Below are 115343 nucleotides of genomic sequence, written 5' to 3'. Positions count from 1 at the left end.
TGTGGCTACATTTCGTCGTCACTATAACATTTTTACCGCTACCTCTGGACGCGAGGGGATGGAGATTATGCGTCGTCATCCTATCCAAATCGTGATTACTGATCAAAGAATGCCCGAAATGACGGGGGTGCAGTTTTTAGAATCAATTATTCCGGAATATCCTAATACCATCAGGATGATTTTAACTGGCTTTACTGATGTGGAGGCAATAATTAAAGCAATTAATACAGGGCGTGTATTTCGCTACATTACCAAGCCGTGGGATCCGGTTGAATTAAAGATTAGCATCGATATGGGTTTGAAAATGCTTGGCCTTGAAGAGGAACGGTTATCTTTAATTGAAAAATTAAATCATGAAGTGCTTTATCAAAAACGAATTTTGGAACTGTTTCAAAAATACGTACCCAAAAATATAGTAGATGAAATTTTACATGCCCAGGAAGAGGATTCTCTCATTCGTGGTGAATACCGCATTATTTCGGTCATGTTTGCCGACATACGTCAATTCACTTCATTATCGGATAGACTGGGTTCAGTTAGGACTGTAGAAGTTCTCAATGCCTACTTTGAATTAATGACTCAAAAAATAAGAGAGCACCATGGCAGTGTCAACAAATTAATTGGGGATGGCATCTTAGCTTTTTTTGGAGCACCGGTATCTCATATTGATAATCAGCTCAATGCTGTAAATAGGACATGATCTCTCTATGGGAATTGGTATCCACACCGGTGAAGTAATTACCGGAAATATAGGTACCAGTGAGCATATGGAATATACTGCTATTGGAAATACAGTAAATATTGCCTCGCGAATTGAGGAGCTTACTCGAGACAAATCCAATGCTTTATTGATTAGTGAATCCACGTACAAGCCCATTTCTAATGAAATCCTTGTTGAAGAATTAGTACCCCAGGTAATTAGAGGTAAAGAAGAAAAAATCAAACTCTATAAAGTGCTTGGGAAAAAAACATGAATACTAAAATAATTTTCAGCTGGAGATTTTGGTATTCCAATCTCATCACTGCATTTTTATATATACTTGGAGGGCTTGCCAGCAATATTTGGACAATTCCCAATACTTTGGTAACACCCCTGTGGCTCCCGGCAGGTATTGCCTTGGCTATGGTCCTTTGGTTTGGAAAAAATGTTTTTCCCGCAATAGTTATTTCTGAAGCGGTTGTAACTGCTGAATTAGACCATATCATGTCATGGGAAAACTTGACTGTATACACGTTAATAGGGCTTGGGGCAGGATTGCAGGCCATTTGGGCAGGAAAATTCATTCAACATTACACCAAAACCCAAACTCCATTCTACACAGTTCATGATATTCTTTTGTTCGTCTTTGGGGGAGATTTTCTTTTGTCCCTTACCAGTAGTACTTTAGGCGCAGTAACGCTCCTGGTATTTGGTTTTATCAAACCTGATCTTTTTTGGGGTAATTGGTTTGTCTGGTGGATTGGGGATGCTATAGGCATTATTGCCATAACCCCGCTCATTATGACCTGGTATCAAAAAAAGTTTACTTTTGATTTAAAGAAATTCCTCGAGTTTATGATGGTGGTCATTTTATTAGGTTGCACGATTAGCTTGATTTCCATGTTGCATTATCCTTTGTCCTATCTCTTGATTCCTTTTGGCGTGTGGTCTGCTGTACGCTTCGAAACCCGCTTTGCTACCATCATGGCGTTTTTAATTTCGATTTCTGTTATCTGGCTTGAATTATACCATTACAAAGAGTTTCATATGGCCAATATTTCCACCAGTCTCTTATTTTTACAAACCTTTGTGGCGGTAATATTTTTTACTACTTTGGTTTTATCCGCGGTAATTACGGAACGTAGAAAAGCCCAGAAAGAATTACTTGGAGCCAATATTGAGCTTGAGTCACGTGTAGAGCAACGTACCCAAGACCTAAATAAAAAAAATGCTCAACTTAACAAAACACTGGATACCTTGAAACAAGCAGAGACACAATTGGTACAAGCAGAAAAAATGTCTTCCCTCGGGGTTTTAACTGCGGGAATAGCGCATGAGATTAACAATCCGGTTAATTTTATTTCCGCCAATATTGGTCCTTTAAAAAATGATTTTGAAGAAATCATGCACCTATTAAATAAATATGCACAAATTACCCCCGATACAATAAAAGAGAAACTGCAGGAGATCTCAAAATATAAAGAAGAAATCGATTTGTCTTTTACTTTGCAAGAAATACATAGCTTGCTTGACGGAATTGAAGAAGGTGCTCGCCGCACTGCAAATATTGTAAAAGATTTACGGACTTTTTCCCGATTGGATGAAGGTGAGCTGAAACCGATTAACATCCATGAAAACATTGATTCCACTTTAACGTTATTGCATAACCAATTCCGCGATCGGATTACCATTAAGAAAAACTATGGGGATATCCCTGAAATAGAAGGATATCCAGGAAAAATTAATCAAGTATTTATGAATATTCTTATTAATGCCGCCCAGGCAATTTCTGAACAGGGTGAAATTACCATTTCTACAACCCTTAAAAACGGGCACGTCTGGATCTGTATACGCGATACAGGTACGGGTATGAGTAAAGAAACGATGGCTAGAATTTTTGAACCCTTTTTTACCACAAAACCGATTGGAAAAGGAACTGGTTTAGGCTTATCCATCTCCTACAGCATTATCCAGGAACATCATGGGACTCTTTCCATTAACAGTACCTTGGGAAAGGGAAGTGAGTTTATTATCTCTTTACCAATAAAATATAGCGCACAATCCTTTAATCTGTAACATTACAGTTAAATAATCATTTTTTTACTTGCCCACACATTTTTTTTGTTTTCATAAAACTGAAAAAATGAATCAAATCATCAAGATCATTATCAGATAAGGATTGTTTATCGGAACCAGTCATCCTACCCTTGGGGAGAGAGCGGACAGATTGGGGATCACGAATAAATTTTCTTAATTGTGCTGCATCAGAATAATATTCCAGGGGATTTTTAGGACAATTCAGATCCGGTCCAATATTGCTTTTCCCCATATAGTTCATCCTATGACAGCCTTCACAATGACTAATATAGATTTTATACCCATTATTAATGGAGGCATTGGTCGTTTTTGGAGGGGCAAGGACATGGTGGTAATCAAGGTTGTGGCGAATTTTTAGTGCAACTACACTCCAGGCCCAATACTCATTAGAAATATAGGAGAGTTCCGGATTTAACCAAATTACTTCATATGGCCCGGCTGTATCCCCGGTGTGATTCTGAATAGTTGGCCACTTTGATTTGGGTTCTATGGCCAGGAGTGCAATGGAGGCTTTCTTATCGCAATTCATAACCTTTGCAGAGGGTACATAAACATGAAAATTATCTTTGGCTATGAATTCGATTAGGTCTTCTTGTTGAATAGGATAAGGAGCAAGTAACTTACATAAAGGGATGACCTGATGATGCATTATTTTTTCAGGGTAGGCACGATCATTATCAATGGTTACTTGAGACAAAAAGGGATGAGAAAGCAATTCGGATTGTTCTAAAGTGAAGGATTCATTTTGGGGGGTAATAATACGAAGCGAAGTTCCAGATGCCTTATTTGCTGCAAAAATATCAGCCCCTACAAGCGAAATAACAAGCGATAACAAAGCAAATTTGAATCCATTTACGTTCATTTCCATTCCCACGGGTTGAATTTCTTTCTCTCATTGACAGTTACTGTTACACATTAACGATATATTTTCCAGAGGAATAGAGTCCAAGAAAAGACTTGATTTTTGTTGTCACACTCATCATAGTGCACAAGATTTACATCACTCAGAAAATCCATTCATAGCGAATTAAAACATGCTTGCAAGGAGAACATAAAATGGGTTACCGGTTTCGTTTAGGCTGTGCGTTATTATTCAGTGTTCCATCGCTCTTGTTTGCCGATGATACGCTGGTTTTTGCTGTGGATATTATCCGACATGGTGATAGAACACCGATTGTTCCACTTCCAGCAGTAAATTATCAATGGAGAGAAGGTCAAGGTCAACTGACTGCAGAAGGCATGCGGCAAGAATATAATTTGGGCAAGGAATTTCGTAAAAGATATATGGAACAAGCCCATTTGTTATCTGAGCACTATGAACAAGGAACAATGTATGTTCGTTCTACAGACTATGAACGCACCCTTATGAGTGCCGAGTCTTTATTAATGGGGTTATATCCACCAGGAACAGGGCCGGATACTTCGGAGCTTTCGGAACCGGCTTTACCTTATGCGTTTCAGCCTGTTCCTGTTTTCAGCGCTCCCTCCAAATATGATGAAGTCATTATTCAACAAGTAAGCCCTGCAGAACGAGCAAAATTAATGGACCAGTATGTGTATTCAACTAAAGAATGGCAACATAAAGACGCCGCGCTTAAAGATAAATACCCACTGTGGAGTGCTCTTACAGGGATTCAAATTAGGGGATTGTCCGATCTTGGGATGCTTGGTGATGCCCTATATATCCATCGAATCCATAATGCACCCATGCCGATTGGATTAAGTAATCAGGATATTGAAACAATAATCCAGGCAAGTAACTGGGCTTTTATGGCGCAAGAAAAGCCAAAACAGGTTGCTATTGCCTATAGTTCAAAACTCATGACTAATATTGCCAATTATCTTAAAGAGGGCAGTCAGAAAAAATCGAAACTTAAATATGTTTTATTATCTGCCCATGATACAACGATTGCCAGTGCATTAAGTTTTTTGGGAGCTCCCTTAGAGATTGCGCCGCCTTATGCCTCAAATCTTAATTTCTCTTTATATGAGCACGATGCAAGTTCTTATCTAGTCAAAGTCACTTACAATGGCCAACCTGTTTCTATTCCTGAGTGCGGGGGAACTGCGTGTGCACTTCAACAATTTATCAATCTGGTGAATCGCGCCAAGATAAATTTCAACTGAATTTCTTCTCTATAAAGAAGAAGGGTGGACTTATCCGGTAAAATAGGTATTAGAGAAACGCAAGAAGCTTAGGGCAGCAATCTTGCGTATCGTTAGCTTTTTCTTATAAATAGCGTTCTTTAATATGTGCAAAAAAATAATTGGGATTTAATGTTTCACCAGTTGCCTGTCTTAAAAGCTCTTGATAAGACAATAATTTTCCTTTTTGGTGGATATTTTCTCTTAGCCAGTGCAACAAGGGCATCAAATCGCCTCGTTTTAACTGCTCTTTAATATCGGGGATTGATTTGCTTACTGCTGCGAATAACTGAGCGGCAATTAACGCCCCGAAGGTATAGGCGGGAAAATATCCAAAAGTTCCCGAAGGCCAATGAACATCTTGCATCACTCCATTTTTATCATCACCTTGGGTAGATAGGCCTAAATACTTTTGCATGGATGAATTCCAAACCTCAGGCAAGTCCGCAATAGTGATTTCTGAAGAAAATAATTGTTGTTCTATTTCGTAGCGAAGGATCACGTGTAAGGGATAAGTGACTTCATCCGCATCAACGCGAATTAAGCCAGGCTGTACTTTTGTATAATGATAATAAATATTTTCCTGGGTTATATTTTCTGCATTTTCAAAATATTTTTGAGCCATAGGCGCCAGGAACTGAATGTATTCCAGGCTTCTGCAGATTTGCATCTCAATAAACAAAGATTGACTCTCATGAACTGCCATTCCTAAAGAGTGTCCGACCGGTTGTATCGCCCACTTTTCAGGTAAGCCTTGTTCATAAAGGGCATGCCCTGTTTCATGGGATATGGCCATGATTGAGGATAAGAATTCATCTTCTTTATAGCGTGTTGTAATGCGAACGTCACTTGATATACCGCCACAAAATGGATGATGGCTTACATCTAACCGACCATGGTGAAAATCAAAGCCCAAACGGCTCATTATTTCCATCCCAAGCTGTTTTTGCTTGTCTACAGGAAACTCCCCGAATATTTTTTTTATCTCCCTGTTTTTTTGTTGTGCCATAATCCTGGGAATAAGTTTTGGCAGTTCGTGTTTCAAGGAGTTAAAAACAGGGGTAATTGTGGCGCAGTCCAAGTCCGGAGAATATTCATCAATCAAAACATCGAGAGCAGACTTGTTAAATAGTTGGGATTTGATCTCGGCAATCGTTTTTACTTTTTTAAATAATTTTTCCAGGTAAGGTTTAAATGATTTCCAATCATTGTTTGCGCGTAATTCTCGCCATGCCTGGCAGCATATTAAAGATTCATTAGTAAATTCTGCGACCAAATTTACAGGAATACAGGTGGCTTGCAGGTATTCCTTTTCCATCCAGTAAAGATTTTTTTGCTGCCATACAGATAAACCTTCCATGTCTTTGGCTTGTTTCAGCAAGTCGCCTACTTTTTTATGGGTTAACCAATCATGTTGTACAGCACTTAATGTGGCCAATGCCTCTGCTCGGGCTTTGCCCCCGCCAGCGGGCATCATCGTCGCCTCATCCCAGGAAACTATGGCGGTCAAATTTTCAAAATCATAATATTTTTTAAAATGCTGCTCTAATTGTTGGTATGCGTTCATGAAAGATTCTCATAATTTATTTAGTCTTGGGCCTGTTAACTATCTTTCGATAATCAAGGAATCCCATATTATTTGTGCCAGAGTAATTGAGGGTAGATTCTAAAATATAAATGGGATTATTTTTTTCTTCACCTTTAATTTATATAGTTCATATTCAGGAAATTTTTTACTCAATAAGCTTTCTTCTTTGTTTATTTTGCAATTAAAAAAAAGAAGCAATACTAATGAAGCGATGAAAGAGGATACGGAGCCCCAGTAGAAAGACCAGCCGATAGCCATAATAATTACTCCGGTGTAGATTGGGTGACGGACTATGCCATAGAGTCCTGAGGTAACAAGCTGAGCGTTTTTTTTAGGCGTCACAACAGGTGTAAGCGCTGTCCCCAATTGTTTTATGGCAATGACAAGAATTAAAAGGCCGATAAGGAGAAACCCCAAACCCAAGAGATTGATTATGAGATTATGGAAATGCATCAAGGGGGTAAGCAAGAGTATTGCCAGTAGTATAATAATTTGTGCGGCTACATATTTATCCAGGTATTGATTATCCATAATGGTTTATCAGAGCAGGTTATTATCTTTCATCTATTACATAAGCTATAACCCAAATTATTCATAAAATCAAAAATTTAAACAATTAAATTGTTCAATAACTCTACCCAATTATGTAAGTTAATTGTAAACTTGCTCCCCGAAAAGGCAAAGTTATAATAAAACGAGCTTCTTTTCGAGAGGTACTTTTATCGGATTTAATTATTAATTTTTTAAGGAGCAATGATATGCCTCATACACCACCAGGATCCCCCCGAGCTGAAAGAAAGTCTGAAGAAGAAAAAAATTTGAAGAGTTCGCAGGAAAGTGTAGAGCAAGAAAATTTAGAGGAAAGCCAGGAGCAGCCCTCACCTCAAGTTGACGATCATCTTCCGGAAGAAGCCCAGCAAGAAGTTCCTCAACAACAAATCCCCCAGCAAAATGCGCAACCAAGAAACGCCAATACTTTTTTTGGTTTTACCCCCAGAGTTATTATGTGCCCACAACATGGAGTGCACATTTTAGACAGGGTAGATGAGAACGTACTCGTTATGCTCACCTTACATGCTGACCCTGAGTTGATGCGGGATATTGCATTCCTGTCATTAATAGGAGCTTTAAATGGAATGGGTGCCCATGCGAATCCAAACTCACAACCCGAACAGGAAGAGGAAGTAGAGCCAACAATGCAAGAAGATTTACTTCATGAGCGGAATCAACAAGATTCAGAAGAAGATGAAGAGCTCAACGAAAGTGTCTCTCGTTGCCTTATGATGTAACTGGAATCCCGCAGCTTAAGGCTGCGGGTTCGCTGCTGAACAACCAAGATTGATAACCCACCTCAAAATCTTATATTATCGCATTTCGCATCTTCTCTAAAATCAAAGGAAATCACTATGGGACGTTTTAAATGGATGTTCGTTGGCTTACTTGCCTCAATTGCACATGCCAATTTACCTTATTATCCCCTGGAGTTTCCTCGAGATGAAGCAGCTCATCATCAAAACATACCTTATTCATTTGAGCATCTGATTGAATGGTGGTATTTCAATGGAAAGCTAACAACCGATGATGGCGAGCATTTAAGTTTTGATGTAGCTGTGTTTAATTCGGCTATTAATGTAAAAGGTCGTGTTTATACCAAACCTATGGTGCACATGCAGCTTGCCGATTTGGACCACAAAAAAGGGTATGGAGCAGCCAAAGAGTATTTTTTGAATGAAGGAAAGTTTTCTACAGAGACGTTAAACATTATCCTGAAAAAAGAGTACGTTTTAGAAAAGAAAACTCAGCAAGGGAAAGAGGTTTATTTATTGAAAGCAGATGTTCGGGAAAACAATACGGAATTAAAATTTAATTTAATCCTGGAACCCCGTGCCCCCTTTTTCTTGATTAATGAGAACGGTCTCATGCCTATGGCTGAGGCTACCAATTCATATTATTATTCTATTCCCCATTTTAATACGACAGGGACTCTTACACTAAATAAAAAGACTTATAAAATAGAGCAAAATCCCGGGGATTCCTGGATGGATCATCAATGGGGGGATTTTACTCTCGATTCAAATGGTTGGGAATGGTTCGGCGTGCGTCTGGATAATGGCATTGATGCCAATATCTTCCTTATTTTTAACTTTAAAGACAATACAGTTATTGGGGGCTTGGCAAATGTCATTCTTCCTTCGGGTGAAAAGCGATTTATTTCCTATCAAGATATGGAAGTATTGCGTGAGAATTACTGGCTCGATCCGGAACTATCTATTCTTTACCCCACCACATACCGAATTAATATCCCCAGCCTCAATTTGTCATTTACTAATGTGGCTGCTTTCCCTGAACAGGAAAAACATGGTTATTGGGAGGGGTATTGCGATGTATCTGGAACTTATGATCAACAAGAGGTCGCGGGCTTTTCCTATACAGAAATTGTCTACCAAAATCCGGCCTTCACTTTTGCCCATCCTTAGGGGTGGTGAATTTGAAGAAAGGGATTGTAGTGGGATGCAGCCTTTTGGCCTTCTTATGGGGCGATAAACATTAAAGCGGGATGACATGAGGTATTTGATAAAAGTGGTTAAAAAACTATTTCTTTTATTCCCCCTGATGATGATGGTGTTTTTTCTCAAAGCCATCACAGTCAATAGCGCCCCTGAATCAGGGAAAATTCAAACAGAGCTCTCTAAATTGGCTGAAATAAATAAAAGAGGTAAAAAAGTTAACTCAGCTCAGTTGCCAAGCCCTTACGATAAGTTATTAACTCAACCTTTAATGACAAAAAGTCTGGAAAAATATTATGGCCGGCGAGCAATTATAAAAACAATTTTTGCGAGTCAGGATCCTGAGCACCATACTTATCATCGGTCAATTGTCATGCTCGTTGATGGCAATAAGGAAAGAAACGATCCTGATTTTGCACAAATAAAAAAAGAAGCATTAGTAGTCGAGATAGCGTTTATTACTATAAATTTTAAAGAACTACCGAAAAGCCTTATAGAAAAGGTACTCCATACGAATATTCCTTTTGGCAAATTGCTGATGCACTATCAGATACGAACTTTAAGCAGGGATCGAACTTATTATAAAATCCAGTGTGATAGTACATTGGCGGCATTAATTAATTGTCCCCTTAATACTCCTATTTATGGACGTACAAATACCCTGATTAGCGCAGATAATAAAAAATGGCTCGCGCATGTTGTTGAGATTTTACCCAATCCACTGGAAATAAAGTAGCATCCAATTCAAAACAGGTTTTGATGTGTATTAAATGCTTATTATGATATTATCTCGGCCAGTTAAATATAAAGCATAGAGAACCTGATGAAAGTGCGTCAGGATTCACGGCGAATTCCGAATGGGAATTTCATTCATTTTCAAATTGGAGCAAAAGGAATTTGGTGATTTATGTGGAATGAAAAAACAACAAAAACCTTCCTTGTTTTTTATGTGGGATTCCTGTTTTTAGCAACATTTTTCTTAGTTCCTACTATTACCAGCTTTTATTATTATGCCTGGGGGAAACACCTGGCGTGGTCTTATTTTGATGGGCCGCCGATGATTGCCTATCTTTTCCACATCTCCCAAGCAATTTTTGGGAATACCTTTTTTTCCATAAATGTTATTGGTTTTTTATGTCTGGTTGTAGGCGCTTATTATATATATAAGATCGGGTGTCTCTTGCAGGACCGGGAAACGGGATTGCTTAGTGCTTTAATCTGGGTTGCTTTACCCACGACTACGGAAAGTATTTTTGTTCGTGTTTTATATGATGCTCCCTTAAATTTATTTACGATTCTTTCTTTTTATACCTTTGCTCGCTACATTTGCTTTAAACGGCTTGCCGATCTTTACCTGTGCGCTTTATTTATAGGTGCGATGCTTTTATCCAAATATACAGCGGTTGTCAGTGTCATGGCGCTGTTGATTTATCTTGTATTTTCAAAACAACGACAACTGTTTAAAAGCATCCACTTTTACCTCGGTAGTTTAATTATTGTTCTCCTGGTTTCTCCAGTTATTTACTGGAATATCAATCATAATTGGATATCGATTACTTATTTATTAAATTTTCATAGTCAAACCCAGAATCATACCACAATAACCCATTGCCTTTTTGAGCTTGTAGGGGCGCTCGTTCTTAATTATTCCGTATTACTGCCGTTAACTGTTTTCGGGTGGTTTAAGTATCGCAAAACAAGAGTATCTAATAATAATTCGGTACTGGAGTTAATTTACACTGTACTACTTTCAGGACTGCTATTTTGGTTGGCAGCGACTATATCAGGTGGAGATGTACGGGTAGTTTATCTTGCTCCCTTGGGAATGAATTTCGCTTTGGTCACCGGATACCTCATTGCTCGATATCAATACCAAAGATTTTTTAAAATGGCATATCCATTTGCTTTATCCTTTAGCATCGTCATGATTATTATCAATGCATGGCCCATGGCTAATTATTTGAAAAAAGGAAGGGCCTATACGGTACTCAACCGAGCAATTCAGGAACCCAAAATTATTATAAAAGGCCAACCATTGGTTACCGGATATTTCAGTAATGCTGCAGCATTAAACTTCTTTATGCCGAATGACTCCGTGTATGCAATTCCTTGTGGGGATATTAATCAATACCAATATTGGGGGGAGGCCTTTTTAAATGCCTTGAACCAGGGAAAAATAAAGAAAATCACTTATGTGGACTTTAGAGATACCAAACACTGCGCGGAACGGTTTTTTAACCAGTGCCAATCATTGGCAACATTATCTCACCAAAAAATCATCCCGGTAATCCATAAACGAACAAAGCCAATTTATTTGTATGTATACGAATGCTCATCACCTCGCACCCAAGTTGCCTAGGATTGTCAATGAGGGATGGCCAGTTGGAACACCTTAGAGTGACGGGGATTATTTTTTGCCCGTATTTTTTTGATTGCACTTGCCATTCTATAACGTAATAATAAGTTTCGAATTTAACCAGTCGTATACATTTTGTATTGGTATCAGGCTATTCGTTAAGGAAAAAAAATGAAACTAAAATTGCTTATTGGATTTACAGCTGCTGCATTGGCTTTGGCACACGTTGCCCATGCTGATTTTACTTTTTATTCTGGCGCAAATACATGCGAAAATGTTCCCGGAAACTGGTCGGGCTCAGGGAAGGCTACCAATTGGTTGATTGGTGAATGTGTTTATAATGGAGCAGGAACTATCAGTGCTTTGGACATGGACGGTAATTTTAGTATAGAAGTCAATTCGGATAAACGTTCTGGAAGTCTTGTATGTCCCGAGCACAACACAACAAAACTGAAGGGAGTCTGTGTTAACGGAGTTGTTACTATAAAGACAGAATACGGTAACCTGAATGGAATTTTTTCAAAAGATTCGGGCAGTGCGAAGGGGAAATTAAACGTTTCCCCGGGTATGGATGTCGAGGTGTCCATCCAATTTAATCGTGTTGGCTAAATAGTTTTAATTGCGGACAAGCTAAGCTTGAATCCGGAATCTGGATTTCCGGGTTTCAGCTGCGCTGTCCCTGGCTACCAAACACTTAATCACGCAATGATTTTTTTAATTCCATTATATGTTGATAGGCTTCATTTATTCGTTCCTGAGTAATTTCGCCTGATTTGACCTTTGCTTCGATTATATCAATGACCTGGGTAGGATTTTGTTGCGGTACAGACAAATTGTTCCCAAACATCAGCATGTCCGCGCCGGCATTGATCGCAAGTGCTAAAGCTTGCCCAAGCTCATAATTGTCGCTAATCGCTTTCATTTGCATGTCATCAGTAATAATCACGCCTTTAAAATGCAGTTGATTGCGTAGAAGCCCAGTCAATATTTTGTGGGACAGGGTTGCGGGAAGACCTGAGGGATCGAGTTGACGATTCACAATATGCGCTGTCATAACCACTCCGCATACTTCCTGTGATTGAAACAGGCGCTCAAAAGGCTCCAGTTCATAAGCATGCCAGGTATCAGTGACGTCTACAAAGCCCTGGTGCGAGTCTTTTGTGGAACTACCATGGCCTGGGAAGTGTTTATAAGCACACTGAATTTTTTTATTTAAAAAATGATGGGTATAAATAGCTGCATAATGGGTGACTTTTTGGGGATCGCTGGAAAAACTTCGATCTTTTTTACCAATTACAGGATTATCTGGGTTAACGTTTACATCCAGTTCTGGAGCGAAATCCAGATTAAATTCAGCTTTTTTTAATGTTTGAGCCATAGATTCAGCAGAGGATTCAGCTTTTTTAAAGCCTCTTTTGCCGATTTCGGCAGCAGACAGGGTCGATGGAAATCCATATTGTTTGCCTAAACGATTTACCTGACCTCCTTCGTAATCAACCGAAATTAATAGGGGCAACTGCATTCGATGATGCTGCAAATTGCTCTGTTTGGCAAAAGAGTGCAGATCATGATTCAATTTTCTTACTTGCTCCGGACTCTCAATATTTTTATCAAAAGTATTTGTATGATAATTGTAGTCAAATAGAATAACCCCCCCAATATTATCCTTATCAATCATTTGTACTATGGATGATTTTGAATTGATTGTTTTTCCGTTAAAACCAATAAGGAGCATTTGACCAATTTTGTCGCGCAAACTCACTTCCGAAGTAGTTCCGGCAAGGCAGTTTGCGGAGAAAAGAAAAGAGAGTAATAGTGAAAAAAAATAGTTCATCTTGGGTCCGTATACTTACTAAATGTCGCAAATTTTATCATTTTGCTCACTTTTGTTCAATCCGGGTGATCTTTTTTTAAAGTATACCTGAAAGTTGAGACTTGCTATTATTTCTTTAATTGAATGTGAAAGGTAAGCTATGACTAAAGCGAGTGAATACTTTAATGAAAATTGGCAACGTTACCGAAATGCTGTGAAAAATAATACCTTATTTCATCGTGAGATGGGCCAGGCATTAAAAAAATTTCTTTCCACCCATCTCGGAAACCGTCCTTTTTCATTCGTGGATGTGGGTTGTGGAGACAGCAGTACCGTTGCTCCCCTATTGTCTGAAACCTCCATTAAAAAATATATAGGGATAGATGCAGCACCAGATGTTTTAAAAATGGCGGAAAACACAATGGCTTCGCTCCATTGTGAAAAAGAGTTTATCGTGGATAACATGACTTCAGCACTCCCGAAATTACCTGCTACGGTTGATGTAATTTATACCAGTTATGCAGTCCACCATTTATCTTTGCAAGATAAAATGAGTTTTATCGATACTTGCAAACAGAAATTAAACCCTAACGGTTTTTTGCTCATGGTGGATGGGGTACTTAAACAGAGGCAGACACGTGAGGAATGGCTGGACGCTTTGGAGTCGCGAATGTTGGAAAGTAATCCTGAAATCACTGGCGAGGAGATTATTGCACGCATGGAGCATCCTCGTGCAGATGATCATCCTGAAGAAATTGACACTTTTGCTCAAATTGCTCGTCGTCAATCCTGGAAAAATTTTCAAGTTCTTGTGGACAAGGGTATATTTGCGTTTATGGCCTTTGAAAAGTAGTTTTGGTTTAATTTGTTTCCATATTGGTTCCAAATTAACACAATGTACACAAGGATTTACCTGAGTACCTGTGCTAATCCGCCTTATCACTAGGTGAAAAGTTGGGCTTTGGTTGCATTAATATAAATGTTGTCGATAATTCCAATAATCAAGGATGCCGGTCCCGAAGCACTGGAGGATATTGGGCCAACACATTCGGCATAAAAGTGGGTTGCATTTTTCGCTGCCAAAAATGGATCTTTAACTACAGAATTAAATACACTAATAATTGCAGAGAGTAAATTTCCTATTCCAGCAACTTTTTGTACCATGGCAGAGTCAAAATTAAACTGACCCATTTGAGCAGAATCTACGACTATATGTCTTTTTCCACTTACCACTACAGCCAGATTGTGTTTAGTTGATAAAGACCTGGCATTTTCAACAATTAATTTATCTTCCTGTAAATGATTATTACCTTGGATTACAAGTTCGCCAGTCAGCAAACTTGCAATTTCATTAGGATACCCACGGATAATTGAAATCTGATGTTTGTTGATCAAATGTGTTGCGATATCGGTTCGATATCGGCTTGCACCAGCCCCTACCGGATCGAGGATAATGGGAATATTCATTTTATTTGCCAGTTTGCAGATGGCGTTGCTCAATTTAACAAAAGGGTTATCCAGTTTACCCAAATTGATTACAACCGCTTTGGAAATTCTGAGTAATTCTTCAACTTCCTCTTCGGCACTGCACATAATGGGAAATCCCCCAATACTTCGTATACCACTGGCCACATAGCCCATGGGGAAATAATTGGTAATAGTTAATACAAATGGTTTTTGTTGTTTTATTGTCCTTAAAATTTCATTCATTTCTTCAGTCATAAAAATCCATTTGAATTTATTTTATTGAAATACTTTAACTCAGTTTTAAAATTGCGACCACTAAATGATTAATCAGCGGGGAAAGGTGCAGATGAATAATTTGTATACGTCATAATTTGCTTTTTCAAGAAGGGCAAACTAAGTTTAAATTTTAGGGATGGAATTTAACTTCAAGGAGATAGTAAATGTCAAAACATGATAAATTTAAAAATGAGTCACAAGATGCACGTCGTCATGACCAGCAACATACTGCTCATCCTGATAAAGCAAAACATACCCATGAGAAGTCCAAGCTCGCCCCTCATGCAAATAAAAAGAAATAAAATATCTGAATGCCTTGGGAAGGTTTAAAAACCTTAACCCAAGGTAAAATTGTTCGCAGGAATATAAATCTTTGCTTGGTATGACGAATGTCAGTACTCGTTTATCGGCAACGTAATTGTCCCCATCTATTGCGCCAGCAGTTGTTGCTAACTGGTGTAGCCCATTTCCCTGGGTTATTTTTTACACAAAAGCCGTTTGTTCTATGGAATCCATATCCGCAACCTTGAGCAGCACTAGCTACAGGAGTATAACTTAAGGCAACTAACGAACCTAATAAAAGACTGGTGCGTAACACTTTTGAAATACATGAACTTGTATTCATTACATTCTCCTTTGTTTTTACTTTTTTTTCACCCAGCTTAAGTATAGAATTTATTTTTTAGTTTGCCCAAAATAAGATCAAAAAAATTTAATATAGACTTAGATGATTGAAATATATCCATAAATTACAAGAGAATTTATTTGCACCTGTTTACCATTCATCTTGCCATAAGCTGAGTTGTTTATAGGGAGGATTTCCTTTTTTACAGAACTTGCCAGTTTCCAGGGCAGGACTGGGTTCAACATTAAGTCTGTATCGCTTACACGCCAGCAGAAATCGGGTTTTCAAGAGATTGGCGTACTCTCCTTCACCACGCATTCGAGTGCCAAATTTCGCATCATATTCTTTTCCCCCACGCATTTGTCGAATGAGGCTCATTACATGTTCAGCTCTTTCAGGGAAATGTGTCGAAAGCCATTCTTTAAATAAATCCTTTACTTCATGAGGCAGCCGGATTAAAACATAATTTGCATATTTTGCCCCAGATTGGGCAGCGGCTTGCATAATTTTTTCCAGCTCAATGTCATTGATCATGGGGATTACAGGCGCAACCATAACCCGAACTGGGATATGGTTTTCTGTTAGATTTTTTATAACTCTCAATCTCCCTGAGGGGGCTGTAGTTCGGGGCTCCATAATTCGTTTCAGATCAGTTGAAAGAGAGGTAATGCTTATTGCTACTTTGGCCAGATTGTGTGTTGCCATGCCTGATAAAATATCCAAATCGCGCTCTATAAGGGAATTTTTAGTAATAATGATTACAGGGTGTTGATGGTCTGCTAATACTTTTAAAAGGCTACGCGTAATTTCAAGTTTTGCTTCAGCTGGTTGGTAGGGATCGGTATTTGCTCCCAAAACAATAGGCTTGCATACATAGTTTTTCTTATTGATCTCCTTTTCCAAAAGCTTTGCTGCATCTACTTTATAGAAAATTTTGGTTTCAAAATCGATTCCAGGAGACAAATTCACATAAGAATGGCTTGGGCGTGCATAGCAATAAATACACCCATGTTCACATCCTCGATAGGGATTAATCGACTGTTCAAAACCGATATCAGGTGAATCATTACGACTGATCACTGATTTGGAATGTTCAGGTAGTAAAAAAGTTTCCAGAGGAGGGAGAATATCTTCCTCGATATCCCAGCCATCAGCAAAATGTTCGCGAGTTTGTGATTCAAATCGTCCATCAGGATTGCTAAGGGCACCACGATTTTTGAGGGTTTGATTGGGTTTCATTACGAAATAGAATAAATAATAGGCAGTTTATTCTATCATATACTTTGTCAAAATGTGGACTTACTCACCCGCGTTCCTTGGGGTGATTAATTACCGAAGCCGTCATTCGCGAAATACAAGTCAGTTTTTTTTCTTCATTGAAAATCCTTACTTCCCAAACGTGGGTAGACCGCCCAATATGAAGGGGGGAGGTTATGGCAGTAACAACTCCTTTGTTCACAGAGCGAATATGATTGGCATTGATTTCTAAACCAACACAAAAGAATTGGCTCAGATCAATAACTGCGTTTGCTGCTGTACTCGCTACTGTCTCGGCCAGGGCGACATTGGCACCTCCATGGAGAATACCTATTGGCTGTTGGGTACGCGCGTTGACCGGCATGGTTGCTCTTAAATAATCATTCCCTATTTCAATAAATTCAATCCCCAGAAATTCAGCCATGGTATTCTTTCCAAACTGATTGAGATATTCCAGGGAAATTTCTTTAAACCATATAGACATTTTTTATCTCCTTTTTCTTAAAATAAGATAAACTTTATTGATCCAAAACACCAATAAAAATTATTATGACAAACCAAGCATGCATGAGATGTTATGTCTCGGGAAAAGTTCAGGGAGTATGGTATCGCGCTTCAGCGCAAAGAGAAGCGCGAAAATTGGGTATTACAGGGTGGGCTAGAAATTTGGATGATGGGCGTGTCGAAGTTTTTGCTTGTGGTGAACTGCAAAGCCTTGAGCTCTTTTTTGAATGGCTAAAGGAAGGACCGCAATTAGCTGTTGTAGAAGAATGTACTTATGAACAACTTATTTGGCAGGAATATGAAGGATTTGATACTTGGTAGTGAGGAGAGTGAAGTCACGTCTTCCCCCCCTGGACTAGCCTGTGGGGGAATGGGTTTTTATAAAATATTCTATTGAGTTCATTAATTGGAAAACCTGATCAGGAACAAATATTTCCAGTTGTGCAAACACATGTATCATTCCCTTAAATTCTTCCAGGGTTACGGAAACCCCTTTATCTTTTATTTTTTTTGCGAAAGCTAAAGCTTCATCACATAGAGGATCATATTCAGCCACAGCGATATAGCAAGGCGGTAATAATTCCAAATGATGAAAATACATTGGGGAGGCCAGGAAGCGATCGCCGCCCTGGATAAAATAATTGTCAAAATACCATTGCACCTTGTCTCGGGTCAGTAAAAAACCTGTACCATTACGCTGATAAGAATCATAGTTCATCGAAAAATCAACTGAAGGATAAATTAACACTAATCCTTTAATCGTCTCATCCCCATGCTCTTTTATCTGGTGGCAAACGGAAAGAGCTAAATTTCCTCCCGCACTATCACTTGCCAGGAACACATGTTCAGTATTGACTTGAAATTCTTTAAGTATCTCATTTTTATGCTGGAAAACCGCAATACAATCTTGTAAACCGGCGGGATACGGAAACTCGGGGGCCAAACGATAACCAACAGAAAGCACTGCCGATTGACCGGTTGCTGCTATCCGTCGACAAAGTGCGTCATGGGTATCGATACTTCCCGACAAATGTCCCCCCCCATGAAAATAAATCATCAAAGGTAATTTTTTTTGAGGGGCAGGGTGATAGATTCGGACTGGGATTTCCCGATCAGGCAGGTGCAGTTTCAGATTACTGGTTAGAGGCAAAAAAACTTTGGGTAGTGCAAAAGCCTCAGCTGTTTTTTCTGCAAGATCGCGCACCTCCTCGGGTATGAGGGGGATGGCAGGTCTTGTATTAGTCATATCCAAGAAATTTTGCAACGATTGGGGTATATCGTCACGTGACATGAAGTGTCTCCGAATCTTTGTTAAGAGTTAGATATTTAATCCATGCCTCCAGATAGCAGCAACGCGCTTTTCACCTTTAGAACTTGCAACAAAAAAAGTCCAATAACAAGTAACCAGACACTGCCTAAAATAATAATAAAACTTAATAAGGGAGTAACCATCAGATAACCCATAACTATAACACTTAGTGTAGCAAAACACATGTTAACAAAGCTCATCATGGCAGCTGCACTGGCTTTATCCTTTAGTGCGTTAGACGCAATAAATGAACCCCCTGAAAAAAGAAAACTGCTAAATAAATACAGGCTGCATGTGATGAGGAAAAACCATAATGAGGATTGGCTCCCTAATTGCCACATCATGAATAAATTCAATATTCCGAAAGCAACCCCAAAAAAACCAGTTGCAATTAGTTGATTTGCTGAAAAACGAGCGAGTAAGCGTTTGGCTGACAGACCGCCCAGCAGCATACCCACGATGTTGAGTATATTCCAATAACCATATTCAGCAGCTGAAAGTTTCAGCAGTTCCTCTGCGATTTGAGGCCCCGCAGCAGAAAAACAGTAGGAGATTACAGAACAACAGCCCACAACCAATGAAAAAATAACCAGCTTTGCAGAAGCCAGGGCGGCAGAATAATCCCGAATAATTGCCATAACATGAATCGATTTGGGATGAACTAATGTTTCGCTAAATACACAAGTTCCCCAAAGCATAATGAAACCATGCACAAGCAAGATCCAAAAACAGACTTGCCAGTGCAAATATTCTGTAATTAGTCCGCCAATTACTACAGCAATCCCAATTCCCAATGCAAAGGATAAAACCGAGTAGGCCATAGCCGTTTTGCGTTGGTTTTCAGGTAACCATTCATTGATCAACATGAATGTACAGGCAAGTCCGCTGGCTGCACCCAGGGCGGTAATCAACCGTCCCCCTACAAGCAACCAATAGCTTCCCTGTAACAAGGCCAGCAAACAAAGGGCAATGCCAAACAAGTTAATTATAAGTCCGGTACGCAGTGCTTTTAAACGACCGAATCGATTAGCAAGTGGGGCATAGATCAGTTGGCCAACTACATATCCTATTAAAAATGCAGAGACTATCCATTCAATAACTCCTGGCCTTAATGCGTACTCATTTTGAATTTTTGGCAAAGCAGGGGTGATAATCGCAGCGGAAACCGATGCAATGGAAATGTAGTTCAGTAACCAAAACAAATTAAAGGAAGATGATTTTTCGCTTGCACCCATGATTGTCCTTAATTCAGGAGAAAAGGGGTTTATTTTAAGTACTTTCTTATCTTAGTCAACAATTCTTTACCGATTCATGCTATTTTTGTTCAAGTTCGAATGCAAAAAAGCAGATAGGTTGATTTATTCTATAGGTGCTTTGCGAAATGTCCGGACAATTTTATTGGTTTTATTATCAACAATTTCACCACGAATTTCATTAAAGTTGTCGTTGACTTGAATTAACATCCAAGCGTAAAGCTTATCGATATCATTTCCGGTTTGGGTCGCGATTCTTTCTTCTTTGCAGTAAACATTTGCGGTAAATTGCGTGCTCATTTGAGAATCCTTTGATCCAAACATCATATATATAAGTTTAGCTATTTTTAGCCAATTCACCACGTTAGAGAGGGGTAAATTGAACTATAATTTAAATGGGGGAGGTTATTTGAGGAGATTGTCATGTATACCAATTTTTTAGCTGCGGTCTTAGGTTGGTATTTGGTAATAGTGAGTCTGCTTTTGCTGACACGACGTGAAATTATAGTCAATGCCACAAAAGAATTAATGGGACAACGCGCTGTCATGTTTGTTGTGGGTGTTATCACATTAATAATCGGATTATTAATGGTTATTAGTCATAACATATGGGTCATGGATTGGCCTGTTATTGTTACTCTATTTGCCTGGCTTACCCTGATTGGGGGCTTGTTCAGGCTCTATTTTCCGGATACTGTCTATAAAATTTGGAATAATATAATGGATAAAACGGGAGTATTGATCACTACGGGAGTAATCTCATTAGTCATCGGCCTGTTCTTGTTGTATCAAGTTTATTTCCACTGATAGAAGATCATAAACTTCAACACCCGGCTAATTTGAATCCGGGTTCTTTTTACCCGAAATTAAAATGGTTGTAACAGTTTTAAATTTGAAATCCCCAGAGTTAATCTAGCACTAGTTGTTATGTAGTGGTGCGGTAATGGCGAATCTTGAAATTAAACCGCCAATAGAGCAGTAACACACTTATAAAAGCAGCCAATGACATGCCCCACCAAAGACCAACTCCTCCCCATCCCATAGGGATTGCAAACAGATAGCCTAAAGGTAAAGCAATTCCCCAAAAACTGAGAATGGAAATGAATAAGGTGTAACGCGTATCTTTTAAAGCCCGTAAAGCCCCAAATAGCGATATGCGTGCTGATTCGAATATTTGAAAAATGGCACTTACTGCCAAAAGTTGAATGGCAAAATGCAATACCATTTGATTACCTGGTTCCTGGATGTCAAAATCAATTCCAATAAGTATTTTAGGGAAAAACCAGTAAACTAGTGCCGCACAAAACATAAAAATAACTGAAGTAAATGTCCCAATAAGACCCGCATGCTTCGCGGTAACCAGATCACCTTCTCCTAGTAAATGCCCCACGCGAACCGTGATGGCCTGGGCTATGGAGAAAATAATGGATATTAAAATACACAAATATTGTAATGCAATTTGATTGGCCGCTAACATTTGGCTTCCGAGTGATCCCATTACTAAAATCAGAGCAAAGAAAAAGCCAACTTCAACACAATACATAATCCCTAATGGGGTGCCGATTTTGAGCAGCTCAATCTGGTAAAAAGGTTTTACGTAAGTAAAGAGAAGCTGAGTGTATGGCTTATAATTTTTATTTGTAAAAATATACCAACAGAACGTAAGCCCAGTTATCCATGAACCTATAGTTGTGCCCCAACCTGCACCAGCAACTCCCAGAGCAGGAAACCCAAATTTTCCAAAAATAAGTACAAAACTGAACAAAATATTCAAGGAAACATTCAGCATACTGAAGACTAATGCCAAGCGCGTTTTACCAAGTCCTATGACAAACTCCATGAGGACCACAGAGATAAAATTGGCGAGCAGGCCCCAGGTAAGAGCATGTAAATAAGATTCAGTCAGTTTAACTAAAGCTTGATCTTGCCCAAAATATACGAGAAGGGGGGCAAAATGCCAAAAGAAATACCAGGTGGGAATGGTTAAAATGAAGGCTAACCAAAATCCATCCCTGAACACCAAACAAATCCCATGGTGGTCTTTAGCCCCATATCGGTGAGCTACCAGAATATTAATTGAATTTAAAATCCCAATAATTATGACGTTAAATGTTGCAAATAACCAAGCCACCAGGGAACCTGCCGCTAATGCATGTTGACTTACATGAGCCAGGAAAACAGTGACAAAAAAGTAAACCGAGGATTGCAATAATCCCGTCAAGACCAGTGGGACAGCCAAATTGAACAAGGATTGAAAATTACTTTTAAATGATTTCACAAAAACTCTCTACATCCGTATTTAAATGCTCTTCATTGGCAAAGATAGAGTGCAAATTGAATTGTTAAATATGTTTATTATAGTTCTAATACGTCAAACTGTATTTTATTGTCGTAATTTTTTGGAAAATTCACAACTGATTTAAGCCGAAAAGTCTATCGGCTTAAAGGTGCATGTTAATTTGTGAGGGAAATTGATTCTGGATAATAATCCTTATAAAAATGTTCGATGTCTGCATAGAGTTCATTTAATTCTTCTATATCATAAATACCTTTGTTGGCTTGTTCCGTTAAGTTTTTGTATGTTTCAATAAAATCTTCCAATTGATGTTCTAATTCTAGGTCTTTCCTGTTTTTGGGAATTTTAGCAATGAAATCATCCAATTTCGTTTTAATTTCATCATACTCTTCCTTGCTTCCCAATATCTTCACTTGAGTTTCGGATTTCTTAAAGGAGTGATACAGAAAATAAAGCGCAATAAGGCCTATGGGAATTATAATAAAAAAAGCTAAATAAAAACCTGCAGGATTGGTCTCATTTATCCGGGGGCTGCATAAAGGCATATTCTGGTTTTCTGCATAGGAAGATAGAGCTCTTGGTTGTTCTGTCGGAAGCCGGTATACAGGTGTTTCATAAGACCAGTTAGGCAGGTGATGTTCGTTAACATCAGACAATTTCCTATCGCATTGGAAAAATGTGGGGCGTAATCGCGGCTGGTGCGGCTGTTTTTCTTGGAGATTGGGTAGGGTTATTAATTCCAGTTTTTCCGGTCTTTGAGGTGGTTTCAGCCCTCTAAGCTTATATTGGAACGTGATCCAACGATGCATGGAATCCATTAATGTATTTAATTCCTGCGCTTGACCTGCAAGGGTTGCGAAATCAGATCCTTTTATTTTGGGGGTATTCAAATGTTCAATAACATAGTTTACCTGGTGTTTGAGTGCTTGATTGGTTTTTGCCAGCTCTGCTGTTGTAGAGGGAAAATGCGCTAAGGTATCTTGATTCCCTATAAACCTAGATAATAGTTCCCGCTCTGAAGTGAGCCATTTCTTTATAAGGGATAAATTTTGTTCATCCTGAATTGCTTTATGGTAAGCTTGAGTGTTTGCATGAATTATTTCTTCGATGTGGGCAGAGGATTCATCAATAAACTGTTCAATTTGTTTCAGTAATAAAGAGAGCTGCTCTTTAAATTGAAACACTGTATATACTTCTCCTGCTTGCCCTAATAATTCCATTGTCTGAGTAATGACCTTTTGAAATTGCTCGAGTTGGTTTAAATCGGTGATTGCTTTGGCATAATGCTCGAGTACTTCCTCCTGCATATTTATCAATTGAAAATCAGGGCAATCTTTAAGCTGGCTGGCTGTTAGTTGCATGACGGGCATAGGATTTTCTACTAGTTCAGTTGAACCCTTGCCGCACTCTTTTACCGCTTGCGTGGGATATGCTTTCAAATCCGAAGGTTTATCAATGGCGAAAGTATAGGGATGAGGGTTCACTGGGTTTGCATTAAGGGCAAAATGTAATATTCGGTTGCGTTCAGTGGATAATTGTTCAATGGTTTTTGAAAGATCCCCAAGACGGTCCCTCAATAACTGGGATTCAATGCGATGGGTCAGTTGAGGATGGATTTCATCATCAATCGTACTGCGGAAATTAGCCAGAAACAGTCTATCCGAACCTATAAAGGGAGAAATACCTTTTTCGATGGTACGCACGTAACGCGTGACAAATTCCAATTGCTCCCTGGTTTGTTTGGCATTTGGATTTTGGCTGATCCCTTTAAGGATATGATTGAGATCCAATAAAAAGAAATTTATAGGCTGATTTAAATGATCGGGAGGCAGTTCCTGATTTCTTAATAATAAATAATCACCCGTTTTTTGCATTAATTCATACAAAGCAGGCCATTGCAGGCGTTGGCTATCAATGGGTTGGACATGAAAGTCGTCTCGAGTTAAAGAGTGGCGCGTCTTATATGCATTCGAATAAAACCATGAGTGTTCATATACATTAATAAAAGCTTGGGAGTCATCTGCGAACCAGGAACTTGGATTGACTAAATAATCAGAATGGATTCCTGAGTTGGCGCGCGTCTTAAGTATCCATTCCCTTTGGGCTAATTCCTCTTCGGTATAACAGGATTCTGAATGGATCCAAAATCGTCTCCGTTGATGTTGGGGCTGATAGACAGTGTAATGCTCTTTCTTGTCCTTTGTCATACTTCTCACTCCTTGAGATAGAATAACCAGAAAGCTCTTGTGCGGTTGGTAACTAAATAGAATATTTTTGAACCAATTTATTTGATAACATTCTTTGGGGGAATATGCAACCCAGGAGAAATTGCCCTAGAGAAATGTGGTGTAACAATCTGTTTTTTGTTAGATTATATTTTTTAACTTAAATGAGTCGCTTTATGCCTTCTTTTGATATTGTCTCTGAAACGAATATGGTTGAATTACGTCATGCGGTTGATAATGCGATACGTGAGATGGGTACTCGCTTTGACTTTCGTGGGGTAGAATCAAGCATTGAACTTAAAGATCTTACAGTCACATTACGGGCTGAATCAGATTTTCAAGTTAGACAATTGGAGGATTTGTTCCGCAATCATTGCAGTAAACGTAATGTTGATGCTTCCGGGGTCGATATGGAAGATGAGCCGGTACACAGCGGGAAATTTTATTCCTTGAATATGACCTTTAAACAAGGCATAGATCAACCCACAGCTAAGGAAATTGTGAAATGCATTAAAGATTCCAAGGCCAAGGTCCAAGCGTCTATTCAGGGAGATAAAGTTCGTGTTACCGGTAAAAAACGGGATGATTTGCAAGAAACCATAGCCCTGTTAAAAAACTCTAATATTAAATTACCATTACAGTTTGAGAACTTTCGAGATTAATCTTTTTGAACCTGTTCTCTGACCCTTTCATTGTACGATTCATACTGTCTTTTGCCACCTTCTCTCCCTGAGGAGGAGGTAAAGTAATTTTTTTTTCACATCCATGCAGCGGATTAGTCAAGGATTGCCCACCTCCATTTATGGAAGTGGGAGGAGATGGATTTTAGTTGACAATTTCATCAATTTTGGCAGAGATTCTTGCCAATAGGTAAGGATCCTTACTTGCAAGGCTGCGAGCAACTTTAAGTTGGGCGACTGCAGCTCTTTTTTGACCTTCAAGGAGTAAACATTGGGCTTGAGTAAAATAAGCGTAACCTTTTTGATTTGATTGTGCCTGGGCTCGAGCTAATTCACGGCATAAGGGCAAATCTTGTTTGTATTTTCTGCTTCCTTTCAGCAACAGGCTTGTAGCTTTTTCATTTTGATTGGCTGCCAATAAGCCTTGAGCGTAGGACATCAGGGCTGCATAATTGTCCGGGTAGTTTTTCTGTATTTCCTCAAGCCGGGAGAGCGCCGCTTTATGTTGTGATAAACCTGTTTCAGTCTGTGCCATAGCAATTTGAAAATAAAGATTATTATTCTGACTTAATAAAGGAGCCAAAATTGCCGAAGCTTTTACAAAATTATTCGTATTGATTAAAGCAAGAGCATGACCATATTGGCACGCCTCGACCGGGGTTTTTTTGTTGCAGTGATGTTCATAAAATTCGAGTAAGGTTTTAGGCTCTCGCGCCACCGAAGTGCGAATCAATTCCTTGACTAACGCATAATCCATAGAGTCTGTATAGTGTTTTCGAGAAAATTGGGAGGTGCGGTTCTCTGCTTCGGCTATCCTGTCTCCGTCCAAAGGGTGGGTCCGCAAAATGGCCGGAACATTTGCAGTATAATAATAACGTGAATTTTCCTGCATTTTTTTAAAGAAAGCAGCCATACCATGGGGATTAAATCCTGCCTTGGTTAGCATGTCGATTCCAATCCTATCGGCCTCTTTTTCTTTGGAGCGGGTAAAATTAATATTATCTTGGGAAAATCCGGATAGGGATCCCATCATTCCCGCCATTCCAACTGTAGGGTTAATAACCCCTAAAGCCGCAGATGCCAGCAAGGATGCCAGCATGGGAATGCGCATTTGTTTTTGATGTTCGATTGCCCGGTAAAGGTGGTGTAAACGCACGTGTGCGATCTCATGGGCCATTACTCCAGCCAATTCGCTTTCGCTCTCAGTAGTTAAGATAAGTTGCGAATTTATCCCGATATGACCGCCTGGACCGGCAAAAGCGTTGATTTCATTTGATTTTACTATAAAGAAATCAGGTGACTTAATATGACCCGCATGAGCAAGATTTTTTCCAATACGATTAATATATTGACTTGCCAAGGGATTGCGCTCCACACTTTCTGATTGATTGATCTGCTGCACGAATTCTTTTTCCAATTGTTCCAGCTCATTCGTGGTGTATGGAGACAGGGCTTCAGCAAATGAATGTTGGGCAAAAAGGCTGGCTAATATGAGCCAACAGATGTTTTTCTTAATTTTCAATTTAATCATTAGGCTACTCAAAAATTGAATAATTTGTTATCATTCACGCATCGTAACTACTCATCCTCTCACGTTATCCTGCGGCTTGTCCTCGGAGGACGTCCATTTAATGCGAGAGCAGTTACCATGCATCTTTAGAAAGGTACTAAAACAATGCACAAAAAGTTTTTGCTCGCAGCTCTTGAACAGGCCCGTCTTGGACAAGGCCATTGTGCCCCTAATCCTTGTGTTGGCGCTGTTGCTGTGCAAAATGGAGCTATTATAGCACAAGCATGCCACAGAGGTGCAGGGACACCGCATGCAGAACAATTATTGTTAACACAGATCCCTCCTAAAACGCCAGGGGTTAGCCTATATATTTCTCTTGAACCCTGTAATCATTGGGGGAGAACACCTCCTTGCGTTGATGCAATTATCCAACATGGTGTAGAAGAAGTTATTTTTGCTTATTTAGATCCTAATCCGGTTGTTGCTAAAAACAATTCCACAGAAAAATTACGGGCTCATGGGATAAAGGTGACGCATTATCCTGTTGACGAAATTAATGAATTTTATAAAAGTTACGCCTATTGGACTTTAACAAAAAAGCCCAGGGTAACAGTGAAGATAGCACAAACCTTAAACGGTAAAATTGGTCGCGAAGTAGGGGAGCGGGTTATTTTATCAAACGCCTTATGTGGGGAATTTACCCACCAAAAGCGTGCTGCGGCTGATGTAATTCTTACAACAGCCAAAACAGTACGTCTGGATAATCCTAAAATGAATGTACGTTTAGGCCAGAAGGAGCAGCAAAAGCCTGTAGCAATTATTGACAGGAAATTGAGCCTGAATAAAGAATATAGTATTTTTTCAACGGCTGCTCATTGTCATGTATATCATTCCCACAATCAGGAAGTTTCCTATCCCAATAGTACCTTGCATTTCATTCCGATGGTGAATGGGATGATGAACTTGGGTGCGGTAATCAGCCACCTGGGGGAATTAGGTTATCATGATGTTTGGGTAGAGGCAGGGGGGGCTCTTTTTAGTGCACTGCATCAAGAAGGGTTAGTTCATCGAACGTATTTATACATTGTTCCAAATATTTTGGAACACAATGCAGTTTCAGCATATCAGCAAGGTGGGATATTTGACCGACCGCATTCTGTTTCTTGGCATACTATGGGCGACAATATGGTAGCATGTCTGGATTGGCGGGAAAATTAAATGAACACCGGATCAAATGAGGTCGCGTTATGAAGTATTCATTAGCAACAATAGAACACGCAGTGGAAACACTCAAAGCCGGTAAAATGGTTATTTTAATGGATGACGAAGATAGGGAAAATGAGGGGGATCTGGTGGTCGCGGCAGAATACGCAACACCGGAAGTAATCAACTTCATGTCGCGTCATGGTTGTGGTTTGATCTGCTTGTCTATGGCTGATGAACTCATTGATAAATTACAATTGCCCATGATGGCGCAAAATAATAAATCGCCTTATGGTACGGCATTTACTGTATCCATAGAGGCGGCTGAGGGCGTATCAACAGGTATTTCGGCAAAAGACCGAGCTCAAACGATTAAAGTGGCAATTCATCCTGAGAGCGGCCCTGCAGACATTATCTCCCCTGGGCATGTTTTTCCCTTACGGGCCAGGAAGAAAGGAGTATTGGAGCGATCTGGCCAAACGGAAGGGAGTGTTGATTTGGCAAAACTTGCTGGTTTGACACCTGCTGCTGTGATTTGTGAAATCATCAATGAAGATGGTACTATGAGCAGACGCGACGAGCTGGTTTTATTTTCGAAAAAACACAATATCCCTCTGGTAACCATCAAAGATTTGATAGAATACCGAATCCGTCATGAAGAGCTGGTCACAGTTGCTGCTTCCACGCGTATTCCTTTACAGAACAAAGGTGATTTTAATATGACGGTGTTTGCAAACGAGCTTGATGACGCTGAACATTTTGCTTTGGTGAAGCCACCTGTATTGGCCAATCAAGTACCTTTGGTACGAATTCATTCAGAATGCATTACAGGCGATGTTTTTGGTTCTTGCAAGTGCGATTGCGGCAAACAATTGGAACAATCTCTCTCCCTGATTGCGGCGGAGGGAGGAGTTTTAATTTATTTACGTCAAGAAGGACGAGGAATTGGTTTAGCGAATAAACTAAAAGCTTATGCCTTGCAGGAGCAAGGTTGGGATACCGTTGATGCCAACCATCAATTAGGTCTTCCTGTGGACAGCAGGGATTATGCGATTGCCTATCAAATGTTGAAATATTTTGGTATCAATGCAATAAGGTTATTAACCAATAATCCATCAAAGATTGCTGCTGTTGATCATTACGGAATAAAGGTAATGGAGAGAGTACCTTTAGAAATAGAACCTACTAAGGAAAGTCACAAATATTTAAAAACTAAAAAAGAGAAGATGGGCCATTTACTGGCAATAAACTAGTGGTCTTTTGATTGATTGCAGTCTGAGTGAGCGAGACAGAGCCGGAAATCTACTGAATGGCAAACCCTGAATATGGCTTACGCCTTCACCCAGGCAGCAATTTTCTTTTTCTCTACTGAACAGTACTAAATTAGCAGGATACAAGGTCAATTATGACAAATTTTATTTTTATTACAGGTGGTGTGGTCTCTTCCTTAGGTAAGGGTATTGCAGCTGCGTCTCTGGCGGCTGTTCTCGAAGCACGTGGACTTAAAGTAACACTAATCAAGCTTGATCCCTATATTAACGTTGATCCTGGAACCATGAGTCCTTTCCAGCATGGTGAAGTTTTTGTAACAAATGATGGCGCAGAAACAGATCTGGATTTGGGTCACTATGAACGTTTTGTAAATACAACCATGACAAAACGTAATAATTTTACTTCCGGAAAAATCTATGAAAACGTCATAAAAAAAGAACGAAGAGGCGATTATCTAGGGGGTACGGTTCAGGTTATTCCCCATATAACTAATGAGATAAAAAGATGCATTAAGTTAGGGGCCGATGGTTTTGATGTGGCAATGGTTGAAATTGGTGGAACTGTCGGCGATATTGAATCATTGCCATTTCTTGAAGCAATTCGTCAAATGCGGATTGAATTAGGTTCGCAAAGAACGTTATTTCTACATCTGACTTTAGTTCCTTATATTGCAACATCAGGTGAAACGAAAACCAAACCAACGCAACATTCAGTAAAGGAACTGCGTTCTATAGGTATCCAGCCTGATATTTTGATTTGCCGTTCAGAAAAAGCATTACCTATGTCTGATCGAGCTAAAATTGCCTTGTTTACCAATGTGGAGAAAGAGGGAGTTATTCCCCTTGAAGATGCGCCCAGTATTTATCAAATTCCGAGAATATTACATGAGCATGGGCTTGATGACATCGTCGTTAGGAAATTAGGGCTGGATGCCAAGCCCGCGGATTTAAGTGAATGGGATCGTGTGGTGGCGATGGCTGCCATGCAAAACATGACAGTAAAAATTGCTATGGTAGGCAAGTATATTGAATTAAATGATGCCTATAAATCAATTAATGAAGCGTTACTGCATGCAGGGCTCCATACTCAAACTAAAGTTGAAATTTCCTATTTGGATGCAGAATTGCTCGAAAAACATGGGGATTCGCTTTTGGAAGGAATTGATGCCATTCTTGTTCCTGGCGGCTTTGGAGAGCGTGGGGTGGAAGGTAAAATTAAAGCAATCCAATATGCTCGCGAGCATAAAATTCCTTTCCTGGGAATTTGCTTGGGAATGCAGACAGCAGTTATAGAATTTGCCCGAAACGTTGTGGGTTTAAAAGAAGCAAATTCTACCGAGTTTAATAAAAATACACCTTATCCTGTACTTGGACTAATCAATGAGTGGATGGACGTGGATGGCTCCAAACAGTTGCGCGATGAACATGGCGATTTAGGCGGCACAATGCGTCTTGGAGCTCAGTTATGTCAATTGGCAGAAGGTACATTGGCACGAAAAGTCTATGGGAAACCCCAGATTATTGAGCGTCATCGCCATCGTTATGAAGTAAATAATAAATATATTGAAAGCCTGGTTGAGCATGGATTAATTATCTCCGGGCGCTCAGCAGATAATTCTTTAGTTGAAATGGTGGAATTAGCAGACCATCCCTGGTTTTTAGCGTGTCAATTTCATCCAGAATTTACATCAACTCCGAGAGCAAGTCATCCTCTCTTTAAACAGTTTGTACTTGCTGCTCGCGAAAAACATCAAGGAAAAAATTAAAAATGAAATTATGTGGATTTGAAGTAGGTATCGATAAACCCTTGTTTTTAATTGCTGGACCTTGTGTTATCGAGAGTGAAGAGTTGGCATTGGAAACAGCTGGATATTTAAAGGAACTATGCAGCCAGTTGCAAATTCCTTTTATATATAAATCTTCCTTTGATAAAGCAAACCGTTCTTCCATTTCCAGTTATAGGGGACCTGGCTTTGAAAAAGGGTTGGCCATTCTGGAAAAGGTGAAAAACCAGGTTGGCGTTCCTGTCTTAACCGACGTCCATGAAGATACACCTTTATTGGAAGTGTCCAGTGTGGTTGATGTGTTACAAACCCCTGCTTTTTTGTGCAGACAAACCAATTTTATTCAAAAAGTAGCATCGATGAATAAACCGGTTAATATTAAAAAAGGCCAATTTCTGGCTCCTTGGGAAATGAAACATGTCATTGCAAAAGCAAAAGCATGCGGCAATGAACAAATAATGGCTTGTGAGCGTGGCGTAAGTTTTGGGTATAATAATTTGGTTTCAGATATGCGTTCATTAGCTATCATGCGCGAAACAGGATGTCCTGTGGTTTATGATGCAACGCATTCAGTACAATTACCCGGCGGAAATAATGGGGTTTCTGGAGGACAACGCGAGTTTGTTCCTGTACTTGCCCGGGCTGCAGTCGCAGCAGGTATTTCAGGCTTGTTTATGGAAACCCATCCAGATCCAGATAAAGCCTTAAGTGATGGCCCAAATAGTTGGCCTTTAGCTAAAATGAAAGTTTTGCTTGAGTCTTTAAAAGCTCTGGATGCTGTATATAAAAATACAGGGGAAATTGAATAATTCCGCTTTTTTCTATTATTCCTCCACTGGCGATTGATAGATGAGCTAAACTATACTTATAGAAGTTTTTGAGAATTATTATGAAAAAGTCCAAATGGCATCAGATTGCGGAAGCAAACAATTTAAAGATTGATCCTATTGATACGCTCGAAGAATTGCGTGATATTGAGAATATTAAGCATGATCCCAATGATACTGGACGTGAAATGGACGTTCTTACTAATACCAGGGTTGGCCCTGTACATTTACCAGCACAAATAAAGAGTATGCAAAATACAGTAGATCCAAATGATACACCTGCCGAGTCTGAAGATTATAAGCCAGAAGCTCCGAAAGCCCGCTAATGCCTGTTTATACAGGCTTTAGTTTCTCACTCTTTTTCAAATTGTGCAGACATTTATCTCTATTGGTTTTTCCTATATCTTCTTTTTTGATTACATAATGCAATAGATAAATCCCTTCATCATCTTTGGAAAATATTCGAGTGATTTTATGCATGATGAATTTTATTAGAGATTTTTATAAGAATAGCTTAGAAAAATGAAATAGTTAAAAATAATTCAAAAATAAAAGTTGAGGGAGTGGAGCACCTCCCCATAAAGGAGAGGTGGGTAATGCATCAAACTAACTTATTTCGCTCATGGTGGATACGGCATGATAGCCAGCATCTACATGCACTACTTCACCGGTAATGCCAGAGGCAAGCTTGGAACATAAGAATGCTGCAGTATTACCAACTTCTTCAATAGTCACATTTCTTTTTAAGGGGGTGATGTTTGCATAAGCACTTTGGATTTTACGAAAATCTTTAATCCCCGCAGCAGCAAGCGTTTTAATTGGTCCTGCGGAAATGGCATTAATTCGAATACCTTTTTGGCCCAAACTTGCAGCTAAATAACGTACAGAAGCTTCGAGGCTTGCCTTCGCAACGCCCATCACATTATAGTTTGGAACTGCTTTTTCTGCGCCATAATAAGATAGAGTTAAAAGAGAACCTTCAGTACCTTCCATCATAGGCAAAGCAGCTTGAGCGAGGCCTATCAAACTGTAAGCACTGATATCATGAGCGATTCTAAATCCCTCGCGAGTGCAGGATTCTACAAAGTCGCCACTAATTTGATCTGCGGGGGCATAAGCCACGGAATGAATTAAAATATCCAAATGATCCCAGTGTTTGCGAAGATTGGTAAAAAGGGTTTTGATTTCTTCATCGTGGGCTACATCACAAGGAAAGGTTAATGAAGAATTGAATTCAGCCGCCATTGATTCAACCCGCTCTTGCAATCGTTCATTTTGATAAGTAAATGCCAATTCAGCACCTTGCTCATGGAATGCTTTGGCAATGCCATAAGCAATTGAGCGATTGCTGGCCAGACCAATAATAAGTGCTTTTTTACCTGCTAAAAATCCCATCATGTTCTCCTCAATAATTAACATGAGTTCGACATAAAAGGAGTTTGGAGTCTTTTATGTCGTTAAACGAATGTTATCCCTAAAAATGCATCGCATTTATACGGGATCCAGCTTAAATAAATAAGCTCGACATGAAAAATGGTAAAATTCTTGTCGAACCGATATTAATTAGTGTGTAATGCTAATAATTCGCGCATTTTGGCTTGAATCATCTCAATAGCAATCCGGTTTTCTCCCCCGCGAGGAACAATGATATCTGCATAACGACTGGAAGGCTCAATAAACTGTAAGTACATCGGACGTACAGTGGTTTCATATTGATGGACTACCGATTCAAAAGTTCGATGCCGTTCAACTACATCTCTTTTTAAACGGCGGGTTAAACACACATCTAGAGGAGTAGACATAAAAATTCGAATATCCATTATTTCTCTTAATTCTTTATCGCTGAAAAGCAATATACCTTCAAGAATAATAATGGCATGTTGGCCGACAGTTCGGGTTTCAGGTAAGCGCATATGCTTGGAATGAGAATAAATTGGAATCTCTACAGATCTGCCGTCTCTTAATTGTCTTAAATGCTCGCAAAGCAAGGCATGATCAAAAGAATCGGGATGATCGTAATTAATTTTCTCTCGTTCAGGAAATGGCAAATGGCCATTGTCTTTATAGTAAGCATCTTCAGAAATTACTACTACTTGTTCTGAGCCAAGCTCATTAACAATAGTATTTGCCAAAAGACTTTTACCTGATGCAGAAGGGCCTGAAATCCCAATAATAATCGCTTGTTTGTTCATGATGATATCGCTAGAAATTTCGTGCAAATAGTAAAGGTTTTTTGAGTTAAATTCAATCTTTAATTAGGATTTGCGTCTTTAACTGCCTGGTTTTTAGGGGGCGAGACACCTAATTTCATTTAATATAAGTTTAGTTGATTTCACAGTTCATTATGGAAATAAATAAGCAGGAGGAAAAAGCGAAACCCTTAGTTTTATTACTAGACGGTTTCGCATCAAGCAGGTTTTTTAATTAAAGGAAGATACCACCTCTTTCAAGGGCTGACCAACAGCTGCAGCCGGATTTTTTATCCCCAGCACTGCGGACAAAGTGGGTGCAATATCCGTTGTATAAGTCGGCCGAAAAATGCGCTGGGCTTTAAAAGCAGGATGAACAAAGAGCAGGGGAACATAGCTGTCATATTGCCATGGACTGCCATGGGCAACCCGCTCCTTACCCTTTAACCCATAGGATTGGTTTGGCGGTTGTATAAGATAAATATCTCCGGAGCGCTCGGGAAAAAACATCATGTTGACTTTGGTGCTAAGCCAATCTTTTTCAATTCCTGTAAGGGGTAGGGCATAGGCTTTGAAGATACCAGGCTTTAGGGTTAAAGCCTGTACCAAAGATAGTTTCACCTGCTCTGCCTCCAGATGATGTTCATTAATTATTTTATGATCAAGATAGATGTAGGGTGGTATGAGGGACACTAAGGCTTGTTCTGGGAGTTTATGTTGTTTTTTAAGTACCGTGCGCAGGTATTGCTCCATTTGCGGAATATCCATGGGGGTAACTTCGTCCATATGGAGCGCATTGAGATAGTTTTGACCATCATGTACCCCATGATCTGCAGTGAGTACGATGAGGGTATTATTTAGACCTACTTGTTTGTCAATTGCAGCAAAAAGATGTGTCAGTGTTTTGTCCAATTCCAATAAGTTATCTTCTGCTTCGAGGCTATGGGGACCGAATTGATGGCCAATGGCATCAACAGCGGAGAAACTGATGCCCAGATAATCTGTTTTTCCAGCCGTTTGCCCTAAATGTTCTTCAACCAAAAGTTGTTCTGCAAAATCTGCAGTTAATTGATCTGCCTTGGGAGTTCGAGACAGCGATTTAAAATACTCAGGTGTTGGAGATTGCGTAATATGATGAGGGAAGGTTTGTCCAAAAAATTCATCTTGATGGGAAAAAACTGGTGACTGGGCATTTTGATACTCAACTTGGGGACGGCCAAGTTTCCATTCGTAGTCTTTTGGATGGTAATTTTTATTCCAGTTTTCAACCCATTGCGGGTATTTAGAATAGTAATAGGTACTGGTAATAAAACCACCATTAGTCGTATCAAACCAAAAGGCTTTACCTGCATGGCCCGCCAGGGTAATGGCGGAGCGATCTTTTAGGGATACTCCAAATACCCGTCCTTTTCGGGCAATTATAATTTCATCGCTTAAGGTCGTGGCATACAAATTTTTAGGGGAACGCCCTGGAATATCGACATGACTATGAGGTGTTTTTAGTATTTTGGTTTCCAAATCTTCCATGCAATAAACTATTTGATGAGTTTTCCGGTCGTACCACTCATTATTTACCACTCCATGCAAGGCTGGAAAACTGCCAGTGGCAACCGTTGCATGCCCGGCACAGGTGGTGGTATTGGCATGGGGATGATGGGTATTGTGATAATCAATCGCATGGTTTAAAACATAATTAAACCCTCCGTTGCCAAATTGTTGCTGATGTTGGAAAATTAAATCACCACGTAACTGATCGATTACCAATTGCACAACCAATTTAGGTTGATTGATCTGCGCATGGGCATTTAAAAAGCACAGAGCAAGAAGAGTGGAGTAGATGTATTTTTTCATAACTTACCTTTTGCCGCCGAAAGGTTTAACTTAATCAACAGTACTTAAAAATGCAATCAAAAAGGTGATCTGTTACCTAATTCATTCATTTAATGCGGCAAAGTTTTTAATTAATTGAAAAATTCATTGCCAGAATCTTGAAATAATTTTCTTACTTTTCCTTGGATCGTCGCGACAAAATATTGCTATCTTATTGACTTTTCGAGATAAAAATTAATTAAGGAGTAAAAAGAAAATGCATGACTGGTATTATGAATTAGTTTAAACTCCGCTTGGAGAACATTTTACTAATCCCGATTCATGGAGTTTAAGGAGAACAGAAATGGGTTTTAAGTATGTGGAATATGATACATTATCAAAATACATCAGGGAAAGTATTGCAACTGAACTAAAAAGTCACGATTTGGATGAGAAAAATTTACCAAAGGCTTTAAAAGATCTTTCTGTTAGTCATCCTAAACGTGCAATTCAATGTAAATACCTACTTAAAGTACTGGCTTGCCTTGATAAATATGGTGATCAAAAAAAAGCAGAAAAAGAATGTGTACTCAATGCGGCAGCTTTCTATATTAGGGCGGAAATTTTCCAAAGTTATCAAGGAACAATCACTTCATTCTTTTTATCTCCCGAGAACAGTACTTTATATAATGCATTAACTACATCCCTTAATCTTAATATGGATAATTTTCCCGACTCTAAAGATTTATTCGAAATGTATAAGGCATTAAGCGTTTTTATGAATGCACATGTTTTTGTAGATGCAAATCCCGTTAAAGGTTATTTGGATTCTGAGAAACAAGCGTTCTCCACTAAAAGAATAAGGGGTTATAAGGTAGAAGTAGTCCTGCAGGATTTAGTTGGAAAGATAGCCAAACTTGAGCTGGAACAGATTGAAAAAGCAAAAGAACAACAACTTAAGAATACAAATCGCCTGGGCTTATTTTCATCAGCTCCCATTATTCCAACAACCGAATCTCCTGCTGAGAGCAATGTTAATGAGTCAATTTCAATCCAATGCATCTAGCAGTGTATTGAGTAAATTAGCGCAGCAGAACCAAGAGGTTCCCAACCTTTGTTTTGCTGCGCTCTATTACAAATAGATTGATTATATTTGCGGTTCCGATATTTTTTGGGCTTGTTCTATGGGATAACCAGAAACAGCCCAATCCATAATCCCGCCATTTACCGAATAAACCTCCTGGTACCCTAAATCCAACAAGACTTGGGCCGCAAACAAGGATCTTACTCCTCCCTTGCAATGTAAATAGATAGGAAGATTTTTATTGGGAATTCGGGTTTCAATAGATGAACCGATGAAGTCTTTAGGTATATGCAATGCTCCAGATATATGAAACTCTTGCCACTCCTCCAATTCTCTCACATCAATTAGGCAAAGATTTGGATTAGTCTCCATCAATTTTTTTAGTTGATGTACATCAATGGTTTTAATATTAGGGTTGATCATAACGAATTTCTCTCACTATGGGTCGTGTCAATGTAGAGTGGTGCAGCAGCCAATAAATTGTAGCTGTGAAAACACCTCCGATTAAGGTGGCAAATGCCCAGGTAGCTGCAGAAACCAAAACAGTTTTTTGTCCGGTTTGGTTCATATTGCCGGCATCATGGGCTACAGCACCAGCAAAAATCAAATGGAGGATGCCATTAATAAGGGTCATGATAAGTAAAAAAGTTTGTATCTGTGTGGAAAATTGTTTTACTAACTCATTGATCATGAAGAAATTCCTTTAATTGGTTAATCAATCTTTTGTTAACTTTAACGCCTAGTACCCTCACTTCTTGGTAACAACACGTGTAATATATAGGATGTCTCAAAAAGATAAAATCTGACGTGCAAATATAATAACAGAAAATTGCCAAGATCTTTTATTTCTGTGTTAACCTCGGTAACATCATCGAAAAAAAATAAAAAGAGAATTAGCATGAATGTTCATGAAATACCTGTTCCGCATTTGACCACAGCACATTCTGGACCATTGTTTCATGTGGAGAAAATTGTTTTAAACCAAATTGCTGCTATTGAAGCCTGGTTTAGACATCAATGGAAAGAAACACCGCCGCCACTGACTTCTTCGGTTGATTTACGACATGCGGGATTTAAATTGGCCCCCGTAGACACTAATCTGTTTCCAGCCGGGTTCAATAACTTGAATCCAGAGTTTCTTCCGTTGTGTATTCAGGCAGCGCAATCAGTATTGATTGACTATGTTCCCGACTGTACCCGAATTTTACTTGTTCCTGAAAGCCATACCCGTAACAAATTCTACTTACAAAGTCTCAGTGTATTGCGAACTATTTTTGTAAAAGCTGGATTTGTCGTGCGTATTGGGAGTTTGGACCCTGAGATTAAAGAACCCACAGAGGTTATTCTTGAAGACGGGGACAGCCTATTGTTAGAACCCATTGAGCGTCAGGGGGATCGGGTAGGATTGATGAACTTTAATCCCTGTTTCCTCATGTTGAATAATGATTTGTCCCAGGGAATTCCCGAGATTTTGCAAGGCATAAAACAAAAAATCAGGCCCACAGCACAATTAGGTTGGTTTTCACGATTAAAATCCAGCCATTTTAATTTCTATGAAGAAGTTGCTACAGAGTTTGCTGAATTTGTTGGTATGGATTCCTGGTTGATCAATCCTTATTTCAGTGCATTGGAAGGTATCGATTTTATGGCACAGGAGGGGATCGATCGGCTCGCCATCGAAGTTGATAAAATTCTCACCTTAATGAGCGACAAATATGCGACTTATGGGATAAAAGAGAAACCCTTTGTGGTAATTAAAGCAGATAATGGTACCTATGGCATGAGTGTTATGATGGTACATGAGGCAGAAGAAGTGCGCCAATTAAATAGGAAACAACGAACAAGAATGTCTACCAGCAAGGGGGGGCGTAAAGTAGACAGGGTAATTATCCAGGAAGGGGTATACACCTTTGAAACCATGCCCAATGGTTCTGTTGCCGAGCCTGTTGTTTATATGATTGGCCAATTTGTAGTGGGAGGATTTTACAGAGTTCATAAAGAGCGGGGCATAGATGAGAATCTAAACTCACCCGGAATGCACTTTGAGCCCCTGGCTTTTGCTCAAGCCTGTAATATGCCCTGTGACGACTTAACCGAGGAAGATGAACCAAACCGCTTTTATGTTTATGGGGTCATTGCTCGATTGGCTGCTCTTGCGGCAGCAAGGGAAATCGCAGCTATTGGAGGTGAGTAATGAAACTTGGGGTGTTACTCGATCCGTTATCCCAACTTATCCCTTATAAAGACACATCACTTGCCCTAATCAAAAGGGCGCAGGAAATGGGGTGGTCCTGTTTTGTGTTTACCCAGGATGATTTATTTTGTAAAGAAGGTCGCGCTTTCGCCCAGGTTTATGATTTACGTATTGGCGATTTACACAGTAAAGATTGGGCGACAATTAAAATGCTGGAAGAACAACCTTTGAGCGAATTGGATATCATTCTGATGCGCAAAGATCCTCCTTTTAATATTGAATACATTTATACCACTTATATCCTGGAACTTGCAGAACGGGAAGGGGTTCTTGTTGCGAATAAACCGCAAAGTTTACGTGATGCCAATGAGAAATTTTTTACCCTAAATTTCCCTCAATGTTGCCCAACTACTCTTGTCTCCCGCAATATGAAACGGTTGAAATCATTTTGGATGGAGCATCAACAAGTCATTTTTAAGCCGTTGGAAGGAATGGGCGGAAACTCTGTGTTTCATGTTGAGGAGCACGGTGAAAATTTGGCAGTTATTTTGGAAGTTTTAACTAAAAATCAAACTCAAACAATTATCGCCCAACGTTATATTCCGGAAATTAAAAAAACCGGGGACAAACGCATTATATTAATTAATGGCGAGCCCGTTCCCTATGCTTTGGCCCGAATTCCTGCAGAAGGAGACTTACGGGGTAATTTGGCTGCAGGTGCGCGGGGTGAAGTAGTCCCTATTACTGAGAGAGATCGTTGGATATGTCAACAAATAAAACCTACATTGATAGCTAAAGGCTTGTATTTTGTCGGCATTGATGTCATTGGAGATTATTTAACGGAAATCAATGTAACTAGTCCAACCTGTTTGCGGGAAATAGAAGCTGCAACAAAACTCGATATTGCAGGTGACTATTTACGTTGTCTTGAGAAGATATGCCGTGCTTGAAATTATTGAAAAGCAGTCTGGTAAGTGAACCTGGGATTCCCAAGTTCACTTATGATCTAACAACTGGGTTACGATTTTGCATTCACCCAGGTATTTCTTATTCATCTACGTAATCACCACCTACTTCGGCTGCAGCCTCTTGATCTGCTTTCGTATCATCAATATAAAGGGAACCCAGATCGGATTGGTCGCCTGCAATAAGATGATTACGATATTGCAGGTAGGCATCCCTCATGAAAGCATACTTATCCAAAGCTTCATCCATGATGCGATCAGTGTCTAACAGTTGCGAGCGTAAATCAACATATCGCAGTGCGAGCAAACTGTAGACTACGGCATCATCCTTGATGTAAACATAAGGACTGTATAATGCAAACTGGAATAACCAACCTGCACCATCCCTGAGTGTGCTTGGTCCCAGGAAGGGGATAACCAGATAAGGGGAGTTTTTATCCCCCCATTTAGCCAAGGTCAGGCCTAAATCATTGGAATGCGGGGGTAAACCAAATGTTTTAGCGACATCAAATAGCCCCCCCACACCCAAAGAAGAGTTTATTATAAAACGCCAAGTATCTTTTATGGCCCATTTACCTTCAGCCTGCAGGATATCATTGCCGACAGTTGGAATGAGATCCAGATTATTATAAAAATTATTAACGCTTTTACGAACAGGCGCGGGTAAAACGGCTCGATACACCTTTGCTGGAGGTTTTAAAAATACGTTATCAAAGGCGGTATTAAATTTATATACCTTTCGGTTAAATGGTTCGAAAGGATCGGCGGGATTAGTTCCCTTACTGACACAACCAGTTAAAACGAGACTGCCGGTAAAACTGATAACTAGTGAAATTAAGCGCATGATTTTTTTTATTATTTAATTTTATAAGATGTTACACGAGTTTGTTGTTCTTGCAAACCAGACTGTTTGTCAGAATTTTAATAAAAAAGTTACCGGGCCATCATTGCACAAGTGAACCTGCATGTCGGCGCCAAAGGCTCCGCTTTGGGTATGGGGATATAACTGAGCTGCTCGGGTCAATAAAGTATCAAATAATTGTCGCCCAAGCTCAGGGGAAGCTGCATTGGAAAAACTTGGACGCAGCCCTTTTTGAGTTTCGGCCATCAAAGTAAATTGAGGCACTAACAATAGCCCTCCCTCAATTTCTTTAATACTTAAATTCATTTTGCCTTGATTATCACTAAAAATGCGATAGTTAAGGCATTTTTCTAACATTTTATTGATGTTTTGCTCTGTATCATCAGGTTCAAACCCACAAAGAATCATTAAGCCCTGAGCAATTTTTCCAACTGTTTCCCCACCAATATCAACTCGGGCGTGAGTTACTCTTTGAATTACAATCAACATGCATCAGGTCCTTGCTTGGAAATTTCTTTACTTGCATAAATTAAAGCATCAATGATACCTGATTCCCTATCGGAATGCCCCGCATCACGTACTATTCTTAAATTGGACGCCGGTATGGCTCGATGAAGCTCATAGGCTCCAGCCAAGGGAGAGATTAAATCAAAACGACCATGCACGATATAGGTGGGAATATGTCTTATTTTATGCACATTATCCAAGACCTGATTGTCTTCAATGAAGAAATGGTTGTTGATGTAATGGGATTCAAGTGTTGCGAGAGCGAGGGCGAAATGAGGGTCACTGAATTGATCAATGACATATAAATGGGGTTGTAAACTGCTGCAACGAGCCTCCCACAAGGCCCAGGCTTTTGCTGCGCTCATGCGTGCTAAATCGTTGAGTCCCTGCAAGCAATTGGTATAATACTCCGGGATATGGTCCAACATATTTTCAGGTACATTAGTGATAAATTCCTGCCAATAATCAGGATAAACGAGGTTGGCACCATGTTTATAAAACCAGTCAATATCGTGTTGCCTTCCCAGGAATACTTGATGAAGCTGCAATGCCCTGATCTGTTGTGGGAATTTTTGGGCATAAAGCAACGCCAATAAAGAACCCCAACCTCCCCCAGACAATACAAATTCGGTTAACCCTAAATAATCCCGGATGGCATCGATGTCATCCAGCAATAAGCTGGTTGTATTTTCCCTAATTTCCAAATGAGGTGTAGAGCGTCCGCAGCCGCGTTGATCAAAAATAATGATTCGATAATGTTGGGGATCAAAAAAACGTCTCAAATAACCATCCCCGCAAGAGGCTCCCGGACCCGGGTGTAACACTACAACAGGCAATCCTTCAGGATTTCCGGTTTCTTCAATGTAAAGTGTATGTAGTGCACTAACTTTTAATTCATGTTGCGCATAAGGTTTAATTGATGGATAGAGCGAGTGCATTTTGATCCTTGAGGAAGTTTCATTTTAATCCTATTGCTTTATTTTGCGCTGGGAATCGCCTGAAAGCAACAGGTATTCACTGTAAAACAAGTTTATACTTAAGTTAGTATAGCTTCTATTTTCTTTTTCTTGCGAGATAGTAGGATCTATTAATAAAATACACCATCTTTTTTTCCTGGAATTTATTTATGACCCTTGCCGCACTTCTTAAAGGACTCAATGAGAGACAACGCGAAGCAGTTACTTCTCCACTTGGTAATACGCTGGTCCTGGCTGGGGCAGGCAGCGGCAAAACGAAAGTTTTAGTTAGCCGCATTGCCTGGCTCATTGAAGAGGAGCATATTTCACCCCATGGGATTTTGGCAGTAACCTTTACCAACAAGGCTGCAGGTGAGATGCGGGCAAGGTTAAATGGTATGATGAATGCCCCGGTACTGGGATTATGGGTTGGTACTTTTCATGGATTGTGCCACCGATTACTCCGCCGGCATTATAAAGAAGCCAATTTACCGGAATTGTTTCATATTCTGGATTCAGAAGATCAAGCACGGATGATTAAGCGCGTACTTGCTTCATTAAACCTTGATCCAGAACAATGGCCAGTTAAACAGGCACAGGCGTTTATTAACGGACGCAAGGATGAAGGAATACGGCCGCAACATGTACATACCTTGCCTTATGGACCGGGTAAGACGCTACTTAATATTTATAGTGCATACGAACAAGCATGTCAGACCGCAGGGGTTATTGATTTTGCAGAATTGTTACTGCGCACTCATGAGTTGTTGCGTGATAATCCTGAGATTCTTAATCATTACCGCCAACGCTTTCAAGCAATCCTGGTTGATGAGTTCCAGGATACGAATACCATACAGTATGCATGGATACGACTTCTGGCGGGAGAACATACCGCTGTTTTGGCAGTGGGCGATGACGATCAATCTATTTACGGTTGGCGCGGTGCCAAAGTCGAAAACATTCAGCAATTTTCTCAGGATTTCAAAAACACGCAGATTATCCGTTTGGAGCAAAATTATCGCTCCACAGCTACCATACTTGATGCTGCAAACGCCCTAATTACGCATAATAACTCACGGATGGGAAAAGATTTATGGACAGATGGGGAAACTGGAGAAAAAATTCTTGTCTACGGGGCATTTAATGAGCTGGAAGAAGCCCGTTTTGTCTGCGAACGTATTATGATGGAAATAAACCAGGGAGTCAGTGCGGATGAAATCGCTATTTTATACCGATCCAATGCGCAATCCCGGGTTTTAGAAGAAGCATTATTACGAGCAGGGATTGCCTACCGTATTTATGGTGGGGTACGTTTCTTTGACAGGGCGGAAGTAAAGGATACTCTGGCTTATCTGCGTTTATTGGTTAATCCCAATGATGATACCGCTTTTGAGCGGGTAGTGAATTTCCCAACACGAGGTATAGGTGAAAAAACCCTTGACGATTTGCGTCATTATGCCAAATCAGAGCAATGTTCGTTATGGCAGGCGGCCAAGACTTTGCTTCAATCAGGTGAAATGGCACAACGGGCGGGCTCTGCATTATCCAAGTTCATCGAATTGATTGAACAATTGCAGCAGAATACCGCGTCAATGGAACTGGATGAACAATTATCTGTGGTCATTCAGGTGAGTGGGTTATATGCTCATTTCAGCAAAATAAAAGGGGATAAATCAGAGTCGCGCCTTGATAACATTCAGGAGTTAATCAATGCGGCAAAACAATTCCGATACGAGCAAGAGGAAGAGGAAGAAATTCCTTTAATTAATGCGTTCCTGGCACATGCTTCTTTGGAAGCGGGAGAAATGCAGGCGGAAGAACATGAGCGTTATGTCCATTTAATGACTCTACACGCTGCTAAAGGTCTCGAATTTCCCATAGTATTTTTAGTTGGAATGGAAGAAGGGGTATTTCCAGGGAAACAATCTTTAGATGAACCTGGTCGTCTGGAGGAAGAGCGCCGTTTATGTTATGTGGGCATGACGCGCGCCATGCGTAAACTGATCCTTTCTTATGCTGAAATAAGACGTCAATATGGGCGGGAGGAATATCATCGCTCTTCACGATTCTTAAGGGAATTGCCTCAGGATTTACTTGACGAAGTTCGTGTCAAAGCGAAATTTCAATCACCCGCTGTTCCCCGGAAACCCTCTATTGTCCAGGAAACATGCGGGATGTCTTTGGGGCAAAATGTCTCCCACGCTAAATTTGGGCAGGGTGTTGTTTTAGCGATTGAAGGAAGTGGTGCGCATACCCGGGTGCAAGTAAAATTTAGAGAACATGGGGTTAAATGGTTGGTCTTGGCCTATGCTAATTTAGCGGTTGAAGCACAATAGTTCGGCGTAAAAGAATGTAGGCAAGCTGATGTCAACCCGATATAATTCCTGGGCTGTGCTTAGTTGCACCCAGGCTATGAGAAGTCCATTGTTTAACCTGTATCATTCTGTGACACAAAAAATAAGGCAATAACACACGAACTATTGAATTTTCTTCAAGCGGATGCTAGGGTGCCGTTTGGAAAAGTTGTTGGTATATGTTAACTATTAAATAAGGGGAACTGTGTGAAATTTACAAATTTATTAACAGTAGGAGCGCTGACAGCATCTTTAGTATCACCTGCAATTATGGCAGCAGATACCAATAATAATACAACTCCTATGTCTGATGCACAAAAAAAAGAAATCGAGAAAGTGGTGCATGACTATTTAGTAACTAATCCTGAAGTACTTTTGGAAGCCTCACAAGCATTGCAACAAAAGCAGCAACAAAACATGCAGCAGCAGGCACAATCTGCAATTAAAGAAAATACAGATCAACTATTTCAGGGTAAAACTACCGTCGTGGGTAACCCAAAAGGTAATGTGACCATAGTTGAATTTTTTGATTATCAGTGCATTCATTGCAAAAAAATGTCGCCTATTATTGAAAATTTGATTAAGAAAGACAGTGACTTACGTGTTGTTTATAAAGAATTCCCAATTTTTGGCAAGAGCTCTGAATTGGCCTCACGGGCTGCTTTGGCTGCAGGCATGCAAGGAAAATATCAAGCAATGCATAATGCATTGATTGCTATAGACAAACGTTTAAATGATCAAATCGTTATGTCTACTGCCAAGTCTTTGGGTCTGGATATGAAGAAATTAAAGACTGACATGCAAAGCAAGGAAGTTACTGATGCTTTAGATGCAAACCGTGAATTAGCTGAAAAACTACATTTGATGGGAACTCCTGCATTTATCATTGCTTCAACACCAAATGGACAATTTAAAGCAGGTTCTGAACCATCATTTATACCAGGTGCTGCCAGTGAAGAGTCACTGCAAGAGTTAATCAAGAAAGCAGCAGGTAATTCATAAGTTGTTGTAGTAAGTACAAACCTCCGGGGGATGCGAAGCAGAACCCGGAGCTTTGCGTAGTACAAATTTCCCGGGTTCTGCTTCGTTTTACCCAGAAAAAATAGAGATCTTCATGACAAAGCCATCTACATTCCAGGACATTATTCTCACTTTGCAGCAATACTGGGCTGCCCAAGGATGTGTCATTTTGCAACCTTTTGATATGGAGGTTGGTGCAGGTACTTTTCATCCTGCTACTTTTTTACGTGCAATAGGCCCTGAGCCTTGGTCGGCTGCCTATGTACAGCCCTCCCGAAGACCCACAGATGGTCGTTATGGCGACAATCCAAATCGGGTACAACATTATTATCAATTTCAAGTGGTACTTAAGCCTTCTCCTTTAGACATACAGGATAAGTATCTGGACTCCTTACGCGCATTGGGTGTTGATCCTTTGGCTGATGACATTCGTTTTGTTGAGGACAACTGGGAATCGCCCACTCTAGGTGCTTGGGGTCTTGGTTGGGAAGTTTGGCAAAACGGGATGGAAGTTTCCCAGTTTACCTACTTCCAACAAGCGGGCGGTCTTGCATGTAAGCCGGTGACCGGAGAATTAACTTACGGTTTGGAGCGTTTGGCGATGTACATACTCGGTGTGGATAATTTATTTGATCTGCCCTGGAGTAACACTGCAAATGGCATAATCACTTATGGGAATGTATTCCATCAAAATGAAGTGGAAATGTCTGCTTACAATTTCGAACATGCTAATGTCGAAGAGTTATTCAAGCAATTTGATTATTATGAAAGTGAGGCGCAAAAGCTAATCTCATTACAACTACCACTTCCTGCTTATGAAATGGTAATCAAGGCATCGCATTCATTCAATCTACTTGATGCCCGCAAAGCAATATCCGTTACTGAAAGACAACGCTATATTTTACGTGTGCGCCATTTATCAAGAGCAGTAGCGCAAGCTTATTATCAAGCGCGCGAGGCTTTGGGCTTTCCTATGCTTAACCAAAAGGTGTGTGATGGTCAATGATTTTATTTTTGAATTAGGTTGTGAAGAATTACCTTCTGGTTCTGTTTGGCCTTTAGCAGATGAATTTGCAAATCAATTATTGGCTCTATTGGACAAAGCACAATTGGCCTATGGTGAGGTAAGGCGTTTTGCCACACCAAGGCGCATTGCAATCACTATTTTTGATTTGCAAGAAGAACAAAAAAGTCAAAGTGTTACTCGCCGGGGCCCCGCATTTGCTGCAGCTTATGACAAGGAAGGTAAACCTACACCTGCTTTACTTGGATTTGCAAAATCTTGTGGTGTGGAAGTGGAGCAACTTTCCCGGATAGCAACGGAAAAAGGGGATTGGATAGTGTATGAAACACAAAGCGAAGGGAATAAAACCAAAGATTTGTTACCTGCTTTAATCAGCCAGTCACTGGCGGCTTTACCTATTGCCAAACCCATGCGCTGGGGTGATGGTGATGAGGAATTTGCACGACCGGTCCATTGGGCAGTAATGCTTTATGGTGAGAGGGTACTTGAACATTCTCTTTTGGGAATTAATAGTAATCGGTACAGCAGAGGGCACCGCTTCCATTACCCGCAACCAATTTCAATTAATTCAGCTCAAAGCTATGAAGCACAAATGAGAGAGGCTTTTGTTATTGCTGATTTCTCAACCAGAAAACAAATGATTAAAAACCAGGTGGAAGAGTTAGCAGCCTCGATTCAGGCTACAGCGATTATGCCGGAAGATTTGCTTGAAGAGGTGGCTTCTATTGTAGAATGGCCGCAAGCTTTGATGGCCAATTTCGAAAAAGAGTTTCTCGAAGTCCCCGCTGAATCATTAATTGCCTCCATGCAATCACATCAAAAATGTTTTGCTTTAAAGGATAAGCAAGGGAAATTGCTTCCACACTTTATAACCGTGTCAAATATTGCCAGTTCCAATCCGAAACAAGTGATATTGGGAAATGAAAAAGTGATGCGGGCACGGTTGAGTGATGCTGCCTTCTTTTTCAGACAAGATAAAAAGCTGCCTTTAAGTCATCATATTGCCGCTACAGAGCATGTAGTTTTCCAGGCTAAATTGGGCAGCTTGCAAGATAAAGCATTAAGGATTAGAGCTTTAATGACTTATTTAAGCCCTGCCTTGCAATTGAAATTAGATCAGGCGCAACGAGCAGCAGAATTAAGTAAATGTGATTTATTGACGGGAATGGTTGGTGAGTTTCCTGAACTGCAAGGGTTAATGGGGTATTATTATGCGCTAAATGATGGTGAAGACCCAATTGTTGCCCAAGCGTTAAACGAGCAATATATGCCGCGTTTTGCTGCAGATAAATTACCCGAGTCGGATTTGGGCCTAGCTTTATCTTTGGCAGACAGAATCGATACTCTGGTAGGGATATTTGCTATAGGGCAAAAGCCCTCAGGAGTAAAAGATCCATTTAAATTGCGACGTCATGCCTTGGCTGTTGTTCGTTTACTTGTTGCAACACCCGCCCAACTTAATTTAAGCACATTAATCGAACAGGCAATTGTTCATTATGGAACACAAATTACAGTTGAACCTGGTATACCCAAGGAGTTGAAATCTTTTATACTGGAACGGTTGCAATCACATTATCAAATTCAGGGATTGGGTATTGATTTGGTACATGCGGTTCGGGCTCGTCAGGATGAATGGTTGTATGATCTGGATAAGCGATTGGCTGCTTTACAATTATTTGTAACTTTACCTGAGGCCGCTTCTCTTTCTGCTGCATGCAAAAGGGTGAATAATTTGCTTTCGCAAGCAGGAAAGAAAACCTTGTCTTCTATCAATGAACAACTTCTGGAAGAGGGTCCGGAGAAATTTTTATATAATCACATCAGTCAAGTAGCACGCGCGGTTGAGCCTTTATACCGCGCTGCTGATTATGGGCCATTGTTGAAACTCCTGGCTAGCCTTAAGGAACCAGTGGATCTCTTCTTTGATAAAGTTATGGTCATGGTTGACGACGACAATATCAAAAATAACCGTTTAGCACTGCTTGCGCGCTTGCAGGATTTATTGCAAGGTGTTGCTGATATTTCACTGTTACAATTGGGGTAGTGGAAAGCGATGTCGCTAGGGCGGTGAGACCTGCTTAGCGCAGAAATCTCCTTTGAGAGTAAAGGGCTGATTTCTGCGTTAAGCAAGTTGACAAGCCTAACCTTCAAACGCATCGGCCAAGAGTTGTGTACGTTTTATAAGGAGTCGTTATGATCCATATTTCAGCTGTTGGCTATGAGCATCAAGGTGTGCACGACAAAGCAAAGGCCCTTGCTGAACAATTGAATTTTGTTGTGGATAAAGATGCTGCTCTTTGTCTTTATGTTACTGAAGACAGACTGTCATTGAAAATACCTGGTTTTTCACCCATTTTTGCTGAATTCAGTCCTGCTTTTTGGAGTAAAAGAAAAGCGGAGGGAAAAAAGCAGGGTTTAGTAAGGGCATGTAAACCCTCTGCGGGTTTAAAAATTATTGATGCCACTGCAGGTTGGGGGCGTGATTCAGCCATCTTAGCCAGCTTTAATGCTGAGGTATTGATGCTCGAACGCAATCCGATAATGGGAGCCTTGTTATATGATGGTTTATCCCGCCTAAATGAGACTGAACGACACCAGTTGCATTTGAACTTTCAAGCTGAAGATGCTTATTCTTTTTTGAAATCACTGGATGTGCAGAATTATCCTGATGTTATTTACATTGATCCCATGCATCCTGAACGAAGCAAGTCAGCATTGGTAAAAAAGGACATGCAGGCATTACAACAAATAATTGGTCCTGATTATGATGCATTGGAATTAATTCAATTGGCAATAACTCGTGTGAAACAACGGGTCGTTGTAAAATGGCCGCAAAAAACAAAGTCCTTGTTGCCGGCAAATGCTGCCATAGAGGGTAAAACAGTGCGGTTTGATATTTATTTTCCTAAAATTAAAGAGTATTAGGAGTTTAAGGTGCGGCACAAGCTCCGGATCAAAGAGATTTTATCTCTGGAAATCCGGTTGACTCGTGCTGCACAGTCTAACCGAATTCAGAGAGTTCTTCGCGAAGGCGTTTTTCTTCAAACAAATCCTCTATACGTCGTCGCCTTTCCAATTTAGTTGAAGGATTAGTTTCCTGGGGTAATAGGGTATCGACACCAAAATCTTCTGTATCGGTTACATCCTCATCAAACACACGAGCATTCATAGCCATCTCCTTAGCCTAACCCGTTGACAATTTTATAAAATAACAGAAATTAAGTTTGAGGAATAGTGATATTTTTTGAGCATTATACCCAGAGCGAATGCTAAGCTAAGAAAATTCTGGTTTTTAAGAAAATAAAAACCAGAATTTTATTTTAATTAGGTTTGTCCTAGAGTTGTTTTTATTTCTTCGTGGTATTCTTTTTCTTTTTCCTCGTCAATTGCTGCTTTTCCTGCTTTAGCTCTTAGGTCATTTCTACCATCATCGATTTCTTTTCGAAATCGCTCTGTAGCTTCTTTTGTAAATTGTTGACGGGGCGGCTCATCCACCAGTTTTTTAAGTTTATCGCGGCGTTCACTTGCACTCGCGTGTAGTTCCCTTAACTCACCTGGTGTGAAAATTGTAGCAGGATCAATTTCATTGCCGGCACCATCCCTAAGTACAATACCCTTTAATGGTTTGTCCCCTTTTTGTCCAGGTAAGGGGCCAGGTTCAAAACCGCATTCAAGAGCAGCTTCATAGGCTTGTCTGGCTCTATCCTTTTTGGTTTTAGGATCATCAAAATTTATGGTCATTGTGATGGAGTCGAAACCTGAGGCCCGTACAGCTTGTGCCATGGTCAACATATCGACCTTGGGATTTTGCTTATTGCTTAAGTAGTAAAATGGAGAAAGGATACGAGGAGGCATAGACACAGACCAAAGGCCTGGCTCACCTTCTTTCGCAGCCTGTTTATGCTGTATTTTGGATCCTGATAATGAAATAATAAAATTTAAATCATTTGGATTGATAGTGGAGATGGTATGATCCCGGACATCTACTGAAGCACTTACAAACTCATCCTCGGCTATACCCCTCTTTTTACGATTCTCAGCCCTTGCGCGTTCCATTTCAAGCAGCATTTCGTCTTTTTGTTTCTTGCTCAATTGAGAGGCCCAGTTTTCTAATTGGCCAGAAAAGATAATGCGTTTTCTTTCAAGAGCAGAAGCTTTATCTATTGCGGTCAAGTTTTCTGAAGCAGTTTTATTAAATTCTGAGAGTTGGTCTTCATGGGATTTTTTCAAATCCCCAATCAAGTTATCTTCTATTTTTTTTAATTGTTCCGGATCCGTGGTGCCTGAAAGGGTTCCAATTTTAGCTGCTAAATCCTTAGCGTTTGTTTTTAAAGCTTCCATCTCGACTTTTTGTTGCGCCTCTAGGGCATTTCTCGCTTGGGTGGTAATTTGTTCATGAAATCCGCGCATTGATTCTATCGAAAGTTCTGGAACTTCTTTAATGCGCTTTTGGAAAACTTCCATGGATTCGTTGTAGGTCTCTTGTGCATGAGTAAAGAAATCTTTGGGAGTTAATAAATTTTTCAGCTCATCCCTAATTTCCTGCTTGGCAGGGGGGGTATCGCCTTTAAGCAATTTTTCAAGGGTATCTTCTTTCTCAGGGCCGATTGCTGTTTTAAACCCTGTATGATCTTTAATTCGGTGTTGGACGTGGGTATCAAATGCTTTCGAACCAAAATTTATGTCTTGAGTTAATCCAACGGAATTGCGGTATTCTTGATAAATTTTTTCCTGTTCTTCAGGGGAAAACTGACGTACCCTTTGTTGGGAATTAAATATGTTGAAAAAAGCTTTTCGAAACGAAGGCATATAACGGACCTCAAGAACTGTCTTTTTATAGAGTATAACACTTTTTTGTTAAGTTAGAATTAAGCTCTTTTAAAACCAAAGTGTAGTCTTGGGCGACATATGATGAACGTGTAATTCGTCAGGTGGATGCCAAGCAGTACTTCCTGGAAGGGTATGAGTCCAACCACGGTACTGCGAAGCATTACCTGACTACAGAATCTTGCTATTACCAGGCAGGAATTGCTGAATCTCCAAATAAAGCGTGCGCTTTTTCTTTGACTTCTTCGGAGTTCAAAGCTTTTACAAAAAGCTCCAATTGCGCTTTCTTGGGCGAATCGCTGCGAATGACAATAATATTGGCATAAGGAGATGTTTTATCCTCAGTAAATAGAGCATCATGAGATGGATTTAAACCCGCGGGAAGGGCAAAGGTGGTATTGATTACAGCAGCATCCACATCAGGCAAAACCCTGGGTAATTGCGCAGCATCCATTTCTTTAAATTGCAAATCATGTGGATTTGATGCGATATCTTTTAAACCGGTATTTTCCTGACTTGGTTTTAATGTGATCAGTTTGGCTTTTTCCAATAATTGCAATGCGCGCATTTCATTACTGGGATCATTAGGCAGGGCAATTACTGCCTTTTCTGGTAGTTGATTTAAAGATGTGTACTTTTTAGAGTAGATTCCCATCGGGTAAACAAAAGTTCTGCCTATTGCTTCCAGAGTATAGCCATGCGCTTTGACGGCTGCATTAAGATAGGGTAAATGCTGGTAAACATTTGCATCCAGACTTCCATCTTGCAACGCTTCATTGGGTAAGTTATAGTCATTGAAGGTGACGATTTTTATATCGAGATTGTACTTGTTCTTGGCGACTTCCTTTGCTGTTTCAACCAGTTCGGTCTCTGGGCCAGCAATCGTTCCTATCACCAGAGTATTAGTCGGTGAGGGCTTGTTGCAGGCGACAAGACTCAATAATAAAACACAAAAAGCTAAAATCCGCATTGATCACTCCCAAAAAAATCAATTATGTAAAAAACGTTTTGCCAAATAATCTCCGATCATTTGAGTCAATTGCACCATCACGATTAAAATAATGACTGTTGAAATCATTACTCCGGCATCAAAACGCTGATAGCCGTAGTTAATCGCCAGAGTACCCAATCCTCCTGCGCCCACAGTTCCTGCCATTGCAGAATAATTGACTAAAGTAATGGCTGTTACCGTAATGGCGTGGATTAAAGCGGGCTTTGCTTCTGGCAATAAGATATGCAAAATAATTTGGCGGGTGTTTGCACCCATTGCATAACCTGTTTCAATGAGTCCCGAAGGTAAGCTTCGATAAACATTATCTACCAAGCGGGCAAAAAAAGGGGTTGCGCCCAGGGTAAGGGGCACGATGGCGGCATTCATTCCAATTGAAGTTCCAACTATAAGGCGGGTAAAAGGAATAATGGCCACCAATAAAATAATAAAAGGAATGGAACGGGCCATGTTAATAAAGGCGGATAATGTTTTGTGAACTTTAGGCCTTGGTTTGATTTGGCTGGACGAATAAAGCCAGGTCCCCAAAGGTAAACCGAGGATTACTGCAAATACGGTACTTGTCACTACCATATACAGTGTTTCGCCTGTCGCGATCAATAAATCATATGCCATCGGGAAGGACATAACCTAAAACCTCCACAGTTAATTTGGCTTGTTCACAGCGCTCAATGAATGCCTCGAGTAAAAATTGATGGGCGGTTAATTCTACAACCAAAACGCCGCAAGTTACTGTATCATAACGGTCTATATTAGCGAGCAGGATATTGATATCCAGATTTAATTCACGGCTTGTCTGGCTAATAAAGGGCACTGTTGCCTCTTCACCCTGAAAAAATAAACGCAGTAAGGGTTTATCAGTCACATAATCTGCAAGCCTTTTGGTAAGACATTCAGGTAATTGAGGACTAAGTTGGGCATAGAGCATACTGCGGGCAATACTGTCTTTATTATTGAATACGTTAGCCAAGGCAGTTGTTTCGGCCAATTCCCCATCAACTATTACTGCTAACCGGTTACAAATACGCTTCACCACATCCATTTCATGGGTAATTAGCACGATAGTAATACCATAAAGGGCATTAATTTTCTTAAGCAAGGCTAAAATAGAATCTGTTGTTTCCGGATCCAAAGCTGATGTCGCTTCATCGCAAAGTAATATTTTTGGGGAACAACTTAAGGCACGGGCTATAGCGACTCTTTGTTTTTGGCCGCCACTGAGTTGGGCGGGATAGGCCAACTTTTTATCCGTTAATTCAACTATCGGGAGTAATTCTTCTATTTTATTACGAATAGACTCCTCATCTATCCCTTGAATACGCATAGGGAGTGCAATATTGTCGTAAACGTTTTTTGAATTGAGCAAGTTAAATTGCTGGAAAATCATTGCCATTTTATGACGAGCCAAAGCCAGATCGTTCCTTGAAAGATGTGTCAAATCCTGGCCGTCAATCAAGACTTCGCCTTTATCCGGTCGTTCGAGGAGATTAATGCATCTCAATAGGGTGGATTTTCCTGCACCACTTTTACCTATAATTCCAAAAATTTCTCCCTCTTGGATAAATAAGTTGATGTCACGCAAGACTTGTTTGCCCGAAAAGGATTTGGATAATCCAATTAATTCAATCATTGTTTATAACCTGAGATTATGCGTGCGGGCAGAAGACTAGAGGAAATGCAAATCATATCCGCTTTAGCCGTATTTTCAAAAAAGAGACTTTTTTGAGCGTCCGCAAGCTGAATTTCAAATCGACGCCAGTACAATATTATACACAAATTGTTATTTTAAACAACGTCGAGTTTCAAGATTTAGTTGATGATGCTGGTAAAATAATCCCTAAGTCAGAGTTTCAATTCCTCACGGTTTTTAAAATACTCGAGTGCTTGGGGATTTGCCAGGGATTGCAAGTTGTTAACCGGCAAACCGTGAACCACCTGTCGGACAGCCACTTCAACTATTTTACCACTAATTGTTCGTGGAATATCTGCAACTTGCAGTATCTTTGCAGGTACATGCCTTGGGGAGGCATTTTGCCGAATTGTTAGGCGTATCTTATTGATTAGTTCTTCAGTAAGTTCGGTGTTCTCACGCAATTTAACAAATAATACGATGCGTACATCGTCTTGCCAGTCTTGGGCAATTACAATACTGTCAATGACCTCATTAATTTTTTCTACTTGTCTGTAGATTTCAGCAGTACCAATGCGTACTCCCCCCGGATTTAAAACAGCATCCGAGCGCCCATATATGATTAAACCATGATGGGCTGTAATTTCCGCAAAATCCCCATGCGCCCATATTCCACTGAAACGTTCAAAATAAGCATGTTGATAGGCTTTTTTGTCCGGATCATTCCAGAATCCTATGGGCATTGAGGGGAAAGGGGCGGTACAGACCAATTCGCCACGTTCTTTACGGATTGAATGTCCTTGCTCATCAAACACATCAACAGCCATACCTAGGCCAATGCATTGTAATTCGCCTCTATAGATAGGAAGGATGGGATTACCCAATGCGAAACAGGAAATAATATCTGTTCCCCCTGAGATGGAGCAAAGTTGCACATCATCTTTGATTTGCTCATAAACGTAATCGTAATTTTTAGGTAACAGTGGTGAACCCGTAGAAAGTATGCACCGTAAATGGGACATATCGAATTCATCTTTGGGATTTACTCCTGCTTTTTCTATAGAAGAGATGAATTTGGCGCTGGTCCCAAAAACAGTAACTTGCTCCTCTTCGAGTAATTTGAATAAACGATCGCTCTTAGGATAAGTAGGGGACCCTTCATATAAAGTCAGGGTAGCTCCCAATGCCAATGCAGAAACAGTCCAATTCCACATCATCCAGCCGCAAGTAGTATAAAAACATAAATTGTCCTTATCGCGCAGATCGGTATGAAGTCCTAATTCTTTAATATGCTGCAACAGGGTTCCACCTGCACCATGGATAATACATTTGGGTTTGCCTGTGGTACCTGATGAAAACATAATATAAACCGGATGATCAAAGGGCAATGAAACAAAGTCGCAATGGGTTGCTGGACGAAGAAAGTCATCCCAGTATCGGGCTTTAGGTAAATCAGAATAATCTATGGGCTCATTTATATTGGGACAAATTACAATTTGCTTGAGCGATGCAATTGATTCGTTAAGTTGTTTGATTTTTTCTGTTCCATTATGCCTTTTACCTTGGTATTGATGTCCATCACAGATAAATAAGACCTGGGGATCGATTTGTCCCAAGCGATCGATTGCGGCTTGAGCGCCAAAGTCAGGCGAACAGGAAGACCAGATGGCCCCTAATGAAGTGGTGGCAAGCATGGCAACTATTGTATGGTGAGTATTTGGCATTAAAGCGGCTACCCGATCGCCTGCACTGATACCTGCTGATTTCAAACCCGCAGCACACTGGGCGACCAGGATGTGTAATTGTTCATAACTAACCACCAGTTTGTTGTTGTCTTCATTAATACTAATCAAGGCTGGATGCTTGTCTTTGCGCGATAAAAGTTTTTCTGCAAAATTAAATTGGGCTCCAGCGAACCATCGCGCATTTATCATTTCATGTTTATGGCTTAAAATCTGATAAGGTGCAGTATCGAAGGTAAGATGAAAGAATTCACAAAGTGTTGGCCAAAATGAGTCAGGATGCTTAATGGACCAGGTATGCAAATCCTGGTAATTTTCGAAAATCTGACTGTTTTTTTGGGCAGCGAAATCCATAAAGTGCCACATCCTGCTTTCTTTTGGGTGTTTGGGCTTCCATACTGCTTCATTCATGTTTCATTCTCTCTTATTTTTAGAAACGATTGTTCGCTAAATTTTTCCAACTTTTTCTGCCAGATACTCTAGAAAGTGAATAACTCAAGAACAGTGTAGTGCAACTTAGATAAGAAATACTCTAAGTGCAGGGATTTGCTAACATGGCATTGGCAACCTTTGATTGATTTTTACGCCCTAGAATCTTACAAATCATGTCGCCTGCCGTTACAATTTTAAAAATATCTACACCGGTATTTATTCCCAACCCATGCATTAAGTATAAAACATCCTCGGTAGCTACATTGCCGCTTGCCCCACGCGCATAAGGACAACCTCCCAAGCCGGCAACGGAACTGTCAAAACGATGTACTCCATATAATAAGGAGGTAAAAATATTGGCTATGGCCTGGCCGTAAGTATCATGGAAATGCATTGCTAATTGATTTAACGGCAGTATCTTGAGTATTTGTTCAAGTAATAAACGGGTTTGCTGGGGGGTCCCAACCCCTATGGTATCTCCTAATGAGATTTCATCCACTCCCAGCTCCATCAGTTTTTGTGTTACCTCAACTACTTTTTGAGGCGCTACGGAGCCTTCATAAGGACAACCAAGGACGCAGGAAATATAACCGCGTACCCTAATATTATTTTCTTTGGCTAAAGCAAGGACCGGTTTAAAACGCAAAAGGCTTTCGTCAATTGAGCAATTAATGTTCCGTTGATTAAATTGCTCACTAGCTGCAGTAAACACGGCAATTTCTTTAACACCCGCCTCCAATGCTTTTAGCATTCCTTGCTCATTTGGAACCAGGGCTGAATAGTGGAGGGAGGAGATTTTATTTATAGCACGAAATACTTCATTGTGGTCGGCTAATTGGGGAATGGCTTTTGCAGAGACAAAACTGGTTACCTCAATATATTGTAAGCCTGAGTCACTTAACAAATTAATTAATTCAATTTTGTGTTTACTGGACACAAAAGAAGACTCATTTTGTAAGCCATCGCGCGGGCCTACTTCGATAATGGATACGTTTTGTGGATAGTCCATAATTATCTCTTTATATTCCCAAGGGTCAATCGGGTTGAAGGGGGCTGAGAACTTCCTTCAGCCTGACCCTGAACCTGTAGTGTTAAGAATCTTCTTCACTTAATGACAGCAATTCCTCTCCTTCGTTAACCTGGGCGCCAACTGCATAAAATATTTCCAACAAAATGCCATCTGCAGGGGCATGGATTGTATGTTCCATTTTCATTGCTTCAAGCACAATTAAACGCTCACCAGCCTTAACTTTTTCACCAATATTTTTTAATACGGCAACTACAGTCGCGGGCATTGGTGCGGTAAGTTGCCCTTTATGCGTAGTGGCTTGTGCACCTATTGTTCCCCAGTCAAACCGTTCAATAGTAATTTGCCATTGGTTAGTATACAAGGTTAAAAATTGTTTTTTCTTTTCAATGGTAGCGTGATAGGTTTGTTTGTTGGTTTCAATGCGAAGTTGATTGCTATGTAAATGACCTGAAATCAAATGTTCCTGATTATTTATCCTGACTTTAAATTGATTTTTATTAATAGGAGTAATAAATGCCTCAATCACATCTTCTTTGTCCTTGTACCGCCATATCCAATGACTCGAGATTTGTGATTGCCAAGCGAAGGCTTCTTGTAATAAGGGATCCTGAATTGCGTTGGTATTCTTAAGATAATCAACACTTACAGCCATAAGTAAACCCATTTGTTTATCTGCTACCGGCAGGTTGATTTTTTCATTACTTAAAAAATCAGTGCTCAGCTCAGCTTTTCTGAATTTCGGGTGATGACAAATGGTTTGTAAAAATGGAATATTGGTTTTCAATCCCCCGATAAAGTAATGCGACAGGGCGTGCTCCAGTTTAAATAATGCTTCCTCCCGATTTGCTCCCCATGCTATCAGTTTGGCGATCATGGGATCATAGTACATCGTAATTTGTGATGACACTTGAACCCCTGTATCAATTCGTATGCCATCACCTGAAGGTTCTTCTAAAAAATGAATTTGTCCAATTGAGGGAATGAAATCATGATGGGGGTCTTCAGCATAGATGCGGCATTCAATGGCATGTCCATGTGCTTTAATCTCATCTTGGGACATGGGTAGTGGTTCATCAGCGGCGATTTTTAGTTGCCAGCTTACTAAATCAAGACCGGTGATCATTTCTGTTACCGGATGTTCTACCTGCAGCCGGGTATTCATTTCCATAAAGTAGAAATGTTCCGAGCCATCAACTAGAAACTCCACTGTGCCAGCACCACTGTATTTTATAGAGCGCGCTACCTCGCACCCGGCCTCTGCAAGTTTTTGTCGTAAAGAAGCAGGTAAATTGGGGGCTGGCGCTTCTTCAATAATTTTCTGGTGTCGGCGTTGAATGGAACAATCGCGTTCGAATAAGTGAACTACATTGCCATGATTATCGGCCATAATTTGCAACTCAACATGGCGTGGATTGAGCACAAGTTTTTCAAGAATTACTGTATCATCGGCAAAACTGGCCATAGACTCACGTTTTGCTCCCGCTAAAGCAGCACTGAATTCGGATTCTTGATACACAGCGCGCATCCCTTTCCCGCCGCCACCATTGGCTGCTTTAATCAAGACAGGGAATCCAATTTTTTTAGCTTCCGCAAGTAATCTGTCTTCTGTTTGTTCGCTACCATGATAGCCTGGAGTTAAAGGAACATTTGTTTTTTCCAGTAATTGTTTGGCTAACTGCTTTGAAGCCATTGCCTCCATCGCTTCAACTGACGGGCCAATAAAAATAATGCCTGCTTCATTACATGCTTTTGCAAATTCAGGATTTTCAGACAAAAAACCATAACCTGGATGAATGGCTTGTGCCCCGCATTCCTTGGCAATATGAATAATGCTCGCTATGTTTAAATAGCTTTCTTTAGCAGGTGCTTCACCCACACAATACGCACTGTCCGCACTGCGTACATGCAGGCTGTCTTTATCAACCGAGGAATAAATAGCTACTGTGTGGATCCCCATAGAGCGGGCCGTCTTTATAATTCTGCATGCAATCTCACCACGGTTGGCAACAAGAATTTTATTAAACATTAGTGCCTCATTAATTAACTTTTATAATTCCTTGTACATCATCTTTTGCTTGATACAATGAGATGATAGTTTTTCAGATTCTATTTCAGATCCATCTTGCTCCCAGGCGTAAAAGCAGGAGTACTATCCCCAGTTTGGGGTTTCCTTTTTTAAAAACGCATTTAGCCCATGTTGTCCTTCAGCCGATACCCTTTTTTGGGCAATCAGGGAAGCGGTATAATAAACAAGCTCTTCATTAATTTTTTTATCTGCTACATATCGGGTAAGCTGTTTTGAGGCCCGGACCGCTTCAGGCGCATTGTTGCTAATTTGTTTTGCATAGTTAAGGGTAAATTCCAACAGATTTTCCTCAGGAATGCAGTGTTGCACCAAATTTAATGACAATGCTTTAGCTGCATCAAAAATTTCAGCGCTTAGAAACAGAGCTTTTGCATTGCGCTCACCAATGGCTTGAACCACATAAGGACTGATTACGGCGGGTATCAAACCCAACTTTACTTCTGAAAAACAAAAGCGTGCCGATTGGGACGCTATTGTTATGTCGCATGCTGCGGCAAGACCAGCCCCGCCCCCAAATGCAGAGCCATGTACCATTGCTAGAGTAGGTTTAGGACTCATATTTAAAGTGTACATTAAATTACCGAGTACCATGGCGTCTTTTTGATTTTCTTCTTCATTATAACGAGCCATATTTTGCATCCAGGCTAAATCAGCTCCTGCAGAAAAATGTTTGCCATTCGCTTTGAGCACGATTACCCGTACCTTGGGGTCATTAATGGCAGCATCAAGCTGATTTTGCATTTCACCTAAGAGCAGATTATCAAAGGCATTATGTTTGCTCACGCGATTTAGAGTGATTAAGCATAAATGTTCATCAATTTCATACAACAAGTCGCTCACGTGCTGCTCCTTACATCCGAAATACGCCAAAGCGTGTTGATTGAATAGGGGCATTTAATGCTGCTGATAAGCCCAGCCCTAATACCTTACGTGTATCCTGGGGTGCAATAACTCCATCATCCCATAAGCGGGCGCTGGCATAATAGGGATTTCCCTGAGTCTCGTATTGGGTACGTAATTGTTCTTTGAAACGGTTTTCTTCTTCCAAAGGCCACTCACTTCCCTGTTTTGCCAATTTATCCCGATTTACTTGTGCCAGGACATTTGCAGCCTGATCGCCACCCATAACCGAAATGCGGGAGTTAGGCCATGACCATAAGAAATTAGGGTTATAGGCTCGTCCGCACATGGCATAGTTGCCTGCTCCAAAACTCCCCCCAACAATAACAGTAAATTTAGGGACATTAGCATTAGCAACTGCAGTTACCATTTTAGCCCCATGTTTGGCAATACCAGAGGCCTCATATTTTGAGCCAACCATAAAGCCGGTAATATTTTGCAGGAAAATCAATGGAATCTTGCGTTGGCAACAAAGTTCTATAAAGTGTGTTCCTTTCAGAGCACTTTCACTGAAGAGAATGCCATTATTGGCAATAATTCCCACAGGATAACCATACAGATGCGCAAAGCCGCAAACCAATGTTGTGCCGAAAAGAGCCTTGAATTCATCAAATTCTGAACCATCAACAATTCGTGCAATAACTTCGCGAATATCAAAGGGTTTTCTAGGATCAGAAGGTACTATACCGTTAAGTTCTTTACTGTCATAGAGAGGATCAACCGTTTCAATCCGCTTGAGTTGCTGTAGCTTTTTGCGGTTTAAATTGCCTATGGAGATACGTGCCAGGTGGAGGGCATGTGCATCGTGTTCTGCATAATGATCCGCAACCCCCGAGTGCCTGCAGTGGACTTCAGCACCTCCTAATTCTTCAGCACTAATGACCTCACCGGTTGCTGCCTTGACCAGAGGAGGGCCGCCGAGAAAAATTGTAGCTTGTTGTTTTACCATAATCGATTCATCGGCCATAGCGGGAACATAAGCGCCACCAGCTGTACATGAGCCCATGACTACCGCAATTTGCGGTATATTTTGTGCAGACATTTGTGCTTGATTAAAAAATATGCGTCCAAAATGGTCACGATCTGGGAAAACCTCATCCTGATGAGGTAAATACGCACCTCCTGAATCTACCAAATAGATGCAGGGTAGATGATTCATCAACGCAATTTCTTGTGCTCTCAGATGCTTTTTTACAGTTAATGGATAGTAAGTGCCCCCTTTTACAGTAGCGTCATTGACGACAATAATGCATTCTGTACCTGAGACCCAACCAATGCCTGTAATAATTCCGGCAGCAGGAACAACGTCATCATACACTTGATAGGCTGCAAGCTGGGAAAATTCAAGAAAAGGGCTTCCAGGATCCAGCAATTGCTGTAAGCGTTCTCTAGGCAGTAATTTTCCATGTTTTAAATGTCTTGTTCGGGCTTTTTCATCACCACCCAAAGCAATGTGTTGAATTCGATGGTGTAACTCATCCACCAAGGCCTGCATGGTTGCCTGGTTTGTCTTGAATTCTTGGCTGCTTGTATTAATTTGACTGTTTATTATTGCCATGCTGCATTCCTTATCGTACTAAAATATCGCTTAAAACGATGATTGTCCAAATAACCCAGGTAATTGCGATAAAGTGAGGCATGTCGCCACCCTTTATAAGACGATAAATAAGTGCTGGAATGGCGGTAATTACTATGGGTAACAAGACAAGAACTAATATTTTGCGAATAACAAGCCCCCATCCGGTTTGACTGAATATTGGGGTTAATTTCAAATTCACGTAAGTAAAAAACATATCAACATAGACAATAACGAGATGAGCGTATTTTGCAAATAGTACTACCAAAATACTAAGTAACAGGTAGATAAGACTGTGTCGTAGCATGAACATCCTTTTTATTTTTTTTATATAAAATCCCCAGTCCTAAGGGTAAGACTGGGGATAGTTTGTATCTAAAGTAACTCAATTGCCATTGCTGTTGCCTCACCCCCACCAATGCATAATGAAGCGACACCACGTTTTTTTCCTTGCTGTTTCAAGGCATGGATTAGGGTCACTAAAATTCGGGCACCGGATGCACCGATAGGGTGGCCTAACGCACAAGCACCGCCATGAATATTAACTTGTTCAGGATTTAATTCAAGTTGAGTCATGGCTGCCATGGTAACTACAGCAAATGCTTCATTAATTTCATAAAGATCCACATCATTTTGTTTCCAGGATGCTTTATTCATCACTTTACGCATGGCATCAACAGGAGCTGTGGTAAACCATTCGGGCGCCTGGGAATGGCTGGCATGGGCAACAATGCGGGCAATGGGGCTAATTCCGCGTTTTTCTGCTTGCCCAGCGCTCATTAAAATAAGGCTTGCGGCGCCATCAGAAATGGAGCTGGAGTTGGCTGCAGTTACAGTTCCATCTGCTTTAAAAGCAGGTTTTAATTGAGAAATTTTGGAAAGTTTTGCAGCATCCGGCCCTTCGTCAACAGATACTGTAACATCACCTTTGCGTGTGTTCATGGTTACGGGAGCAATTTCTTCTTTAAACGAACCATTTTCCATAGCTTGCAGTGCTTTGCTCATGGAACGGGTAGCAAATTCATCCTGCTGCTCCCGGGTAAAATGGAAATGGCTTGCGGTAGCCTCAGCGAAAACCCCCATCAACTTTCCTTTATCATAGGCATCTTCCAGCCCATCAAGAAACATATGATCTTTTAATTCGCCATGCCCTAACCGGTAACCGGAACGTGCTTTACTCAATAAATAAGGTGCATTACTCATGCTCTCTATTCCTCCGGCAAGCACGATATGTGCGCTTCCTGCCCGAATTAAGTCGTGAGCGAGCATTACCGCTTTCATTCCGGAGCCACACATTTTATTAATGGTGGTAGCCCCGGAAGAATTGGGTAATCCCGCCTTAATGGCTGCCTGACGTGCAGGAGCCTGACCAATTCCAGCGGATAAAACACAACCTGTAATAACCTCGTCTATTTCTGCTGGGCTAATGCCTGCTTGAGCTAAGGCTGCTGCATGGGCAACCGCTCCTAACTCTGGGGCTGAAAGAGCTGATAAGTTTCCTAACATGGCTCCCATAGGAGTTCTTTTTGCCGCAACGATTACTATATCATTCTGATCCATTTTCATTCTTCCTTATGCTGTTTCTTTAAAAAGTTCTCGTCCAATAAGCATTCTTCTGATTTCAGAAGTACCGGCCCCTATTTCGTATAGTTTTGCATCACGTAGTAAACGTCCTGTAGGATATTCATTGATATACCCATTACCACCAAGAATTTGAATAGCCTGTAATGCCATTTGTGTTGCTTTTTCAGCTGTATATAAAATCACACTGGCAGCATCCTTACGACTGACCATACCTTGATCACAGGCTCTGGCAATAGCGTATAGAAAAGCTCTTGAAGCGCTTAGATCAGTGTACATATCTGCTAATTTGCCCTGGATGAACTGGAATTCACCTATAGGTTGCTCAAATTGTTTGCGTTCATGTACATAGGGTAGAACTACATCCATACAAGCCTGCATAATTCCAACAGGCCCTGCAGCCAGAATGGTCCGTTCATAATCAAGACCACTCATCAACACATTAACACCTCGATTTACCTCTCCCAAAACCTGATCGGCAGGCACTTCACAGTGTTCAAACACCAATTCACAGGTATTTGAGCCGCGCATTCCTAATTTATCGAGTTTTTGAGCTGTTTTGAACCCGGGCATTCCTTTTTCAATTAGAAAGGCAGTGATTCCTTTACTGGCAGCCTGTTTGTCTGTCTTGGCATAAACTACGAGCACATCGGCATCAGGCCCATTGGTGATCCACATTTTTGTGCCGTTGAGAATATATTTATTGCCTTCTGGACGAGCATGTAACTGCATACTGACTACATCAGATCCCGAATTGGATTCACTCATAGCCAGTGCACCAACATATTCTCCACTAATAAGTTTAGGCAGGTATTTTTGTTTTTGCGAATGATTACCGTTTAAGTAGATTTGATTTACGCATAAATTGGAATGGGCTCCGTAACTAAGACCTATTGAAGCCGATGCCCTTGATATTTCTTCCATTGCAATGGCGTGGGCAAGATATCCCATATTCGCACCGCCATACTCTTCACTGACTGTTATACCCAATAGGCCCATTTTACCTAATTGGCGCCATAAATGATTGGGGAAGGTATTGGTTTCGTCTATTTGGGCAGCGAGAGGAGCAATTTCAGCACGAGCAAATTGATAAACACTGTCGCGCAACATGTCGTAAGTTTCACCGAGTTGATAATTCGGTCCTGTGTACATAGCTGACTTCCTGTGGTTGTAACTACTTATCTGATGCAAGATTTTGATTAAATGCTTTAGCGTATCCTGATAAATGAGTAGTCTGTTGATTTTTACAAATGTGTTAAACTATACCCAATCAAGTTAAAGATGCAAATAGAATTTCTCAGATCTTTTTCATATTGAAGCAGTTGGGGAATAATTTGATAAATCAACGCAAGTTATTCTTGCCACAATATGTTTTATGAGAAACAGGTGCTTGATGATTAGAGCAGGGGGCCATCAGGATGGTTTATTTAGCGTACCGGATTTGCCTGAAGTAGTGTTTTAAAATGCACCTTTACCTGATTTAAAAAATCGCCTAATCTTAAGCCAAAGGAAAACCACCGATTCTTTACAGCGTGATTAAACGTTAAGTTTCGGTTTCGATTTATCTACTTAGGAGAGTCTTTCATGCGTAAATTAGTACTCTGGGGACATAGCGTTGATGAGTATCGTGAAATGTTTGATTTGTCTCAAGAGGACATGAATTCCAGAATTTTAGAATATGGATGTGGTCCGAGTGCAGTAAACGCCGAACAATTCAAGGAAGCGCATCAAGCAGTAAGCTGTGATCCTTTATTTGTTTTGGACAAAGATACCCTGGCCTCCAAGGCAATTATGATTTTTGCACAAATGGCAGATGAAGTGCACAAGCAACAAGACCAGTTCGATTTCAGCCGCAGCGGGGGGTTGGAGCAATTGCTTGAACATCGACGCAACGGAATGAAGAAATTTTTTGCTGATTACGAGCAAGGTAAAGCTGAAGGCCGATATTATGGGGCTGCAGATTATCATTTACCCTTTGCAGATTTCTCCTTTGATTTTGCATTAAGCACCAACTATCTATTTGCTGATTTGGAAGATCAAAGCGTTGAATTTCATTTAAATGTAATTCGTGAATTAGCCCGAGTAGCTAAAGAAGTAAGAATCTTTCCCTTAAATGATATGGAAGGGAAGACCTCAGAATTTCTGGGCCCGGTATTGCTGGAGCTGCAAAAAGAAGGTTATGGGGTGGAAATTAGAGAAGTAGATTATCATTTGCACAAGGCTGAAAACGCCATGTTACGCGTTTGGGCTCAGAAGTGTGATCTATAAATTATTACTCGGGTAGGCGAAGCATAACCCGGGAATCTTTTATCTGTACTCCACCGGGTTATGCTTCGCCTCACCCGGTTATAAGGTTCTTGTATGTATTCAATCTTACGTTCTTTACTTTTTAGAATGGATCCAGAAACCGCCCATTCTTTTAGTTTATCCGCTTTACATTATGTCCCGGATTTCCTTTTCAAAAAAAACCTCGCAAAACCAGTAAAAGCTTTAGGCCTGAATTTTCCGAATGTGGTGGGTTTGGCAGCAGGTTTGGATAAAAATGGGGAACATTTGGATGCTCTGGCCAAACTAGGTTTTTCCTTTATTGAATTAGGAACAGTTACCCCAAGACCCCAAAGCGGTAATCCTAAACCGCGGTTATTTCGCTTGCCGGATGCACAGGCGATTATCAATCGAATGGGATTTAATAATCAAGGAGTTGATGCATTGGTGGAGAATGTAAAAAAAGCACGCTACAAAGGGATTCTTGGCATCAATATTGGTAAAAATAAAGATACTCCGTTAGATCAGGCTGCTGGGGATTACATGCATTGCTTGCGCAAAGTATATGAACATGCCTCCTATGTAACCATCAATATTTCCTCACCGAATACACCCGATTTGCGCCAACTCCAGCAAAAAGAATACTTTGCCGGTTTATTGTCGCAAATACAGGAAGAACAAATCAGATTATCCGACAAATCCCAACGCCATGTGCCTTTAGTAGTAAAAATATCGCCTGATGAAGACCCTGAAACCTTAAAACAAATGACGGAAGTAATTTTAAACTACGGCATTGAGGGAATTATAGCCACCAATACCACATGCTCCCGTCCAGGAGTGACTCATTTACCTAATGCGATGGAAACGGGAGGGCTAAGCGGTAAACCGTTACTGGAGTTGTCGACTCAATGCTTGCGCTTGCTAAAACAGTATGTTGGTGATGAGGTAACCTTAATTGGGGTAGGGGGTATTGATGGATGCGTCAGTGCTCAGGCTAAATTGGATGCGGGTGCTTCATTAATCCAGGTGTACACCGGTTTAATTTATAAAGGCCCGGGCCTTGTTCATGAGTTAGTGCAAGGATTATAGATGAAGCATGTTACTAAAGAGTTGGCGGCTCGAATGGAGTCATGCATCAAACAAACCCATATAGAAGTGACCCGCCAGTATTCCGAAGGTAAGATCCTGGAAATTAATGGAGGGGCTGCCTGTTTTTCCGGGTTTGATTCCTATTTATCGCAGGTAGTTGGATGGGGATTTGCTACAGATCCAAAAAATTTTCTCCCTGAAATTGAGCGGATAGAACATTTTTATAAAAATTTGCATCATAACCGTGTAGATATCGAACTGTGCCCATTTGTTGGGAATGAGCTCACCGTTTTTTTAAGCCAACGCGGGTACTGTATCAGTGAATTAAACAATGTCTCCATACTGGATTTAAAGTCCTATCATCCGGTTGAGTGTAGCGAAGAGGCGTTAACCATCAGAATGATTCAGGCTGAGGAAAGGAGAAAGTGGGCGCAAATTGTAGCTTTAGGCTTTGATGCCCCTGAAGCAGAAGACCAATTTTTTCGCTATGCCCAATCTAAAGGGGTAGCTGCTTATGCCGTTTACGATAATGAGGCGATTATAGCGGGGGCTACAATTGCCATGCATGGTAATTTTTGTGATTTGGGGGTTACCAGTACTTTGCCTGGCTATCGGGGGAAGGGGTTACAAAAAAAATTATTAAACGCGCGATTAAATCATGCAAAACAAGCAGGGTTGTCTTGGGCAACGGTTACAACTGAACCCGGCAGTATTTCAGACTGTAATGTGCAGAAAATCGGTTTTCATTGTGCCTATACGCGAATCAAAATGACTCGGGAATGACATCAAACGATGCCTCTGTTGTTTAAAGTCTGCTAACTAATTATTCGAAGTACTAAAACCGGTCCCGTCCCTTATTTAAGGAAAATTAGCACTTCCAGGTAATAACAGTTACAATAACCCATTTTTCAATTGAATCACTCGCGTCATGAAAAAGCAACTCTCTGTTAAGACCAGCATTTTATACAAGCGTTTGTTAGCCTATGTAAAACCGTTTTGGCCCATCCTGGCGTTAGGCATTTTTGCCAACATTTTATATTCCTTGATTGATGCGGGTTTTACCTACATGATGCGCCCTTTTTTTGATAAAAGCTTTATCAATGTTGATATGGAATTTATCAAGAAAATTCCTTATATCGTTTTAATAGGGATTACCTTGAGAGGGCTTGTCAGTTCGTTAGGCAGTTATTGTATGACCTGGGTTGCGCGTTCCGTGGTCAAGGTATTAAGGGAAAAGGTATTTAACCATATTCTTCGTTTACCTGCGGATTTTTATGATGAGGCAACCTCAGGACAAATGCTTTCTAAAATTCTTTATGACGTAGAGCAGGTAGCCCAGGTTAGTGCGGATGCCTTAACCGATATTGTTCAAAACGTCTGTTTAATTATAGGTTTCCTCACTGTAATGATGGTGATTTGCTGGCAATTATCCCTGATGTTCTTGTTAACAATCCCTTTTGTCGGTTTTATTGTGAATTTTACAAATAAACGCGTACGACGAATCAGTCATAAAGTCCAAAAAACTATGGGCGAGGTGACTGAAATTGCCAGTGAAGCAATTGAAGGATACAAAGTAGTACGTATTTTCGGGGGCACTGCTTATGAATCTGGAAAATTTAGTCAGGCCATAGAGCATTCGCGTCAAAATGACATGAAAGTTGCTGCAAGTAAGGCACTTAATGTATCTGGTGTACAGATAGTTATTGCAATAGGGATTGCCGCAATAATTGCCGCTGCGATTCAATTGTCTACGGTAGTGATTATTTCAGCAGGTTCTTTTTTAGCAATTATTGCTGCGATGATACAGTTGATTAAACCAATGAAAACGCTAACAACATTGAATGCGGTAATACAGAAAGGATTGGCTGGTGCAGAAAGCGTGTTCAACATGTTGGATATGCCCATAGAACAAGAACAAGGTAAGGTGTTACCACAAAGAGCTCGCGGCGATCTTGAGTTTAAAAACGTTTCTTATGCATACAGAAAAGGCGCTAATGTATTACATGATGTCAGTTTTTCTGTAGAGGCCGGAAAAACAGTTGCACTTGTAGGCCATTCAGGTAGTGGTAAAACTACTATAGCCAGTTTATTACCCCGTTTCTATGAAGTGACGCAAGGTGTTATCACTTTAGATAACATTCCGATTAATCAAATAAGCTTATCCAGTCTGCGGGAACAAATGGCTTTGGTAAGTCAAAACGTAACACTTTTTAACGATACATTGGCAAATAATATTGCATATGGCCGTTCCGATATTACTCGTCAACAAATCATACATGCAGCTAAAATGGCTTTTGCTGATGAATTTATCAGTCGCTTGCCGGAGGGTTATGACACCCGTGTAGGGGAAAATGGTGTATTACTTTCGGGGGGGCAGCGACAACGAATAGCGATTGCACGAGCTATATTGAAAGATGCACCTATTTTAATTCTTGATGAAGCCACCTCGGCTTTGGATAGTGAGTCAGAACGCTACATCCAAATTGCCTTGGAAGAGGTGATGAAAAACCGCACCACCTTGGTCATTGCGCATCGTTTATCGACTATTAAACATGCGGACAAAATTATCGTCATGCAACATGGATGCATCGTCGAACAAGGAACTCATCATGAGTTGCTTGATTTACAAGGCTATTATGCTCAACTTCAGGGAATTCAAAGCCCAGGCACTATGTATGAGGAAGCAATAATCTAATGGCGTTATCCCTGGATAAAATATGGTATGGTGAGCATCCGCTGCAATGGGTATTGCGGCCATTGTCCTGGGGATATTCTGCTTTAACCTCCGCAAGGCGTTATCTATTGGAGCGATTCCTACAGGTAGAAAGTCCAGTTCCCATTATTGTTGTTGGAAATATAACGGTAGGAGGAGTAGGCAAAACCCCTTTAGTTATTGAGTTAGCCAAAAGACTAAAACAAAAAGGATTACGGGTTGGTATAGTAAGCCGCGGTTATGGTGCAAAAACGAAAAATTTTCCTTATGAGGTACAGGTTAATGACCCCCCGCTGAAGGTTGGGGATGAACCATTGCTGTTAGCACAAAAAACAAAATGTCCGGTGGTGATCGCCCCAAGACGACCGGAGGCAGTACGTTATCTTATAGAAAAACATCAAAGCCAAATTATTATTAGCGATGATGGGCTACAACATTATCGCATGGGACGGGCTATTGAAATTGCTGTCGTGGATGGAACACGAGGAGTGGGTAATGGCCTGTGTTTGCCTGCAGGACCCTTAAGAGAATCGGTCAGGCGTTTGGAAGAAGTTGATTTTATAGTTGTCAATGAAGGTGAATGGAAGAATGCCTACTCCATGGTACTAAAACCGGGGAAAATTAAAAAATTAAGTACCGATGAAGAAATTGATCCGCATGCCTTAAATGGAAAATGGGAAGCTATTGCTGCAATTGGTAATCCTCAACGTTTTTATTCCACTTTGCTGCAATTAGGGATAGAATTCGACTCGTGTTCTTATCCTGATCATTATCAGTTTAAGCCAGAAGATTTGAATTATTGCAAATCACTTATTATTATGACGGAAAAAGATGCAGTGAAGTGCCGATCGTTTAGCTCGGACATGATGCATTATTTACCCGTAGACGCTGTATTGGATGATGCATTTTGGGACGCATTGTGGTTACATCAACAGTTAAAAGGTTATTGCTGATTATGTTTGCTTGGATTCGCTGTTTTTTATTCTTATTCGTATTCCACATAAGTACAGGAGTGTCTGCAGCTGAAATAAAATCAATAGCGCAGCAACCGGTACAGGTACAATCCATAGACTCCACTGTAGGAAGTTGGACTTTTACCGGTATGGTAACAAATGAGAGTGGTGACAAATATGGATATTTTTTTGAAATGCAGCGTCAGGGTGCAGACTTTCATACTAAAGCAGCTTTGATTGATGAAGAAACAAATAAATTGGTGTTCTTTTACGAAAATAAAGAAAAGATAGAACAACCAACTCCGCTTGACTGGCAAATTGGTTATTCTTTTATCCGTTATAACCCTATTAATGACAGCTGGATTTTTGGGGTGAAGACGGCGGATAAAAAAGGATTTAATTTTAAAGTAGACATGTTAAAGCAAGCAAACAACAACAATGAAAACCTGGTTTTGCGGCCAGGAATAAAATTTCAGGTATTACAAACAAGCCAGCTTAATGGTCATGTGCGTATTGATGATAAAGAGCAGTTTGTTACAGGAAATAAAGCCTGGTTTGGCAAACTGGTATTAAATAATGGTCAAAAAGATTCCCATGAAATAAATACCACCTTTTGCCGTTTAAATGATGACAATGGGTTTTACTCTGCAAATCTCAAAGAAAAGGATGCAAGCAGTGCCGCTGTTGCTGGTTGGCTTGATCCTTCAGGGAATAAAGTAAAAATGTCGCAGTTCATTTCACTGAAACCTCTGGATAATGATCAGTGTATGCTGAGTGTTGGCCTTCCCAAGCTGCATTTAAAATTGCTCAATACCTTAAAGGATAACGACTCCTTATCCCATAGTATTGCGGGGTTCTCCAAGGAAAGTCGGGGTGGCTTTTGTTTTGTTACCCAACAATCTTTTATAAAAGATAAAACTACTGAATCGGGTGCGCAGGAAGTGAAACTCCATGCATGATTGAAGTTGCCCGAGTAAAGCAAAACATGAAAACTTATTCAAATAAAAAAGATAAAAAATGAAACTGCCCGGATGTTGTTCATAAGAAAGATTGAACTATTTCTCCAGATCTCATATAGCAGGATAAACGCCCCTACAGCAGGATAGAGGAGCGGTGACGGAGGGCTAACGAACCCTCCGGAGGTCATAACATTTATATAGTCAGAGGATTAATAATCGGTGGTGTTGAGGGCTCATGTTTTAAATTTGAATCCGTATGTATGATTTTTTTCAATCTTTCCTCGACTACAGGATCCAGTTGTGGATGAACTCTTTTAGGCTGAGGTTTTTGCCCAACAATTTCTCCACCCAGGGCTCCAAGCATCATCTTATGCGAGTTAGGTTCTGCTAAATGAGGATCTAATTGCGCTTCCAATTTTTGTGCATAACCAGGATTCAATACCCACATAGCATCTGCTAGGGCCGGAATGCTCATATTAGGTTTATCATTCACCCACCATCCTAAATCGCTCATTGCTTCACGCAGACAATCACAGTCCTCGTTTTGCTCATCGAGCGCATAACGTAAAATAGAAATTAAGGCTTTTTGCGATACGTTATAATCTATGGGAAGCTCGTCATAAAGACTTAAAGACCCCAATGAATACTCTTTTAGTTTTTCATGGTATTTGCGATTAAAGATTTTACATAAATGTTCTTCACTGAGTTCTGCTGGTGCTGTTACTCTAAATTTCGCCAGGCCTTGCTGGCTTTTGTAAAATTCCGACATCAGTAATGCATGCATCGTCGCAGTTGGATGAACATCATCCCAAAACATGTGTTTGTAACCCGGAGCAACTCCGCCTGGGGTTACCTTTATATTATGTTCTTTCGCATAATCCAGATAAGGTTGTCTTAGTTCCTTTTTGTCAAAATATTCGTGGTACTCTGAATTTTCACCCTTTGTATCCACATCTTCATAAATTTTGGTAAAGACGCTGCTGATATCAAAAAGTTCCAACGAACAACCAGGATATCTTTCTTTTAAGAATTGCAGTTTGTCATTTAATTTTTGATTGTATAGGTTTGATATTCTTTTAGCAGTGTTACGCTCATCATCAGACTTACGTTGATAGCGTGGAGTCAATGATAAATCAGGTAGATTACATAAAACAAAATTGCTATAGCCCTGCTTAATTAATTTCTCAATATTATCTATATTACTTTGGGCAGCCAATTCTGCTGCTTCCTCTGTGGGCTCTGAATTAACGGTAATTAAATCATTTGCACCTGAAAATACAGTGATAAGCGTTTTCTCCATTTGTTCTGGTGATATTTCCTCTTTTTCACAATCTTCAAGGTATTGCTCTACTTGCTTGGATACGTTAGATACCATTAGGCGAGTAAAGAATAACTTAATTGCTTGTAAGGGGGAAAAAAGCGAAAGGAAAATAGCTTTCCAGCTGTAATCATAAGATGTTGAACCACCCTGGCTGTAGTTTCTAAAAAAATTCTGCCCATTATATTGAGCTACCCGTCCATTATCGAGGGAATAATATTCTTGAACGTATTCCTGATAGCGCTTATCTGTTATTAATTGGTCAGAGATATCATCAGAAGATCCTTGAAGCGCCGCTCCTTTTAGAATCCCTATTCTTTTTTGAAGTTGAGTACGTTCGGCCTTCGGTTTATGACTATGAGCAAGAGCGATATCAGCTATATCAGCATTATCCCGGGCAGTTACCGGTTTCCCAATCGTGTTCTCTTTGTCGGTTGTAAATAGATGGCCCTCTTCTCTGGCGTCTACGCGTTTTTTTCTCCTTACTTTTCTTATTTCGGCTTTTAATGCATCTCTGGAGTAATGTTTTCCGGATGGATGAGAAATAACATCATCGCTTATGTCAGCATTATTTAAATTAAACTTCCCAAAGGGGTCTTTTTTTAATTGCTCGTCGTTAAGGAATTTACTGACGAGAGTTGATTTCAGGGAGTCAGCCCAAGTATAACCATTAGTGAACCGTTCTTTAGGTGAATTATTTAGGCCGGTGATTTTTAGCCATAATTTTTTCGCCAGCGGCCCCAGGAAAGAAGCCTTTTCACCCATATTTTTTCCATCAGAAAGGCTATCACCAAATATTACAAAATGGGTTATTTCCTTTTGAGGTTGTGACAGAGGGTTCGAGTCTTTAGGTTGTTTTGAAGCTGCCATACAAAATACTTACACACACTGAACAATATTTGATATTTTATAGGTAAATTATTAAGGTTTTATTAATCTGCAACAGCATCTTAGGAGGATTTCACTGATTTGCTAAAAAATTGAGGTCTTTTAATAATTACATCTCTTTTTCTGGAAGAAATTGAGATAGAGCACTGGCGATAACCAGTGCCGCAGGAATAATTAAAAGGGTATGTTGATAATCAGTAAGAGTATGTAGGGTGGTACTGCCTTTAGAGTAATCCAGCAAATAACCAATGAAGGGTTGTAATAGAGGCGCGGTAGCCATGGCCAAAGTATTGGTGAATCCTGTACATGCAGAGAGTGATTCTTCTGGAGCCAGCTCATTGGCAATGGTAAAGGCAAGCATGTAGGCGCCGCAACACAGTCCAATCGCAAACAATAAAGAGCCGGTCAGGAGCAGATGATTATTAGGTGAATAAAGAACAAGGATGAATAAAATGGCGGTTGAAAAGCAGGAAATATGAATTAGGGGTTTGCGTTTTGGGAGATTGATAGACAGCCAGCCGTAGATAGGGCAGCTTAACCCTGCTCCCAGTAAAATCATCGAGGTGAGAATACTCGCCGTTTCTATTGAGCACTCCAGTTTTAACTGGAGAAAAGGAACAGCCCACATTGCCGCAAAAACAGTAATCACTGAAAATTCCAAGCCTACAAACAATCCGTTCATCCATACCAATTTATTTTTCAGCATGAGTAGTAAATGTTTTTTGTATTGATGATGGTCACTGATTACTGGCCTGTTGTTGGGAATACAATTTGCGCAAAGAAAGGCGATTAAAAGCCCAATGACCCCGGCACCGGCAAGGAAATAATGCCAACTGATGCGGGTTATTTGTGAACCCATGCCAATCATGCTAATTACAGTTACAGTAAATCCCAGGGTTTCTGTAAGCCCAATCATAAAAGCATATTGTTTCAGGGGAAAATGTTGGCGTAATACCCGGGTCATACCAACGAAAGCAAAAGCAGAGCCACCGCCAATTATTAAACGCCCAAGAAATAGTAAAAATAAGTTATATCCAGTAGCAAAGATAAAACATCCCACTGCACACAATAAGGCGTTTAAGGACAGCAGTGTTCGCGTATTGTACCTGTCAAAGAGAAGGCCGACGGGAATTTGCATCGTAGTATAGACATAATAAAAGGCACTGCTTAATAGGCCAGCTGTAAATGCAGTGAGTTTTTGCTCATGCATTATCGCGCCAATAATAATTCCTGAGGATAATTGCAAAAAAAATTGAAATAATAGAAAGAATACGCTGACCAACCATATGATTGTTCTTTTGGAATTATTGGCAGATGTTTCAGTGGATAAATTCATTAATTCAGTTTTCGACAAAAAGGCGGAATATATAGCATCATGGGCAAAGTGTAAATTTATTTTATAAATTGGTTTTAATCTGTTTCAGTATAAAACCAGGGAGTCTGCAAATTTCTGCAAACGTTCAATAACAGATTGCATAATTTCCGCAATATTTTCAAGTTTTCTTGCAAGTGATTCAGTAGTAGCGATTTAAAATTGATTAGATCCCCAATCTTATTAATAAAGCCAGGTTTTGATCGTATCTAGTGAAAATGAATGATAGTCGCACCAACGTTGAAGCAAATTTCGATCCACAGATGAGGGGATTCCATGGACACCGGCCGTTATTTTTTCTTTAAGAAGAGTTAACCCAGCAAGATTGTGGAGGTAAAACTCGGGATCAATATATTTCATCGGTGTAGGGTCATTCAGGATAAAATTAATGGGCATTTTATGATTTAAAACTTCATCATCGCTAAATTGAGGGCCAAATTCATCATAAACCCCTAAATTAGCAAGAATTTTACCACTGAACCAGGAGTGTGGGTAATCATTCATTATCGCTTTTTTTCCCGTTGCCGTAATAACTATATTGGCATCCATCAAGACACGTTCAAGCTGAGTAAAATCATGGGGATCTATTGCTTTAATGCCCAGGTTGCGCGCAAGATTTCTTTGATGTGCATCGGGATCAACGATAACTACGGGAACTTTATTTTGAACACAAAAATAGGCAAGTCCTCGACCAATTTTTCCAAAACCAAAAATCACCCATGAGGTCTCAATTGGATTAATTCCTGTTAATTGACTAAGAGCCATTTGGCTACTTTCGGCGCATCCAAAAACTGTTTCCAGTTGTTTTGTCAGAGTACGGTCAACGCTTATCACTGGAAAATCAAGAGTTTGTTGGCTATAAAATCGATCCCCTGAACCGGTTAGTTCGATTGCCCCAACTTTGGGTTTTCCCAGAAATTGATATAGCTGTGCTCCGCAATCAAAATAAAGATCAAAAGATTCGCCGTGAAGTGAGCGCGTATTTTCCACATAGCGAATTTTTGCTTCTTTTAAAGAGGAAACTGCCTGTGGGTGTGCATAACAAAAATCCGAAGGATTGGTTACTGTAATTTCAGCTCCTGCCTCCAGCAGGCATGCTATTTTTAGTAAAGTATTTGTCACTAAAGGAACATGGTGGATGATCCGCAATCCTGCCAAGGGGCGGGTGTTTCTCCACTCGGCTAATTGTTCATGCATAAAAGGGGCTTCTGTTTTGGGATATTTTTGAAAAAAATGGTTAAGTACGCTCTGCATTTGCCATAACAATGAAAGAGAAAATATACCCATCCTAGCATAATTCCAACCTGAATATTAAGTCTGGACCCAGCATTAGCGCAGTGTACTTCAATTAAACAGATCGATTGCCCGGATTATGCATGGCTAATCCGGGTTAAGATAAAAAAACCCCAGGTTGGGGGTTATAAAGACATAACGTTTTCTTGCTCTTCGGAAGAGGAATGACCATAATCAAACCAGCTTGTTATCCATTGTAAAAAACGGGATATTGAACTCTGTTTATCGGGCTTGAAAAAAGAAAAAGATTCCCGGTTACTTGGCGGTTTAGCTAATTTTTCTAAGCCGGCCAATTCTTCCCCAAATAAATATTCCGTTGCAGACTGGTCATTTTGATTCACTTTTTCGTTGATCGAATTAATAAGCTCATATAATTGGTTATTCCAGTCAAATAAGCCATCTGACTGAATGAGTCCATTTCGTGTAAAGTAGGCTTGGATATTCTCCATGAGCTGATCTTGAGCTGTGTCTAAATCTTTAAATTGCAGTTGTTCTGCGAAATCTTTTTTTAATTGTGCTCCATCATGGTTTATTAATATAGCGAATTCTAAAATATTTAATTCGTGTTCTGTTTGAGCGGAATTAATTAAATTTTTATAATGCTGCGCCCGAGTTTGTCCTCGATAATAATCAAAGAAATAAGAAAAATAACTTAAATGCTCCTCCCGATGTATCAGGTAATAATCCAGAGCTTTAATGCATTTCTTTTTCAATCTATCCAGATCGGAGGGGGTACCATCTGACGGAGTCAGTAGTCGCTCGCTACTCTTTGGCGGCGAGTTTGAAAAAATTTGGGGCAAGGTTATGTTTTGCTGAGTTGTTTCCTTTTGCCCAGGGTATTTCTCTTCGGGTTCTGGGGCTTTAACCGCCGCCCCCTCCAGGGTTTGCGGCGGAACTGAATAATCCTCATCTTTATGAGTTATAGCCGGTGAGGGAGGTTGGGATTTTCCCTTGTCCTCAGCTAATTCGGCCGAAATTAAAAAGCGTAGAATATCAGGTAAAACGAAATTCCTGGGTAATTTGGCTTCTTCCAAAGCTTCATTGAGTAATTCTATTGTGGTATGGAATTCTTTTTGAATTACTTCACTTTGTGCTGAAAGGGGTTTTTGAAATTGTCTTAGCAAGCTGTAAAGCTTGAACTCCAATTGGCATACTTGTTTAAATCGCGGATTTTCTATTAATTTCTCCAGGAGATCATAATGGTTTTCTTGCAGATAATCAGGAGAAATGTCCTGGCCCGCCAGGATAATTTTTATTTGGGCCAAATGATTAATCAGTTCATGATTTTCAATGGATTCCTCAAGATTAATATCTTGTTCACTTACGATTCGCTGGCATTCTTCAACTATTTTACCAAGTTCCTCAAGCGCTTTCATGAATGGCAAAATACTAAACGTATAACGGTAGATTTGATTATTTAAATCAAGCTGGTTTTTCACCATATTTAGCTCAATCTCTTCGAGTGTTTTTTGAATTTCTTCTCGATAGGGGATTGCAAGTTGGGCCAGGATGTAGGGATTTTTGCTTTCCAGGAGCTTAAACAACTGAGGACGAACATCAATTTTATCATAATGTGCTTTTAGGTTCTCAAGATAAGCCTTGACGATGACCATAGCATGCTCTTGTACCGAATGGTGGAGACTGGGATCCAAATTTTCCCACTGCGTTTTTTCGAGAAGATTGGCCAAAGTTTCCCAGTCAGTATGTTTAAAAATTTCATTCAACAGTTTTTGCAGACTGTATTTTTTCTTCAGGAGTGGGAAAACACTATCAAAGAGAATGGGATCCTTTAGAAAATCCAAAATACTTTTACTGGGTTCAGCTGGAAGATCGCTTTGGGCAAATAAAGCATTAAAAACCGCTTCGTTTTTTTCTTTGAGTGCTCGTTTTAACTGCGACGATAAATACAACTCTGTATTCTGGAATGCGTGATCTTGCTCAGGGTTTTTTATTGAATCCAGCAAAAAGGCGCGGGGATTTTGGATATTTGCCCTCAATAATAATTGGTATAGCCGACCATACCCATGGAAATAGACTTTTTCAAACAGGCTGGATGGAGACTGCTCCCCAAAGAGCTGCTTAACCCCATCTTTTCTTTCATTAGGACTTAAAGTAAATGCTCTGGCAAGCAGCAGGTTGGCTATTTTTTCTTGTTTTTGGGTACAACTAAAAAGAAATAATTCTTTAAAATCCAAACCGAAATCATGGGTGGATTCAACAAATGGTTCTAAAACAGAAGCATTGCCTTTTTCTATGGCTTGTTTAAGTAAATCTGCAAGTGATTCCTTAAGTTGGGTTTTAGGAGTTACCCGCTCTTGTTGTAAAAATCGTGCAACCAGATTTTTATTATTACTGCCTAAAGCACAAATGAACATTTGCTCAGTTAAATCGGGATCAATCACAACGCTCTCTTTCTCCAGAATATAATCAATTGCGATGAGTAGATTATTTTGTGCCAGCAAAGGAATAAGTTTTTGATTTTGTTTTAAAACGGGAAATAGTTGCAGCAATAATTTGATTCCATTTTCATTTTTATCCTGGATGAGTTCATTAAGGAATTCATCAAGCTCTTCTTTCTCCCAAGTTATCTTAGGACATAAGGTTCTTGCCAGGAATGGAAGTTTTTGCTTAAAACTATCTTTGACCAGTTTTTTTTGCTCTGTGGGACTTAATTGTTCCATCGAAAGCATGATAGGGGAAATCTTGGGAATGGCTCTATTGAGTTTTACCAGGTTTCCTGGGGCTGTGGTTGAACTACAGAGGTACTTGCTGAACAGTTGAGGTTCTTGTTTTGCACAAGTCATCAGCACAGGCGTAGTGCCTTTGTTTAAACTGGTTTCTAAAATGAGCTGTTTTATTTTAGGACTTGCTTTTGCAAAACATTTTTCAAAAATTGAGTAGTCCTCATAATCAGAACACAACAAGAACAGTTTACGCAGATCCTTGGTGTTATGCAGTACATTGTAATTTAGATGCACAAGGGTGGATAAAATGGATAAATCTTCTTCTTCGAGTGCTTTTTGATAAAGAAAATCCAATGTTTCTGGCTCAAGAGCACTTTTCTTATCAATCAGTTTTCCCTGCAAGAACAGGCTCATTTCTTTATTGCCGTTAAGAATTGCGAGAACCAGTGCATTTTTAATTGTTTCTTCGGAAATATTATCTTTCCATGCATTTTTTACCTGATCGTATTTTCTCAGAAAAACCAGCACATTAAGTAAAGTTGATGAACCTAGAAGTGTATTTAAATCTATTAATTGATAGTCACGAGTATCGATGTGCTGCCAAAGCGACGGATGAAGGGTTTGTTCTGCCCAGGCCCGAGCATAAACTTCGCAAATCTTCCTATCATGACGCTGCATGCATAGAGTAAGCAAATCCGGATCGTGGGTTGCTACATTAAAACCTTTTTCAAGCAGTTTTTTCAAAGTAATCGCATTTATATTTTCGACTACTTCTTTATTGAAAATACAGGGAAATAATTTGGGATTAATGCTGTTCTTGTTTAAATGAGTGAGTAATAAATTTAAAATATGATGTTGGTTAACTATGGCAGCACATTGAATTTGTTTAATTAGTTGTTCAGGAGTTAGCTTATTTAAAAATTGCTCGATAAGATATGGATTTACTTCCTGTGTAACAAAAGTCAGTAATTGCAGGTGGTTGCAAGTAGTTTGATTTTTGGGCTCTTGCGAAAAATTTAATTCCTCGCACCAGGTTAATAACTTACTGAAATCGGCTTCTTTTTTCATTAACAACCCGTAGGTTTGTACGGGTTCGTCAAAAAAAAGTTGCAGTTGTTTTTTTAGATCACTGAGATCCTCAGTTGCAGTAAAGGTCTGCAGGTAATGTTCAAACAGCTTTTCCCCTTCCTTGTGATTTCCAGCAAGCAAAGTGACAAAAATGCCTTTTAATATCGCATTTTTTAAAGTTAAGGATTTAGGCTGTTGCAGTAAGAGGTCATTAAATTCAGAACGAAAATATTCTTTTGCTAAAATGGTGTAATCTATTTTATTTTGCTTAAATAAGAGCCTCAGCATATCGATATCGTTTGCCATGGCAGCAAAAAAACTTGATTGGGAATCGGGTGCGCTGGAAAAGGCAATTTGATGTAACTCTTCGTGAGAGGGGTAGTTCTCGGGGACTGCTTTAGGATGAGAGAATGCGCGGACAACTAATCCAAAAGAATCCTCCTTATAATCAAAACAATCTTTAATCTCTTTAACTAATTCCTCAACTCCATCGAACTCTTTTAATCTTCTATTGTAGTTCGGATCATAAACAATATATTTTCCATTTTCGAAAGATACAGAGATTGCATGGTTATGACTGCAAACTAAATAGGATCGATTATTGCGGGTAATTTTCTTGAAGAGTTCTTTCCAGTTCGACTCACTTGTTATGAGACCTAAATTGAGTTCATTTTTTAGTGGCTTATTTCCAATATCCAGGAGTTTTTCAACATCACATTGCAGGATTTCATAATGGCTGTATTCATCAGCACGGAAAGTCTTTTCGATTTTTATAATGAAATTATCAATGGCATGATTATCGCCTATACGATAAGTGCTGGGCAGAGCGGCCAATTGTTCAAGCAAATTAAAAAATACGTCCCTTTTATTTTCTGCAGTGTATTTAAGATGTAACGCCGCTAGGGCGGCACATATTCCCTTTTTGTTCAGAACAAAATCAATATTCTTTTTTTGTTTTAGACAAACGTTAACTGCGCTTATAATTTTGCCTTGATTAGGCATAGCCGAACCCCTCGTTATTTTGATTTTTGTGATTATAAGGGGCATACTAATTTGATTCAATTCACAATGATTTAAAAATGTCCATGCCAAAAATGCTTGTTAACTGGAGTACCATCGTCTTTTGCAGCAGTGAACTACTTGGAAAATAAAACTTTGGAAGTTTGATTTTATTTTTCACTAATGGTGTATTTAAATTTAGACTTGCAATTTTATTAGCACTCAAATAGTCTGTATTAAACTAACTATCAGAAGGAACTTGATATGTCACAAGCTAAAATAAATACTGACGATGCTGGAAAAACGACTGCACTACTTGCCTTGGGAAATATGATTTTAGCTCCATTTTACTGGATCGACTCTAAGTTAGGTTTGTCCATAGCGATTGCCGGGACGGGGGTATTTTTATATGGTGCCCATGAAATTGGTAAAAATCGAAGAGCAGTTGAGAATGGCATAAATAATATGAATACTTTTTTTGGTAGGGCTACCGGCGATAAAAGTACAGAAATTCAAAATGCTTTAGCCAATATCGCCGTTGGTGGAGCTGCGATATTTGACGAAATCATGCCTAATGATTCCAATAACCGCCCTAAATGATTTTTTAAATAGTTTCAAGGAAGTAAAAATGCCTAAAGAACGCCTCAATCCAGAAAAAGCGCTCAAAACTGGTGCATTACTCAGTTTTGGAAATTTATTCATGTCTCCTTTTTATTCAAGATTAGGGCCATTTGCTACATTAACCCTTACTGCAGCGGCATTATTCGGATTACATGAGACAGGCAGAAAACAATCAGGTAATGGAGTTTGGGGCTTCTTTTCCAATAAGAGCAGCCCTAAAGTCACCGATGTGAACACTACGGTGAACCATATTATAGAGGGGGGCGCAATGGTATTTGACCAGATTTTTCCTCCGGTCAAAAAATAAATTTGGGGATAGTGGTTAAGGTAAAGAAACGACATGTAAGATCCGGATTACAAAACTAATCCAGACTGGAAAAAGTATCATTTTACCCTTGTTTATGAATTTTAACTAACATGCCAATTTGGGCATTATCCAGATAATAAACCACCTCACCCTTGAGGCGTTGTTTTTGCGATACAGTGAACGACGATTGTGGATTCCCAGGTGGAGAGACCTGCACTTCAGCATCAAAAGAATAATAGTTGCTTTGCTTGACGTTTATAGTACTTTGCATTTGCCAACCGTTATGTTCTGCCAGAGGAAGAACAACATTGCTTTGGTTATTTGCAGGTTGCCTCCAGGAATAATGTCCAAGAACCTGATAGCGTGATTTTCGAGTCAACAGATAATACTCATCCCGAAGACTTGATGAAGAAGGAGGCAACAATCGATAAGGTTTTCCTGATTTATCGGTCTCCATTTTCAAGGGTATAGCGTTTGTGTTCATTGGGATAAGCGGCGTATCGACAGCCAATCCTGTAATTTGATTTGGGTGTGCAAAAATAATCAAATCAATTTGATAGGATGCTTGGGCTAAGGCGAGGGCGGAATACAGAAAGCTAATTGTTAATATTATTAATCGTTCCATGGCTAATTTATTTATTGTTATTTTTTATGAATCTTACTTTTAATCAAAAGTGTATCTCATTTCTGTTAAGTAAACGGCAGGTAACGATTCGATTAAAGTATCTTTAACCAATTATACCTGCCTCTAAAGAATTCACTCAACAACAATTTTGGGAAATTTATCTGCATAATTAATAGGCCTTTTCGCTAACTCAATTGCGCTCATCAGGGCTGCTTTTGTTATTGTATCCGTCAACCCATCATAGGGTTTCGTTGCGGTGGGACAACCCTCATCACAGTTTTGTCTTATGCGTCCGTCCAAAGGAAGTTGTCCGAGTAAGGTAACATGATGGGTAGCGCAAAGATGCTCCGCTCCACCTGCACCAAAAATTGTTTCCTGATGTCCACATTGGCTGCAAATATGCGTGGCCATATTTTCTATAATACCTAATACATCAATCCCTGTTTTGGAAAACATATTTATTGCTTTTTGTGCATCCAGTGTTGCTACATTTTGCGGTGTGGTTACTACTATGGCTGCAGTCAAGGGAATTTTTTGCACTAAAGTCAGTTGAATGTCGCCCGTTCCTGGCGGTAAGTCAATGAATAAATAATCCAGGTTATCCCAAAGAGTAATATCCAGCATTTGGATTAAAGATTTGGCAAGCATAGGACCGCGCCAGATTATTGCTTGCTCATTGTTTGTCAGGTAGCCAATAGACATGCTTTGCAATCCATGAGCTTTGGCGGGGAGATACTGGTCGCCACTGATTTGTACTGGCTCGGTTGAGCCAAGCATTAAAGGGATACTTGGACCATAGATGTCTGCATCTAAAATACCCACCCGAGCTCCTAATCGAGCTAAGGCCGTAGCTAAATTGACTGTGACCGTGGATTTTCCCACGCCTCCTTTACCTGATGCTACAGCGATTGTATTTTTTACTCCCCGCAATCCCTTGCCATAAAGTTGTGTCTTGTGGGGTTTAATTACTTCATTGAGGTGAATTATCACCTCCTGATTAGGAAATGTGGAGCGTAAGGCTGCATGTAATTCAGGTTTATACTGTTTTTCCAGTGAACTGCAGGGAAATCCGGCAGTGAGATTGAGGAGTAAGTGATTCTCCGTCATTTCAAGGCTGCATTGTAAATTCATTTCTTTAGCGGTAAGGCCCAGGAATGGATCTTTTAGCGAGTTCAGCAAGCGAATTACAGTTTCTTCAGTGGTCATGGATTAGCCTTGAAAATAAAAAAAGAATGATAACGCAGAGATTTATTATTTCATAGAATTATTGGCCCGGATCAAACGAGCATTTCAGGGAGTTCATAATGCCAATTAACCCAGTGATTGCTCGGAAGGTAATAAATACCGCAATAAATAGGCAGGGAGGTGTGCCTGGCCAGATAAGAACCGTATTCATTTAATTGCTGTCTATGCTGGATCAGGGAAGACTCATCCTCTCTTCCTGTTTTGAAATCAATAATCCAGCGTTTTCCGTGCTCCTCAAAAGTTCGGTCAATTATACGGGTAATTGGCTTACTTTGATGTTCTACCAGTAACTCATATTCGTTCTGTTCTGCGGAATGTTTTTTGATAATCCATATTCCCGTGGGATCTTCAAACATTCGGGTGATTTGTTCTTGGATCCCTGAAAGTGCTTCATGTTGCATTGTTTCGTTGAAACCCAGTTTTCGAAGTTCGTAACGAGCCAACCCCCAGGGGATTTCGGTTACAGTTTGTGGATGATTATCACAGATCCATTGCAATAATTTATGGGTTACGATCCCGATTAATCGAGGAACACTCGTTATTAAAGATGTTGTTTTTAGGTGTGGACGGAGATCAATAACTTCTGAGGGGATGTTTTGGTAATACCCGAGAGGTAAGCGTCCAAGCCCGGGTAATAAGTTATGTACTTCCTCAACTATGGAGCCGGGTTCCTCTTCAATAAATTCTAAATGATTTAGAAGGTTACGAAATGAGTTTTTTGAGGATCTTTCTGAATGGTCCATTAAATACAGACGTGCCTTCGCACGGGTCACTGCGACATAGAGTAATCGTTGTGCTTCATAGCGGCTTTTTACCTCATCCAACTGGCCTAAATATTCATACAAAGGGCAATGGTCCTGATGTAGCGCGTGTATCGGAGACATCAGCAACAAATTACCCTGATTTTGGGTTGGGAGATTAAGCCAGCGTAACATCGGTTTATCACCACGATTGGGCTGGGTACCGAGGCCAGGTAAAAATACCGTATCAAATTCCAGACCTTTGGATTTATGAATCGTCATTACTTGCAAGCAAGAGGGATTAGCTTGTTGTGAATAGAGTTTATTGAGTTCGGTTACAAATTCTTTCATCTCTGCAAGGCGGCCGTCTTGCTCATAACGATCAAGCAAAATCCAGAATTGTTCGAGATCATTGAGTTGATTAGCATTTAAGATCCTATCCATGTGCAGTTCTTTTAAGGTCTGGATAATCCAGGAGGAAAGCTTGCTTTCATACCTTTGGGCTAGAGATTTGTGCATGACGCGTATAAAATAATCAGCTCGAATCCGGCCTTCCTCACTGATGCCTGTGATTTTATTTAACTGTAACAAAGCGGAGTAAATTGATTTTTTCTTGTTAAATTGGGCTATAACGTGAAGGTCTTTTAAAGATAACCCACAATAAGGACTACGAAGAATTGCCAGCCACGCCATGCGGTTTGCTGGGGTCAATAAAGCCTGGGTTAATGACCATACATCGCGTAAGTGACCCAGATTTGCTAACAAAGTGATATCGCTTCCCTGATAAGGAATTTGATTTTGGCGAAGCAGACGGATGATCTCGCCTAATTGCGTTCTTGAGCGTACCAAAATGGCCATACTCTGCTGAGGGTATGTTTGCAGTTCATGTTGAATGATTTCGATGAGTTTTTTTGCCTCGTGCTCTTTATTTTTAAATTGCATGGCCTGAACAGCGCTGCCTTCATTATTTTGGATAATATGAACACTGCGATGAAACGAAACAGCACCGGACTCTATATCAACTTTCCTGGGAAATATGGTGATAAATTGATTATTTACCCACTCCACAATGGTTTGGGTAGATCGAAAATTACAACTTAACTCCAGAGACTGAAGTTGAACTGGACCTATACCTTGCTCTTTAGCTCTAAAAAATAAACCAACTTCTGCTTGCCGGAAACGATAGATCGATTGCATGGGATCGCCAACAATAAAAAGAGTTCGCCCATCCCCGTTTTCCCATCCCCAAACAAGTTTTGTTAATAATTCAAATTGGGTTATTGACGTATCCTGAAATTCATCCACCAGAATATGTTGAAGAGTATGATCCAGGTAAAGGGCCAAATCAGTCGGATTTTCTTCATTTCCTAATGCGTTTAGGGCCTGTTGGGAGATAGTAGTGAAATCAACTTCATTTTTTTCACTAAATAACACGTGCAAATGACCCACAAGAAGAGGAAGTAATACAAAAAGTGCCTGCAGTACTTCCCATTGCTCCGCATCATATTCTGGTGCTGGTAAATTGCTGACCTGAATCAATGCTTCAAGAAACTCAGGGTATTCATTAAGTTCGGCGAGTAACTCCCTGCTGGCATTTTTGATTCTTTTGTACTCAACCGGAGGACATGAGGTAGTAAAGAAACCCACATGATGATCAAAACTTTTACGAAAATTTGCATCACCAGTAAGTAACAGTTTCCTTAAAGCCAAGGCAATTTCCGGGTTGGTTTGTTGAAAGTCATACCAATCCCTGAGGGCATAATGCGGTGAATCCGGATTATTTGCTATAAGAGCAGCCAATTCACGCACACAGCGGGTCAACTCCTCTGCTAAATGTTCTGGTAAACTTTGTTTGAACTGCTGTAATTCATGTTGTTCAATCAGTTGGAGTGCTCGCTCAAAAGCTGTTTTTTCCTGAGTACGTGCTTGGAAGAGTGGGGCTAACCACTGATCTCGTTGGGAGAGTAGGGTGCTAAAGAGCTCAAGCAGTTTGTCCTGGCGATTATCGACATGCAACAAAAGTGTTTTTATAGCGAGTTGATATTCCGGGGTTGCTAGAGCAAATTGAATGCAACGACGGCCTGCATTTAAATAATAACTATCCGATTTATCGGTAATTTTCGAATAAGTAATTTGTTTTTCCAAAAGGGGAATAGCTTGATTTAAACTTTGGCATAAAGAGTCAATGGTTATGATTCTTAATCGACTGGGCTGCAGTAATAAATTCCAATGATAGTGTGCATCGCGTTGAAGTGCCTCCCAGGCAAATTCGAGAGTTTTCTGTTGATGCGGGGTATCGGCTTTTTTCTTGTTTGCTGCCTGTTGCAAAGCAAGAACAATACGCTCGCGCATTTCACTTGCCGCTTTCCGGGTGAAGGTTAGGGCAATAATTTGTTCCGGCGCAGATACTGTACCTAACAATCTTAAATAACGTTGAGTAAGGATTTCAGTTTTGCCTGAACCTGCAGGAGCTTGCACGATGAATGAAAAGGAAGGATCTGTGGCCCGGCTACGTTGATCACTGTCGACTAGCATTATCTTAATCCATATTTGTTTTATTAATGTTTTCCTGCACCTCATACCCGCAACTTACCCATGATGTTGACGTGTTCGGATCATGAGGGCAAGATGCACGCTAGAAAAAGGGAGCCTGAATTGAATCAGGCCTTTTTCCCTTGGAAAAATAGGGTCAGTCTATAACAATTTCTTGTGCTGGCGGGCGTAAATTGTAATGCGAACTCATGCAGCGGCCATATGCGCCAGTATTGGCAATTAATAGTACATCACCTTCTTCTGTCACGGGTAATAATCGGTCATAGCCGAGAGTATCCCCTGATTCACAAATTGGACCTACAATATGGGAAAATCCTGCTTTTTCTTCATATAACCTGCTTAAGTTCACAATCTCGTGATAGGCACCATATAAAGAGGGGCGGATCAGGGAATTCATACCGGTTTCAATGCCAACAAATTTCACCTTGCCCTTTTCTTTGCATTGAGTCACTTTGGCAAGAATAACTCCGCTTTCTGCTACAAAAAAACGGCCAGGTTCAAGCCAGATTTCAATTTGGGGATAACGTGACTTCACTGCCATCAGCAACGCATCCAGACCAGTAAAGTCCAGCGGTTGTTGTCCAGGTTTTTCAACTACCCCCAAGCCACCGCCCAAATTAATGGATTTGACTTGTGGGAACAGCTCCGTTAAAGAGGCAAGCATCAATGCTGTTTGTTGCCATAGTTCCGGGGTAAGAATGCCACTTCCCGAATGTGCATGCAATCCTATTACCTGAATGTTGTGTTTTTTGGTTAAGGCGACAACTTGATCCAGGTCATTTTGGGTAATTCCGAATTTTGACTCATTGCCCCCGGTTGAAACATGTTTGTGATGGCCGGCACCTGTGCCTGGATCAATCCGAATAATCACGCCGCGATTTTTAAACAATTCGGGCCAATGCTCCAGAGGATATAAACTATCGATTGTGACATAACAATCCTTGTTTAATGCATATTCATATTCAGTTTTGGGGGCAAAATTGGGGGTGAATAAAATTCGTTTACGATTGATGTCAGGGAAAAGTTCCAACACACGGTCTAATTCCTGAATAGAGACACACTCAAATCCGACACCTTCCTTTTCCATAGTTTTTAAAATTGAAGGATGGGGGTTGGCTTTAATTGCATAAAACAAGGTATCAATCGATTTTAGAGCCAATAACTGTTTAGCCCTCACAGCTTGCGTTTGACTGTGATAAACATAGCAGGGCGAATTAACCGCAGCAATGGTTAATAAACGATCACGCTCTTTTTCCCACCACGGAATGCTACGCACAGTAGGTTTGCCAAATTCTTCATGCCAGCTTTTTGAATAGTAGAAAATTTGAGGATTATTCTCGATGAGTAAATGATGAAGTTTTTGACACAGTTGATTTGCCTGGGATTCATCAACAACGAAAGTCAGGTTCAAATCGTTGGAAGCAAGTGACATTAAGTAAACTTGTTTGGCTTCAAATACTTCCAGGGCTGGGCCCAGTTGGGGCAATACCGTCCTTATATGATGACCTACTAGACTTACTGCGCTGCAAGGTTCAATCAGTTTCGCCCGTCCAAATTGATTCAATTCCGCCAATAATGCATTAATCGCCGGCCGATCATGAATTTTACTGTTAATATCGAGTGATAAAGTAACGTTAAACTCCGATGAAGAGAGTAAGTCTACTGAGAAGCCATGATGCTTAAATGCGGTAAAAACATCTGATAAAAATCCAACTTGTTGCCACATGTGCAAGGTATCTATAGAAATTAACAGAATACTGTTTTTAATCTGGATGGATTTAATGAGTGGTGCTGTTTCATCAATATCTTTAGTAATAAGCGTTCCTGAATGTTCCGGCATTTGTGTAAATTTGACGGACATTGGGATGTTGGCACGACGGACAGGGGGTATACAATTTGGGTGCAATACTTTAGCCCCCATTGTCGCAATTTCCTGCGCCTCATCGTAATTTAATTTCTTCAATAAACGTGCCTGGGGTAATTGGTGAGGATTTGCAGTATAAATTCCAGGAACATCAGTCCAGATTTCACAAGATGCTGCCTGAAGTTTCCCTGCGATTAAGGCAGCAGAAGTATCAGAACCCCCGCGTCCCAGTAACACGGTTTCTCCTTGAGGATTCGCCGCAAAAAAACCTTGAGTAATAATGGCTTGAGCCCCACTGGAGATGAATTTTTCTACTAACGCAGGATCATATTCACTCTCGCAACGAGCGGACAGGTAATTTGCAGCACCTCCGTCAGGAAATGGTGTGCTGGTTAAAAACTCCCGAGCATCATACCATTTGCAATGAATTCCCTGTTTTTCCAGAAAAGCGTGCCCCAATCGCGTCATCATGAGTTCGCCCATGCTTAGAATTTCTGCATGCGTCTTGGCAGGGGCTTGTTTTAAGAGAGAGATGCCCGTAAGCCATTGTTCTAATTGAAGCAAGTCCTGGGCAATTATATCCGGATTTACTTCAAGTTGTTCTGCAAGATTGAGATGTTCATTACGAATGTCCGTAAAAATGCCTTGATGTTCATTAATCAAGGCAGCCTCAATGGCTTTTTCAAGTTTGTTGGAAATTTGTGTGAGTGCAGAGCAAACGATAACAGGCTGGATCCCCGATTTCATATGCTTTTTAGTAATGGAAACAATATTATCCCAGGTATTACGACTTGAAACGCTGGTACCACCAAATTTGGTTACTATTTGTTGCATGATTCATTTCCGCACAAAATTAATACACATTAGCATGGACTAGAGGAAAAGCACAAGTATCCGGGACGCTAATTAAAAATTCATCGCCAATATTATTCATAAATTACCCATGGTGGATTTAAATATGTCATTGTGGATTATTATTCATTACTTATTGAATCTAAATAGAAAAAAGTATTTTCAAGGTGTTTTTAATGATTGGAAAACAGGTTACACTCGCTGTTCAGCGGACGTATTTTATTCAATATATTGAAGTATGATATTTAAGGAGTAATGAGTGAAAAAAATGCACAAACCTATAAGAACATTAGTTAACGCTGCTGTTATTAGTATTCTAGCTGCAGGCGGGGCACATGCAGCGGGATTCTCTTTATATGGCGAAGGTGCCGGATATGTAGTGGGTAACTATGCAGCTGGCTCGGCAGCAGAAGCGGCTGATGCATCAACAGGTTGGTATAACCCTGCGGGTTTAGCTTTACTTCGTGAGCAGCAAATAGTTCTGGGTGGCATTGGTATATTCCCCACTTTGAAAGTTGATGGTACAAGTACTTTTACTACTGCAACAGGACTTCCACCACCTTTTCCTCCTGTAGTTCAATACGTACAAAATTTTGATGGACTAGATGGCAGTTACAATGCTTTTGTTCCCTCATTCCATTATGCATTGCCTTTAGGTGAGCGTACTACTTTTGGTCTTAGCGTTACCGCCCCTTTCGGGTTGTCTACAGATTGGGCTCCTGACTCTCCAGTACGCTATTCAGCTACATACACTGAAATTCTGACCACTGACATTTCCCCTGAGCTTGGTACTCGACTGACTGAAAATTTCGCCTTGGGAGCTGGTCTTGATCTGCAATGGGCTCGCGCTAAATTTAATCAAATGATTGGTGCACCAACTCTTTTTCAGATTCTGCAAGAAGATCCTGCTACGGTTGACTCTTTAAGTTATAACAAAGCTAAATCCTGGGGAGTTGGCTTTCATGTTGGTGTAATGGGAATTTTTAATGATAATCACACTCGCATAGGTCTTAACTACCAATCAAAAATAAGACATGTATTCTATGGACACAGCCGTCTTTCTGGAATCCTGGCCAACAATGATTTTGAATTGGTATTCCCAGTATTACCTGCTTCAGCATCTCGTACAAATAACGACTTGTTTAGTGACCCTCAAGAATTTCCGGATGTAGTGACTTTAAGTGCTTATCAAGATATTAATGAGAAATTGGCATTATTAGGATCAGTAGTTTATACGGGCTGGCACGTTGTTAAAAACATTACATTGAATAATGTTGCTGTTCCTAACATTGGAACACCACCATTGTTCACAGTGACCCAAGCAAACATTACTTCTAATGTTCCGCAAAATTACCATGATGCATGGCGTGTTGCTCTTGGTGCCAATTATCATGTTAATCAGAAATTAATGCTTCGAGTGGGTGGTGGTTATGATCAGACACCAACCAATGATACAGATAGAAATATGCGTTTACCTGATGTGGATCGTTGGGCTATTGCTGTAGGGGCTCATTATCAATGGAGACCGAATGTCGGTGTGGATGTTGGATACACTCATTTGTTTGCTGGAGCTAAGCCAAATGTTGATTCATTCCAGCCTCTATCCCAAACATCAATCTACAATGTTGATGTAAATGACGGTCATTTTGCTGCTGATCTTGTAGGAGCTCAATTAACATGGGTTATTGATAAAGTGCCTGCAGCACCAACCAAATAATACCAGAAAAACTGATCGGTAAAAAAAGCCACTTCAAGTGGCTTTTTTTGTTTCCGGCAAGATTATGTGTTTCTTTATCTTTGCAAATTATGGATTCGACGTGCTGCCGATAGAGGAGATTCGTTTCTGACCTACCAGATTATCCTTTGGTAATAGTCGCTTCGCCAGGGCCATTTACAGTGAGGGTATATCCATTTCTTGAGAGATGTTTGGGAGTGATATCACCCGAATCAAGATCCATATGTACTTCACCCACTTCTACTGGGTTAGACGTATTAGTAGCCATTTTAATAATTGCTGTGCACTGTTTGCCGGTTGTATGTCCGTAACAGGCCAATTTTACTAAATTCCAATAAACTTTTTGTGTTGAGTTGCCAGCAGTGGGGTAAGCAGAAGGGACGCCTGCTATATAAGCATTAGATTCTTCCGGTGTTTTATTATGAGTAATTAAATATGCTGGGCTTGCAAAAGCTGTTACAGCACTTAAACTTAAAGCAATTGCTGAAAAACCTTTAAATATTAAATTCATTATATCTTTTTCTCCGTTTAATTATAATTGATTGGCAAGTGTTCATTTTCAATAAAACAAACGAAAACGCTCTGTTCTGAACCAATCGGCTTTTCTACATCTTTAAAACGCACCAAGAGTATATCGTAAAATAACTTAGTGTCTATCCTCATTGGCCTTAGCGTATGTAAAGTCTTATTAAAATCAGTTTTAAAATCTTATAATTTATTCTGATTCAATAAACGTGCAATATCCTTGGCAAAATAGGAAATAATAAAATCAGCACCGGCACGCTTTATACCAGTTAGACTTTCCATTATGGCTTGCTCTTCATTGATGAGATTGTTTTGAGCCGCAATTTTAATCATGGAATATTCACCGCTTACCTGATAAGCACAAAGGGGTACTTCAGGGAAGTTTTGTTTTAATTTTGCAATAATATCCAGGTAGAATCCGGCAGGTTTCACCATGATTACATCCGCTCCTTCTTCGAGATCTAACGCTGTTTCCCTAAGGGCTTCAGCGCCATTGGCTGGATCCATCTGATAACTTTTGCGATTGCCGAATTTTGGCGCTCCTTGTGCTGCTTCGCGAAAAGGTCCATATAGGCAGGAGCAATATTTCGCGCTGTAACTTAAAATAGGGACATGCTGGTATCCTTCGGCATCGAGCGCTTTACGGATTGCCTGCACCATACCATCGGTCATCCCGCTTGGCGCTACCCAATCAGCACCGGCTTTTGCATGGCTTACCGCTTGTTTTGCAAGCAAAGCCAAGGTCTTGTCGGTATCAATACACTCGCCATTGAGAGCACCACAATGTCCATGATCCGTGTATTCACAAAAACAAAGATCAGTAATAATCAAGATATCCTTGTTTACGGTGCGAATTTTTCTAATGGCTTGTTGGATAATTCCTTCTTGATTAAACGATTCACTGCCGTATCCGTCTTTATGCTTGGGGATACCAAATAAAAGTACGGCTGGAATACCCAAAGAACTGAGTGATTCAATTTCTCGGGGGAGGCAATCGAGACTTAATTGATATTGACCAGGCATTGCACTAATTTCTTGAGGCTCATTAATTAACTCACTAATAAATAAAGGAGCGATAAATTGCTGGGGATGGAGCCTTGTTTCTTTGACGAGGGCACGAGACATTGCACTGCTTCTTAAACGCGATAATCTTAATGGGATAGTGTAATCAGTCATGAAATGAATCCTGTTTTTTGTTGTTCCAGTGTCTCAAATTCTATTGGAATAGCCAGTTTGCATAATTAATTGAGGGGTATTTTAACATGAATCCAGTGAGCTGGGCGAATCTTCTCCATTAACCTCACGAATATACGCCTCTAAAGGGGAGAGGCGCTAGGAAATAGTTATTTTAAGTAGATTTTTTTTGTTTTTTTATTTTTTTATTGGAAGTATACAAAAAATCAATAGCACTACCGGTATCGCTGTTACTTATCTGAATACTGAAAAATCGGTTCAGCAAGTACCTTAGCGTTAACATATTGGTGTCTGTTTGAGAAAGGCCAATGTTATAGCTTAAATAAAGGCGTTTGGAAATTGATTTTCCAACTACGAAGGAAGTAGTATCACTTGAGGTGTTGGTGACTTGATTGTAGTTAGTATTTGTTTGTACATTAAAATCAATCCCTGCAGTTTGTTTCAATTGCTCTAATAGTTGCAGGCTGTTAGTGCTGCTGCCCAAATTCATAGAGGATATCGCGGCCAGCAGTAATTGTCCCCCAGCCTTACTAGCCATCTTTGCTGGACGTCCTAAAACGAGCATGGAAAGAATGTCTGCTTGGGAAAGAACTGCGGGCTCCGAAAACAACTGGATTTTGGGACGAACTAACCGGCCAGTCACTTCCACCCCTAATATCATCGTTTCTCCATAATTAATATTTTGTAGATTGGTGCTATTAAAATCTAAAAGTTGACTAGTGCTCGCCATGGTATTAGGTGTAGTACTTATTTTTTTTGCAGCACGGAGATTAATTCCCGGGTTGGAAACAGGCCCAGTAAAAATAAGTTCTCCTTGTTGGATGGCCAAATCTTGCCCATAAGCTTTATACATACCGTCTTTAACTGATAATTCCCCATATGCATTGATTGAACTTTCTCCGGATTGTTTTAAGTGGAGGCTCCCATCCAAATGACCTTTTAAACCTTTTACATCAACGGCTACTTCTTTTCCCATCTCCAGATCAATATCCATATTGTTAATGGGAGTAAAAGAAGGCGCTGGTTTCTCCTTACGCTTATACACAATGTCATCGGGTAAAGAAATGCTGTTATGGAATGATCGGGGCTTTATTTCCGCATAAGGAATTAAAATGCTGCCGGAAAGCAAGGTCTTGGGGGTTAAATTAAGTGTGAGTTTAGGGGATATATGAATTTTGTATTCACTTGTCTGAATTAATGGGAAATCATTTCCTTCCAGAGCAAATTCCCCGGAAAATTTTGGATTTAAATTCCCTTTTCCAGTAAGTGATAAATAATGTCCTGCACTTCCGATGGTACCCGATGTTTCCCAAAAGCGTCCTTTAGCGCGGCCATTCATTTCAAGAGTATCAATATTGATTCCCAGTTTAGGCATGGAAAAACTGGTTTTACTGAGGGTGATTTGACTTTCAATTATTTGTCTCTGCAAAGTCCCCCTTAGTTTTAAAGAGGCAACTAATTGTCCTTTGAGTTTGGTGATTTCCGGACTGATTTTTTCTAAAAAGTCCAATGATTTAATTTCCAATGAGACATCACTATTTATCGGCTGATTCTCTTTTAAACCGGTATCAAGTGCAAATCCAGGGAGTTTGAAATCCATGTTTAATAATTTATGCTCATCAATAGTGATAATTCCAGAGCCTTGAAGTTGTTTTGGTGAAAGAATTGCCTTGAGCGTTCCACCCCTGAATTGCAGGCGAGGTAGGGTATCATTATCTGGTACCTGGTAATAGCCAGGGGCAAGGGTAAGTAATAAATTTCCTTGATTCTTAGCTGTGATTTTACCTTGGGCTGATAAGCTGGTATATAATCGGGTTGGCTGATTTAAGGTGTTGGGAGATGGCCGTAGATTTGCATCAAATATCCATTGCCATGGCCATGTTCCCTGAATTTTGGCATCCACTAACCAATGCTCAGCGGGTTGCGTAATTACTTGAGAATGTATCGTGACTTGCATTTCAGGTAAAATCCCGCTAGCGGTGAGTGTACCTTTTTTACTGGCCATAATTTTATCTTGTTCGCTTTGCAACTGCATTCCCCGCCATTGAGCAGTCACGAATTGACTCTCCCGTAAAGAATGAGGTTGCCATTGAACGTCTAATTGTTCCATTTTTAACGTGAACGACTTATTTTGATACTCAAGGCCTCTTAAAACAAAGTGATTGAATAAGCTGCCCTCAATTTGTTGAATTTTAATGGTACCTGGAAGGTATAAACGACTGAATTGAATTAGGGTATGCAGACCAGGCTTGGTTTCTAATAGAAATAACACTATTCCGCCAAATAAAATAACAACCAAACAGCTTATATAAAGAGTTTTAACTAATAATCGAAGTGCTTTGGCCAAGAAACGTTTCATAAGTCAGGCCCCATGCTAATTACCAGGCGGGGGCCATTACTATCTCGCTGCCATCGACCATTAATTGCTTGTGCTAATCCGACTTTAATTGGACCTATAGGTGAAACCCACATTAAACCACCGCCTGCATCATAATAACTTTTTAGAGGAGAAGGGTTGTAAATTGCCCCTGCATCATAAAATGCAATTAAGTACCAATTTTTCTTCGTTTCTTTTTGAATTTCAAAACCAGCATAACTTATTATTCTGCTTGGACCTATTGAATTAAAACTAAATGCTTTTAAATTATCCGTTCCTCCTAAAAGTAATGCAAGTGATAATGGTTGTTGATTAATATCATTAATTGCGGTAAACCCTTGAATGGCATGCCCGTAAAGACGTAAACGGATTGGTTCAATTCGCATTGCTGCTTTCAAATCGAGGGAAGCCTGAGCAAAATTAATTGTAGATAGAAGGATTTGATTGGCAGCAAGGGCATTTAGTGTGATGTTATAGCCTGAAGGCGAAAAGAGGAGATCTTGTGTTTTGCTAAATGTTAAAGAAGCCTTGGGATAAAGCAGAAATTGTTTCGTATTCTCCTGAAATGCATAATGAAATCCTTCATAAAGGGTATTTAGGGATAACGTTCGCTGATAATCAGTTACCCGATGTTGTTGTGCAAGTGAGATGAGGAATGAGTTACTGTACCCTGCACTGTAATTTAAATTCGAAAAATTACCTGAGAGGGAATATTGATCATGGACAGGATCTGTTCCGGGAATAACATATTGGGCTTGCAAGGCGTTTTGCACAAAAGAACCCTGGGCCATAAGATTAAACTTGTGTCCTTGGCGATTGACAGGGACTACATGCAACGCAGCACGTCCACGAATTCCGGTATCGGTTCCATAACCTGCGCCCAGGGTATAAGAGTATTTTGATGCAGGTTCAGTATAAATTTTAATTGGGACAGTAGGGTCGTCCGTAATTTGAGGCTTTACCAGAACAGAGCTAAAATATCCGCTATTTGTCAGATCATTATTCAATTGCAGTATTTTATCACCAGAATAGACTTGTCCAGGATGAAAAGGCACAAAGCGATGCAATAACTTGGGATCAATATAAGTAGGGTTAAATTGTATTTGTCCAAAATAATAAAGAGGACCGGTTTCAAGAATCAATGTGATTTCTGCCGTATAATTCTCTTCATCAATCAAGATTTCACTTTTCGTAAAGCGTGCATGGAGGTAACCTTGAGTCTCCGCTGTATCCAGCAGTTTTAATTTGGTCTGCTCGTATTGTTCGGTAAAAAGGGGCATGCCTTGGGTTAAGGGCACATTTTTTATTGCCTTGCGCAGGAGCGCATTATGTGAGCCTTCGCCCATAATTTCGATATTTATCCGGGAAATCTTAATTTGAGGGCCGGGATGGATGCGTATAGACAATTGTTGTGCGTTTAATCTGTGTAGTTTAGCCTTTGCCTTAAAATAACCGAAGGGCTGGACTGCCTGAATTACTTGTTCTTGTAACTCCTCCAGAGTAAATTGGGCCAGAGGTTTTATTTTTTGTAATTCATCCAAACGCTTTTCGACGTTGGCCTCAACTTTTCCAGAAACACCATAAACAGTAATGGAGACCGAGTCATTATTTTTAGCAAATAATGCAAAACAGGTAATGAGAAGTATCAGATAGATTATTTTTTTCATGATAGTCTCAGTACTTGCTCCACCAAAAATATCCTCTTCCTGTTATTGATGCCTTTATGAATATACACTTAATCGAAACCCAGGGCTACACTTCCACTTGTTCCATATTTTTGAAGCGATAGATTAAATCAAGGGCCTCACGCGCACTCAATCGATCCGGATCAATTAGAGCCAGTTCGTTTAAAATAGGCGATTGAGACTGCTGCACATATTCAATTTGAGGTTTGGATATAATCGGGGGAGATTGATTTTGTATCTGCTTTAACTGGGTATGAGCAATCTTCAGTACTTCAGCCGGTATTCCTGCAAGCTCTGCCACTTCCAGGCCATAGCTTCGGTTAGCAGGACCAGGTTCTACCCGATATAAAAAGATAATACGCCCGGTATCCAATGAAGCTTGCAAATGAACATTCCTAATGCATGGCCATTGTTGGGGAAGGTGGGTCAACTCAAAGTAATGAGTCGAAAATAACGTGTATGCCTTGATGGTGGTAGCCAGATAAGTACAACTGGCATAGGCTAAAGCCATACCATCATACGTACTGGTACCGCGGCCAATTTCGTCAATTAATACAAGGCTTTCGTTAGTTGCCTGTCTTAATATTTGTGCTGTTTCCGTCATCTCCACCATGAATGTAGACCGTCCGGAAGCTAAATCATCGCTGGCGCCAATACGTGTAAAAATTCGGTCAATAGGTCCCAAGGTTACCGATTTCGCGGGTACGAAACTCCCCATATGGGCAAGGAGTACAATTAAAGCAGTTTGGCGCATGTAGGTGGATTTACCGCCCATATTGGGACCGGTAATGAGCAAAATATTTTGCGAAGGTTTGAGGTGAAGGTCATTGGCAATAAAACGTTCTTGCAGCAACTGTTCGATTACTGGATGGCGTCCGGCTTCAATGGAAATTTGTGATTCCGGGACTAGAGCGGGGCAGCACCAATTAAAATTTTGCGCTCGCTCTGCAAGAGTAACCAATACATCGAGTTTAGCCAGTTCTTGTGCTAATAATGTCAGTTCATTCAGATAATTTTGGATTTCCAGTAATAAATTTTCATACAACCACTTTTCCCGGGCCAAAGCTTTGACTTGTGCGGATAATACTTTCTCCTCGAATTGTTTCAATTCCGGGGTGATGTAGCGTTCCACATTTTTTAAGGTTTGTTTTCTGTGGTAATGAGGCGGAGCTTTTTCTGCCTGGGATTTGGAAAGTTCAATATAATAGCCTTGTACATTATTGAAGCCAAATTTCAGAGTAGACAAACCAGTCCTTTGCTTTTCTTCCAGTTCCAATTGCAAGAGCTTATCATTAGCGCGCGTGCTGAGTATTCTGAGCTCATCAAGTTCTTCATCAAAGCCAGACGCAATCACACCGCCATCACGAATCAATACGGGTGGATTTTCTATGATCGCTGATGAAAGCAATTGCTGTAATACCGGTAAGGGTTTAATGTTTTCTTTTAATTGAATTGTGAGCTCGCTCCGGTTATAGGCAAGCACTGAATTTAATTCCGGGAGTAATGCCAAAGTATGGTTTAAAGCCACCAAATCCCTTGGACGGGCTGATTTTAAGGCAATGCGAGAGGCAATTCGTTCTACATCACATACTTGTCTCAATAATTCATAGAGCGTCACCCCTTGTTGCAAATGCATAATCTCCTTTATGGCATTTTGACGGGATTTGATTTGGTTGTGTTGCTTGAGCGGTCGGCCTAACCACCGTCTGAGTAAACGGCTTCCCATGGAGCTTGCCGTTTTATCCAACAGGGATAATAAACTGTTTTCATGGCCGCCACTCATATTTTCAAATAATTCCAGATGCTTCTGAGTTGAGGCATCCAGTTGTAAGTAGTCCTGGCTTTTTTCCACAGTTAGGGTGGTTAAATGGGGGAGAGTTTGTTTTTGTGTGGTCTGTAAATAAGCCAATAGGGCGCCAGCAGCGACAAAAGCAGTAGCGTGGTCGTATTCACCAAAAGCTGTAAGATCATGTACTGAGAATTGCTCCTGTAGGAGTTTTTTCGCATGATCCATGCAAAACTCCCAACCGGGCCTTAATTTAATTGGAAAATTCACACAATACTCTTCCAGGGTGGATGCTTCTTGTAACAGTAATTCCGCAGGCTGGAGCCTTGTTAACTCTGCAGTAAGCTGGTTAATTTCCGTCAGCTCCATCAACTGGAACCTGCCGCTGCTGAGTTCAACCCACGCCAGGCCAATTTTTTGCTTTTGCTGGTGGATTGCCACTAATAAATTATCTTTTTTGGCATCTAAAAGTGCTTCGTCTGTTACTGTCCCCGGGGTAATGATCCGTGTTACCTGACGTGCAACAGGTCCCTTACTCGTGGCAGGATCTCCTACTTGTTCGCAAATAGCTATTGATTCACCTTTTTTGATTAGTCGGGCTAAATAATTTTCTACAGCATGATAGGGAACACCGGCCATGGGAATAGGTTTGTCAGCAGATTGGCCTCGATGAGTCAAAGTGAGATCCAATAATTGGGATGCTCTTTTGGCATCATCAAAAAATAGTTCGTAAAAATCACCCATACGATAGAACAAAAGCATATCAGGATATTCTGCTTTGATGCGTAAATATTGTTGCATCATTGGGGTATGGGAGGAAATTGTCATGAGGCTTGTATACTAAAGTTGAAGGTGCCGCGATTTTAGCAAAATCATTAAAAGTAGAGTAGGGCTATTTATATTCATCAAAAAGAAGGAGGTGTGTTATTCTTATCCCGGTTAAAATTGATGGATTTGCTTACATGAAGTTGATCAAAGAAAATTTATTGATTGTTTACAGGTACTTGGTAAAACAAACGGAGGATGCCAGCCATCAAATTACTTTGTTTGGTATTGTAATGATGATTAATTACCCACTCTTTGGTGTTTTTTGGAAATTGGAAAGTTTTCAAATGAGTGAGGAATTTTTTTTGCGCCTTACAGCTGTATTTCTTTGCGCCAGTTTGGCTGCAAATCGATTTTGGCCTCAGAGCCTGTTAAAATTTTTACCTGTATTCTGGTATTTGGTTTTATTATTCTGTCTACCTTATTTTTTTTGCTATTTGACCCTCATTAATCATTGCTCCACTTTATGGTTAATGAATTGTGTTTCGGCTATTTTTTTTCTTCTATTAGTAACCAGTGTTTTGGGAACGCTCATTCTTCTTTTTTTAGGATGCAGTCTGGCTTTCCTCTCTTATTTCTCGACCCATCAAATGCTGGAGTACATACCGGGAAGTATCTCCCTGTTCAGCTTATCGGCTACTTGTATCGCGGCACTCATAATAGGTGCCTTGTTTGCTCGAGATAAAGAAATTATTCATGCCGGACGACTTTCAGGTATGCGTATGCTGGCAAGCAGTATTGCCCATGATCTGCGTACCCCCTTAGCCAGTATTTATTTGCAAGCAGAGTTACAGGAGATTATCCTTAAAAAAATTAAAAATTCGGAAATTCGGAAAGATTTGCAGGAGAGCTTAAATAAAATTACCCGCGGGATAGAAACAAGTAATCGTCTCATTAGTATGCAGTTGAGTAACATCAAACATAACAAATTCAATACAAGCAATTTCACAATTCATCCCATCAAAAGTTTGATTGAAAAATCATTGGATGATTATCCTCTCAAGGAAACTCAAAAATCCCTAATCCAGGTAAGTTGTGAAAGCAACTTTTCAATATGGCTTGAGGAATTGGCATTCAAAAACCTTCTTTGGAATTTGCTAAAAAATAGTCTTGAATACATCGAAGAAATGGGTAAAGGCATCATTTCAATCTGGTTGGAGCAAGGGGAGGAGCAGGACAATTTTAATTACCTGCACGTCAAAGACACAGCCAGGGGAATGTATTCCAAGAACTTTGGAAAAGTTTTTGAAAGTTTTTATTCTGAACGTAAAGACGGAACCGGTTTGGGACTCGCTTATTGTAAATTATTGATGAAAGATGCAGGGGGGGATATTTCCTGTAAGGGGAAATTGAATGAGTTCGCGCATTTTATTGTAAAATTCCCCAAAATCGATTAGGTCCATTTACTTTCGGGTTTGAACTCCACTGTGCACAATGCATCCTCATGTAATTTGAATTAAGCGGGCAGGGCGAATACATGGGCTGACAAGTCACGCCACATTTGATTTTGATGTGTATAGATGAACTGAAATGATTGGATTATTTTCTCCGGATTGGTTTCCCATATCGGAAGGATTAATTCCAGGGCTGAATCAAAATGGGTTACGTGTGCGTGTACTTTAAAAAAAGTACAGGCATGCTGAGATAAATTAATCGACTTGGCCATTTGAACCAGGTATGAGTAATCCAGATTATCAAGGCGCTCATAAGCGGCAAAAGCAGCTATTCTTTCCTCTTCATCATGTTCTGAAAGCCAGCGCAGATGTCCTTTATTGAATTTTCTTGCAAAGGGCAGATAATTGGTTTCATTGACAATCTCATCATGAATATTTACCCCACACTCCTTGGCGAAACGTTCAAAGAGCATCTCATGGGAAAAGCGGGTTCCTATGCCCAATTCTTCATAAATATTATCCAAAATTATTTTTTTAGTGGAGTGGTTACAGGTAAAATTGGCAATGTACCAGGCAAAATCAATAAAATGACCCCTTAAATGATAAAAAATTGCAGCAAAAACTTTTTTTTGCTCAGAGTTCCAGCTCCATGTTTTTTTGGAGTCGAATAAAGGAATAGAGCTTATAGAGTGCCGGTAATCCGAATCGGCTTTATGAAGAAAATAATGCAAAGATTGGGAAACCTCGAAGCAGTTAGACATAATGTATTTTTATTTTGGGTGATGGGTTGTATAAGGGCATTGAAACCTTAGCATAGGGATAAATAAGGAGCAATTATTTTTGTAGAATTCTCTCTTTCAAGGCATGATAACTACCCCTAGCCTCAATAGTGAATCCTGGTATATTATCAATTACTTATAATTGAAATGGCAAAGGAATATGCTATGTTAACCCCAAAGGATGTCAAAACCATTGAAGATGCAAAACAAGTTGTTGAAGAGCGTCAGCTTTCTCATGTCAAAGTGGGCTTATTTGATGTAGACGGGGTCATGCTCGGCAAATATATGAGCCGTAATAAATTCTTCTCGGCCCTGGAGAATGGTTTTTCTTTTTGTGATGTGATTCTTGGATGGGATTCGAAAGATAAACTGTATGATAATGGCAAATATACGGGTTGGCATACAGGGTATCCTGATACATCCGTACGCATTCTGCCGGAAACCTGCCGTAATCTTGTTTTTGAAGAGAATCAGCTGCTATTCATGGCTGAATTTTCTGGAGAAGCAGAAAAACTATGTCCACGCGCCTTGCTTCGCCGGGTGGTTAATAAAGCAGATGCCATGGGGTTTGATGTCTATGCGGCATTGGAATACGAATTTTTTATGTTTGATGAAACGCCAGACACTATCCGTTCCAAAGGCTACCGTGATTTAAAACCGATGACACCCGATTTTTTCGGGTACTCAATAATTCGCAACACCGTGCATGCGGACTTATATCATCAAATTCTCAATATGAGCGAAAGTATGGATTTTCCTATTGAAGGTTTGCATGCGGAAACCGGTCCTGGGGTAATCGAAGCTGCTTTGGCTGTTGATAAAGCGACAGAAGCTGGAGACAAGGCAGCATTGTTTAAAACTTTTATGAAGGTTTTAGCGCAACGAAATAATAAATTAGCAACTTTCATGGCTAAATGGTCACCCGATTATCCAGGACAAAGTGGCCATATCCATCTCTCTTTACGTTTCAAAAATGGTAGGGAGAGCGCGTTTTACGATCCCACGATGAACCATAGCATGAGTAAAATTCAAAGACATTTCGTAGCTGGGCAACAAAAACTGATGCCAGAGTTTTTAGCGATGGTATCCCCGACGGTCAACAGCTTTTCCCGCCTTATCCCGGGATATTGGGCCCCAACTGATGCGACATGGGGGGTTGAGAATCGTACAACAGCATTACGTGTTATTCCAGGAAATGAAAAGTCGCAGCGGGTGGAATATCGCCTGGGCTCTGCCGATTCTAATCCTTATTTAGCTTTGGCTGCAGCCTTAGGTTCGGGGCTATATGGAATTGAACATGAACTGGAACCCTATCCTGAAATCAGAGGAAATTCATATACGCAACCGCATCAACCAGAGCTGGCATTGCCCCAAACCTTGTGGGAGGCTGCTGCTCGGCTCAGGAAATCAAAAGCTGCCCAGACTCTGTTTGGGGAGCCTTTTGTCGAGCATTTTGCAGCTTCTCGTGAATGGGAAGAGCGGGAGTTTCGACGCCATGTTACCGATTGGGAATTGGATCGTTACTTTGAAATTATTTAACCTGGATTGTTAGAAATCATGACTGATACTTTGAAAACTTACTCCCCTATAGATAATTCGCTCTACTTAGAGCGTCCCTTTGCAAAGGACAAGGAGATCGAGTTTGCTCTCGCCTGTGCATTAAAGGCAAAAAAACAGTGGGCCAATACGCCGTTGGCTGTTCGGGAACGCTATTGCAATCTTGCCGTGGATGTTCTGGTAGCGAATAAAGAAGAGATTGCCTGGGAAATTTGTTGGCAAATGGGAAGACCGATACGCTATGCTGCTGGAGAGATAAACGGCCTGGAGGAGCGTGCTCGCTATATGATTTCCGCAGCAAAAGAAGCACTTGCGCCACTTACGCTACCTGCAAAAACGGGATTTATTCGATACATTAAACGAGAACCGCTAGGGCTTGCTTTTGTAATTGCCCCCTGGAATTATCCTTATCTGACAGCAGTGAATTCAATTATTCCCGCTCTAATGGCAGGCAATGTTGTTTTACTGAAACATTCCGCACAAACACCTCTGGTTGCAGAACGCTTTGCCCAGGCATTTAAAGAAGCTAATCTCCCGGAAGGGGTTTTCCAGTATCTGGATTTAACTCACCCAGACACGGAAAAAGTGTTGAAGCATCCCGCAATAAACCACGTTGCTTTCACGGGTTCTGTGGCGGGAGGAGGGATGGTCGAACGAGCAACTGCAGGGAGTTTCTTGAGTATTGGTCTTGAGCTCGGAGGAAAAGATCCGGGTTATGTCCGGTTTGATGCAGATATTGATAAAGCGGTAGAAGCACTTATGGATGGGGCTTTCTTTAACTCGGGTCAATCTTGCTGCGGTATAGAGCGTATATATGTTCATAAAAATATATACGATCGATTTCTCGGTAAAGCAGTATCCCTAGTGATGCAATATAAGCTTGGGCGCCCAGATGATCCGGAGACCACTTTAGGACCACTTGTCCGACCCTCTGCAGCGGAATTTGTTCGTGCCCAGATCCAGGAGGCGTTAACCCAAGGTGCTGTGGCCCATATCGACCCCCAAAAATTTATATGGGACAAACCTGGCTCCGCCTATATGGCCCCCCAAATTTTAACAGAAGTAAACCATGAAATGAGAATTATGACTGAAGAAACATTCGGTCCAGTGGTTGGCATTATGCCTGTGGATAGTGATGAGGAAGCGATTTCCTTAATGAATGACAGCAAGTACGGTTTGACCGCAACCGTTTTTACTCAAGATATAGAGGCGGGAATCGCTATTGGGGAACAACTTGACACTGGCACATTTTTTATCAATCGATGCGATTATCTGGATCCGGCTTTAGCCTGGGCAGGGGTTAAACATTCTGGACGGGGATGTACGCTTTCTTCTATAGGATATGAGGTATTAACGCGACCCAAGTCTTTTCATTTAAAAACTGGCGACTAGAAAGGAATTCATGAAATGAGCACTTTATTATTAAAGGCGAACTGGAACTACCCCACTTCAATCAAAGTAGGAGCCGGGCGGGCACGAGAACTTATTGAGGCGTGTTCTAGCCTGGGAATAAAATCTCCCTTACTAGTTACAGACAATAACCTGGCAAAATTACCCATGATTGAAACGGCATTAATCCGCTGTCAGGAGGCCGGTTTACAATGTGCTTTATTTGCGGATATCAAAGCGAATCCTACAGGTGAGAACGTTTTGGCTGGTGTTGATGCTTATCGAAATGGACGCCATGATGGTGTTATCGCTTTTGGAGGAGGATCTGCTTTGGATGCGGCCAAAGCGATCGCCCTAATGGTGGGACAAAATCGCTCTTTATGGGATTTTGAGGACGTAGGTGATAATTGGCAGCGTGTGAATGTTACCCATATAGCACCTGTTATTGCCTTGCCCAGTACTGCCGGTACCGGTTCAGAGGTTGGACGGGCTTCGGTGATCACTGATACGCAACAACAACGAAAAAAGATTATTTTTCATCCCAAAATGATACCCTCTATAGTTATCCTGGACCCTGAATTAACCGTTGCTTTACCTCTACAGATTACCGCAGCAACAGGTATGGATGCATTATCTCATTGTCTGGAAGCCTATTCGGCTCCCAATTATCATCCAATGGCGGAAGGAATTGCCCTCGAAGGAATACGTTTAATTAAAAAACATCTACCACGAGTAATTCAAAATGGAAATGATTTGGACGCAAGAACTCAAATGCTTGTTGCCTCCATGATGGGCGCTACCGCTTTTCAGCGTGGCTTGGGTGCAATGCATGCTCTTGCACATCCTTTGGGAGCAATATATGACGCTCATCACGGCAGACTAAATGCCATTCTTATGCCTTATGTATTGCAAGCGAATCGGTCTGAAATTGAACAAAAAATAATTCGTTTGGCAAGTTACCTGGACATCGATAATGGATTTGATGGATTTTTAGACTGGATTTTGCAATTGCGTGAGAAATTAGGCATTGAACACAGCTTGTCAGAAATTGGAATTGATGCGCGGGATTTGGGCCGTATAGCAATTATGGCGACGGAAGACCCATCAGCTCAAAGTAATCCAATTCTTTTCACTGAGCAGCAATACAAAAATATTCTAACCGCTGCCATACATGGGGATTATAAGCATCACTTGGGAACTGTGGCAATCAGGTTGGCAGAGGGCACCTTAGGGGAATTATGAAGATCGGAATCTTGCAATGCGACCAGGTAGATACAGAATTGCTTGGGCAATTTGGCACTTATGCGGAAATGTATAACAAACTATTGCAAAAAGCGAAACCTGATTTGAGCTTTACTGTTTATGATGTTCGCCATAATGAATTCCCAACCCATATTCATAGTGCTGATGCGTACATCATCACCGGGAGCCGTTATGGGGTTAATGATGATCTTCCATGGATTACTGCACTTGAGGATTTTGTGCGGCATCTTCATGTGGCTGAGAAAAAAGCTATAGGAATCTGTTTTGGTCACCAGCTTATTGCAAAAGCGTTAGGTGGTAAGGTTGTTAAATCACCTAAAGGATGGGGAATTGGCGTAGCAACCAATAAAATGGTTCAACACAAATCATGGATGATACCCCCTCTGGAGGACCTAAGCATGACGGTTAGTCATCAGGATCAAGTTGTAGCTCTGCCTTCAGATGCAGAGGTTTTGGCGGCAAGTGATTTTTGTCCATTTTACATGTTGCAAATTGGCAATAATCTGATGACGGTACAAGGCCATCCTGAGTACAGCAAAAATTACATACAAGCGCTAATTGAAATTCGTAAACACAGACTAGGTAAAAAATTAACAGAGGAGGGATTAAAGTCATTACAGCAATCCTGTAATGACAGCGTATTTGCTCAATGGATTGTTAATTTTTTGAGCGTTTAATATTATGAAGGGCTTCCAGTCTCAAGTTTTTTATAGAAATATCAATAGGTCATGGTTGTATTTAAATTTATTTGCTAGAATCAAAGGGGATTTAAAAAAATATTAATCTTTTTAGGGAGAATGAAATGAAACGTATCGCTATAATTGCAGCAACTGGCTTTTTAGCACTTGCTTTAACGGCATGTGGCCAGGAAAACAACAAGCAACCTACTGCAGGAACAACTGATACCACTACAACAACACAACCTGCACCAAGTCAACCTGCTGAAACAAATCAAAATCAAACACAACACTAATTCTTTCACCTGGGTAAAGGCGAAAACCCTAAGCCCAGGATAAATTCTGGTGTATTTATGAGCTCCTTTGAACCTCTAATCAAAGAAATTGCTGCTATTTTAAAAAAAAATAATTGGCAACTGGTTACTGCTGAGTCATGTACTGGCGGCCTAATTGCAAGTTCCCTTACGGAAATTCCCGGGAGTTCAGTTTGGTTTGAACGAGGATATGTGACATACAGTAACCGGGCCAAAGAGGATTTATTATCCGTACCCAAGCAATTAATCGAGAAATATGGGGCAGTTAGTGAACCTGTGGCTCAAGCTATGGCAACTGGCGCCTTACACCACAGTGCGGGGCATATTGCTGTATCGGTTACAGGGATTGCAGGTCCAGATGGAGGTAGCCTTGAGAAACCTGTAGGCACTGTTTATTTAGGATGGGTAGCCCGAGACAGAAAACCTAAAGTGGTGCTAAAACAGTTCACTGGAAATCGGCAAACAATACGCTTGGCCGCATGCCAGGAAGCTTTATCAGGCATTCTTTCCTATATCAAAATGACTCAATAGGGCAGCACTGATATTAAAAATCCATTCCTTATTTATTTTAAAACCACGTATAAATCCTCAGCTACCTGTTGCATTCTTTTTTTCTCTTCCTGTTGAAAGCGGGTAGTAACATTCAATCTTGATTCTTCTTGTGTAGGAAAAAAGAGATGCTTAGAGACATTGGAAATATTCACTACTACCCGAGCTGCGTATAATGAAGTAGATAGGATATTAGTAACTGGCGACAGTAGTTCATTTTTGCTTTGCATAAGATACGTCACTTAAAAAATACAGGATTATCATATTATAACATAATGAGCAATACCCAATCAATTTGTATTTGTTTTGATTTGAAGGGCGGGAGATTTTCCCTATCAACGAATGTTAAGTGGGGATGTGTGTGCGAAATAATTTAATCTAATATTTCGACTCAATAAAGGTTGCATACTTAAAAATACAGAATCACCTTTGCTGGTTTTAATCTGTTCAAAAAAACTCTTTTAATCCGGTGAATCAGTTTGCTGCTTGTTCCTATCTGTGTGATAATTTTACCCTTGCATAACTACCTGGAAAATATTATGGAAGAAAATAAACAAAAAGCATTATCAGCTGCCCTCTCGCAAATTGAACGTCAATTTGGTAAAGGATCAGTGATGCGTATGGGTGACAGCAACGTCTCCCGAGATATAGAAGCCATTTCAACAGGCTCTTTAGGACTAGACATTGCATTAGGGATTGGTGGTTTACCTAAAGGACGTATTGTTGAAATTTATGGACCTGAATCCTCTGGTAAAACCACATTAACCTTACAAGTTATTGCCGAGTGTCAAAAAATGGGTGGTACGGCTGCATTTATTGATGCAGAACATGCATTAGATCCAAGCTATGCGCAAAAACTGGGTGTTAATGTAGATGAGTTATTGGTTTCTCAGCCAGATACTGGGGAGCAAGCTCTGGAAATTACCGATATGCTGGTACGCTCAGCGGCTGTGGATGTAATTATTGTCGACTCTGTTGCTGCGTTGACCCCAAAAGCGGAAATTGAAGGGGAAATGGGGGATTCACATGTTGGTTTACAAGCGCGGCTCATGTCACAAGCTTTGCGTAAATTGACTGCTAATATTAAACGCTCCAACACACTAGTTATTTTTATTAACCAGATCCGTATGAAAATTGGCGTTATGTTTGGTAGCCCTGAAACAACTACTGGTGGTAACGCATTAAAATTCTATGCTTCTGTTCGTTTAGATATCCGTCGTATTGGGTCGATTAAGAAAGGTGAAGAAATTCTAGGCAGTGAAACACGAGTTAAAGTAGTAAAGAACAAAGTAGCCCCACCCTTTAAAATGACGGAATTTGATATTTTATACAATGAAGGGATTTCCCGCGAGAGCGAAATTATCAATTTGGGTGTCCAACTCAACCTGATCGAAAAATCCGGAGCTTGGTACAGTTATAAAGGAGAAAAAATTGGCCAGGGCAAAGATAATGTTCGCTTGTATCTGAAAGAAAACTCTCAAATTGCAGCAGCCCTTGAGCAGCAAATTCGCATGGAGCTCTTGGAGAAAAAATTGCCTATGCTTGCGTCAGCCAGTGCGGATGAATTTGAGGCAGTTGATGACTAAAGCATTTACTAGTGCTATGCGCCTGCTCTCCAGGCGCGAACACAGTGCACTGGAGCTTTGTGATAAATTACAAAAAAAAGGATATAGTGCAGCGGAAGTAAAAAAAGCATTGGATGAATGCCAACGCCTGGATTTACAAAGTGATCGACGTTTTGTAGAAACGTACTGTCATTCACGCATCCGCCAAGGTTATGGGCCTTTAAAAATAAGCCAGGAATTAAGTAGTAAAGGGATAGATAGGGAATTAATACAACAATTCTTGCAGCAAGAAGAGGATAATTGGTTGACCTATGCTTTGGATGTTTGGCATAAAAAAAGTAAAGGGGAACTCAATCTGTCTTTCGACGAACTGCAAAAACAGCAGCGTTTTTTGCTCTATCGTGGATTTGGAATGGATACCATTGCTCAAGTTAAAAAAGAATTGAAAACATAATGAAACCGTAGCCTCAGGGAAGGCAATCGTAATGCACAACCATACTTGGAGACTGTAGTACCCAAATTAAGGTTGAAAATTTAAAATTAACTCAAATTGGTGTTGATTAAAAAAATGAAAAGTTCTGAAATTAGAAAAGCATTCTTTGATTATTTCACACAACGTGGTCATCAACTCGTGGAATCCAGCTCTTTAATCCCTGCTAACGATCCTACTTTATTATTTACCAATGCAGGGATGGTGCAATTTAAGGATTTATTTTTAGGACTTGAAACTCGTTCTTATCAGCGGGCAGTCACTGCACAACGGTGCGTGCGTGCAGGGGGAAAGCACAATGATTTGGAAAATGTGGGTTATACAGCAAGACACCATACGTTTTTTGAAATGTTGGGTAATTTTAGCTTTGGTGATTATTTCAAACGTGAAGCAATAAAATTTGCTTGGGAATTTTTAACTCAAGTATTGCGTCTTCCCGAGGAACGGTTATGGGTGACAGTTTATAAAGAAGATCAGGAAGCAGAAGATATTTGGCTAAAGGAAATGAAGGTTTCTGCAGCGCGTTTTTCCCGTTGTGGTGAAAAAGATAATTTCTGGTCTATGGGTGATACTGGCCCTTGCGGTCCCTGCACAGAAATCTTTTATGATCATGGACCTGAAATCCCGGGTGGACCTCCAGGAAGTCCTGATGAGGATGGAGACCGATACATAGAAATCTGGAATCTCGTATTCATGCAGTTTAACCGGGATAAAGATGGGAATTTGCATCCTTTACCTAAACCTTCAGTGGATACAGGAATGGGTCTTGAGCGGCTTGCTGCAGTAGTTCAGGGTGTTCACAGCAATTATGAAACGGATATTTTCCAATATTTGATTCAAGCTACGGCAAAATTGGGTAATATTACTGATTTAAACCATACTTCCTTAAAAGTAATTGCCGATCATATTCGTTCTTGCGCGTTCCTGATTGCTGATGGCGTGATTCCCGGCAATGAAGGACGAGGATATGTATTAAGAAGAATTATTAGAAGAGCAATAAGACATGGGAATAAGTTAGGTTTGCCCACACCATTTTTTTCAAGGTTAGTTGAACCTTTAATCCATGTCATGGGTGATGCTTATCCTGAGTTGATCCAATTTAAAGATCATATTGTAAAAATTCTTAATCAAGAAGAGAATCAATTTGCCCGTACCCTCGATCAGGGTTTACGTTTACTGCATGAGCAAATGCATTCTCTGGGTGGCCGGGAAATATCCGGTGAAATTGCTTTCAAGCTGTATGATACTTATGGTTTTCCAGTGGATTTAACAGCAGATATTGCTAGAGAACAGGGCCTTTATGTCGATATGGATGGCTTTAATGAATTGATGCAGCACCAACGAGAACAATCTCAGGCAGCCAGCCAATTTAGTGTGGATTACAGTACCAGTGCTCAATTGGATTACCAAAGTGATTTTCATGGATATGAAAAAAATCAAATGGAATCCCACATTATTGCCTTACTGCAAGAAGGAAAAGAAGTAAAAACCTTAACCCAGGGTATGAAAGGGGCTGTAGTTTTAGATCATACTCCTTTTTATGCAGAAAGTGGGGGGCAGGTCGGTGATAAGGGCGTCTTAATCAGTGCAGATTTTCATTTTCGCGTCGATGATACCCAAAAGAAAGGGCAAGCCATAGTGCATTATGGCGAAGTAGTTGATGGAACAGCAATTTTAGATCAACAAGTCAGAGCACAAATCGATAGTGAGCGGCGAGAGGCAATTCGTTTAAATCATACGGCAACCCACTTGCTGCACGCAGCCCTTAAAGCAGTTGTGGGAGCACAAGTCCAGCAAAAAGGCTCATTGGTTGAAGCAGAGCGCGCACGATTTGACTTCTCTCATTTTGAATCATTAACTGCAGATCACATACAAAAAATTGAAGAGTTAGTTAATGCCCAAATTAGAGACAATCATGAAGTTGTGACACGAATTATGGACATTGAGTCAGCAAAAAAAAGCGGGGCTGTTGCTCTTTTTGGAGAAAAATATGCCGATGAAGTACGAGTACTCTCTATGGGTGAATTCTCTAAGGAGCTTTGCGGGGGTACCCATGCAAGACGAACGGGTGATATAGGTTTATTTAAAATAATTGCTGAATACGGGATTGCCAGTGGGGTAAGACGTATCGAAATGGTTACTGGCCGTTATGCCTTAGCTTGGATTAATGAACAGCAAGTGTTGTTGAATGAATCTGCATCTTTATTAAAGACAACAATAAATAATTTACCCGAGAAAATTGCTCAGCTCATCTCCGAAACAAAAAATTTGGAAAAGGAAATTACCAAGTTACAAAATGAGAAAGCAAAAAAATCCGGTGCTGATTTGGCAGCGGAAGTTGAAGAAATTAATGGGATCAGTTTACTTGTGAAGCAATTGGACGGGACTGACAGTCAGACCCTGCGTAATACCCTGGATCAATTGAAATCAAGACTTGATTCAGCCGTAATTGTTTTATTTACTCTGGATCAAAATAAAATGAATGTAATTGCGGGAGTGAGTAAAAATATTTTAGACAAAGCGCCTAACGCAGCGACGTTGGTGAGACATCTCTGCGGCAAAGGTGGTGGTCGGGATGATATGGCCCAAGGAGGAGGAGCTATTCCGGATAACTTGGAGAAAAAAATAGAAGAAATAAGAGAGATGGTGCGTCAATCCTAAATTTCCCTCAGGTAGCCTGGAAAATGTTCCAGGCTACATATTGTAAATAACCATATAAGGAGAGGACATGAGTTTTTTACAAGAGTTTAAACAATTTGCCGTCAAGGGAAATGTAATAGATTTGGCTGTTGCGGTGGTAATTGGTGCTGCGTTTGGAAAAATTGTAAGCTCCCTGGTTCAAGGTATTATTATGCCTTTAATTGGTTTGTTGCTCGGCGGGATCAATGTTGCAGATAAAACCTTTACAGTCGGTGCGGCAGTTGTGAAATGGGGCGAATTTCTCCAGTCGGTTATTGATTTTACCATTATTTCATTTTGTATTTTTATAGCAGTTAAAGGCATTTCTCTATTAAGAAAAAAAGAAGAGAAGCAAGAAACACTACCAACAAGAGAAGAAATTCTATTAGCTGAAATTCGTGATCTCTTAAAAGAAAAAACAGGTCCACAAAGAGAATAATATTAGGACTTTGCAATGATTCCATGGCGTAAATTCCTAAATTTTCATTTTAGAAAAACTTATTTACATTACCGCTTAAAAGGATCAATCAATCGACTTGCACTAAAATGAAGAAGATTTGAATAATCCATTTTAAACCTTACCCATTTTTTTAAAGAGAAAAAAAGGTAATCGCGTAATGATTGCCATGATAAAACGCCAGAAATAAGGATAATAGAAGACTCTTTTTCTTTGCATTAGCGCCCGCCAACAGGCTTTCGCACAAAGATCAGGAGGAGCTGCATAAAAAATTCCAGGCTGACCATAGGTTTGCTTTGTATCAATAAAGCCCAAACGGGCAATGGTAATGTGTTGGTTTGCCTGAGCTGTTTGTTGTATCCCTTGCAGGTAAATCTCAATGCTTGCTTTACTGGCCCCATAAAGACTGTTTTTTGCACGTCCCCTGCAGCCAGCAACAGAGCTTAGAAACAGTAAATGGTATTCATTTTGGAGGCGATTAAGGTAGGTATGGATAATTAAAGTAGTGGTGAGGATATTGAGTTGAATGAGGCGCGTTATTGTTTCTCGATTTAAATGCTCATTATCGGTGAAGTCACTATGCGCGATAAACACATCCAATTCACGGGTATCTTTTTTAAGCACGGTAAGTAGCTCATCAACTTGTTCTATAAGATCAACAACCAGAGTCTCACAGCTTACTTTATAGCGGAGCTGAATATCTCGAGCAACGAGGTGGAGTTGATCTTCCTGGCGTCCCACTAAAAGCAGGTGATGTTCGGCTTGGGCAACAATATGTGCAAATTGCTCTGCAATAATGGAAGTGGCACCTAATATCATCCAGGTTCTTGACGTCATTTTTTGATCCCTAACCTTTTTGCCAGATCAGAGTGCATGGTGCATCCATAATTGTCGAGCGTCTGGGAAAACTGAGTGAAATTTTCATACATATAGTAAAATTGTTTTTCATTTAAAAGCATGTCCTTAGCTAAATAAACCCGTCCCTTCAGTTCGGTGATTAATTGATTCAATGCAGAGATTGTTTTATTTGCTGCAGAATTGTGAACAAAATCTACTGCTAAAGTAAATCCTGGTTTACAAAAGGAGAGTAACCCTTCCCCGGGCTGTGTGAATAATTTGAGCACTGCAAGGGTAGGAATTGCTTTATTAATCCGCATTAACCGGATCATCTTTTCCAATTGGGTTGGGGCATCGTCATCGGCACTGAATACAGCTTGAAACTGAATTAATCCTTTGCGGCCATAAAGTCTGTTCCAGTGCAAGAGTTTATCCAGCGGATTATTAAATTGTTCAAGACCTAACTTTTCTTGCCCTTTTTTGTTGTTAAAAAAATGCTGATTAAATAATTTCATACTCCATGAGTTGATTAAAGAAAAAGGAATTTTAGGGACAGTATGAATTTTGGGTTTTATATTATCAAATGGTTCACAATAATCGGCAACAGAGAGAATCGCTCGGGGTGTAGGATTGAGGAGATCAATCCAGGAAACCTGATAATCATGATGAATGCCCTCGGTAGTCATGTATTGGGTTAATTCCGTGAGCGATTCGAATTGTCTATGCTGCGCTTGAACAAAAGGAGGAGCCTCTTTAAGACGAAGAGCAACTCGCGTAATTATCCCTGTAAGACCCAGGCCGGCGATCGTCGCATGAAATAAGTCACTGTTTTTTTCACGGCTGCAGGTAAATTTTTCACTTCCAATCACTAATTCAAATTCGATGAGGTGATGACCAAAGCTTCCTTCTTGATGATTATTTTTTCCATGTACATCATGGGCAATTGCACCTGCCACCGTAGTATGAACTGTACCAGGCAGAACGGGAGGAATGAAATTGGGATGTACTAAAAACAAATCGTGCAATGGTACTCCCGCCTGACAGCGTACAATTCCGGTTTTTTGATCAAAATCAATAAAATGATTCAGACGGCCGCTGTCAATGATAAACCCGCCGGTATTAAAGCAACTGTCATTGTAACTTAAGCCCGAACCACGCACGAGAATGCTATCTTGTGGGTGATGAGCAAGATAATCGATAAGTTCAGTTTCATTATCAGGACGTAAGCAAAAAGATTGACTGACACGCGCACGGCTAAAATTGGTAAGCTTTGTGAATTTGCTGCGCATTTTCGATATTTAATTATTTTTATTATTTAAGACTATAATTCATTTAGAAACATAATTAAAAGGAATTATGATGAAAACTCTTTTAATCTTTTTAGGAAC

Annotated in this window: 98 protein-coding genes (1 of these 98 only partly in view); 47 read left to right on the top strand and 51 right to left on the bottom strand. The window is 40.3% G+C overall.

The features are described 5' to 3' along the window. The 3 genes in view from KYQ_RS18255 to KYQ_RS06990 are tightly spaced (at most 7 nt apart) and all read left to right on the top strand, a layout consistent with a single transcriptional unit that may run on beyond the window. Positions 1-700, top strand: partial view of a response regulator gene (locus tag KYQ_RS18255; RefSeq protein WP_019349782.1) — the 3' portion only. Its footprint begins 62 nt before the window's first position; the window shows 700 of its 762 coding nt (coding positions 63-762); its start codon lies off the left edge, out of view; the stop codon is at positions 698-700. A 7-nt stretch (positions 701-707) separates the two neighbouring features. Next, complete coding sequence (locus KYQ_RS19620) at positions 708-974, top strand: adenylate/guanylate cyclase domain-containing protein (RefSeq protein ID WP_019349781.1); 267 nt, start codon at positions 708-710, stop codon at positions 972-974. Then, positions 971-2776, top strand: coding sequence for an MASE1 domain-containing protein (locus KYQ_RS06990; RefSeq protein ID WP_010653272.1), 1806 nt, complete (start codon positions 971-973; stop codon positions 2774-2776). Before KYQ_RS19620 ends, KYQ_RS06990 begins: the two co-directional genes overlap by 4 nt. Before the next feature lie 16 nt (positions 2777-2792). Here KYQ_RS06990 and KYQ_RS06985 read toward each other — a convergent pair whose 3' ends face one another. Further along, positions 2793-3659, bottom strand: coding sequence for a c-type cytochrome (locus KYQ_RS06985; RefSeq protein WP_010653273.1), 867 nt, complete (start codon positions 3657-3659; stop codon positions 2793-2795). A 194-nt stretch (positions 3660-3853) separates the two neighbouring features. On the opposite strand from KYQ_RS06985, the gene KYQ_RS06980 reads away from it, so the two are divergent. Continuing rightward, positions 3854-4924, top strand: coding sequence for a histidine phosphatase family protein (locus KYQ_RS06980; protein ID WP_010653274.1), 1071 nt, complete (start codon positions 3854-3856; stop codon positions 4922-4924). Positions 4925-5027: 103 nt separating this feature from the next. Here KYQ_RS06980 and KYQ_RS06975 read toward each other — a convergent pair whose 3' ends face one another. Together KYQ_RS06975 and KYQ_RS18250 are read right to left on the bottom strand one after the other, a co-directional pair. Then, positions 5028-6509 carry a carboxypeptidase M32 gene (locus KYQ_RS06975; RefSeq protein WP_010653275.1) on the bottom strand — a complete coding sequence of 494 codons (1482 nt, stop codon included), beginning with the start codon at positions 6507-6509 and terminating at the stop codon, positions 5028-5030. 99 nt (positions 6510-6608) lie between these two features. Further along, positions 6609-7061, bottom strand: a complete 453-nt coding sequence (locus tag KYQ_RS18250) for a methyltransferase family protein (RefSeq protein ID WP_019349779.1) — start codon at positions 7059-7061, stop codon at positions 6609-6611. A gap of 227 nt (positions 7062-7288) precedes the next feature. Here KYQ_RS18250 and KYQ_RS06965 point away from each other — a divergent pair, with 227 nt between their 5' ends. The 5 genes from KYQ_RS06965 (at position 7289) to KYQ_RS06945 (ending at position 12002) form a co-directional block, all read left to right on the top strand. Beyond that, the gene (locus KYQ_RS06965; protein ID WP_019349778.1) at positions 7289-7819 is read left to right on the top strand and encodes a hypothetical protein; all 531 of its coding nucleotides are present in this window, start codon (positions 7289-7291) and stop codon (positions 7817-7819) included. 117 nt (positions 7820-7936) lie between these two features. Further along, positions 7937-9007 carry a lipocalin-like domain-containing protein gene (locus tag KYQ_RS06960; protein ID WP_010653278.1) on the top strand — a complete coding sequence of 357 codons (1071 nt, stop codon included), beginning with the start codon at positions 7937-7939 and terminating at the stop codon, positions 9005-9007. Positions 9008-9092: 85 nt separating this feature from the next. After that, the gene (locus KYQ_RS06955) at positions 9093-9773 is read left to right on the top strand and encodes a hypothetical protein (protein WP_010653279.1); all 681 of its coding nucleotides are present in this window, start codon (positions 9093-9095) and stop codon (positions 9771-9773) included. Between the two features lie 171 nt (positions 9774-9944). Next, the gene (locus tag KYQ_RS06950) at positions 9945-11396 is read left to right on the top strand and encodes a glycosyltransferase family 39 protein (RefSeq protein ID WP_010653280.1); all 1452 of its coding nucleotides are present in this window, start codon (positions 9945-9947) and stop codon (positions 11394-11396) included. Between the two features lie 168 nt (positions 11397-11564). Further along, complete coding sequence (locus KYQ_RS06945) at positions 11565-12002, top strand: hypothetical protein (RefSeq protein WP_010653281.1); 438 nt, start codon at positions 11565-11567, stop codon at positions 12000-12002. A gap of 85 nt (positions 12003-12087) precedes the next feature. Here the strand turns inward: KYQ_RS06945 and KYQ_RS06940 are convergent, their stop codons facing one another. Next, on the bottom strand, positions 12088-13227 hold the full coding sequence (locus KYQ_RS06940) for a glycoside hydrolase family 3 protein (protein ID WP_010653282.1): 1140 nt from the start codon (positions 13225-13227) through the stop codon (positions 12088-12090). A gap of 139 nt (positions 13228-13366) precedes the next feature. Between KYQ_RS06940 and KYQ_RS06935 the strand changes: the two genes are divergently transcribed. Further along, positions 13367-14059 (top strand): class I SAM-dependent methyltransferase, encoded by a 693-nt coding sequence (locus tag KYQ_RS06935; protein ID WP_010653283.1) that lies wholly within the window; start codon positions 13367-13369, stop codon positions 14057-14059. A gap of 89 nt (positions 14060-14148) precedes the next feature. Here the strand turns inward: KYQ_RS06935 and thiM are convergent, their stop codons facing one another. Further along, entirely contained in the window at positions 14149-14928 is a 780-nt protein-coding gene (thiM, locus tag KYQ_RS06930; protein ID WP_010653284.1) for a hydroxyethylthiazole kinase, read from the bottom strand. A gap of 185 nt (positions 14929-15113) precedes the next feature. On the opposite strand from thiM, the gene KYQ_RS19310 reads away from it, so the two are divergent. After that, on the top strand, positions 15114-15251 hold the full coding sequence (locus KYQ_RS19310) for a hypothetical protein (RefSeq protein WP_019349777.1): 138 nt from the start codon (positions 15114-15116) through the stop codon (positions 15249-15251). Between the two features lie 101 nt (positions 15252-15352). On the opposite strand, the gene KYQ_RS18865 is transcribed toward KYQ_RS19310, so the two are convergent. The 3 genes from KYQ_RS18865 to KYQ_RS06915 form a co-directional block, all read right to left on the bottom strand. After that, the gene (locus tag KYQ_RS18865; RefSeq protein WP_081465857.1) at positions 15353-15574 is read right to left on the bottom strand and encodes a GCG_CRPN prefix-to-repeats domain-containing protein; all 222 of its coding nucleotides are present in this window, start codon (positions 15572-15574) and stop codon (positions 15353-15355) included. Between the two features lie 150 nt (positions 15575-15724). Beyond that, entirely contained in the window at positions 15725-16813 is a 1089-nt protein-coding gene (locus tag KYQ_RS06920; RefSeq protein WP_010653285.1) for a PA0069 family radical SAM protein, read from the bottom strand. Positions 16814-16877: 64 nt separating this feature from the next. Then, positions 16878-17315 carry a hotdog fold thioesterase gene (locus KYQ_RS06915; RefSeq protein WP_010653286.1) on the bottom strand — a complete coding sequence of 146 codons (438 nt, stop codon included), beginning with the start codon at positions 17313-17315 and terminating at the stop codon, positions 16878-16880. A gap of 65 nt (positions 17316-17380) precedes the next feature. Between KYQ_RS06915 and KYQ_RS06910 the strand changes: the two genes are divergently transcribed. Continuing rightward, a complete protein-coding gene (locus tag KYQ_RS06910; RefSeq protein WP_010653287.1) occupies positions 17381-17656 on the top strand; it encodes an acylphosphatase in 276 nt (91 codons plus the stop codon). A gap of 34 nt (positions 17657-17690) precedes the next feature. Here the strand turns inward: KYQ_RS06910 and KYQ_RS06905 are convergent, their stop codons facing one another. The 3 genes from KYQ_RS06905 to KYQ_RS06895 form a co-directional block, all read right to left on the bottom strand. Beyond that, positions 17691-18626, bottom strand: a complete 936-nt coding sequence (locus tag KYQ_RS06905) for an alpha/beta hydrolase (RefSeq protein WP_019349776.1) — start codon at positions 18624-18626, stop codon at positions 17691-17693. Between the two features lie 35 nt (positions 18627-18661). Next, entirely contained in the window at positions 18662-19879 is a 1218-nt protein-coding gene (locus tag KYQ_RS06900) for an MFS transporter (RefSeq protein ID WP_010653289.1), read from the bottom strand. A gap of 123 nt (positions 19880-20002) precedes the next feature. Next, positions 20003-20197, bottom strand: a complete 195-nt coding sequence (locus KYQ_RS06895) for a hypothetical protein (protein WP_010653290.1) — start codon at positions 20195-20197, stop codon at positions 20003-20005. 123 nt (positions 20198-20320) lie between these two features. On the opposite strand from KYQ_RS06895, the gene KYQ_RS06890 reads away from it, so the two are divergent. Further along, a complete protein-coding gene (locus KYQ_RS06890; RefSeq protein WP_010653291.1) occupies positions 20321-20704 on the top strand; it encodes a DUF308 domain-containing protein in 384 nt (127 codons plus the stop codon). 118 nt (positions 20705-20822) lie between these two features. Here the strand turns inward: KYQ_RS06890 and KYQ_RS06885 are convergent, their stop codons facing one another. Further along, positions 20823-22175: an MATE family efflux transporter gene (locus KYQ_RS06885; RefSeq protein WP_010653292.1), complete on the bottom strand. Its 1353-nt coding sequence runs from the start codon at positions 22173-22175 to the stop codon at positions 20823-20825. Between the two features lie 176 nt (positions 22176-22351). Then, positions 22352-24400, bottom strand: a complete 2049-nt coding sequence (locus KYQ_RS06880) for a hypothetical protein (protein ID WP_010653293.1) — start codon at positions 24398-24400, stop codon at positions 22352-22354. A 194-nt stretch (positions 24401-24594) separates the two neighbouring features. Between KYQ_RS06880 and KYQ_RS06875 the strand changes: the two genes are divergently transcribed. Then, the gene (locus KYQ_RS06875) at positions 24595-25080 is read left to right on the top strand and encodes a YajQ family cyclic di-GMP-binding protein (RefSeq protein WP_010653294.1); all 486 of its coding nucleotides are present in this window, start codon (positions 24595-24597) and stop codon (positions 25078-25080) included. A 163-nt stretch (positions 25081-25243) separates the two neighbouring features. On the opposite strand, the gene KYQ_RS06870 is transcribed toward KYQ_RS06875, so the two are convergent. Next, positions 25244-26629: a M48 family metalloprotease gene (locus tag KYQ_RS06870; RefSeq protein ID WP_010653295.1), complete on the bottom strand. Its 1386-nt coding sequence runs from the start codon at positions 26627-26629 to the stop codon at positions 25244-25246. Positions 26630-26773: 144 nt separating this feature from the next. On the opposite strand from KYQ_RS06870, the gene ribD reads away from it, so the two are divergent. The 5 genes from ribD to KYQ_RS06845 all read left to right on the top strand — a co-directional run bounded on the left by ribD (position 26774) and on the right by KYQ_RS06845 (position 32019). Next, the gene (ribD, locus tag KYQ_RS06865) at positions 26774-27826 is read left to right on the top strand and encodes a bifunctional diaminohydroxyphosphoribosylaminopyrimidine deaminase/5-amino-6-(5-phosphoribosylamino)uracil reductase RibD (RefSeq protein ID WP_010653296.1); all 1053 of its coding nucleotides are present in this window, start codon (positions 26774-26776) and stop codon (positions 27824-27826) included. 29 nt (positions 27827-27855) lie between these two features. Further along, positions 27856-29064 carry a bifunctional 3,4-dihydroxy-2-butanone-4-phosphate synthase/GTP cyclohydrolase II gene (locus tag KYQ_RS06860; RefSeq protein ID WP_010653297.1) on the top strand — a complete coding sequence of 403 codons (1209 nt, stop codon included), beginning with the start codon at positions 27856-27858 and terminating at the stop codon, positions 29062-29064. Between the two features lie 152 nt (positions 29065-29216). Next, on the top strand, positions 29217-30848 hold the full coding sequence (gene pyrG / locus KYQ_RS06855) for a CTP synthase (RefSeq protein WP_010653298.1): 1632 nt from the start codon (positions 29217-29219) through the stop codon (positions 30846-30848). A gap of 2 nt (positions 30849-30850) precedes the next feature. Next, a complete protein-coding gene (gene kdsA / locus KYQ_RS06850; RefSeq protein WP_010653299.1) occupies positions 30851-31675 on the top strand; it encodes a 3-deoxy-8-phosphooctulonate synthase in 825 nt (274 codons plus the stop codon). A gap of 80 nt (positions 31676-31755) precedes the next feature. Further along, a complete protein-coding gene (locus tag KYQ_RS06845; RefSeq protein ID WP_010653300.1) occupies positions 31756-32019 on the top strand; it encodes a hypothetical protein in 264 nt (87 codons plus the stop codon). Between the two features lie 280 nt (positions 32020-32299). Here KYQ_RS06845 and KYQ_RS06840 read toward each other — a convergent pair whose 3' ends face one another. From KYQ_RS06840 to KYQ_RS06830, 3 genes are all read right to left on the bottom strand, one after another. Then, positions 32300-33088, bottom strand: coding sequence for an enoyl-ACP reductase FabI (locus tag KYQ_RS06840; RefSeq protein ID WP_010653301.1), 789 nt, complete (start codon positions 33086-33088; stop codon positions 32300-32302). 164 nt (positions 33089-33252) lie between these two features. Then, the gene (udk, locus tag KYQ_RS06835; protein ID WP_010653302.1) at positions 33253-33885 is read right to left on the bottom strand and encodes a uridine kinase; all 633 of its coding nucleotides are present in this window, start codon (positions 33883-33885) and stop codon (positions 33253-33255) included. Positions 33886-34113: 228 nt separating this feature from the next. Beyond that, positions 34114-35733 carry an alkaline phosphatase family protein gene (locus KYQ_RS06830; protein ID WP_010653303.1) on the bottom strand — a complete coding sequence of 540 codons (1620 nt, stop codon included), beginning with the start codon at positions 35731-35733 and terminating at the stop codon, positions 34114-34116. A gap of 322 nt (positions 35734-36055) precedes the next feature. On the opposite strand from KYQ_RS06830, the gene KYQ_RS06825 reads away from it, so the two are divergent. Then, positions 36056-36757, top strand: a complete 702-nt coding sequence (locus KYQ_RS06825) for a hypothetical protein (protein ID WP_010653304.1) — start codon at positions 36056-36058, stop codon at positions 36755-36757. A gap of 81 nt (positions 36758-36838) precedes the next feature. Here the strand turns inward: KYQ_RS06825 and KYQ_RS06820 are convergent, their stop codons facing one another. Both KYQ_RS06820 and KYQ_RS06815 read right to left on the bottom strand, forming a co-directional pair. Further along, positions 36839-37198, bottom strand: a complete 360-nt coding sequence (locus KYQ_RS06820; protein WP_010653305.1) for a rhodanese-like domain-containing protein — start codon at positions 37196-37198, stop codon at positions 36839-36841. Continuing rightward, on the bottom strand, positions 37185-37466 hold the full coding sequence (locus KYQ_RS06815; protein WP_010653306.1) for a hypothetical protein: 282 nt from the start codon (positions 37464-37466) through the stop codon (positions 37185-37187). Before KYQ_RS06815 ends, KYQ_RS06820 begins: the two co-directional genes overlap by 14 nt. A gap of 207 nt (positions 37467-37673) precedes the next feature. Between KYQ_RS06815 and gshA the strand changes: the two genes are divergently transcribed. Together gshA and gshB are read left to right on the top strand one after the other, a co-directional pair. Further along, positions 37674-38969: a glutamate--cysteine ligase gene (gene gshA / locus KYQ_RS06810; protein WP_010653307.1), complete on the top strand. Its 1296-nt coding sequence runs from the start codon at positions 37674-37676 to the stop codon at positions 38967-38969. Next, positions 38969-39919 carry a glutathione synthase gene (gshB, locus tag KYQ_RS06805; protein ID WP_010653308.1) on the top strand — a complete coding sequence of 317 codons (951 nt, stop codon included), beginning with the start codon at positions 38969-38971 and terminating at the stop codon, positions 39917-39919. The genes gshA and gshB overlap by 1 nt, the downstream gene beginning before the upstream one ends. 97 nt (positions 39920-40016) lie before the next feature. Here gshB and KYQ_RS06800 read toward each other — a convergent pair whose 3' ends face one another. The 3 genes from KYQ_RS06800 to pip all read right to left on the bottom strand — a co-directional run bounded on the left by KYQ_RS06800 (position 40017) and on the right by pip (position 42241). Further along, positions 40017-40778: an MlaA family lipoprotein gene (locus KYQ_RS06800; protein WP_010653309.1), complete on the bottom strand. Its 762-nt coding sequence runs from the start codon at positions 40776-40778 to the stop codon at positions 40017-40019. Positions 40779-40847: 69 nt separating this feature from the next. Next, positions 40848-41285, bottom strand: a complete 438-nt coding sequence (gene dtd, locus KYQ_RS06795) for a D-aminoacyl-tRNA deacylase (RefSeq protein ID WP_010653310.1) — start codon at positions 41283-41285, stop codon at positions 40848-40850. Beyond that, the gene (pip, locus tag KYQ_RS06790; RefSeq protein ID WP_010653311.1) at positions 41279-42241 is read right to left on the bottom strand and encodes a prolyl aminopeptidase; all 963 of its coding nucleotides are present in this window, start codon (positions 42239-42241) and stop codon (positions 41279-41281) included. Before pip ends, dtd begins: the two co-directional genes overlap by 7 nt. 188 nt (positions 42242-42429) lie before the next feature. On the opposite strand from pip, the gene uvrD reads away from it, so the two are divergent. From uvrD to KYQ_RS06765, 5 genes are all read left to right on the top strand, one after another. Continuing rightward, positions 42430-44595, top strand: coding sequence for a DNA helicase II (gene uvrD / locus KYQ_RS06785; RefSeq protein WP_010653312.1), 2166 nt, complete (start codon positions 42430-42432; stop codon positions 44593-44595). 225 nt (positions 44596-44820) lie between these two features. Next, complete coding sequence (locus tag KYQ_RS06780) at positions 44821-45615, top strand: DsbA family protein (protein WP_010653313.1); 795 nt, start codon at positions 44821-44823, stop codon at positions 45613-45615. Positions 45616-45727: 112 nt separating this feature from the next. Continuing rightward, positions 45728-46639 (top strand): glycine--tRNA ligase subunit alpha, encoded by a 912-nt coding sequence (glyQ, locus tag KYQ_RS06775; protein ID WP_010653314.1) that lies wholly within the window; start codon positions 45728-45730, stop codon positions 46637-46639. Then, the gene (glyS, locus tag KYQ_RS06770; RefSeq protein WP_010653315.1) at positions 46629-48701 is read left to right on the top strand and encodes a glycine--tRNA ligase subunit beta; all 2073 of its coding nucleotides are present in this window, start codon (positions 46629-46631) and stop codon (positions 48699-48701) included. Before glyQ ends, glyS begins: the two co-directional genes overlap by 11 nt. A gap of 149 nt (positions 48702-48850) precedes the next feature. Further along, positions 48851-49582, top strand: coding sequence for a class I SAM-dependent methyltransferase (locus KYQ_RS06765; protein ID WP_010653316.1), 732 nt, complete (start codon positions 48851-48853; stop codon positions 49580-49582). Positions 49583-49658: 76 nt separating this feature from the next. On the opposite strand, the gene KYQ_RS19305 is transcribed toward KYQ_RS06765, so the two are convergent. The 13 genes from KYQ_RS19305 to KYQ_RS06700 form a co-directional block, all read right to left on the bottom strand. Further along, the gene (locus KYQ_RS19305; RefSeq protein WP_010653317.1) at positions 49659-49826 is read right to left on the bottom strand and encodes a PA3496 family putative envelope integrity protein; all 168 of its coding nucleotides are present in this window, start codon (positions 49824-49826) and stop codon (positions 49659-49661) included. A gap of 155 nt (positions 49827-49981) precedes the next feature. Further along, positions 49982-51466, bottom strand: coding sequence for a hypothetical protein (locus KYQ_RS06755; RefSeq protein ID WP_010653318.1), 1485 nt, complete (start codon positions 51464-51466; stop codon positions 49982-49984). Between the two features lie 205 nt (positions 51467-51671). After that, positions 51672-52454: a MetQ/NlpA family ABC transporter substrate-binding protein gene (locus tag KYQ_RS06750; protein ID WP_010653319.1), complete on the bottom strand. Its 783-nt coding sequence runs from the start codon at positions 52452-52454 to the stop codon at positions 51672-51674. 18 nt (positions 52455-52472) lie between these two features. After that, a complete protein-coding gene (locus KYQ_RS06745) occupies positions 52473-53120 on the bottom strand; it encodes a methionine ABC transporter permease (protein WP_010653320.1) in 648 nt (215 codons plus the stop codon). Beyond that, positions 53098-54123, bottom strand: coding sequence for a methionine ABC transporter ATP-binding protein (locus KYQ_RS06740; RefSeq protein WP_010653321.1), 1026 nt, complete (start codon positions 54121-54123; stop codon positions 53098-53100). Before KYQ_RS06740 ends, KYQ_RS06745 begins: the two co-directional genes overlap by 23 nt. A gap of 212 nt (positions 54124-54335) precedes the next feature. Then, a complete protein-coding gene (locus KYQ_RS06735; RefSeq protein ID WP_010653322.1) occupies positions 54336-56276 on the bottom strand; it encodes an acetoacetate--CoA ligase in 1941 nt (646 codons plus the stop codon). 121 nt (positions 56277-56397) lie between these two features. Next, entirely contained in the window at positions 56398-57306 is a 909-nt protein-coding gene (locus KYQ_RS06730; RefSeq protein ID WP_010653323.1) for a hydroxymethylglutaryl-CoA lyase, read from the bottom strand. An 82-nt stretch (positions 57307-57388) separates the two neighbouring features. Beyond that, positions 57389-59353, bottom strand: a complete 1965-nt coding sequence (locus KYQ_RS06725) for an acetyl/propionyl/methylcrotonyl-CoA carboxylase subunit alpha (RefSeq protein ID WP_010653324.1) — start codon at positions 59351-59353, stop codon at positions 57389-57391. A gap of 123 nt (positions 59354-59476) precedes the next feature. Then, entirely contained in the window at positions 59477-60253 is a 777-nt protein-coding gene (locus KYQ_RS06720; protein WP_010653325.1) for an enoyl-CoA hydratase-related protein, read from the bottom strand. Between the two features lie 10 nt (positions 60254-60263). Next, positions 60264-61871, bottom strand: coding sequence for a carboxyl transferase domain-containing protein (locus KYQ_RS06715; protein ID WP_010653326.1), 1608 nt, complete (start codon positions 61869-61871; stop codon positions 60264-60266). 10 nt (positions 61872-61881) lie between these two features. Beyond that, entirely contained in the window at positions 61882-62196 is a 315-nt protein-coding gene (locus tag KYQ_RS06710) for a hypothetical protein (RefSeq protein WP_010653327.1), read from the bottom strand. Positions 62197-62264: 68 nt separating this feature from the next. Further along, positions 62265-63449 (bottom strand): acetyl-CoA C-acyltransferase, encoded by a 1185-nt coding sequence (locus tag KYQ_RS06705; RefSeq protein ID WP_010653328.1) that lies wholly within the window; start codon positions 63447-63449, stop codon positions 62265-62267. 12 nt (positions 63450-63461) lie between these two features. Then, a complete protein-coding gene (locus tag KYQ_RS06700) occupies positions 63462-64622 on the bottom strand; it encodes an isovaleryl-CoA dehydrogenase (protein WP_010653329.1) in 1161 nt (386 codons plus the stop codon). A 432-nt stretch (positions 64623-65054) separates the two neighbouring features. Between KYQ_RS06700 and KYQ_RS06695 the strand changes: the two genes are divergently transcribed. The 6 genes from KYQ_RS06695 to KYQ_RS06670 all read left to right on the top strand — a co-directional run bounded on the left by KYQ_RS06695 (position 65055) and on the right by KYQ_RS06670 (position 71449). Continuing rightward, the gene (locus KYQ_RS06695) at positions 65055-65738 is read left to right on the top strand and encodes a hypothetical protein (protein ID WP_010653330.1); all 684 of its coding nucleotides are present in this window, start codon (positions 65055-65057) and stop codon (positions 65736-65738) included. Between the two features lie 93 nt (positions 65739-65831). Then, positions 65832-66824, top strand: coding sequence for a quinone-dependent dihydroorotate dehydrogenase (locus KYQ_RS06690; protein WP_010653331.1), 993 nt, complete (start codon positions 65832-65834; stop codon positions 66822-66824). Continuing rightward, on the top strand, positions 66825-67607 hold the full coding sequence (locus tag KYQ_RS06685; protein WP_010653332.1) for a GNAT family N-acetyltransferase: 783 nt from the start codon (positions 66825-66827) through the stop codon (positions 67605-67607). 145 nt (positions 67608-67752) lie between these two features. Beyond that, positions 67753-69519 carry a lipid A export permease/ATP-binding protein MsbA gene (msbA, locus tag KYQ_RS06680; RefSeq protein WP_010653333.1) on the top strand — a complete coding sequence of 589 codons (1767 nt, stop codon included), beginning with the start codon at positions 67753-67755 and terminating at the stop codon, positions 69517-69519. Further along, a complete protein-coding gene (lpxK, locus tag KYQ_RS06675) occupies positions 69519-70490 on the top strand; it encodes a tetraacyldisaccharide 4'-kinase (RefSeq protein ID WP_010653334.1) in 972 nt (323 codons plus the stop codon). Before msbA ends, lpxK begins: the two co-directional genes overlap by 1 nt. A 2-nt stretch (positions 70491-70492) precedes the next feature. Further along, complete coding sequence (locus KYQ_RS06670) at positions 70493-71449, top strand: hypothetical protein (RefSeq protein WP_010653335.1); 957 nt, start codon at positions 70493-70495, stop codon at positions 71447-71449. Positions 71450-71642: 193 nt separating this feature from the next. On the opposite strand, the gene KYQ_RS06665 is transcribed toward KYQ_RS06670, so the two are convergent. The 4 genes from KYQ_RS06665 to KYQ_RS06650 form a co-directional block, all read right to left on the bottom strand. After that, positions 71643-73637, bottom strand: coding sequence for an SGNH/GDSL hydrolase family protein (locus tag KYQ_RS06665; protein WP_010653336.1), 1995 nt, complete (start codon positions 73635-73637; stop codon positions 71643-71645). A 127-nt stretch (positions 73638-73764) separates the two neighbouring features. Next, positions 73765-74991, bottom strand: coding sequence for an MFS transporter (locus KYQ_RS06660; RefSeq protein ID WP_019349774.1), 1227 nt, complete (start codon positions 74989-74991; stop codon positions 73765-73767). A 219-nt stretch (positions 74992-75210) separates the two neighbouring features. Continuing rightward, positions 75211-76314, bottom strand: a complete 1104-nt coding sequence (locus tag KYQ_RS06655; RefSeq protein WP_010653338.1) for a saccharopine dehydrogenase NADP-binding domain-containing protein — start codon at positions 76312-76314, stop codon at positions 75211-75213. A 131-nt stretch (positions 76315-76445) separates the two neighbouring features. Continuing rightward, positions 76446-81074 (bottom strand): hypothetical protein, encoded by a 4629-nt coding sequence (locus tag KYQ_RS06650; protein WP_019349773.1) that lies wholly within the window; start codon positions 81072-81074, stop codon positions 76446-76448. A gap of 261 nt (positions 81075-81335) precedes the next feature. Between KYQ_RS06650 and KYQ_RS06645 the strand changes: the two genes are divergently transcribed. Continuing rightward, the gene (locus KYQ_RS06645) at positions 81336-81671 is read left to right on the top strand and encodes a hypothetical protein (protein WP_010653340.1); all 336 of its coding nucleotides are present in this window, start codon (positions 81336-81338) and stop codon (positions 81669-81671) included. A 28-nt stretch (positions 81672-81699) separates the two neighbouring features. Continuing rightward, complete coding sequence (locus tag KYQ_RS06640) at positions 81700-81999, top strand: hypothetical protein (protein WP_010653341.1); 300 nt, start codon at positions 81700-81702, stop codon at positions 81997-81999. Positions 82000-82081: 82 nt separating this feature from the next. Here the strand turns inward: KYQ_RS06640 and KYQ_RS06635 are convergent, their stop codons facing one another. The 4 genes from KYQ_RS06635 to KYQ_RS06620 all read right to left on the bottom strand — a co-directional run bounded on the left by KYQ_RS06635 (position 82082) and on the right by KYQ_RS06620 (position 89860). After that, entirely contained in the window at positions 82082-82624 is a 543-nt protein-coding gene (locus tag KYQ_RS06635) for a CsiV family protein (protein ID WP_010653342.1), read from the bottom strand. 132 nt (positions 82625-82756) lie between these two features. Next, positions 82757-83830, bottom strand: a complete 1074-nt coding sequence (apbC, locus tag KYQ_RS06630; RefSeq protein ID WP_010653343.1) for an iron-sulfur cluster carrier protein ApbC — start codon at positions 83828-83830, stop codon at positions 82757-82759. Between the two features lie 71 nt (positions 83831-83901). Next, entirely contained in the window at positions 83902-87144 is a 3243-nt protein-coding gene (locus tag KYQ_RS06625) for a UvrD-helicase domain-containing protein (RefSeq protein ID WP_010653344.1), read from the bottom strand. A gap of 154 nt (positions 87145-87298) precedes the next feature. Continuing rightward, on the bottom strand, positions 87299-89860 hold the full coding sequence (locus tag KYQ_RS06620; RefSeq protein WP_010653345.1) for a bifunctional aspartate kinase/diaminopimelate decarboxylase: 2562 nt from the start codon (positions 89858-89860) through the stop codon (positions 87299-87301). Positions 89861-90137: 277 nt separating this feature from the next. Here KYQ_RS06620 and KYQ_RS06615 point away from each other — a divergent pair, with 277 nt between their 5' ends. Beyond that, positions 90138-91595 (top strand): OmpP1/FadL family transporter, encoded by a 1458-nt coding sequence (locus KYQ_RS06615; RefSeq protein WP_010653346.1) that lies wholly within the window; start codon positions 90138-90140, stop codon positions 91593-91595. A 139-nt stretch (positions 91596-91734) separates the two neighbouring features. On the opposite strand, the gene KYQ_RS06610 is transcribed toward KYQ_RS06615, so the two are convergent. The 5 genes from KYQ_RS06610 to mutS all read right to left on the bottom strand — a co-directional run bounded on the left by KYQ_RS06610 (position 91735) and on the right by mutS (position 100008). Beyond that, positions 91735-92124 (bottom strand): hypothetical protein, encoded by a 390-nt coding sequence (locus KYQ_RS06610; RefSeq protein WP_010653347.1) that lies wholly within the window; start codon positions 92122-92124, stop codon positions 91735-91737. Between the two features lie 197 nt (positions 92125-92321). Then, positions 92322-93314 carry a porphobilinogen synthase gene (hemB, locus tag KYQ_RS06605; RefSeq protein ID WP_010653348.1) on the bottom strand — a complete coding sequence of 331 codons (993 nt, stop codon included), beginning with the start codon at positions 93312-93314 and terminating at the stop codon, positions 92322-92324. Positions 93315-93486: 172 nt separating this feature from the next. Further along, on the bottom strand, positions 93487-95691 hold the full coding sequence (locus tag KYQ_RS06600) for a translocation/assembly module TamB domain-containing protein (RefSeq protein ID WP_010653349.1): 2205 nt from the start codon (positions 95689-95691) through the stop codon (positions 93487-93489). Further along, positions 95688-97376 (bottom strand): autotransporter assembly complex protein TamA, encoded by a 1689-nt coding sequence (locus KYQ_RS06595; RefSeq protein ID WP_010653350.1) that lies wholly within the window; start codon positions 97374-97376, stop codon positions 95688-95690. The genes KYQ_RS06600 and KYQ_RS06595 overlap by 4 nt, the downstream gene beginning before the upstream one ends. A gap of 85 nt (positions 97377-97461) precedes the next feature. Beyond that, the gene (gene mutS / locus KYQ_RS06590) at positions 97462-100008 is read right to left on the bottom strand and encodes a DNA mismatch repair protein MutS (RefSeq protein ID WP_010653351.1); all 2547 of its coding nucleotides are present in this window, start codon (positions 100006-100008) and stop codon (positions 97462-97464) included. Between the two features lie 134 nt (positions 100009-100142). Here mutS and KYQ_RS06585 point away from each other — a divergent pair, with 134 nt between their 5' ends. After that, entirely contained in the window at positions 100143-101402 is a 1260-nt protein-coding gene (locus KYQ_RS06585; RefSeq protein ID WP_010653352.1) for a sensor histidine kinase, read from the top strand. Between the two features lie 59 nt (positions 101403-101461). Here KYQ_RS06585 and KYQ_RS06580 read toward each other — a convergent pair whose 3' ends face one another. Then, the gene (locus KYQ_RS06580; protein WP_010653353.1) at positions 101462-102160 is read right to left on the bottom strand and encodes an iron-containing redox enzyme family protein; all 699 of its coding nucleotides are present in this window, start codon (positions 102158-102160) and stop codon (positions 101462-101464) included. Positions 102161-102343: 183 nt separating this feature from the next. Here KYQ_RS06580 and KYQ_RS06575 point away from each other — a divergent pair, with 183 nt between their 5' ends. The 10 genes from KYQ_RS06575 to mscL all read left to right on the top strand — a co-directional run bounded on the left by KYQ_RS06575 (position 102344) and on the right by mscL (position 113100). Beyond that, entirely contained in the window at positions 102344-103717 is a 1374-nt protein-coding gene (locus KYQ_RS06575; protein WP_010653354.1) for a glutamine synthetase family protein, read from the top strand. 18 nt (positions 103718-103735) lie between these two features. Next, positions 103736-105127, top strand: a complete 1392-nt coding sequence (locus tag KYQ_RS06570; RefSeq protein WP_010653355.1) for an aldehyde dehydrogenase family protein — start codon at positions 103736-103738, stop codon at positions 105125-105127. Between the two features lie 15 nt (positions 105128-105142). Next, the gene (locus KYQ_RS06565) at positions 105143-106366 is read left to right on the top strand and encodes an iron-containing alcohol dehydrogenase (protein WP_010653356.1); all 1224 of its coding nucleotides are present in this window, start codon (positions 105143-105145) and stop codon (positions 106364-106366) included. Continuing rightward, positions 106363-107064 carry a GMP synthase gene (locus KYQ_RS06560; protein WP_010653357.1) on the top strand — a complete coding sequence of 234 codons (702 nt, stop codon included), beginning with the start codon at positions 106363-106365 and terminating at the stop codon, positions 107062-107064. The genes KYQ_RS06565 and KYQ_RS06560 overlap by 4 nt, the downstream gene beginning before the upstream one ends. A gap of 125 nt (positions 107065-107189) precedes the next feature. After that, positions 107190-107360 carry a hypothetical protein gene (locus tag KYQ_RS19300; RefSeq protein WP_010653358.1) on the top strand — a complete coding sequence of 57 codons (171 nt, stop codon included), beginning with the start codon at positions 107190-107192 and terminating at the stop codon, positions 107358-107360. A 57-nt stretch (positions 107361-107417) separates the two neighbouring features. Beyond that, positions 107418-107909 (top strand): CinA family protein, encoded by a 492-nt coding sequence (locus KYQ_RS06550; protein ID WP_010653359.1) that lies wholly within the window; start codon positions 107418-107420, stop codon positions 107907-107909. A 557-nt stretch (positions 107910-108466) separates the two neighbouring features. Beyond that, a complete protein-coding gene (gene recA / locus KYQ_RS06545; protein ID WP_010653361.1) occupies positions 108467-109513 on the top strand; it encodes a recombinase RecA in 1047 nt (348 codons plus the stop codon). After that, the gene (gene recX, locus KYQ_RS06540) at positions 109506-109946 is read left to right on the top strand and encodes a recombination regulator RecX (protein ID WP_010653362.1); all 441 of its coding nucleotides are present in this window, start codon (positions 109506-109508) and stop codon (positions 109944-109946) included. The genes recA and recX overlap by 8 nt, the downstream gene beginning before the upstream one ends. A 114-nt stretch (positions 109947-110060) precedes the next feature. Beyond that, positions 110061-112643: an alanine--tRNA ligase gene (gene alaS, locus KYQ_RS06535; RefSeq protein WP_010653363.1), complete on the top strand. Its 2583-nt coding sequence runs from the start codon at positions 110061-110063 to the stop codon at positions 112641-112643. 67 nt (positions 112644-112710) lie between these two features. Next, entirely contained in the window at positions 112711-113100 is a 390-nt protein-coding gene (gene mscL / locus KYQ_RS06530; protein WP_010653364.1) for a large-conductance mechanosensitive channel protein MscL, read from the top strand. 132 nt (positions 113101-113232) lie between these two features. Here the strand turns inward: mscL and KYQ_RS06525 are convergent, their stop codons facing one another. Further along, a complete protein-coding gene (locus tag KYQ_RS06525) occupies positions 113233-113955 on the bottom strand; it encodes an SDR family NAD(P)-dependent oxidoreductase (protein WP_010653365.1) in 723 nt (240 codons plus the stop codon). Then, entirely contained in the window at positions 113952-115244 is a 1293-nt protein-coding gene (locus tag KYQ_RS06520) for an FAD-binding oxidoreductase (protein ID WP_010653366.1), read from the bottom strand. The genes KYQ_RS06525 and KYQ_RS06520 overlap by 4 nt, the downstream gene beginning before the upstream one ends. Between the last annotated feature and the right edge of the window lie 99 nt (positions 115245-115343).

The sequence above is a fragment of the Fluoribacter dumoffii NY 23 genome (assembly GCF_000236165.1).
Classification (GTDB): Bacteria; Pseudomonadota; Gammaproteobacteria; order Legionellales; family Legionellaceae; genus Legionella; species Legionella dumoffii.
Note: the sequence above shows the minus strand (reverse complement) of the source record. Positions and strands in the feature narration are given on the sequence as shown.

Coding starts and splice junctions, on each gene's coding strand:
- recX (WP_010653362.1), top strand. CDS start 109,506: ATGACTAAAGCATTTACTAGTGCTATGCGCCTGCTCTCCAGGCGCGAA.
- lpxK (WP_010653334.1), top strand. CDS start 69,519: ATGGCGTTATCCCTGGATAAAATATGGTATGGTGAGCATCCGCTGCAA.
- gshB (WP_010653308.1), top strand. CDS start 38,969: ATGAAACTTGGGGTGTTACTCGATCCGTTATCCCAACTTATCCCTTAT.
- KYQ_RS06840 (WP_010653301.1), bottom strand. CDS start 33,088: ATGGGATTTTTAGCAGGTAAAAAAGCACTTATTATTGGTCTGGCCAGC.
- KYQ_RS06610 (WP_010653347.1), bottom strand. CDS start 92,124: ATGAATTTAATATTTAAAGGTTTTTCAGCAATTGCTTTAAGTTTAAGT.
- KYQ_RS06715 (WP_010653326.1), bottom strand. CDS start 61,871: ATGGCAATAATAAACAGTCAAATTAATACAAGCAGCCAAGAATTCAAG.
- KYQ_RS06765 (WP_010653316.1), top strand. CDS start 48,851: ATGATCCATATTTCAGCTGTTGGCTATGAGCATCAAGGTGTGCACGAC.
- KYQ_RS18865 (WP_081465857.1), bottom strand. CDS start 15,574: ATGAATACAAGTTCATGTATTTCAAAAGTGTTACGCACCAGTCTTTTA.
- alaS (WP_010653363.1), top strand. CDS start 110,061: ATGAAAAGTTCTGAAATTAGAAAAGCATTCTTTGATTATTTCACACAA.
- KYQ_RS06710 (WP_010653327.1), bottom strand. CDS start 62,196: ATGCTACGACACAGTCTTATCTACCTGTTACTTAGTATTTTGGTAGTA.
- KYQ_RS06600 (WP_010653349.1), bottom strand. CDS start 95,691: ATGAAACGTTTCTTGGCCAAAGCACTTCGATTATTAGTTAAAACTCTT.
- KYQ_RS06870 (WP_010653295.1), bottom strand. CDS start 26,629: ATGATTAAATTGAAAATTAAGAAAAACATCTGTTGGCTCATATTAGCC.
- KYQ_RS06735 (WP_010653322.1), bottom strand. CDS start 56,276: ATGAATGAAGCAGTATGGAAGCCCAAACACCCAAAAGAAAGCAGGATG.
- KYQ_RS06905 (WP_019349776.1), bottom strand. CDS start 18,626: ATGTCACGTGACGATATACCCCAATCGTTGCAAAATTTCTTGGATATG.
- KYQ_RS06635 (WP_010653342.1), bottom strand. CDS start 82,624: ATGGAACGATTAATAATATTAACAATTAGCTTTCTGTATTCCGCCCTC.
- KYQ_RS06655 (WP_010653338.1), bottom strand. CDS start 76,314: ATGGGTATATTTTCTCTTTCATTGTTATGGCAAATGCAGAGCGTACTT.
- KYQ_RS06650 (WP_019349773.1), bottom strand. CDS start 81,074: ATGCCTAATCAAGGCAAAATTATAAGCGCAGTTAACGTTTGTCTAAAA.
- KYQ_RS06800 (WP_010653309.1), bottom strand. CDS start 40,778: ATGCGCTTAATTTCACTAGTTATCAGTTTTACCGGCAGTCTCGTTTTA.
- KYQ_RS06860 (WP_010653297.1), top strand. CDS start 27,856: ATGAAGTATTCATTAGCAACAATAGAACACGCAGTGGAAACACTCAAA.
- KYQ_RS06975 (WP_010653275.1), bottom strand. CDS start 6,509: ATGAACGCATACCAACAATTAGAGCAGCATTTTAAAAAATATTATGAT.
- KYQ_RS06525 (WP_010653365.1), bottom strand. CDS start 113,955: ATGACGTCAAGAACCTGGATGATATTAGGTGCCACTTCCATTATTGCA.
- KYQ_RS06565 (WP_010653356.1), top strand. CDS start 105,143: ATGAGCACTTTATTATTAAAGGCGAACTGGAACTACCCCACTTCAATC.
- KYQ_RS06915 (WP_010653286.1), bottom strand. CDS start 17,315: ATGTCTATATGGTTTAAAGAAATTTCCCTGGAATATCTCAATCAGTTT.
- KYQ_RS19300 (WP_010653358.1), top strand. CDS start 107,190: ATGAAACGTATCGCTATAATTGCAGCAACTGGCTTTTTAGCACTTGCT.
- KYQ_RS06985 (WP_010653273.1), bottom strand. CDS start 3,659: ATGAACGTAAATGGATTCAAATTTGCTTTGTTATCGCTTGTTATTTCG.
- KYQ_RS06815 (WP_010653306.1), bottom strand. CDS start 37,466: ATGATCAATGAGTTAGTAAAACAATTTTCCACACAGATACAAACTTTT.
- gshA (WP_010653307.1), top strand. CDS start 37,674: ATGAATGTTCATGAAATACCTGTTCCGCATTTGACCACAGCACATTCT.
- KYQ_RS06665 (WP_010653336.1), bottom strand. CDS start 73,637: ATGGCAGCTTCAAAACAACCTAAAGACTCGAACCCTCTGTCACAACCT.
- KYQ_RS06645 (WP_010653340.1), top strand. CDS start 81,336: ATGTCACAAGCTAAAATAAATACTGACGATGCTGGAAAAACGACTGCA.
- KYQ_RS19305 (WP_010653317.1), bottom strand. CDS start 49,826: ATGAATGCTCGTGTGTTTGATGAGGATGTAACCGATACAGAAGATTTT.
- KYQ_RS18250 (WP_019349779.1), bottom strand. CDS start 7,061: ATGGATAATCAATACCTGGATAAATATGTAGCCGCACAAATTATTATA.
- KYQ_RS06990 (WP_010653272.1), top strand. CDS start 971: ATGAATACTAAAATAATTTTCAGCTGGAGATTTTGGTATTCCAATCTC.
- KYQ_RS06900 (WP_010653289.1), bottom strand. CDS start 19,879: ATGGGTGCAAGCGAAAAATCATCTTCCTTTAATTTGTTTTGGTTACTG.
- KYQ_RS06575 (WP_010653354.1), top strand. CDS start 102,344: ATGTTAACCCCAAAGGATGTCAAAACCATTGAAGATGCAAAACAAGTT.
- KYQ_RS06940 (WP_010653282.1), bottom strand. CDS start 13,227: ATGAACTATTTTTTTTCACTATTACTCTCTTTTCTTTTCTCCGCAAAC.
- apbC (WP_010653343.1), bottom strand. CDS start 83,830: ATGACCACTGAAGAAACTGTAATTCGCTTGCTGAACTCGCTAAAAGAT.
- KYQ_RS06685 (WP_010653332.1), top strand. CDS start 66,825: ATGAAGCATGTTACTAAAGAGTTGGCGGCTCGAATGGAGTCATGCATC.
- KYQ_RS06965 (WP_019349778.1), top strand. CDS start 7,289: ATGCCTCATACACCACCAGGATCCCCCCGAGCTGAAAGAAAGTCTGAA.
- KYQ_RS06705 (WP_010653328.1), bottom strand. CDS start 63,449: ATGGATCAGAATGATATAGTAATCGTTGCGGCAAAAAGAACTCCTATG.
- glyS (WP_010653315.1), top strand. CDS start 46,629: ATGGTCAATGATTTTATTTTTGAATTAGGTTGTGAAGAATTACCTTCT.
- mutS (WP_010653351.1), bottom strand. CDS start 100,008: ATGACAATTTCCTCCCATACCCCAATGATGCAACAATATTTACGCATC.
- pyrG (WP_010653298.1), top strand. CDS start 29,217: ATGACAAATTTTATTTTTATTACAGGTGGTGTGGTCTCTTCCTTAGGT.
- ribD (WP_010653296.1), top strand. CDS start 26,774: ATGCACAAAAAGTTTTTGCTCGCAGCTCTTGAACAGGCCCGTCTTGGA.
- udk (WP_010653302.1), bottom strand. CDS start 33,885: ATGAACAAACAAGCGATTATTATTGGGATTTCAGGCCCTTCTGCATCA.
- pip (WP_010653311.1), bottom strand. CDS start 42,241: ATGCACTCGCTCTATCCATCAATTAAACCTTATGCGCAACATGAATTA.
- KYQ_RS06960 (WP_010653278.1), top strand. CDS start 7,937: ATGGGACGTTTTAAATGGATGTTCGTTGGCTTACTTGCCTCAATTGCA.
- KYQ_RS06640 (WP_010653341.1), top strand. CDS start 81,700: ATGCCTAAAGAACGCCTCAATCCAGAAAAAGCGCTCAAAACTGGTGCA.
- KYQ_RS06620 (WP_010653345.1), bottom strand. CDS start 89,860: ATGCAACAAATAGTAACCAAATTTGGTGGTACCAGCGTTTCAAGTCGT.
- KYQ_RS06570 (WP_010653355.1), top strand. CDS start 103,736: ATGACTGATACTTTGAAAACTTACTCCCCTATAGATAATTCGCTCTAC.
- hemB (WP_010653348.1), bottom strand. CDS start 93,314: ATGACTGATTACACTATCCCATTAAGATTATCGCGTTTAAGAAGCAGT.
- KYQ_RS06830 (WP_010653303.1), bottom strand. CDS start 35,733: ATGAAAAAATACATCTACTCCACTCTTCTTGCTCTGTGCTTTTTAAAT.
- KYQ_RS06580 (WP_010653353.1), bottom strand. CDS start 102,160: ATGTCTAACTGCTTCGAGGTTTCCCAATCTTTGCATTATTTTCTTCAT.
- KYQ_RS06700 (WP_010653329.1), bottom strand. CDS start 64,622: ATGTACACAGGACCGAATTATCAACTCGGTGAAACTTACGACATGTTG.
- KYQ_RS06560 (WP_010653357.1), top strand. CDS start 106,363: ATGAAGATCGGAATCTTGCAATGCGACCAGGTAGATACAGAATTGCTT.
- KYQ_RS06585 (WP_010653352.1), top strand. CDS start 100,143: ATGAAGTTGATCAAAGAAAATTTATTGATTGTTTACAGGTACTTGGTA.
- KYQ_RS06875 (WP_010653294.1), top strand. CDS start 24,595: ATGCCTTCTTTTGATATTGTCTCTGAAACGAATATGGTTGAATTACGT.
- KYQ_RS06740 (WP_010653321.1), bottom strand. CDS start 54,123: ATGATTGAATTAATTGGATTATCCAAATCCTTTTCGGGCAAACAAGTC.
- KYQ_RS06920 (WP_010653285.1), bottom strand. CDS start 16,813: ATGAAACCCAATCAAACCCTCAAAAATCGTGGTGCCCTTAGCAATCCT.
- glyQ (WP_010653314.1), top strand. CDS start 45,728: ATGACAAAGCCATCTACATTCCAGGACATTATTCTCACTTTGCAGCAA.
- KYQ_RS06550 (WP_010653359.1), top strand. CDS start 107,418: ATGAGCTCCTTTGAACCTCTAATCAAAGAAATTGCTGCTATTTTAAAA.
- KYQ_RS06950 (WP_010653280.1), top strand. CDS start 9,945: ATGTGGAATGAAAAAACAACAAAAACCTTCCTTGTTTTTTATGTGGGA.
- KYQ_RS06980 (WP_010653274.1), top strand. CDS start 3,854: ATGGGTTACCGGTTTCGTTTAGGCTGTGCGTTATTATTCAGTGTTCCA.
- KYQ_RS06670 (WP_010653335.1), top strand. CDS start 70,493: ATGTTTGCTTGGATTCGCTGTTTTTTATTCTTATTCGTATTCCACATA.
- msbA (WP_010653333.1), top strand. CDS start 67,753: ATGAAAAAGCAACTCTCTGTTAAGACCAGCATTTTATACAAGCGTTTG.
- KYQ_RS19310 (WP_019349777.1), top strand. CDS start 15,114: ATGTCAAAACATGATAAATTTAAAAATGAGTCACAAGATGCACGTCGT.
- KYQ_RS06910 (WP_010653287.1), top strand. CDS start 17,381: ATGACAAACCAAGCATGCATGAGATGTTATGTCTCGGGAAAAGTTCAG.
- KYQ_RS06845 (WP_010653300.1), top strand. CDS start 31,756: ATGAAAAAGTCCAAATGGCATCAGATTGCGGAAGCAAACAATTTAAAG.
- KYQ_RS06690 (WP_010653331.1), top strand. CDS start 65,832: ATGTATTCAATCTTACGTTCTTTACTTTTTAGAATGGATCCAGAAACC.
- KYQ_RS06955 (WP_010653279.1), top strand. CDS start 9,093: ATGAGGTATTTGATAAAAGTGGTTAAAAAACTATTTCTTTTATTCCCC.
- KYQ_RS06730 (WP_010653323.1), bottom strand. CDS start 57,306: ATGGACTATCCACAAAACGTATCCATTATCGAAGTAGGCCCGCGCGAT.
- KYQ_RS06745 (WP_010653320.1), bottom strand. CDS start 53,120: ATGTCCTTCCCGATGGCATATGATTTATTGATCGCGACAGGCGAAACA.
- KYQ_RS06625 (WP_010653344.1), bottom strand. CDS start 87,144: ATGCTAGTCGACAGTGATCAACGTAGCCGGGCCACAGATCCTTCCTTT.
- recA (WP_010653361.1), top strand. CDS start 108,467: ATGGAAGAAAATAAACAAAAAGCATTATCAGCTGCCCTCTCGCAAATT.
- KYQ_RS06890 (WP_010653291.1), top strand. CDS start 20,321: ATGTATACCAATTTTTTAGCTGCGGTCTTAGGTTGGTATTTGGTAATA.
- KYQ_RS19620 (WP_019349781.1), top strand. CDS start 708: ATGGGAATTGGTATCCACACCGGTGAAGTAATTACCGGAAATATAGGT.
- KYQ_RS06750 (WP_010653319.1), bottom strand. CDS start 52,454: ATGCGGATTTTAGCTTTTTGTGTTTTATTATTGAGTCTTGTCGCCTGC.
- KYQ_RS06725 (WP_010653324.1), bottom strand. CDS start 59,353: ATGTTTAATAAAATTCTTGTTGCCAACCGTGGTGAGATTGCATGCAGA.
- KYQ_RS06935 (WP_010653283.1), top strand. CDS start 13,367: ATGACTAAAGCGAGTGAATACTTTAATGAAAATTGGCAACGTTACCGA.
- KYQ_RS06660 (WP_019349774.1), bottom strand. CDS start 74,991: ATGAATTTATCCACTGAAACATCTGCCAATAATTCCAAAAGAACAATC.
- uvrD (WP_010653312.1), top strand. CDS start 42,430: ATGACCCTTGCCGCACTTCTTAAAGGACTCAATGAGAGACAACGCGAA.
- KYQ_RS06755 (WP_010653318.1), bottom strand. CDS start 51,466: ATGCCTTCGTTTCGAAAAGCTTTTTTCAACATATTTAATTCCCAACAA.
- dtd (WP_010653310.1), bottom strand. CDS start 41,285: ATGTTGATTGTAATTCAAAGAGTAACTCACGCCCGAGTTGATATTGGT.
- thiM (WP_010653284.1), bottom strand. CDS start 14,928: ATGACTGAAGAAATGAATGAAATTTTAAGGACAATAAAACAACAAAAA.
- KYQ_RS06520 (WP_010653366.1), bottom strand. CDS start 115,244: ATGCGCAGCAAATTCACAAAGCTTACCAATTTTAGCCGTGCGCGTGTC.
- mscL (WP_010653364.1), top strand. CDS start 112,711: ATGAGTTTTTTACAAGAGTTTAAACAATTTGCCGTCAAGGGAAATGTA.
- KYQ_RS06695 (WP_010653330.1), top strand. CDS start 65,055: ATGCGTAAATTAGTACTCTGGGGACATAGCGTTGATGAGTATCGTGAA.
- KYQ_RS06595 (WP_010653350.1), bottom strand. CDS start 97,376: ATGAAAAAAATAATCTATCTGATACTTCTCATTACCTGTTTTGCATTA.
- KYQ_RS06945 (WP_010653281.1), top strand. CDS start 11,565: ATGAAACTAAAATTGCTTATTGGATTTACAGCTGCTGCATTGGCTTTG.
- KYQ_RS06880 (WP_010653293.1), bottom strand. CDS start 24,400: ATGACAAAGGACAAGAAAGAGCATTACACTGTCTATCAGCCCCAACAT.
- KYQ_RS06895 (WP_010653290.1), bottom strand. CDS start 20,197: ATGAGCACGCAATTTACCGCAAATGTTTACTGCAAAGAAGAAAGAATC.
- KYQ_RS06820 (WP_010653305.1), bottom strand. CDS start 37,198: ATGATCAACCCTAATATTAAAACCATTGATGTACATCAACTAAAAAAA.
- kdsA (WP_010653299.1), top strand. CDS start 30,851: ATGAAATTATGTGGATTTGAAGTAGGTATCGATAAACCCTTGTTTTTA.
- KYQ_RS06825 (WP_010653304.1), top strand. CDS start 36,056: ATGGGTTTTAAGTATGTGGAATATGATACATTATCAAAATACATCAGG.